The sequence below is a fragment of the Paenisporosarcina sp. P5_A11 genome (assembly GCF_056400705.1).
In genome coordinates this window covers 1-115,343 of the sequence record NZ_JBFUKT010000003.1, presented here as the reverse complement: position 1 = coordinate 115,343, position 115,343 = coordinate 1, and the positions used below count along the sequence as shown (strand labels likewise).

Genomic DNA, 115,343 nt, shown 5'->3' with positions numbered 1-115,343 from the left:
AGGAGCAAAATCTTCTTCATTCCAATCAGGTTGACCTAGTGGGATTTGACCAAGGAGTTCTGTACGAAGCTCATCTGCAAGCTTCGGACCTCCTCCCTTACCAAAAACATACTCTTTTTCATTCGATGTTTTCGATTGGAACCACGCCATATTTTCGATTACGCCTAAAACTTCATGATCTGTTGAAAGCGCCATAGCACCTGCACGAGCAGCAACAAAAGCTGCTGTTGGATGCGGAGTGGTAACAACGATTTCTTTAGATGATGGGATMATTTGATGAATATCAAGTGCCACGTCACCTGTTCCTGGTGGTAAATCAAGCAATAAATAATCTAATTCGCCCCACTCAACATCTTTAAAGAATTGATCTAATACTTTACCAAGCATAGGACCGCGCCATACTACAGGTGCGTTGTCTTCAACGAAAAAGCCCATTGAAATAACTTTTACCCCAAATCGTTCAACTGGGATAATGCGAGTACCTTCTATTTTTGGACTTTGTTGAATGCCCATCATATCAGGTACGCTGAAGCCATAAATATCCGCATCGATTAATCCGACTTTCTTGCCTAAGCGCGCTAACGCAACTGCTAAGTTTACGGAGACAGTAGATTTCCCTACGCCTCCCTTACCAGATGCAATTGAGATAAATTCCACTTTATTTAATGGTGACAATAAATCTTGTGCTTCAGATGCAGTTGTCGTTCCGCGGAACGACGCTAACACTTCTGCAGGCAATTCTTCAAAGCGAATGCCTACTGTACCAACACCCGCTCCTTTTAATGCATCTACGACCTTCATTTGCAGTTGCATTTGTTCAGCAGTATTAATCTTAGCAATCGCAAGCTTTACGCTTACATGATTTTTTTCTTCTTTAATAGATACTTCTTTTATGCCATTTGTTTCAAGTAACGTTTTATGTAAAAAAGGGTCTTGTAATTGCCCGAGCAGTTCGCGAACCTGTTGTTCATTTATCAAATTAGACACTCCTTTAATGTACATTTCGTCCTATAGTATATCATATCAAATATAGCTAGTCGGCATTATAGGATCTTCGTTAGTGTAGGAGGCATTGATCAAATGTTATTCGTCAAACTTCTTCTTACTTTAATTAAGAGGTTATTAGCGTGTCACTGCATTTCACCATCTACGTACTCTTCAATCCCATCAGCAATTGCTTCAGCCATTTTCTTTTGATAGTCTTTAGACGTCAATAATTTTAATTCCTCAGGGTTACTTAAGAATCCTGTTTCCACTAATACTGCTGGCACGGTTGCTTTTTTCAATAAGTATACTTGTTTAATTGCTAATGCTTCACGTTCAGTATTTCCAATATGTTCTCGGATTGAGGCTTGAATAGCTTTCGCAACAGCAGCGCCATCTACATGACCTTCCTTATGGTAAAACACTTGAGCCCCACGCCATCTTGCATCAGGTATAGAATTCACATGGACACTGATAAATAAATCTGCTTCTGTGTTGGCAATCATTTCTTCACGCAATTGCAAGTCTGCACGTTTTCTTGCACGAATGGTTGGGAACGTAGCTTTGGGATTATGTTCCGCTACTGCATCTTCCTCATTCGACCTTGTCATCACAACTTCGGCACCCAGATGTTTTAATTCTTTCTCGAGTTCTTTCCCAAGTGATAGCGTTATATCTTTCTCAACAACTCCTCCAATAGAAGCGCCACCGTCCATTCCACCATGACCAGGATCAACTACAATTCTCATTCCAGCAAGAGGCGCTGGTAAAAAGAATGCACGATCAGATGCTTGAGTTTCATAAACTACAACTGTTACAGAGACTAACAATAAAAGTCCAATTGCTATCCAGCGTTTCAACGCGTACGACACCACCTTTTACACTCACTATACGTATGTCCTATACGAACTATGAGGAAAATATCGTACCTTTTTAAATTCAGAAAAACCTTTTCCATTTCAAAAAAAGGTTTCACAATTTCAAGACTGGAATCTTCCTTACACAGGAAGTGCCTTCACAAACAAGTATTACAAGTTGTCATCTCTCAAATCCATGTAGACAGAGCCATCTGATTGAATTTCAGCATAAAAAACTTGTTCTATCGAATTAACTCCATGCTTTTTCAATTCATTATCTAACCATTCTTCGGTAAAGTTTTGTCCAGGAAAATTCTCCGTTACGATTTTTCCCTCTGCGATAATTGTGAATGGCATATACTTTGGTACATCGATCTTAGCTTTCACATCTTGTTTTGTCGCATTTTGCTGGGCTACTTTTTTGAAGACACTAAGTTGTCCGTTTGTTTCTAATACTGCAAATTGCACATCTTGGACCGAAAAAATCCCCTGCATCCTTAACAACATATTTAAATCAACAATAGGTAGACGGGCTGACTTGAGTTCATTTCCTAAAATTTTCCCGTCTTTTATGATAATCTTCGGTATATCATCAAGTAAATTTTTTGCCTTTCTTGATTTTAACGTTATATAACTTACGAGCAGAGTAAGAACTGACCACCATACTAAAGAGGTAATCGCATTTAAGAAATGTGTATTATCATGTGAAACGATCTCTCCTGCTATTGAACCGATTGTTATTCCAGTGATGTAATTAAAAAATGTGAGTTGACCCAGTTGTTCTTTACCTAAAACTCGTGCCAAAAAATGCAATACGATAAAAGTAACAGTCGCTCTAACAATCATTTCCCAGAAACTATAATCTTCAAAGTTCATATTTGATAGTCCCCTCTTTTGGCTTCTTATGACTTCATTATTTCCTAACTAACTATCTCTTATTCAATCGCAGGAGATTGTCTTTCAAGTTAAAGGTTTATGATTATTTGAAACCAAACAAATTCGCTGAAGTTACATACCATAGAGATAGGGGGGCATTAATTTGAGTGATCATCATTTTCATAAGCAAAAGAATTCAACATATACCCTACATGATTTATTAAAAGGGAAGGACCTTGACATCATTGCTGCCTCCTTATTACTTCTTGGAAAGTTAAAAGTGGAATCAGTTCATTTATTTAGAAACTCCCCTTCTATAACTGTTACATTAATTGGGAAATATAAAAATCTAAAAGATGATAAGTCAGAGGATATGTCTGATTTTTTAGATCAAAATGGAGACATGACACTTGATGAGGTGTTTGAAGCACTAAGTAAACGAATGAATAAAAAAAGGATGTGAACGTTTGAATAATAATTGTCCTCATGAAAAATCTAAGTTTGATGGTGTCAGATTTGTTAATGGGCTCTTACTCATTATCTTCATTTCTCTCCTGCTCTTTGGCTCCACCAAAATCCCTGATGAATCATTAGTTATTAGCCCATTATTTAACATGACCTAACACAAAAATAGCCATGTTCCTCATTGTGAGGAACATGGCTATTAACATTAAGACACAATCCCAAACGTAATAATTGGAGAATAATTCTTTTTCCTTTTTATGGTTAATATGCTAGTCATTGTTCCAACACAAATCACCGTGATACCTGATAAGAGGAACGAACTATCGGTAATAATAAAGTTACCAGAAAAAACGATGAGCATATCAATTAATAAAATAACCATTCCTGGATTTATTCGTGCATAATTAGCGATAATTTGGCCAAGCAGATCAGTCCCCCCAATGCTTGTATCAAAGCGAAGCATGAGTCCAATTCCTGCTCCTACAAATAAACCGCCCAATATCGCACTGGTCGTTGGGTTCTGATCCAGAATAAGCCCGAGAGCCCGCAATGGATGATAAGTCAAGTCCACAATGAAAGAAGAAAACAACATACCATGAATACTGTTGTATAAGAAAGATCGATTATAAAACCAAGCAAGAATTAACACTGGAATACTCAACGTTATGACCATTAATCCCACTTGGAGCCCTGTTAAATAATGTAGTATTAACCCCATTCCAAATGTTCCACCGTCTAACAACTCATGATTTATTAAAAAAACATTTACACCAGTTGCCATTAAAAGACTTCCCACAATAATTGATATTGATTTATGTATAAATGGCAATCGTATTCCACCTCTTTAATATCACAATACTAGATGTATATGCTAGTTTTTCAGGAATATTTAAATACCCCTATTGGCATCTTCCAAATCAATACCTTTTCCACTATGAGTAAAGCCTTTAAATAATAGCAGTAACATCTAAGACATGAAGCGAATCAATTCCCTATTAAATTTTTTCATCTCACAATAAAACAAGCCATGGCCACTATAATAAAAAGGAATCAGTTCCGAGTCTTTAATCTCTGCATGCATTAATTCACCAAATACAAATGGACAAACTTTGTCTTGCTTGCCATGAAATATCGCTGTAGGTACATGGATGTCAGCTAAATCTGGTCGTAAATCTTCATCTCTTAGTGAAGCGAGGCATATGGCAGTTGCATGACCTGCAGCTTCTAAACCTAAACTTTGAAACCAGTCTATAAAGCTTTCTGTTAAATATCGCGTAAAAAAGATATCCCCAATATCAGCAAGCATCTGTGGACGATTGGTGTAGGTTCCTTGAATTAATTTATCGACTTCTTCTTTCGTCTTCCCATATGGATAATCTGGACGTTGAGTAAATACAGGAGCTGCCGCACCAAAAAGAGCAAGTTTTATTATTTTATGTCCTGCATGCCGTGCCATGTATCTTATGGCGATGGCTCCTCCCATTGAGTGCCCCGCAAGAACCACATCTTCCAATTCGAGTGCATCAATAACGGCACGAATATCATCTGCCATCCGATCATAGTTATATCCATTCCACGGACGATCCGAATCTCCAAAACCTCGGAAATCTACTCCAATACAACGGTACCCCAGTTGCGGCAGTTGGTTGAACTGATACTCAAACATCTTGTGATTAGCTGGCCACCCATGTAAAAACAAAATGGTCTTCCCATTTCCAGGGTTTATGTCCTCAACAAATACCTGTACATCTTGTTCAACTGTTATGTAGTAGCCGATTTATCTTCCCCCTGAATTTTTTTCTTACTACATCCTATGTCCATTTGATTCTTGCCATTCGACCAACCCTATCCAAGATCATCTATTCAAAAAGCCTCTTTCTAGAAAGCAGAAGAGGCTACTGTGTTATTTTCTAGGGAATCGTTTCGTTTCACATATTCACGTTCTTGAGAAAAATCAACTATTTCCGAGCAACGACTTGATCGCTACATGACTAAGGACAGCCTTATCGATTTTTTTACTTGTATGAATCGCGAGCGGCCCACGATAATTCGTTCTTCATGACTTGGTTTCATATTTTGCCTCTCCAAGGACAAATAGACTTGCCCAAGGCTGAATCATTGATAAAACCTTCATTTCTATGTAAGGTCACTCTGCCTATAGAATGTCCATATTGAAGAAAATAATGAGCATTCGTGCTAGTAAAGCAATAGGTTGAAAAATGTGGTCAAAAATATTAATATACATAAAAAAGACCCCCAACCAAAATGGTTGAGGGTCTTGTAACATAGAAAGATTAACGTTTTGAGAACTGAGGTGCACGACGAGCGCCTTTAAGACCTGGTTTTTTACGTTCTTTCATGCGTGAATCACGAGTTAATAGTCCTGCAGATTTCAATGCTGGACGGAAATCAGGATCTACATTAAGTAGTGCACGAGCAATACCATGACGGATTGCGCCTGCTTGACCTGTGTATCCACCACCATTTACGTTTACATGGATATCATAGCTACCAAGAGTTTCAGTTGCTACTAATGGTTGTTTGATGATTGCGCGTAAAGTTTCAAATGGTACGTAGTTTTCTACGTCACGTTTGTTGATAATGATGTTACCTTCGCCCGGTACTAAACGTACGCGTGCTGTTGAACTTTTACGACGACCTGTGCCGATATATTGAACTTGTGCCAAGGGTGTATCCTCCTCTTTAACTTTAATTATCCGCGAAGCTCATAAGCTTCTGGTAGTTGTGCTGCATGTGGATGTTCTGCTCCAGCGTATACATGAAGTTTTGTGAATGTTTGACGACCTAAAGAGTTTTTAGGAAGCATCCCTTTAATTGCTAATTCAAGCATTCTTGTAGGATAGTTTGTACGCATTTCTAATGCTGTACGTTTTTTCAAACCACCAGAGAATTGTGTATGACGGTAGTAAATTTTGTCCGTTAATTTTTTACCAGTCAAATGAATTTTCTCAGCGTTGATGATGATCACGTGATCACCTGTGTCAACGTGTGGTGTGAATGTTGGTTTGTTTTTACCACGTAAGATTGCAGCTACTTCAGATGCTAAACGACCAAGAGTTTGGCCTTCTGCGTCTACTACTAACCATTTACGCTCTACTTCGTGACCCTTAGCCATGAATGTTGTACGCATGTATTTTGTCCTCCTAATTCGATCTAATATGATTTAAAATTTTTCTATATCATCATCAACAACAAGTTTCGGGGCTTATTGTGGGGTTAATGAAATACCATGTGTCATCATATAACGCCACGGAGAAAAAGTCAAGGATTTATTTCAAAACACCTGGAAGTGTTGCTTCATTCAACATAATACACCGATTCTAAGTATAAACCCTGTGCTGGAGCGGTTTTCCCGGCTCTTTTTCGGTCCATAGCTGTGAGTATATCTGCCATCTCAGACGGTTCACGTTTACCAATGCCTACTTCCCATAAATTCCCCGCAATAATTCTGACCATATTGTATAAAAAACCGTCTCCTTCAATGACCATATGAAGCTCTCCTTGATCATTTTCAAGCAATTCCAAACGTTTTATATGTCGAACTCGATCAACTACTTCTGTTCTTGCTGAACAAAAACTCGTAAAATCATGTGTGCCTAAAAACGCTTGGGCGGCTTCTCTCATGAGTTGGACGTTTGGCTTAACTCCTGGCATATATACAACGTAATGACGCTTAAAAGGGCTCTCAACGTCTCCTAACCCCCACTTATAGCGATATACTTTACCCGTGGTGCCATATCTTGCGTGAAAATCACTCGAAACTTCTTCAACAGAGACCACACGAATATCTCCAGGCAACTGAACATTAAGTGCTCGTTGCCAACGATTAATTGGAAATTGGAGGTTTGTATCAAAATGAATAACTTGTCCAGTTGCGTGAACACCAGCATCAGTACGTCCACTCGCAACGACTTTTACTTTTGTTCCTTTATGCATTTTAGTTAGGACTTTTTCTAATTCAAGTTGAACAGTACGTTCATTCGGTTGTACTTGATAGCCTGCAAAACCAAATCCATCATACATAATTGTTACTTTTAAACGTTTCACTACTGTTCCCTCCAGTTTTACGATCGCAACAACCAAAGAACCACTGTGATAACTCCTAACAACAGAAGAATTGTAGTATCTCTCCAATCCCATTTCAATTGGCGGTAACGGGTTCGACCTTCCCCACCGCGATAGCCACGTACTTCCATCGCCACAGCTAAATCTTCAGCTCGTTTGAATGCACTGACAAACAAAGGGATTAATAAAGGAACAACCGCTTTAATTCGTTCTTTAATGGATCCCGTACTAATATCAGATCCACGTGCCATTTGAGCTTTCATAATCTTATCTGTTTCATCCATTAAAGTAGGAATGAAGCGCAACGATATCGACATCATTAAAGCGAGTTCATGCACAGGTAATTTAAAACGCTTAAACGGATTCAACAATATCTCCAACCCATCAGTAATTGATATAGGAGAAGTTGTTAACGTTAATATAGATGTGATAAAGACCAATACTAAAAAGCGCACAGAAATGAAAATACCTTGTTTCAACCCTTCTTCATACACTTCGATAAATTGCCATTTAAACAATAAATCGCCTTCCCTAGTAAAGAAGATATGCATTAAGAATGTAAAGACCAGCAAAAATAATATGGGCTTTAAACCATTAATCAAGAAATATAAGCGAATCCGTGAAAATAACACCGTGACTAACGTGAATGCCAGTAACAAAGCATATGTAACCGCATTATTGGCTAAAAAGACAACTGCGATAAATAAAAACACAAATGCTAGTTTAGAACGCGGGTCTAATTTATGAATAAAGGAATCCCCTGGAATATAGCGACCAAAAATCATTTTCTCCATCATTTAGACTCACGCTCCCCTTGGGCAACGCGACCTATTTCTATAGCCAACTGTTCCTCTGTTAAGCATAATTTTGGTAATGGATAACCGAGGAGTGCCTCAAATTCACGTTGAAAACGCACAACACGTGGTGCAGCTAAACGATATTCTGCAAGTTGTTCTTCATTACCAAAAATATCGATTGGATTGCCACTTAACACACATTGACCTTCATGCATAATGGCTACTCGGTCTGCGTAACGTGCGGCATCTTCCATAGAATGAGTGACCAAAATTGTAGTCAACCCTTTATCTACATGCAGCTTTCGAAATAGGTCCATGATTTCTAGACGTCCACGTGGGTCTAGACCAGCTGTAGGTTCGTCTAAGACTAGTACGCTTGGCTCCATTGCTAAAACGCCTGCAATGGCCACTCTGCGCATTTGACCGCCTGATAAATCAAACGGTGATTTATGGAGCACTTCCTCAGGTAAACCTAATTGCTCAATTAAGAGGCGCGCACGTCTCTCAGCCTCTTCTTTAGGCACGCCAAAGTTTAATGGCCCAAACATGATATCTTTTAACACAGTCTCATCAAACAATTGATGTTCTGGGAATTGAAATACAATCCCGATTTTCTGACGAACCGGCTTTAAGTTTTTCACTTTCTTACCAGCTTGTATCATCAAATCTCCGATAGCTACAGTACCTTCAGTAGGTTTTAGTAGTGCATTTAAGTGTTGAAGCAAAGTAGATTTCCCAGAACCAGTATGGCCAATGATTGCTTGAAATGAGCCTGACGGAATATGTAAATTCACATCGACTAACGCACGCTTTTCAAAAGGGGAATCTTTTGCATAGGCATACCCTACTTGTTGAAGTTTGATGTCCATATATCCTTCACCAACTCTTGTTCTGACATATGTGTATCTTTTAAGACGACTCCATTATTTATTAAGAGTTTGCTCATCTTTAAAGCAAACGGTAAATCTAAGCCCAGTTCTACTAATTCTTCTCCACGCGAGAAAATTTCTGTTGGTCTGCCTTCTGCATATTTACGGCCATCATTCATTACAATAATCCGATCAGCGAGCAATGCTTCTTCTAAATCATGTGTAATAGATAAGACAGTTAAATGCGTTTCTTCACGTAAACGATGGACAGTCGATAATACTTCTTCTCGTCCCTGAGGATCAAGCATCGAAGTTGCTTCGTCTAATATTAAAATTCTCGGCTTCAATGCAAGTGCACCTGCAATAGCTACACGTTGCTTTTGACCACCTGATAAATGGTGTGGTTCACTATTTAAGAACTTCTCCATTTTCACTTGAGTAAGAGACTCATGTACGCGTACTACCATATCTTCAAACGGAATCCCGTTATTTTCCAAAGCAAAAGCAACATCATCCTGTACGGTTGCCCCGACAAATTGATTGTCCGGATTTTGAAACACCATACCCATTTGTGAACGAATGTCCCATAAATTTTCTTCATTAAGCGCTTCACCAAGAACTCGTACTTCCCCTTTTTGAGGGAATAAAAGACCATTCATGAGTTTCGCCATTGTGGATTTACCAGAACCATTATGACCAACGATTGCAATCCACTCGCCATCGTTCACAGTTAAAGAGATACCGTCTACTGCATTACGACTCTCTGTTTCTTCAGGTGTATATGTATAAGTAACTTCATGTAATGATAAAATCTCGTTCATAAAACATTTACCTCCTCTAACTCAGCTCAACTCAATCTACTCTATTTATATTTTATGATAATAGAAAAATACAGTATACACCACATTGGCGTATACTGATGTCTTTTTATATTTGTCTCCAAATAATGTATATGTTAAATAACTGAAATAAAATAAAAAAGCGCGCACCTCATTCAGAGAAATGCGCTCTTCTATATCTGTATCGTATCCGGTTGCTCAGACCGTCTACGTGAATGAGGTGCGTAGAGCTAGACGAGACGCTACCAAAAGGTCCGCTCATTGTAACGCTCTGCTTTTCATTATGTCGTATAAATCTTTGTTAAAAAAAGAGGGCGGCTACTAACCTAGAACCCTCTTCAAATTTTATTGATTAAACCAATTCAATTATTACTACTGGTGCTCCGTCTCCACGACGAGGTCCCATTTTCATAATACGTGTATATCCGCCTTGACGATCAGCGTAGCGTGGTGCTACATCATCAAACAATTTTTGCAAAGCATAAATTGTTGATTCATTGCCTTCTTCATCAGTAGCAGTTACTAGTTCACGACGAATATATGCTGCCGCTTGACGACGTGCATGCAAATCTCCACGTTTACCTAATGTAATCATTTTTTCACAAACTGAACGCACTTCTTTCGCACGAGCTTCAGTCGTTTGAATACGTTCGTTGATGATCAAATCAGTTGTTAAGTCACGCAACATCGCTTTACGTTGAGAACTTGTACGACCAAGTTTTCTGTAACCCATAGATGTTTACCTCCTTTGTTGAATATTAATCTTGCTTTATCAAAAAAGTCGCTTAGTCTTCTTTGCGTAATCCTAAGCCAAGCTCATCTAACTTCGCTCTAACTTCTTCTAGTGATTTACGTCCTAAGTTACGAACTTTCATCATGTCGTCTTCTGACTTATTAGCTAACTCAAGTACCGTATTGATACCTGCGCGCTTTAAGCAGTTATAAGAACGAACAGAAAGATCAAGCTCTTCGATTGTCATCTCCAACACTTTTTCTTTTTGGTCTTCTTCTTTTTCGACCATGATTTCAGCAGTTTGTGCCTCATCAGTCATACCAACAAAAATGTTTAGATGCTCAGTTAAAATTTTCGCTCCAAGCGAAATCGCCTCTTTTGGACCGATGCTGCCATCTGTCCACACATCAAGAGAAAGCTTATCGAAATTAGTCATTTGACCAACACGAGTATTCTCTACTTGGAAATTGACGCGTGAAACTGGAGTATAAATAGAGTCGATTGGGATCACGCCGATAGGAAGATCCTCACGTTTGTTTTGATCAGCAGGAGTGTAACCGCRGCCGCGTTGTGCATACATACGCATACGCAAATGACCATTTTTACCGATTGTTGCAATATAGAGATCAGGATTTAAAATTTCTACATCACTGTCATGTGTAATGTCAGCAGCTGTAACCTGTCCATCACCTTTAACATCAATCTCAATGACTTTTTCTTCATCAGAGTAGATTTTTAGAGCTAATTTCTTCACATTCATAATAACTGAAGCAACATCTTCAACTACGCCCTCAATAGTAGAGAACTCGTGAAGAACACCATCAATTTGAATAGAAGTTACTGCAGCCCCTGGTAAAGAAGATAAAAGAATACGACGTAGGGAATTACCTAATGTGTTTCCATATCCACGCTCAAGCGGTTCTACAACAAACTTGCCAAATTTGGCACCTTCGCTGATCTCAACCGTTTCAATCTTTGGTTTTTCAATTTCGATCATTCAAATATACCCTCCTTCAAAACATCGAATGTATAGGTTCGTTCCATCAGAAATCGATAGGTACTAGACTTATCGGTGATTGCACAACTCAGTTTGTACAAGAAATGATGTTCTCAATCAATTAATTAATTGAGACGCACCTATTACACGCGACGACGTTTTGGTGGTCGGCATCCGTTATGTGGAACTGGAGTTACATCTTTAATAGCTGTAACGTCAAGACCTGCAGCTTGAAGTGCACGAATTGCAGCTTCACGACCTGCACCAGGACCTTTAACCGTAACTTCTAACGTCTTCAAACCATGTTCAACAGATGACTTAGCAGCTGCTTCGGCAGCCATTTGCGCAGCAAATGGTGTCGATTTACGAGAACCTTTAAAACCAAGTGAACCAGCACTTGACCAAGATACCGCATTTCCTTGCATATCTGTAATTGTTACAATTGTGTTGTTAAATGTAGAGCGGATGTGAGCAATACCGGATTCGATATTCTTTTTCACACGACGCTTACGTGTTTGTTGTTTACGTGCCATGTTAGGAAGAAACCTCCTTTACCGATTATTTTTTCTTGTTAGCAACAGTTTTACGAGGACCTTTACGCGTACGCGCATTGTTCTTCGTATTTTGACCGCGAACAGGTAAACCTCTACGATGACGGATACCACGGAATGAACCGATTTCCATCAATCGTTTAATGTTTAATGATACTTCACGGCGAAGATCTCCTTCAACCTTGAAAGCACCAATTGATTCACGAATTTTGTTTAATTCGTCTTCTGTAAGATCACGAACGCGTGCTTCTTCAGAAACTCCTGCAGCAGCAAGAACTTTTTGTGCAGTTGTTTTACCAATACCGAAAATATATGTTAATGAAATAACAACGCGTTTATCGCGCGGAATGTCAACACCAGCAATACGAGCCATGTGTGTCGTGCACCTCCTTCAAATTAGCCTTGTTTTTGTTTATGTTTAGGATTTTCACAGATTACCATTACTTTACCGCGTCTGCGAATAACTTTACATTTTTCGCAGATCGGTTTCACAGATGGTCTTACTTTCATCTAACCCAACCTCCTTAGTGGTCCGGAGTGCAAAAGATTATTTAAAACGGTATGTGATACGTCCGCGAGTTAAATCGTAAGGAGAAAGTTCAATTGTGACTTTATCTCCAGGTAAGATGCGGATAAAATGCATACGGATTTTGCCCGAAACATGAGCAAGAATCGTGTGTCCATTTTCCAATTCTACCTTAAACATCGCGTTGGGCAAAGTCTCAACAACTGTTCCTTCGACTTCAATTACATCGTCTTTCGCCATCAACCCTGTCTCCCTTCTGTATAAAAAATCAGGTCTCATCAGCAAATCAAACGGCATGTTCCGCAAATTAAATCCCAGATGGACTTTATTCGTTTCAACATATGTTTGTTTTGCATGAGAGATGTTCGAAAGACACTCGTCAGGTTTCGCTTCTGGCAACCTACGGAGTAGAMTGACCGGGGTGAACCTGTCTCCCTCATGTAAACACGAACGCTCGGAATGCCTTGGATGAGTTCCACCATATCCGTTACACAGATGCTTCCACGAAACCCATTATACCTTGTCGGAAGTAGAAATGCACGAAAGGACAAAGGGATCCTCTTAAACGTAACACTTACTATTTCGTTCTTTCGTATAGCGGGCATAATTTGCTTTTGCAGCTCTCGAAAAAAAATTCCGTTTACAGTGCCGCTAGATTCAGCTGCGTTTGCTCTCTAAAAGAGCATTTAAATCAGCAAATACCTTATGAATGTCTTGCTGACCGTTAATATTTGTTAGAACACCTTTGTCGCCATAATAGTCGAGTAAAGGTTGTGTTTGTTTCATATTTACTTCCAGACGGTTAGTGACCGTTTCCGGATTATCATCCGCGCGCTGGTAAAGCTCGCCTCCATCTTTATCACAAACTCCATCTACTTGAGGTGGGTTAAAGATTAGATGATACGCAGTGCCACATTCTTTACAGATGCGACGCCCCGTTAGGCGCTTAATCAATTCTTCTTGCTCAACTTGAATATTTAGTACGTGTTCTACGTTTTTGTCCAAATCAAGCAATAGCGCATCAAGTGCTTCTGCTTGAGGAACTGTACGCGGAAACCCGTCTAATAAAAATCCGTTATCACAATCAGACTTGCTTAATCTTTCACGAACGATCCCGATCGTTACTTCATCAGGTACTAATGCACCATCATCCATAAACGATTTGGCTTTAAGGCCAAGTTCCGTGCCACCTTTTATAGCTGCTCGGAACATGTCGCCTGTAGAAATATGAGGGATTGCGTACTTCTCAACAATTTTATCTGCTTGAGTGCCTTTACCTGCACCCGGCAAACCCATTAAAACGATATTCATACGTTTTGCCCCCTGCATAATTTGCAGGTTAAAAGGAACGAAGACGTTCCTAAAAACCAAACTTTATTTCATGAAACCTTTGTAATGACGTTTCACTAGTTGTGATTCAAGCTGTTTCATCGTTTCCAGTGCAACACCGACAACGATTAGTAAGCTTGTTCCACCGATTTGAGCAGATGCTGGAAGACCAGCAAAATTAATGAACAAAATCGGCATAATTGCAACTAGTGCTAGGAAGATCGCACCCACGAAAGTTAAACGATACAAGACTGTTGTTAAATAATCTTGTGTGTTTTTCCCTGGACGAATTCCCGGAATATAAGCACCTTGTTTTTTCAGATTATCTGCAACGTTTTCAGGATTCACTTGAATGAACGCATAGAAATACGTAAATGCAATGATTAACGCAACGTAGATGAGCATGCCCACCGGTTTTGAATAATCAAATGTGTTCTGAATAAAATCCGTTACATTATTCTGTCCAAAGAAAGTAGAAAGTGTCTGTGGAGTAATGATAAATGCAACCGCAAAGATTACTGGGATTACTCCCGCAGCATTCACTTTTAACGGTAAGTGTGTTTGTTGTCCACCAGTAGCACCGCGGCCAGCAACACGTTTTGCGTACTGAATCGGTATTTTACGCAACGCTTGTTGAACGTAAATAACTCCTACAGTAACAGCAATTATCGCTAAAACAAGAAGTGCCATAATACCAATACGGATGAATAAATCATCACCAGCTCCATCTAATTGTTGTGCATAGATTTGGTTAGCAGCACTTGGCATCGCAGCAACGATACCTGCAAAGATAATAATGGAAATTCCATTACCAACACCTTTAGCAGTGATCTGCTCAGATAACCAAAGTAGGAACGCAGTTCCACCTGTTAACACAATTGCTATAACAACATAAGTCGCGAAGCCATCTTCTTTAATTAAAGAACCACCATACATACGGTTAAATCCGTATGACATCGCCATCGCTTGGATGAACGCCAACACAATTGTGAAGTAACGTGTGAACTGAGCAAGTTTACGTCTTCCGACTTCACCTTGTTTTGCCCACTCCGTAAACTTCGGTACAACATCCATTTGTAACAATTGCACAATAATCGATGCTGTGATGTACGGCATGATTCCCATTGCTAAAATCGAAAAGTTAGCAAGGGCACCGCCACCAAATGTATTTAAGAAACCAATCAAACTAAATTGGTCTGTAGCTTGCAATACTTGTGCGTCAACGTTTGGTACTGGGATAAATGTCCCAACACGGAAAACGATTAACATTAACAAAGTAAAAATGATTTTATTTCTTATATCTCTAACGCGCATAAAGTTGGAGATTGTCTGAAACATTAAACCACCTCTGTTTGTCCGCCCGCAGCTTCAATAGCTTCTTTAGCAGAAGCAGAGAATTTGTGAGCTTTCACAGTAAGCTTTTTGTCAAGAGTTCCGTTGCTAAGAATCTTAATTCCAGCTTTTTCGCTGCTCACATAACCTGTTTCAATAAGCAATGCAGGTGTAACCTCCGTGCCCTCTTCGAAACGGTTAAGTGTATCAAGATTCACAATAGCGTAAACTTTACGATTAATGTTCGTAAAGCCACGTTTTGGTAAACGTCTGAATAATGGGTTTTGACCGCCTTCAAATCCTGGACGAACACCGCCGCCAGAACGAGCGTTTTGACCTTTATGACCTTTACCTGCAGTTTTACCATTACCAGAACCAATCCCGCGACCTTTACGCTTACGGTTTGAACGAGATCCTTCTGCTGGTTTTAACTCATGCAGTTTCATATGGGTGGCACCTCCTTATTCTAAAATACTAATTATAGTTCCTTTACAGAAACTAAATGAGCTACTTTTTCAACCATCCCACGGATGGCTACGTTGTCAGCATGCTCAACAGTTTGATGCATTTTACGTAAACCAAGAGCTTCTACAGTTTTGCGTTGACCAGGTTTTGTCCCGATTACGCTTCTAGTGAGGGTAACTTGTAATTTTGCCATTGTCATTTCCCTCCCTTAACCTAATAACTCTTTAACTGATTTCCCGCGCAATTTAGCAACGTCCTCAGCACGTTTTAGTCCAGTTAAGCCGTTGATTGTAGCACGAACCATGTTAATAGGTGTGTTAGAACCAAGAGATTTAGAAAGAATATCAGTAATACCAGCTAGCTCAAGTACAGCACGAACTGGTCCACCAGCGATAACGCCAGTACCAGGAGCAGCAGGTTTAATTAAAATTTCACCAGCGCCAAAGTTACCGATAATTAAATGTGGAGTAGTACCACGTACCATAGGCACTTCGATCAGGTTTTTCTTCGCATCTTCAATTGCTTTACGGATAGCATCTGGTACTTCTTGTGCTTTACCAGTACCGAATCCTACGTGGCCATTCTTGTCACCAACAACAACCAATGCAGTGAAGCGGAAACGACGTCCACCTTTTACAACTTTAGCTACGCGGTTAATTGTAACTACGCGCTCTTCAAGTTCAAGTTTGTTTGGATCAATGTGACGCATGAAATGTGTCCCTCCTTCTTATTAAAATTCTAGGCCATTTTCGCGAGCAGCTTCAGCTATAGCTTTTACGCGTCCATGATATAAGTAACCGCCACGGTCGAAAACAACAACTTTAATGTTATTTTCAGAAGCACGTTTAGCGATTGTTTCGCCGATTGCTGTAGCAGACTCTAAGTTACCAGTACCATCGAAATCTTTTTCCATAGTAGAAGCACTTACAAGTGTTACACCAGCAGTATCGTCGATTAATTGCGCATATAAGTGTTTATTAGAACGGAATACATTTAAACGAGGACGTTCAGCTGTACCCGTGATTTTAGAACGTACACGTGCATGACGTTTTTTACGAACTTGATTTTTATCTTGTTTCGTAATCACAGAGGTCACTCCTTTCTAATGCTTAGGCAGCATTATTTACCTGTTTTACCTTCTTTACGACGAACAACTTCGCCTTCATAACGAATACCTTTACCTTTATACGGCTCTGGTGGACGTACTTGACGAATGTTTGATGCTAATGCACCAACGCGTTCTTTGTTAATTCCTCTAATGATGATTTTAGTGTTTGTAGGAACTTCTACATTTAAACCATCTTCAGGAGTGAATTCTACTGGATGAGAGAAACCTACGTTCAATACAAGTTTTTCACCTTGTAAAGAAGCACGGTAACCAACACCTACTAGTTCAAGAGTACGTTCGAACCCTTTAGAAACACCTTCAACCATGTTTGCAAGCAAAGCACGAGTTGTACCGTGAATCGTACGGTGATCTTTTGTATCAGAAGGACGTGTTAATGTAACAACGTTTTCTTCTTTTTCGATTTTAATATCTGCATTAAAAGTACGAGTAAGCTCGCCTTTTGGACCTTTTACAGTAACCTCGTTGTTTTCACCGATAGTCACAGTAACGTCAGCAGGAACCTCAATTGGTTTTTTACCTACACGAGACATTTATTGCACCTCCATTCGATTGTTGCTTTTTACCAAACGTAAGCTACGATTTCGCCGCCAACTTGTTTAGCGCGTGCTTCTTTATCAGTTAATAGACCATTAGAAGTTGATACTAAAGCAATTCCAAGTCCATTTAATACTCTTGGTACTTCATTTGTCTTCGCATACACACGAAGACCAGGTTTAGAAATACGTTTCAAACCAGTAATAACGCGTTCGTTGTTTTGACCGTATTTCAAGAAGATACGGATGATACCTTGTTTGCTATCTTCAACGTATTCTACGTCACGAACAAAACCTTCACGTTTAAGGATCTCAGCGATCTCTTTTTTCATGTTTGATGCAGGTACTTCCAATTTTTCGTGGCGAACCATGTTCGCGTTACGAATACGTGTAAGCATATCTGCAATCGGATCTGTCATTGTCATTACATTAACCTCCTTCCCAGTTTAGGGGATTACCAGCTGGCTTTTTTCACGCCAGGAATTTGTCCTTTGTAAGCAAGCTCACGGAAACAAATACGGCAAAGTTTAAATTTACGTAAGACCGAATGCGGACGACCGCAACGTTCACAACGTGTGTAAGCTTGTACATTATGCTTTGGCGTGCGCTTTTGTTTCGCGATCATTGATTTTTTAGCCACGTTTACGCCTCCCTTATGTTTACTTTTGGAACGGCATTCCGAATTGTGATAATAACTCACGAGCTTCTTCATCAGAGTTCGCAGTTGTTACAATTACGATATCCATACCGCGTACTTTAGACACTTTATCGTAGTCGATTTCTGGGAAGATTAATTGTTCTTTAACACCTAATGTGTAGTTACCGCGACCGTCGAATGCTTTTTTAGAAACACCGCGGAAGTCACGAACACGTGGAAGTGAGATTGCAATTAATTTGTCCAAGAAGTCGTACATACGCTCACCGCGTAATGTTACTTTACAGCCGATTGGCATACCTTCACGAAGACGGAAGCCAGCTATAGATTTCTTAGCTTTAGTCACAACAGGTTTTTGTCCTGTGATGATTGTTAATTCTTCAACAGCTGCATCTAGTGCTTTAGTGTTTTGAACAGCGTCACCAACACCCATGTTGATTACGATTTTGTTCACTTGTGGCACTTGCATAACTGATTTGTATTCAAACTTGCTCATTAGAGCAGGAGAAACTTCCTTAAGAAATTTTTCTTTTAGGCGGTTCATGTGTGTACCTCCCTTCTTCTTTTACTTATTTATCGATTGTTTCGCCTGATTTTTTTGCAACACGAACTTTTTTGCCATCTTCCACTTTGTAACTTACGCGAGTCGGCTCGCCTGATTTAGGGTCGATTAACATAACGTTCGATACGTGAACTGATGCCTCTTGGCTTACAATTCCACCTTGTGGATTTGCCTGGTTAGGTTTCATGTGCTTTTTCACAAGATTCAAACCTTCAACTAAAACTCGGTCAGTCTTTGGAAAAGCAGCAATGATTGTACCAGTTTTGCCTTTTTCTTTACCTGAGATCACCATAACTTTATCGCCTTTTTTAACATGCATTCTGTCGCACCTCCTTGTTTAGCACTTTCATGTTGATTAAAGAACTTCCGGAGCTAAAGATACGATTTTCATGAAGCTATTGTCACGTAATTCACGTGCAACAGGTCCGAAAATACGAGTTCCGCGCGGGCCTTTATCGTCACGAATGATAACACATGCGTTTTCATCGAATTTGATATAAGTACCGTCTTTACGGCGTACGCCGCTTTTAGTGCGAACGATAACGGCTTTAACGACGTCACCTTTCTTGACAACGCCACCTGGTGTTGCTTTCTTAACTGTACATACGACTACATCGCCGATGTTAGCAGTTTTACGACCAGAACCACCAAGCACTTTAATTGTTAATACTTCACGTGCACCTGAGTTGTCAGCAACTTTCATACGACTCTCTTGTTGGATCACTTAGGTAACCTCCTCTCGGAATTTGGTCTGTCCCGAACTTTATTATTTAAATAATTACCGCTTTTTCTACAACTTCCATAAGACGGAAACGTTTTGTAGCAGACAACGGACGAGTTTCCATGATACGAACTACGTCGCCTAATTTAGCTTCGTTTAGCTCATCATGCGCTTTGAACTTTTTAGAGTATTTAACACGTTTACCGTAAAGTTTATGCTTTTTATATGTTTCAATCATAACAGTTACAGTTTTGTCCATTTTGTCAGAAACAACACGGCCCGTGTATACTTTGCGTTGATTACGCTCAGTCATGCTCGAAAACCTCCTTTATCAGTTATTTGCACTGATTTCTCTTTCACGAATCACAGTTTTCATACGCGCAATAGCTTTACGTACTTGGCTAATGCGTGCTGTGTTTTCTAATTGACCAGTCGCCAATTGGAAGCGAAGGTTAAAAAGCTCTTCTTTCAGTGATTTCACTTTTTGTTCAATTTCTGCAGTGGTAAGGTCACGGAGTTCATTAGCTTTCATTAGATTCACCACCAATTTCTTCACGTTTAATGATTTTACATTTCACAGGAAGCTTATGTGCTGCAAGTCGAAGTGCTTCGCGTGCTACCTCTTCAGAGACACCCGCAATTTCGAACATTACTTTTCCTGGTTTAACTACTGCTACCCATCCCTCAGGTGAACCTTTACCAGAACCCATTCGAACTTCTAGAGGCTTTTTAGTATAAGGTTTATGTGGGAAAATTTTAATCCAAACTTTACCGCCACGTTTCATGTAACGTGTCATTGCAATACGAGAAGCTTCGATCTGACGGTTAGTAATCCAGCTAGCTTCAACAGCTTGTAAGCCGAATTCACCGAAAGATACTTCTTTACCGCCTTTTGCTTCTCCGCGCATTTTTCCGCGGTGTTCGCGACGATATTTAACGCGTTTAGGCATTAACATATTATTTGCCTCCTTCCACAGAATTCTTCTTAACTGGAAGGACTTCACCACGATAGATCCAAACTTTAACACCAAGCTTACCATAAGTTGTGTCAGCTTCAGCATGTGCATAATCAATGTCAGCACGTAAAGTATGAAGTGGTACAGTTCCTTCACTGTAATGCTCAGCACGAGCAATATCAGCTCCGCCTAAGCGTCCAGATACTTGAGTTTTAATACCTTTAGCGCCAGAACGCATAGTGCGTTGTAACGATTGTTTTTGTGCACGACGGAAAGATACACGATTTTCTAATTGACGAGCAATGTTCTCAGCAACTAATTTCGCATCTAGATCCGGACGTTTAATTTCCACGATGTTAATGTGGACACGCTTGCCAGTAGTAGCATTAAGGTTTTTACGTAGTGCTTCCACTTCCGTACCACCTTTACCAATAACCATTCCTGGTTTAGCAGTGTGAATAGTTACGTTAACACGGTTTGCAGCGCGTTCGATTTCTACTTTAGAAACAGAAGCTTCTTTCAAACGTGTTTCGATGTATTCACGAATTCTTAAATCTTCATGAAGGAAAGTTGCATAGTCTTTTTCTGCATACCATTTTGACTCCCAATCACGAATAATGCCTATACGCAATCCTATTGGATGTACTTTTTGACCCACGAATTATCCCTCCTTCTTCTCAGATACCACGATAGTAATGTGGCTTGTGCGTTTGTTAATCGCACTCGCACGCCCCATAGCACGTGGACGGAAACGTTTTAATGTTGGACCTTCATCAACAAAAACTTCAGAAATAACTAGTTTATTCATATCTAAATCTAAGTTGTGCTCAGCGTTTGCAACCGCAGATTTCAATAGTTTTTCAACTACTGGAGATGCGGCCTTTGGTGTAAGGCGCAAAATCGCAACTGCTTCACCGATTTGCTTGCCTCGGATTAAATCGACGACTAATCGTACTTTACGAGGGGCAATACGCACTGTTCTAAGAATAGCTTTAGCTTGCATTAGGATATCCTCCTCTCAATTAGCGTCTTGTTTTCTTATCGTCATTACCATGGCCTTTATAAGCACGCGTAGGTGCGAATTCGCCTAATTTATGTCCTACCATATCTTCAGTCACATATACAGGAACGTGTTTACGTCCATCATATACTGCGATCGTTAATCCGATAAAAGTCGGGAATATTGTTGAACGGCGAGACCAGGTTTTGATTACTTGTTTTTTCTCGGAATCCTTTTGTGCGTCAACCTTCTTCATTAGATGGTCATCAACGAAAGGTCCTTTTTTCAAGCTACGGCCCATTGTGGTACCTCCCTCAGTGATATCGCTACGGCTCTTTGTGTGAACCGCAGATGAATCACTTTATTTTTTAGCGCTACTACGACGAACGATAAATTTGTCTGACTTGTTTTTCTTTTTACGAGTTTTGTAACCAAGAGTTGGTTTACCCCATGGAGACATTGGAGATTTACGTCCAATTGGAGATTTACCTTCACCACCACCGTGTGGATGGTCGTTCGGGTTCATTACAGATCCACGTACAGTTGGGCGTTTACCTAACCAACGATTACGACCTGCTTTACCAATGTTGATTAATTCGTGTTGTTCATTACCAACTTGACCAATTGTTGCACGGCAAGTTCCTAAGATCATACGAACTTCACCAGATTGAAGACGAATAATTACATACTTGTCTTCTTTACCTAGTACTTGAGCAGAAGTACCAGCAGAACGAACTAATTGTCCACCTTTACCTGGCTTCATTTCAATGTTATGGATTGTAGAACCCATAGGAATGTTTTGTAATGGTAATGCGTTACCCGCTTTAATATCAGCTTCTGGACCCGACATGATCATCATGCCAACTTCTAATCCTTTTGCTGCTAGGATGTAACGTTTTTCACCATCAACATAATTAATTAATGCAATGTTTGCAGAGCGGTTTGGATCGTACTCAATAGTAGCAACGCGTCCTGGAATGCCATCTTTATTTCGTTTGAAATCGATAACACGATATTGACGCTTATGGCCGCCACCTTGATGACGAACAGTTAACTTACCTTGGTTATTACGGCCGCCTTTACGTTTGACAGGTTCAAGCAATGATTTCTCAGGCTTGTTAGTCGTGATTTCAGCGAAATCCGAAGTTGTCATGTTACGTCGACCGTTGGAGGTAGGTTTGTACTTTTTAATCGCCATGTTTATTCCCTCCTTCTTGTTAGTTCAATTTGAATCCTGTATGGATTAAACCTCGAATAATTCGATGTCTTTACTTTCAGCAGTTAATTTAACAATAGCTTTACGGCGCTTGTTAGTATATCCACCAAATTTACCAACGCGTTTGAATTTACCTTTGTAGTTCATGATGTTAACTTTCTCAACATCTACTCCAAAGATTTCTTCGATTGCGTGTTTAACTTGAGTTTTGTTGGCGCGAGTGTCCACTAAGAAAGTGTACTTTTTCTCTTCCATTACTTCAGAAGAACGCTCGGTAATGACCGGACGTTTAATAATATCACGTGCTTCCATTATCCTAGCACCTCCTCGATTTTCTCTACTGCAGCTTTTGTCACAACAATTTTGTCATGTCCAAGCAAGTCAAGAACATTAATGCCTGTTGCTGATACTACTGATACTCCTGGGATGTTACGAGCAGATTTTGCTACGTTTTCATCAAGTTCAGCTGTAACGAACAAAGCTTTTTTCTCGATTGAAAGGTCTTTCAACACTTTCAAGAAATCTTTTGTTTTTGGTGCATCGAACATTAAGCTTTCAAGAACGATGAAGTTCTGTTCCAACACTTTCGCAGAAAGAGCTGAACGAAGAGCTAAACGACGAACTTTTTTCGGTAGTTTGTAGCTGTAGCTACGTGGAACTGGACCGAAAACAACACCACCACCACGCCATTGTGGAGAGCGAATCGAACCTTGACGAGCACGACCTGTTCCTTTTTGTTTCCATGGCTTACGACCACCACCAGCAACTTCAGAACGGTTTTTAACTTTATGATTACCTTGACGAAGTGAAGCGCGTTGAGCGATTACTGCATCAAATAATACATTATTGTTTGGAGCGATTCCGAAAACCGCATCGTTTAATTCGATTTCACCAACAGATGAACCTGTTTGGTTAAGTAAAGATACCTTTGGCATTCCTGTTTCCTCCTTTCTCTATTTAATTAGTTAGCTTTTATAGCAGTTTTTACTACTACTAATGCTTTACGAGAACCAGGAACATTACCTTTAACAAGTAGCAAGTTACGATCAGCATCAACTTTAACGATTTCTAAGTTTTGGATCGTCACCATAGTACCACCCATTTGACCAGGTAATTTCTTTTGTTTGAACACGCGGTTCGGAGCAACTGGCCCCATTGAACCTGGACGACGGTGGTAACGAGATCCGTGGGCCATTGGTCCACGAGATTGGTTGTGGCGTTTAATAACACCTTGGAAACCTTTACCTTTTGTAACGCCTGAAACGTCTACAATATCGCCTTCTGTGAAACTTTCAACCTTGACCTCTTGACCAACTTCGTACTCAGCTATATTCAAGCCGCGGAATTCACGGATGAAGCGCTTAGGAGTAGTGCTTGCTTTTGCTACATGTCCTTTTGCTGGTTTGTTAGAAAGCTTTTCGCGCTTATCTTCAAAACCTAATTGGATTGATTCGTAGCCATCTGTTTCAACTGATTTCTTTTGAAGCACTATGTTTGGAGAAGCTTCAATTACAGTTACAGGGATTAAGTCACCGTTCTCAGCAAATACTTGCGTCATACCGATTTTTCTACCTAAGATTCCTTTGGTCATTTGTCACACCTCCTACAATAATTGTTTGTTTAATTCTATTTGTCGTTTACCATTAAAGTTTGATTTCAATGTCAACGCCAGATGGTAAGTCAAGCTTCATTAACGCATCAACAGTTTGTGGTGTTGGGTTAACGATATCGATCAGACGTTTATGCGTACGCATTTCGAATTGTTCACGAGAATCTTTGTACTTGTGAACCGCACGAAGAATTGTGTACACAGACTTCTCAGTTGGAAGTGGAATCGGACCTGATACACTTGCACCTGAACGTTTCGCAGTTTCCACAATTTTTTCAGCAGACTGATCAAGAATTCGGTGATCATACGCTTTCAAACGGATACGAATTTTTTGTTTTGCCATAATTTTCCCTCCTTTTCGCCTATTTACTAGACATTCTCAACGAAAATTTTCCAACATCCCGCCATGGCAAAGCGGCCGGGTGTGTCGGTAACCTCTCGCATCATCGCAGTCAGATAAAGACCAACTTCAATATTATACATAAATAAAAAGAATAACGCAAGTGGTTTGACGAAATTCTTTCTAATGCTTTCTTATTGTATGATGGATCCTATTTTCTTTCAATAGCTTGATGAATTGTCCGAACATTAAGTTCTTACTTTATAACACCATGACAGCAATCCAACCGAATACTAGTAACGGAATATTGTAATGAATGAACGTTGGAACACACGTATCCCAGATGTGATTGTGTTGACCATCTACGTTTAATCCGGCAGTCGGACCAAGCGTACTGTCTGAAGCTGGCGAGCCTGCATCACCCAGTGCACCTGCAGTTCCTATTAAAGAAATGATTGCTAACGTACTAAATTCAAACTCAATAGCTAACGGAACGAATATCGCGGCGATAATTGGAATCGTTGCAAATGAAGATCCGATTCCCATTGTAATAAGTAAACCAATCAAAAGCATAAGCATTGCAGCTAACGCTTTGTTCCCTTCTAATAAAGAAGATGAACTTGCAACTAGCAATTCAATATCTCCTGTCGCTTGAATCACGGAAGCAAAACCATTTGCTGTAATCATTACAAAACCTATGAACGCCATCAAACGCATTCCATCTGTTAATAGAATATCTGCTTCTTTCCATTTAAGAGCTCCTGTTACATATAACGTTAAGATTCCAGCGAGTGCACCCATAATCATCGACTCTGTTTGAATCTGAACAACCAGTGCAGCAATTAGTGAGAGAACAGTAAAGAAAATGAGTTTTTTATTAACGTTGGTTAAGGCTGTTTCTTCTATTTTAATATCTTGCGTATACTCTCTTGGTTTTCTATAAGAAATGAAGATAGCAATTAAAAGACCTATAACAAGACCGGCTGTCGGAATCAACATCGCAAAAGGAATATCCTTCATATCGATTGCGAGGCCAGCAGCTTCCATTTGTATAGCAACAATTTCGTGGAAGATGAAACCAAAGCCATATGGTAATAATATATATGGAGCCGTCAAACCAAATGTTAACACCGAGGCGATGAGACGACGATCTAGTCTAAGTAAATTCATCACATGAATGATTGGTGGAACGAGTAAGGGAATGAAGGCAATATGAATCGGAATTAAATTTTGAGAAAATACAGCCATGAGCAATAACGCTAAAATGATGAGCGTTTTTGCCAATCCAGTTTTTTCAGTGTCCCCATCCTTTTTAATCATTTTAAGAATGCTTGCCACGAGAAGTTCTGGAATTCCGGTTTTTGAAATCGCAACTGCGAATCCTCCAAGTAAAGCATAACTCAAGGCGATTGAAGCTCCGCCTCCTAACCCCTCTGTAAAAGTCGTGATGGTATTAGTCAATGACAGACCACCAACTACCCCACCTGAGATCGCTCCTATAAGTAAAGCAAATACTACGTTAACACGCAGTAAGCTTAATACCAACATTACTGCAACTGCAAATATTACAGCGTTCATATATATCAAACTCCTTTAGTTTGCTAATGCGTTAAAGTGCACAACTTAAATTAACAAATCGCTAAAACGTTGTCAATAGTAAGTCATTGGTTTGACTGAAGCTCGAAAAGTCTGAATATAACGAGGGCATTCTGCTGAAGCGAAGCACCTCTGACTGACGATTTGTTTCCTACGTGCTGTTTTGTCGTTTCTATTCGCAAATCTATAAAAATACAATGAACGGCATTCCAAAATTCCATTCTTTCTTATCCTAAGAACAAAGGGGATCATTCTGCGGTGGGTCGCGTTCTTCGCTCGCTAGGTATCTAGACGCTCAAAAGATTTAAAATTTTGGTTTACTAGAGAAGCGTCGCTAACTTTCTAGAGATATTTGCAGAAGATGATATTTCGACCTCTTTCTTCTTAATTTATTTTCGAGACTACGACTCTGGAAGTGGCACTTAATTTAATGGAATTATAAACGGTAGCAGATAATGATTACTTTTATGCAAAAAGGTTTCCAGTCTGCTTCGGACGTATCCAGAGCGACGAAAGCAACTGAGCCGCAAGATTACTGTAATAGTAAGTGGTGGATGTGACATCGTCATATCCACCACTTAACTTCTTCCTTAGGCAAAAGGTGCAGTCTGATGCTTTCCCAAGCTCCCCGGAAACCTGAGGAAAAGTGATTGCACTTTAGTAGACCTAAATGATAAATTTCTTTATTCAATAAGAAAACCCTTCGCACAACAGCGAAGGGTTTCAACAATTAAAATGAACTTGCTACAACTATACCTGTTGCAGTTTTAAGACACTCATCTAATTTGCCAATATCGTAATTGCCTCCACTTACAATAACCCCTGTACTAGACGAGGTACTTGGGAGGCGATGATGAAGAGCGACAGCCACTGCAGCTGCCCCAGCGCCTTCAACTAACATTTTTTCGCGTTCTAGCATAAAGAGGATAGATGAAGCAATTTCCTCTTCAGTTACTGTAATCACGTCATCAACATAAGCTTGAATAATTTTTGTCGTCAGCTTGCCTGGTACTCTTACATTAATGCCTTCTGCCATGGTCGGTGAAAACGCATTTGAAACAAAGTTGGTGTCTCGGAAACTCGCTGCAATGGGGGAAGTTACTTGAGCCTGAACTCCAATGACACGCACTGACGGACGGATTAATTTAACCGCAAGTGCCGTCCCCGCAAGCAAGCCACCCCCTCCTGTTGGAACAATGATGGTATCGAGGTCTGGACATTGTTGGAGCATTTCCATTGCTACCGTTGCTTGACCTTCAATAATTGCCAAGTCATCAAAAGGATGAACGAATGTTGCTCCAGTTAGAAGTTGGTGTTTCTTTGAAGCTGAATAGGCTTCATCAAAATTATTTCCAACAAGTCGAACGTCCGCCCCATATTGTCGTGTAGCCATTACCTTTGCTTGTGGTGTCGTTTCAGGCATAAAGATAATTACCGGTATTCCTTTTTCTCTACACGCGAGAGCCACACCTTGCGCGTGATTTCCCGCTGAAGCAGCAATAATCCCTTTTGCGTTTTCCTCATCGGATAATTGCCTAATTTTATTGAATGCGCCACGGACTTTGAAAGAACCTGTTTTCTGTAGATTTTCAAGTTTCAAATAAACTTTACTGCCACTGATGCTATTCAATGTGCTTGATTGTTTACACGGTGTGCGGTGGACAATAGTTGCTAGTTTTTCAAAAGCGTTGTATATTCCTTCGGTTCCATAGTAATCCCCAATAATCCCATCTCCTTTAAAAGTCATTTACAGTAGATGTGTCTTTTGCTCATACTCCGCGATGTATGCATCATACTGGAACGTTAATGCAATTTCATCCCATCCATTTAAAAGCATCTCTTTCCAGTAGGGATCGATTGCAAATTCATAGACGATGCCAGCTTGTCCTTCAACAGTCTGCTCTTGCAAGTTTATGACCACCTTATATTCCTGAGCTTTCCCTTTGCGAATAAGTTCATCCACTTGGAATCCCTGCAGTCGAATCGGCAGAATGCCATTCTTCACACAATTATTATAAAAAATATCTGCAAAGCTTGGTGCAATAACTACATTAAATCCGTAATCTTGGATTGCCCAGGGCGCATGCTCGCGTGAGGAGCCGCAACCGAAATTCTCTTGAACCACTAAGATCTCTGACCCTCTATACCGTGAATCATTAAGCACAAAATCTTCTACTAGTTTTCCGTCCGAAGAGAAGCGCCAATGATGAAATAAATACTTGCCAAAACCTGTACGCTCAATGCGTTTCAAAAATTCCTTTGAAATGATTTGATCTGTGTCTACATTTTTCCGATCAAGCGGTGTTATGACGCTTACAATTTTATTAATCGGCTTCACTTGTATACCCCCCTCGCTCGTTAAGTTCATGATGTTGACACTACTTCACGTATATACGTTCGAATGTCTGTGAAATGACCTTCTATGGCAGCAGCTGCCGCCATGACTGGACTAACAAGATGTGTCATCGATCCCGCTCCTTGGCGTCCTTCAAAGTTTCTGTTGGAAGTTGAAGCGCAGCGTTCACCTGCTGGAACCGCATCATCATTCATCGCTAGACACATACTGCAACCCGTTTCACGCCATTCAAATCCAGCTTCAAGGAATATTTTATCCAAGCCTTCCTCTTCCGCTGCTCGTTTTACAGATGCGGAACCTGGAACGACGATAGCTGTTACAGAAGGATGCACTTTTTTACCTTCTACGACCTTACTTGCTGCCTGTAAGTCTCCTAACCTTGCATTGGTACAAGAACCGATAAAGACATGTTGAATAGCTATTGAAGACATCGGCGTACCTTCTTCAAGATTCATATATGCAAGTGCTTGATGCAACGCTTCACGATCTGCCTGGCTTTCGAAATCAGCTGCATAAGGTACATGTCCTGCAATGCCAGTACCCATCGAAGGATTAGTACCCCATGTGACGAATGGAGATATTTCATCACAATGAATGCTCAACGATACATCGTATGTTGCTGCCGAATCGCTTGCAAGTGATAACCAATACGCTGCTTCTTTATCAAAATCAGCGCCTTGTGGAACATGTCTTCGTCCTCTTAAGTACTCCACTGTTTTTTCATCCGGACTAATTAACCCTGCGCGAGCCCCTGCTTCAATAGACATATTACAAATTGTCATTCGTTGTTCCATCGTTAAGTTGCGGATGGCTTCACCTGTGTACTCTATAATGTGACCTGTTCCCATATCAATACCGAACTTAGCAATAATCGCCAAAATGACATCCTTAGCCGTTACACCGAAACCAAGTTGTCCATTGATGCGTATCTCCATTGTTTTGGGTTTAGATTGCCAAAGGGTTTGAGTCGAAAGCACATGCTCCACTTCACTTGTCCCGATACCAAATGCTAATGCACCAAATGCTCCGTGAGTGGAGGTATGGCTGTCCCCACAAACGATGGTTTTACCTGGCTGGGTCAACCCGAGCTCAGGTCCGATGACATGAACAATCCCTTGATCTGGATGATTGATTCCAGCAAGCGGCACACCGAACTCTTCGCAATTCTCCTGTAGGGTTTTAATCTGTATTAGGGAAATCGGATCCTTTATGGTTTCACGGTTTCTCGTTGGTACGTTATGATCCATAGTCGCAAAGCATAAATCTGGTCGTCGAACCTTCCGATTATTAAGACGCAAACCTTCAAATGCTTGGGGAGAAGTAACTTCGTGCAATAAATGAAGATCTATATATAGGAGATCCGGCTTTCCCTGTTCTTCGTAAACAATATGTTGTTCCCATATCTTTTCAATAATCGTTTTTTGCATAAGTTTCTCCTCCATTTACTAGACATATGAGTACATAATGTGTTCAGATACAAACTCTCTTTCAAGTTCTTCAATGACTTTCGTGACGAAAGTTTCAGTGGAGACGACGCGTTTTCCTTCTGTAAACAAGTCACCCGTGCAATAGCCATCTCTTAATACGCTTAATACAGCTTCTTCGATCACCAATGCTTCCGAGTGAAGACCGAAAGAATGTTTCAACATCATCGCTGCAGACAAAATAGCTCCAGAAGGATTCGCTTTGTTGTGTCCAACAATGTCAGGTGCAGAACCGTGAACTGGCTCGTACATCCCAAAGCCATCGGAGCGGATACTAGCAGAAGGCAACATGCCGAGAGATCCCGTGATTACGGATGCTTCATCACTCAAAATATCACCGAACAGGTTTTCAGTAACGATCACATCAAATGTACGAGGATTGGTAATCAGCTTCATGGCTGCAGAATCAACAAGCATATGCTCCACTTCGATATCAGGATAGGCTTTCTTACGTTCTTCTACAACTTCACGCCATAACTTGCTCGTCTCAAGAACATTGGCTTTATCGATAGAAGTTACTTTGCCTCTCCGTGTGCGAGCAATTTCAAACGCTTGATTGACTACGCGCTCTATTTCTTCCCTTGTATAGACTAGGGTATCAACTCCAGACTTATCAGAGTGTCGTTTTGGTTCACCGAAATACAAGCCGCTCGTCAATTCCCTTACAATCACCATGTCTACATCTTTGGCTACATCATCTTTTAAGGGTGATGAGCTTAAAAGTGAAGGGATAGCTTTTACTGGACGGATATTCGCGAACAAATCAAAATGCTTTCGGATGTTCAAAAGCCCTCTTTCTGGCCGTAAGTGAGAAGGTTGTTGGTCCCATTTAGCCCCTCCAACTGCACCTAGTAGGATCGCATCGCTGGCTTCACAAACATCCAGGGTTTCCTGAGGCAGCGGATTTCTATACTTATCTACCGCTTCACCACCGATTGCCGCGTGCTTAAAATGGAAAGTATGACCATAACGCATTCCAATGGTTTGCAGCACCTTAACTGCCGCTTTTGTAACTTCTGGTCCGATCCCGTCTCCAGGCAATACTGCTATCGTTTTTTCCATTGTAAATTCCTCCTGTTCCTATTTTTTCACCCAACCACTAATTCTACTTTTTGTCCTACTTTCACTAGCTGGCGATTTACTGCGTTTAGATAGGCTTTTGCCGTCGCTTCCAATACATCTTGTGCTACATCACGACCTGTAACCGTCTCTCCGTTATAACTTAAGTTGATAACCGCTTCGCCTAATGCATCGCGACCTTTACCAACTGATGTTACTCGGTAATCCAAAATATGAACTTTACCTTTTACGATGCGTTCCAATGTGTTGAATATCGCTTCAACTGAACCTGCTCCAATTGCGGCTTCAGCAATTAATTCACCAGTAGGTTGATAAGCAGATACGGTCGCTGTAGGAATATTCTCCGTGCTGTACTGCACTTGCACACTTGCCAATTCATAGACAGGTGTATTCTTTTCGTTAATTTGCTGATCTGTTAGTAAGATGAATAAATCGTCTTGCACAATTTCTTTTTTGCTATCTGCCAGCTTTTTAAATTCGGCAAATGCTTTATTCAATTTCTCATCACTCAGTTCAAAGCCCATTTTAATGGCACGGTCTTTGAAAGCATGTCTACCGGAATGTTTACCAAGCACCAACTCTGTACTTGCATCTCCAATCAATGCCGGAGTAATAATTTCATAAGTTAATGGATTCTTTAGCATACCGTCTTGATGAATACCAGATTCATGAGCGAAAGCATTTTTCCCGACAATCGCTTTGTTCGACTGAATAAAACTACCAGTCAATTGACTGACCAACTGGCTTGTGCGCTTAATCTCATGAAGATTCACAGTGGTGTTAATGCCATATAAGTGTTTGCGGATATGTAAAGCGACGACAATTTCTTCCAATGCTACGTTCCCCGCACGTTCTCCAATGCCATTGATTGTTCCTTCAACTTGATTTGCACCATTTTCGATGGCTGCCAGTGTATTAGCAGTAGCCATTCCCAGATCATCATGACAATGAGCAGACAACTTAACTTTCTCGATACCCTGTACATTTTCTTTCATATATTTGAACATCGCACCATACTCACTTGGTGTCGCATAGCCCACCGTATCTGGTAGATTAATCGTTGTCGCACCCGCTTGAATCACTTTTTGAATAATATGAGCTAAAAATTCCGGATCAGAACGGGAAGCATCTTCTGCTGACCACTGGACAAGAGGAAAAAACTTTCGAGCATATTTGACTGAATCAACTGCAATTTCTACCACTTGCTCCGGTGTTTTCAACAGTTTGTGTTCCATATGAATCGGTGAAGTAGCCAAGAAAATATGGATATGGGGCTGCTCCGCTCCCTTTAACGCTTCCCAAGCTCTATCTATATCACTTTTAACTGACCGTGCAAGTCCTGTCACGATTGAATTTTTCACAGTGCCAGCAATTCGCTGCACCGCATCGAAATCACCGGCTGAAGCGGCGGGAAATCCAGCCTCGATAATCGTTGCACCAAACCGTTCGAGCTGACGAGCGATTTCAATTTTCTCAGCAGTATTTAAATTAATACCAGCCGACTGTTCTCCATCCCTTAGCGTCGTATCAAAAATTTCAATTTCTCGCACTTGCGACCACCTCTTTTACTTTTGGCTTCTCTTCGTTAATAAAAGGCATCATCGAGCGAAGTTCACGTCCCACAATTTCAATTTGATGTGTTTCTTCCGCTTTTTCAATTGCGCTAAATTCAGGGCGGTTCAATTGATTTTCAAGCAACCATCCTTTTGCAAATTTTCCAGTTTGAATGTCGCTGAGAATATCTTTCATGCGGGCTTTAGTACCGTCATCAACAATTCGTGGTCCTGAAACAAAGTCTCCCCACTGAGCTGTATCTGAAATGGATGAACGCATTCCTGACATGCCACCTTCATACATCAAATCTACAATTAATTTTAATTCGTGCATGCATTCAAAGTAAGCAAGTTCCGGTTGGTATCCTGCTTCCACAAGCGTTTCAAAACCTGCCTTCACAAGAGCAGTTAATCCGCCGCACAGTACTGCTTGTTCTCCGAATAAATCGGTTTCTGTTTCTTCTTTAAACGTCGTTTCCAGTACTCCAGCACGAGTGCTACCAATTCCTTTTGCATAAGCAAGTGCTACTTCTTGAGCTTGACCCGAAACATCTTGATGAATCGCGATTAGGGCGGGGACTCCGGCTCCAGCTTCAAATGTTCGACGAACTAGATGGCCCGGTCCTTTCGGTGCTACTAAAAATACATCCACATTTTCAGGGGCCACAATCTGGTTGAAATGAACGTTAAAACCATGAGCAAAAACTAGTGATTTACCAGCAGTAAGTCCTGGTTTGATATCATCGTTGTAGACTTGTGTCTGACGCTCATCTGGAACGAGCATCATGATGACATCCGCCACCTTCGCCGCTTCCGCTGCCGATGTAACATGCAAACCGTCCGCTTTTGCTTGATCAAAAGATTTTCCAGGTCGTACGCCTACTACCACATCAAATCCTGAATCATTTAGATTTTGTGCATGTGCATGTCCTTGAGATCCATAACCGATGATTGCGATCGTTTGACCTTTCAATACCTGTTCGTTTACGTCTTGGTTATAATACATTTTTGCCATTTAAATTCCCCCTTGGTTTTTTAATTTAAATTGATAGTTTTTCTGTATTTGATTTTTGCGTCTCCCGAACAAATGCTGAAACACCTGAACTAGTTAGTTCCTTAATGCCATATGGTTTCATTAAATCAATGAACGCTTCAATTTTTTCTGGGTGGCCAATCACTTGAAATGTGGTAATATTTTTGCTCATATCCACTACTGTCGCTCGAAATGGTTCAACAATACTGTAAATTTCATTTCTGACGGATGGTGGAGTGACTACTTTGACGAGTGCCAATTCCCTCATGACAATCGCTCTGTCTGTTATATCGTTAACTTTGATCACATCAATTTGTTTCTGCAGTTGTTTCAGAAGCTGTTCAAGTTTCCCTTCATCTTCAACATTGACTACAAACGTCATTTTTGACATTCCCGCCTGTTCAGTGTGACCAACTGAAATACTTTCAATATTGAACTGCCTTTTCATTAAAAGGCCTGTAACGCGGTTCATTACGCCACTTTGATTGATTACCGTAGCTGTTATTATCCGTTTCACTCGCCACTCACTCCAATCATCTCATTCAGCCCTCTCCCTGGTGCGACCATTGGATAGACGTTTTCCATTTGCACCACCCGGCAATCAATTAGCGCAGGTTCATTGGAATTAAAGGCTTCCGTAAACACTGCTTCTGCTTCTTCTATTGTTTCAACTTTGTAGCCTTGAATATCATAAGCCTGTGCCAGTTTCACAAAGTCTGGTTGAACATGTATTAGCGACTGTGAATAACGTTCTTCGTAGAATGTTTCCTGCCACTGTCTCACCATGCCAAGACATCGATTGTTTAAAATGACGATTTTCACTGGAAGACGTAATTCCTGCAACAGGGATAATTCCTGCAAGGTCATTTGAAATCCTGCGTCTCCTACGATAGAGATTACTTTAGAATTCGGCTTCGCAAGTTGTGCCCCAATTGCAGCAGGGAAACCAAAGCCCATCGTTCCTAACCCTCCTGATGTTACCCAATTATGTGGATGATTAAATGAATAATATTGGGCCGCCCACATTTGATGCTGGCCAACGTCTGTCGTGACAATTGCATCACCTTTAGTTAATCGGTGAATCAATTCAATTGCTTGCTGAGGAAGAATTCCCCGTTGCTTATCCGCTTTATAGAAAAGTGGATATTTCTCTGTGTTATCTGATAAACTTTCCAGCCATTCTCCTGTATCTGGACCTGCAAATGTTTGATTTAATAACGCCTGCAATGCGTCCTTAGCGTCTGCCACAATCGGAATCGCAGTCGGTACATTCTTTCCGATTTCAGCAGGATCGATGTCAATATGAATCACTACTGCATTTGGTGCAAAATGAGCAAGATTGCCAGTCAAACGATCATCGAAACGAGCGCCGATGTTTATTAGTACATCACATTCACAGATTGCTGTATTTGCTGTATAGGTTCCATGCATTCCTGCCATTCCGAGAAACAATTTGTGACTGCCCTCTATGCTTCCTAGCCCTAGTAATGTATTAACCACGGGAATCTGATAGCGTTCCACAAATTCCTTTAATTCTTCTGTAGCTTTAGCGGTAAGGATACCTGCACCCGCAAGAATAAGTGGTTTTTTTGCTCGAGATAATACCTGAATTGCTTTTTGAATTTGAAGATAGTTTGGACTCCTAGTTGGTTGGTAACCAGGCAAATATACTTCCTCATCCCCCACTCCGCTTGTTTCGAATACCTCTGCTGAAATATCTTTCGGTATATCTATCACGACAGGTCCTGGACGTCCCGTGGAAGCAATATAAAATGCCTCCTTGATGATTCGTGGCAAGTTTTGTAAATCCTTAACCTGATAATTATGTTTTGTAATGGGTTGCGTAATGCCTACAATGTCCGCTTCCTGGAAAGCATCCGTTCCAATTACTGAAGATGCAACCTGACCTGTAATGATCACCAGTGGAAGTGAATCGAGCATCGCATCAGCAATTCCTGTCACCAAGTTTGTTGCGCCTGGTCCCGATGTAGCAATCACAACCCCTGTTTTTCCGGAGACTCGCGCATAACCTTCAGCGGCATGTATCGCACCTTGCTCATGTCTTGCAAGTACATGACGGATAGGATTTTTATGAAGAGCATCATAAATCGGTAGCACAGCTCCTCCTGGATAACCAAAAATCAAATCAACACCTTGTTGTTTTAAAGACTGAATCAAGACATCAGCACCTCTCAATTGCTGTTCCTGTTGGGCTACATCTGTTACCTTCATGGTTACTTTCAATCCTTCCGCCTCCTTTTTGTAACTTTTGTGAAATAAAAAAGCTTTTCCATCCCTACACAAAGAAACATGTTCTTTGTATAGGGATGAAAAAGCTTCATGGTACCACCCTATTTCACTGCGTATCCGCAGCCTCATGGACAAGCAATGCTTATCCGTTGATAACGATAATCTTTTGGTGCAGATTACCGGGAAAGCCTAAACGGTATATACCTTTCAGCATTCCACTCAGAGGGGATGTCGCAAATGGGTGTATTACCGGCTTCCACCTGTACCGGTTCTCTGTGAATACAAATTCCATTTACTTTAACCTCGTCAATGATTTAAATATATGTCCCTAGTTTCTATCAAAACAAATATTTTCCAAGGAAATTTATCTTCCTGCTATTGTATTGCTGAATTTCTGAAATATTCCATCGAGTATTATTCATCAATTTTCTTCTTATTAGGTCTTTACTAAAAGTAAATTGTTGCAATCGTATCGTCTATTCGATACCTTGTCAATCGACCTTTTCTTATTTATCAGTCTATTTAGAATATTCATAATTTATGTATCCGTTTACATTGTTATTAGAATAACGTTCTTAAGATATAGAACTATTTTAAAATTTATTTTCAAAATAGTTGAAACATGCAAAAATAGAGTAGATTATTTTTCTGTAACGTATCGTAATTGCCTCCAAAATATTTTTTTAGATAATCTCAATCTAAGAAATTTAGTTAAATAGAAAACAAAAAAAGACCTTGCCAGCGTCCCGGCAAGGTCTTTAGAAATTATTGATTATTTAGTGATAGTCGCAACTACACCAGCACCAACAGTACGTCCACCCTCACGGATAGAGAACTTAGTACCTTCTTCAAGCGCGATTGGAGCGATAAGAGCAACAGTCATTTCGATGTTGTCTCCAGGCATAACCATTTCAACGCCTTCAGGTAAGTTACAGATACCAGTTACGTCAGTTGTACGGAAGTAGAACTGAGGACGGTAGTTAGTGAAGAATGGAGTATGACGTCCACCTTCTTCTTTTGATAAAACATAAACTTCTGCTTTGAATTCAGTATGTGGAGTAATTGTACCTGGTTTAGCCAATACTTGTCCACGTTGGATATCTTCACGAGATACTCCACGAAGAAGAGCACCGATGTTGTCACCAGCTTCTGCATAGTCAAGAAGTTTACGGAACATTTCAACGCCAGTTACTGTAGTTGATTTCGGCTCTTCAACTATACCGATGATATCAACAGAGTCTCCAACTTTAACTTGTCCACGCTCAACACGACCAGTTGCAACTGTACCACGACCTGTGATTGAGAATACATCCTCAACAGGCATCATGAATGGTTTGTCAGTTTGACGTTCTGGAGTTGGGATATAAGAGTCAACAGCGTCCATTAATTCAACGATTTTCTCTTCCCATTTTTCTTCGCCTTCTAATGCTTTAAGAGCTGAACCTTTGATTACTGGAATGTCGTCGCCAGGGAAATCATAATCAGAAAGAAGATCACGAACTTCCATTTCTACTAATTCAAGTAATTCTTCGTCGTCTACCATGTCACATTTGTTCATGAAGACTACTAAGTAAGGAACACCAACTTGACGTGAAAGAAGGATGTGCTCACGAGTTTGTGGCATTGGGCCGTCAGCAGCAGATACTACTAAGATTCCGCCGTCCATTTGTGCAGCACCAGTGATCATGTTCTTAACATAATCGGCATGTCCTGGGCAGTCAACGTGTGCATAGTGACGAGAAGCAGTTTCATATTCAACGTGAGAAGTGTTGATTGTGATTCCGCGCTCTTTTTCTTCAGGAGCATTATCGATTTGTGCGTAGCTCATTGCAGTACCACCAGAGCGTTTTGCAAGAACTGTTGCGATTGCAGCTGTTAAAGTTGTTTTACCATGGTCAACGTGACCAATTGTACCAATATTCGCATGTGTTTTAGAACGATCAAATTTAGCTTTTGCCATTATAGAAGTCCTCCTCAAATTTAAATGTTTAGTTTTTAGTATGAATAATGATGGTCTAGATCCACCATCATTCATACCTCACAAATTTAGTTATACAAGATTAAAAATCAAACTTCAATAATTAACCTTTATTTTTTTTGATAATTTCTTCAGAAATTGATTTTGGTACTTCTTCATAGTGATCAAAGTGCATTGAGAACACACCGCGACCTTGCGTGTTAGAACGCAATGAAGTTGCGTAACCAAACATTTGAGCAAGAGGAACCATTGAACGTACTACTTGCGCGTTTCCACGAGCGTCCATACCTTCAACACGTCCTCGACGTGATGTAATGTCACCCATGATATCGCCAAGGTATTCCTCAGGGATAACTACTTCTACGCGCATGATAGGCTCTAGAAGTACTGGGCTACATTTTGATACTGCGTTTTTAAGTGCCATTGAAGCAGCAATTTTAAACGCCATCTCATTCGAGTCAACATCATGGTAAGATCCGTCGAATAGACGAGCCTTGATGTCAATAAGTGGGTAACCAGCAATTACACCATTGTTTAAAGAGTCACGAAGACCTGCTTCAACAGCTGGGATGTATTCACGTGGTACAACACCACCGACGATTCCGTTTTCGAATTCAAAGCCTTTTCCTTCTTCGTTTGGAGAGAATTCAATCCAAACGTGTCCGAATTGACCACGACCACCAGATTGGCGAACGAACTTACCTTCAACTGAAGCTGATCCACGGAATGTTTCACGGTAAGAAACTTGTGGCGCGCCCACGTTAGCTTCAACCTTGAATTCACGACGCATACGATCAACGATAATATCTAAGTGAAGTTCACCCATACCAGCGATGATAACTTGTCCAGTTTCTACGTCAGTATGAGCGCGGAAAGTTGGATCTTCCTCTTGAAGTTTTTGTAAAGCTTGACCCATTTTATCTTGGTCAGCTTTTGACTTCGGCTCTACAGATAACGAGATAACTGGTTCTGGGAATACCATAGACTCAAGGATAACAAGATGTTTCTCGTCACACAATGTGTCTCCAGTAGTTGTATCTTTAAGACCAACTGCTGCAGCAATGTCACCAGAGTAAACTTGACCAATTTCTTCACGAGAGTTAGCGTGCATTTGTAGGATACGACCTACGCGTTCACGTTTACCTTTAGTTGAGTTCTGTACGTAAGAACCTGAAGAAAGAACACCAGAGTATACGCGGAAGAACGTTAATTTACCAACGTAAGGGTCCGTCATAACTTTGAATGCTAATGCAGAGAAAGGCTCTGAATCGTCTGGTTTACGTAAAACTTCTTCGTCAGAATCCGGAAGAGTACCCATCATTGGCGGTACATCTGTAGGTGCTGGAAGATAGTCGATTACAGCATCAAGCATTAATTGAACACCTTTGTTTTTGAAAGCAGTACCACAAACTACAGGGAAGAATTCAACATTTAGCGTTCCTTTACGGATAGCAGCTTTCAATTCTTCCTTCGTGATTTCTTCGCCACCAAGGTATTTTTCCATTAGTGCTTCATCAAGTTCAGCAATTCCTTCAACTAACTTTTCACGCCATTCGTTTGCAAGTTCGATATGTGATTCAGGAATTTCTTTCACTTGGATGTCTGTTCCTTCATCGTTACCATAATAAATTGCATTCATTTCGACTAAGTCGATAATAGCTTCAAAATCGTCTTCAGCACCAATTGCTAATTGAATCGGATGTGCATTTGCTTGTAAACGATCGTGGATTGTTCCTACAGAATATAGGAAGTCAGCCCCGATTTTGTCCATTTTGTTTACGAAAACAATACGTGGTACGCCATAAGTTGTAGCTTGGCGCCATACTGTTTCAGTTTGTGGTTCAACACCAGACTGTGCATCAAGAACCGCTACAGCACCATCAAGTACACGAAGTGAACGTTCAACTTCAACAGTGAAATCTACGTGTCCTGGTGTATCGATAATGTTTACGCGGTGGCCTTTCCAAGCAGCTGTTGTTGCAGCAGAAGTGATCGTGATTCCACGCTCTTGCTCTTGCTCCATCCAGTCCATTTGTGATGCACCTTCATGCGTTTCACCAATTTTGTGGATACGACCTGTGTAATAAAGAATACGCTCAGTAGTTGTTGTTTTACCAGCATCAATATGTGCCATGATACCAATGTTACGTGTATTCTCTAAGGAGAATTCTCTAGCCATTTTGTATTTCTCCTTCCATCTCAAATTAGTATGATTAGTGGATGAAAAATCCTACCAGCGGTAATGAGCAAACGCTTTGTTAGCTTCCGCCATTTTGTGCATATCTTCACGTTTCTTCACAGAAGCACCTGTGTTGTTAGAAGCGTCAAGAATTTCATTAGCTAAACGCTCTTCCATTGTTTTCTCCCCACGAAGACGAGAATAGTTCACTAAGTAGCGAAGACCTAATGTAGAACGACGTTCTGGACGAACTTCGATTGGCACCTGATAGTTAGAACCACCAACACGGCGAGCTTTAACTTCAAGTACTGGCATAATGTTTGCAAGAGCAGCTTCAAATACTTCTAAAGAATCTTTACCTGAACGTTCTTGAACAAGTTCAAAAGCTCCATAAAGAATTTTTTGAGAAGTACCTCTTTTACCATCCACCATTAATTTGTTGACTAAACGAGTTACTAATTTTGAATTGTATATTGGATCTGGTAACACGTCACGTTTGGAAACAGGACCTTTACGAGGCATGTGTTTTCCTCCTTTCGAAAAAATCTATAATTTTATTTTGTGTTAACTTTTATTAGCTTTTTTTAACTTTAGGGCGTTTAGTTCCGTATAATGAACGGCTTTGCATACGGCCAGTAACACCAGCTGTATCAAGAGCACCACGTACGATATGGTAACGTACTCCCGCTAAATCTTTTACTCGTCCTCCACGGATTAGAACAACACTGTGTTCTTGAAGGTTATGACCTTCACCCGGGATGTACGCAGTAACCTCTAATAGGTTAGTTAAACGTACACGCGCGTATTTACGAAGCGCTGAGTTTGGCTTTCTTGGTGTCATTGTACCAACACGTGTACAAACCCCACGTTTTTGCGGTGAATTAACGTTTGTTAACGTTTTTTTAGAGCTGTTATACCCTTTATTCAAAGCAGGTGAGTTTGATTTTACAGTCTTGGATTTACGAGGCTTACGTACCAATTGGTTAATTGTAGGCATCGATTATTCCTCCCTTCTTCTGATCGTTGTAATACCACACATCCAGGTGGTTCATTTTTGGGTAAAAAACAAAGTTTTTGTGTTCATACACAAAAACTGTTACACAGTAATTGCAACAACTGCTGCACCTACTTGAAGTCCGCAGGCTTTACCAAGTTCTATTCTAGACTCAACATAGTCAATCTTCACACCGTTTTCTTGTGCTGTCTGAATAGCTGATTGGGTGATTCGACTGTCTGCATCTCGAGCCACTAAAATTTCTGTTACATGGCCACCATGGATTGCTTTTACTGTTTGCTTAGTACCGATGACGGTTTTCTTCGCCTGATTAACTTTTTCATAAGACATTTTGCATATCCTCCAAAGACCCAGACCTTCAACTATCAACCTTAAACATGGTATCATTCATAATTTTATCTGTCAACCAGTTTTTTGTTGAAAAGTAGTTAGACCGACTCCGACATTAGAACAATGAATGTTCGATCTGGTCTGTGAAGCTAGAAATAAATACCGGGGGGTTATGTATTAACCCCACCGGATTGTTATTAATTTATTCAGCGCTCACTGCTACTTCAGTTTCATTTTTATTTACATCAACTATCTTGATTTGACGGTAACGTTGCATACCAGTACCCGCTGGAACGAGTTTACCAATAATAACGTTTTCTTTCAAGCCAAGTAATTCATCACGTTTCCCTTTAATTGCCGCGTCTGTTAATACACGCGTAGTTTCTTGGAATGACGCTGCTGATAAGAACGATTCTGTTTCAAGTGAAGCTTTTGTAATACCGAGAATAACTGGGCGACATGTTGCAGGAATTTTTCCGCTTAACACTGCATCTTTATTCGCTTCTGCAAATTGGTGAATGTCGAGTAATGAACCAGGTAATAGTTCAGTTTCACCAGCCTCGATTACACGCACTTTGCGGAGCATTTGGCGAACCATTACTTCGATATGTTTGTCACCAATTTCTACACCCTGCATACGGTATACTTTTTGAACTTCTTTTAGCAAGTAAACTTGTACTGTAGAAACATCTTTAACTTTTAACAATTCTTTTGGATCGATTGAACCTTCTGTTAATACTTCACCACGTTTAATTTGGTCATCTAATTGAACTTTCAAACGACCATTATACGGAGAAAGATATTTACGTGTTTCAACGTCACCTTGAACTGTGATTTCTTTTTGACCTTCACGAATTTCTTCAATTGCAGAGATAACCCCTGTAATTTCAGAAATAACCGCTTGACCTTTAGGGTTACGAGATTCGAAAATCTCTTGGATACGTGGAAGACCTTGAGTAATATCGTCTCCAGCAACACCGCCCGTATGGAACGTACGCATTGTTAACTGAGTACCTGGTTCACCGATTGATTGGGCAGCAATAATACCAACTGCTTCACCAACTTCAACGTCTTCTCCAGTTGCTAAGTTAGTACCGTAACACTTTTTACATACGCCATGTTTCGTGTTACATGTAAATGCCGAACGAATTGTAAGTTCTTCAATTCCAGCATCTAAAATAACGCGAGCTACGTCTTCTGTAATTAAACCATCTTTATCCAAAATAACTTTTTTCGTTTCTGGATGGTAAATTGTTTTACGTGTATGACGACCAACAATACGCTCGTCAAAGCCTTCAATTACTTCTGTGCCATCCATTAATGCGCCAATCAATAAGCCACGGTCCGTTCCGCATTCATCTTCACGAACAATAACGTCTTGAGCAACGTCTACTAAACGACGTGTTAGGTAACCTGAATCGGCTGTTTTAAGTGCTGTATCCGCAAGACCTTTACGAGCACCATGCGTCGAGATGAAGTATTCAAGAACCGTTAAACCTTCACGGAATGATGATTTGATAGGAAGTTCGATAATACGACCGGCTGGATTGGCCATTAAACCACGCATACCTGCAAGTTGAGTAAAGTTGGATGCGTTACCACGCGCTCCAGAGTCACTCATCATGAAGATTGGGTTTAAATTATCTAAAGATTTCATTAGTTTTTCTTGAATAACATCTTTAGCTGCACTCCAATAAGAAATAACACGATCATAACGTTCTTCTTCTGTAATCAAACCACGACGGAATTGCTTCAGAACTTTATCTACTTTATCTTGAGCTTCTTCTAATACTTCACCTTTGTCTGGTAGTACCACGATATCGGAAATACCGATTGTAATACCGGCTCTAGTCGAGTATTTGAAACCAAGGTTTTTCATACGGTCAAGCATTCTAGACGTTTCAGTAATATGGAAACGTTTAAATACTTCAGCAATGATGTTTCCAAGAATTTTCTTCTTGAACGGTGATACGAGTTCCTCTTCGGCGATATGCTTGCGAACATCTGTCGTTGTAGGAACAAAATATTTAGACGGCGTTTCAACTTGAAGGTTGAAATCCGTAGGTTCATTAATGTACGGGAAAGTTTCAGGTAAAATTTCATTGAAAATCACTTTACCTACAGTTGTTAATAACAACATTTTGTTTTGTTCTTCAGAGAATGTTTGGTTTTTCAATGAACCTGCTGCAATTGCAATACGTGTATGCAAATGTGCATGTCCATTTTGGTATGCAAGCAATACTTCATTTGGTCCGTAGAATGTAGAACCTTCACCTGTTGCACCTTTACGCTCAAGTGTTAAGTAATAGTTACCTAAAACCATATCTTGAGATGGTGTAACAACTGGTTTTCCATCTTTCGGATTCAAAATGTTTTGTGCAGCTAACATTAGCAAACGAGCTTCTGCTTGCGCTTCTGCTGATAAAGGAACGTGAACTGCCATTTGGTCACCATCGAAGTCAGCGTTGTAAGCTGTACATACCAGTGGGTGAAGACGAATCGCACGGCCTTCTACTAATGTAGGTTCGAAAGCTTGAATACCTAATCGGTGAAGAGTAGGTGCGCGGTTTAATAAAACCGGATGCTCCTTAATTACGTCTTCCAATACATCCCAAACTTCAGAATGCATACGTTCGATTTTACGTTTTGCACTCTTAATGTTGTGAGCTAAGCCACGTTCAACAAGTTCTTTCATAACAAATGGTTTGAATAATTCAATTGCCATTTCTTTTGGAAGTCCACATTGATACATTTTCAAGTTTGGACCTACAACGATAACCGAACGACCAGAGTAGTCAACACGTTTACCTAGTAAGTTTTGACGGAAACGACCTTGTTTCCCTTTTAACATATGTGAAAGTGATTTCAATGGACGGTTACCCGGTCCAGTAACTGGACGGCCACGACGACCATTATCAATCAATGCATCAACAGCTTCTTGTAACATACGTTTTTCGTTTTGAACAATGATACCTGGCGCGCCAAGATCAAGTAAACGTTTTAAACGGTTATTACGGTTGATAACACGACGATACAAATCATTTAAATCAGATGTAGCAAAACGACCGCCATCTAATTGCACCATTGGACGTATTTCTGGCGGTATTACTGGAAGGACATCTAAAATCATCCAATCAGGTTTGTTACCAGAGTTACGGAATGATTCAACAACTTCTAATCGTTTAATTGCACGCGTACGTCGTTGACCTGCTGCAGTTTTAAGTTCTTCTTTCAACATTTCAGTTTCTTTCTCAAGATCTAAATCTTGAAGAAGACGCTTAATTGCTTCAGCACCCATTGCAGCATAGAATTTCTTGCCATATTTTTCACGGTATGCACGATATTCTTTCTCAGACAATAGTTGCTTGCGTTCAAGCGGTGTATTTGCAGGATCTACAACTACATAAGAAGCAAAGTAAATTACTTCTTCTAATGAACGAGGAGACATATCAAGAATAAGTCCCATACGACTTGGAATTCCTTTGAAATACCAAATATGTGATACAGGAGCCGCTAATTCAATGTGACCCATGCGCTCACGACGTACTTTTGAACGTGTAACTTCAACGCCACAACGATCACATACAACGCCTTTATAACGAACACGCTTATACTTACCACAATGACATTCCCAGTCTTTTGTTGGACCGAAAATACGTTCACAGAACAAACCATCTTTTTCAGGTTTTAGTGTGCGGTAGTTAATCGTTTCAGGCTTCTTCACTTCACCATATGACCAAGAACGAATCTTGTCAGGAGATGCTAAACCAATCTTCATGTACTCAAAATTATTAACGTCTATCAAGGAGCCTACCTCCCTTAGTCTGGGTCTTTTAAAGACTTTATCCACTTAGCTCAGGCGGATAACTTTTATGAAAATGGAAATGCGGGCAGGTATGAAGGCCTGCCCTTATTTCTCAAAACGTTTTATATATAAACCGTATCAGTCAACCTTTATTCGGCTGAACCTACCGGCACTCCGTCCGTTGTTGGCATGATATTTAGTGCATCAGTTGGGTGAAGATCGTCTTCTTCATCCAAATCACGCAGTTCAATTTCTTCGTCGTCGATAGTTAACATCTTAACGTCCATACCTAAACTTTGAAGTTCTTTAATTAATACTTTAAATGATTCTGGTACACCTGGTTGTGGTACGCTCTCGCCTTTAACAATAGCTTCGTATGTTTTCACACGACCCACTACGTCATCGGATTTCACTGTCAAGATTTCTTGAAGTGTATAAGCAGCACCATATGCCTCAAGTGCCCAAACCTCCATCTCACCGAAACGTTGTCCACCGAATTGTGCTTTACCACCAAGCGGTTGTTGCGTAACAAGAGAGTAAGGTCCAGTTGAACGTGCATGCAATTTATCATCAACCATGTGGGCTAACTTAATCATATACATAACACCGACAGATACACGGTTATCAAATGGTTCACCAGAGCGTCCGTCATACAATGTTGTTTTACCATCACGGTTCATACCAGATTCTTCCATAGTGTCCCAAACATCTGCTTCATTGGCACCATCAAATACTGGTGAAGCCATATGAATGCCAAGTTTACGAGAAGCCATACCTAAGTGTAGCTCTAATACTTGACCGATGTTCATACGAGATGGAACGCCTAGAGGGTTAAGCATGATATCTACTGGAGTACCATCCGGCATGAATGGCATATCTTCTTCTGGAAGAATACGCGAGATAACACCTTTGTTACCATGACGTCCAGCCATTTTATCTCCAACAGAAATTTTACGTTTTTGAACGATATATGCACGAACGAGTTGATTCACACCAGGTGGAAGCTCGTCGCCATCTTCACGATTGAACACTTTAACGTCTAAGATAATTCCGCCTGCACCATGAGGTACACGAAGAGATGTATCACGAACTTCACGTGCTTTTTCACCAAAGATTGCATGTAATAATCGTTCTTCAGCCGTTAACTCAGTAACCCCTTTAGGTGTTACTTTACCTACTAAGATATCGCCATCGCGAACTTCCGCACCAACTCGGATGATTCCACGGTCGTCTAAGTTACGAAGCGCTTCTTCTCCTACGTTTGGAATATCACGTGTGATTTCTTCAGGTCCGAGTTTCGTATCACGAGATTCCGACTCATATTCTTCAATATGCACAGAAGTGTACACATCGTCTTTTACAAGACGTTCACTCATGATTACAGCATCTTCATAGTTATAACCATCCCATGTCATAAACGCCACTAGTACATTACGTCCAAGTGCCATTTCTCCACGTTCCATCGATGGTCCATCCGCAAGAATATCAAGTGGATTTACACGATCGCCAACTTTTACGATTGGACGTTGGTTATAACTCGTCCCTTGATTAGAACGAATGAATTTTTGTAATTTATATTTTGTTAAATCGCCTTTAACTTCTTTGCCATCGATTTCTTCAATACGACGAACTCGAATTTCTCTCGCTTCTACATGCTCAACGATACCAGTGAATTTAGCAATTACGGCAGCTCCAGAATCACGCGCATTCACATGTTCCATACCTGTTCCTACAAAAGGAGCTTCAGGGTTTAATAATGGAACTGCTTGACGTTGCATGTTCGCACCCATAAGGGCACGGTTGGAGTCATCGTTTTCTAAGAACGGGATACACGCTGTTGCTGCAGAAACTACTTGTTTCGGTGAAACGTCCATATAATCAATTGAACTACGTTTGAATACCGTGTTATCTCCACGGAAACGACCAACAACTTCTTCATCAGTAAATTGTCCATCGTCATTTAGACGTGCATTAGCTTGAGCTACTACATAGTTGTCTTCTTCATCAGCAGTTAAATAATCGATACGAGATGTTACTAAACCTGACTCAGGATCAACTCGACGATAAGGTGTTTCGATGAAACCGAATTTGTTCACTTTCGCAAAACTAGAAAGTGAGTTAATTAGTCCAATGTTCGGACCCTCAGGCGTTTCAATCGGACACATACGACCATAGTGAGAGTAATGAACGTCACGTACTTCAAACCCTGCACGTTCACGCGTTAAACCACCGGGCCCTAATGCCGATAGACGACGTTTGTGAGTCAATTCAGCAAGCGGATTCGTTTGATCCATGAATTGAGACAACTGAGAACTACCAAAGAACTCTTTAATTGAAGCAATAACCGGACGGATATTAATCAATTGTTGTGGCACGATTGATTGTGTGTCATTGATAGACATACGCTCACGTACAACACGTTCCATACGAGAAAGACCGATACGGAATTGATTTTGCAACAATTCTCCTACTGAACGTAAACGACGGTTACCTAGATGATCAATGTCATCCGTGTTTCCAACGTTGTAAAGCAGGCCGAAGAAATAACTAATAGAAGAAATAATGTCAGCTGGTGTGATGTTTTTAATCGCATCTTCAATATAAGCATTGCTGATTACATTGATTTCTTGTTGCGCTTCATTGTTTGGAGCATAAATTTTGATTGATTGTAACGTGATATCGCCTTCTAATACGCCACCGACTTGAGAAATTGTTTGGAATCCGATTCCATTCTCTAGATGTGGAATTAAACGGTCAAGTAAACGACGGTCAATCAATGCACCTTGTTCTGCTAAAATCTCACCAGTTTCTGGGTCAACAAGCGTTTCAGCCACTGTTTGATTAAACAAACGGTTTTTGATGTGCAGTTTTTTGTTCATTTTGTAACGACCTACATTCGCTAAGTCATAGCGTTTTGGGTCGAAGAAACGTGAATACAACAGACTTTTCGCACTTTCAACTGTTGGCGGTTCGCCTGGACGAAGACGCTCATAAATTTCAAGCAACGCTTTGTCTGTGCTTTCCGTATTATCTTTTTCTAGCGTATTACGAAGATATTCATTATCGCCAATAAGATCGATAATTTCTTGATCAGAACCGAAACCAAGGGCACGTAAAAGAACCGTTACTGGCAATTTACGTGTGCGGTCGATACGACAATAGACTACGTCTTTCGCATCAATTTCATATTCTAACCATGCACCACGGTTTGGAATAACTGTTGCTCCAAAACCTTTTTTACCATTTTTATCTGTCTTGTCATGGAAGTAAACACTTGGTGAACGAACTAACTGAGATACGATTACGCGCTCAGCACCGTTAATAACGAATGTACCTGTTTCTGTCATCAGTGGGAAATCACCCATGAAGACATCTTGCTCTTTTACTTCATCTGACTCTTTGTTATGAAGACGTACTTTTACGCGAAGTGGTGCCGCATAAGTTACATCCCGTTCTTTTGATTCATCGACTGGATACTTAGGCTCGCCTAAAGCATAATCGATGAATTCAAGTGAAAGATTACCTGTGAAATCAGCAATTGGAGAAATGTCTCGGAACATTTCACGCAAACCTTCTTCCAGGAACCATTCATAAGATGCTGTTTGAATTTCTATTAAATTCGGAAGCTCTAGCACCTCTTTAATACGCGCAAAACTTCTACGCTCGCGGTGTTGTCCATACTGAACTAGTTGACCTGCCAACTCATTCACCCCTCAATAAAGCAATATTAGGACTTTTCGGAACACCATATTTAGTGTATGATGTCGAAAAGACAAAAAGAAAACGAGTTCTATAAGAGCTCATTTTCGGTTAAACACATTTATTCATGGTAAGTATACCCACATACAAAATAACTTTATACAAAAGGGCATACGACCGCAAAATAATATTTTTGCATTTTATTATAATATCATAGCGATTTTGTCAAGTCAAATAATCATTTGACTTTCTCAGCCTTTATGATCCAGTAACCTCTTACTTTATCGACTACTTCAACTTGACCGAAAATCTCTTCTAATCGATCGAAAGTTGATGGAGCTCCTTGTTTCTTCTGAATGACAACCCACAACTCTCCACCCACACATAATTTCGTATAGGCATCTAAATAAAAACGAAAAATCGTTTGTTTTCCAGCACGAATAGGCGGGTTTGTCAAAATTGCAGCAAAGTCAGTTTCGGTAACTTCGGTTAATCCATCACTTTCATAGATTCGTACATTTTGTACCCCGTTACCTTCCGCATTTTTGCGTGAAAGTTGGACTGCACGTTCATTAATGTCAACCATGTGAATTGTACGATTTTCATCAATTTTGGCGACGGATAACCCAATAGGTCCATACCCACAACCCACATCTAATACTGGGCCTTCAGTTATTGGCATTACAAACGCATCAATTAACACACGGGAGCCAAAATCTACTTCGCTTTTACTAAAAACCCCTGTATCAGTTTCAAATTGAAACAATTCATCACGGAGCGTAAAACTCCATGACTTAGGCTTGCTATCTGTTTGAGGTTTTTTCGAATAATAATGTTCAGCCATTCCGGGCACCCTCTAACCTGTTTATTAAATGAAGAAAAAGCCCGCCGATAACTGACGAGCTTTCCAAAAACTATTAATAGAAATTATTTTACTTCTACAGAAGCGCCAACTTCAGCAAGTTTAGTTTTGATTTCTTCTGCTTCTTCTTTAGTAACGCCTTCTTTAAGAGCTTTAGGAGCGTTGTCTACAACTTCTTTAGCTTCTTTAAGACCTAAACCAGTGATTTCACGAACTGCTTTGATTACTTTGATTTTTTGATCTCCTACAGAAGATAGGATTACATCAAATTCAGTTTTTTCTTCTTCAGCAGCAGCACCGCCACCAGCAGCCATAGCCATTGGTGCAGCAGCTGTAACGCCAAATTCTTCTTCGATTGCTTTTACTAAGTCGTTTAATTCAAGAACTGTCATACCTTTGATTGCTTCAAGGATTTGAGTGTTGTTCATTATATGTTCCTCCTAATAGGAATATTTTTTTGTTGGGGTATACCCCAGGTTTAAGAGTTAAGCCGTGTAACGAATTACGCGCCTTGCTCTTCTTTTTGTTCTGCAACAGCTTTTGTTACAAGTGCAAAGTTGCGCATTGGAGCTTGTAGAACGCTGAGTAGCATTGACAACAAACCTTCGCGAGAAGGAAGTTCTGCAAGTGCTTTAATGTCATCAGCAGATGCGATAGCACCTTCGATAACACCAGCTTTGATTTCAAGCTTGTCGTTCTTTTTAGCGAAATCGTTGATGATTTTCGCTGGCGCTACTACGTCTTCTGTTGAAAACGCAATTGCGTTTGGACCTGTAAGACTTTCATTCAAGCCTTCAAGACCAGCTACTTCAATCGCACGGCGAGTCATTGTGTTTTTATACACTTTGAATTCAACACCTGCTTCACGAAGTTGCTTACGAAGTTCAGTTACTTGACCTACAGTCAAGCCACGGTAATCAACTACTACTACTGTAGCTGCTGTTTTGAACTTTTCAGTAATTTCTTCAACTCGAACCTTTTTAGCTTCGATTGCTTTGCTCATCTGGACACCTCCTAATAGAATGAGTCATTTATACCGCCAAAAGAAAAGCCCCTGGTCTATAAATATAGACAGGGGCTGAAACGTCATCTTTAAAAGAATCTGAATGCATGTCCTCGGTAGGATCATTATGCGACAAGTCGCCCCTACTGTCTACGGTACAAATAATTAATTTACAACAAAAATCATCATAACAGATAGACTCTTTACTGTCAATATTATTTGCTAACTTTTACACTTGAAGAATCCACTTTTACAGATGGACCCATAGTTGTTGTGATGTTAACAGATTTCATGTATGTCCCTTTAGCTGCTGATGGCTTAGCTTTTAGAACAACATCAAATACTGCCAAGAAGTTTTCAACTAACTTATCATCTTCGAAAGAAACTTTACCGATTGGTGCATGAATGATACCAGCTTTGTCAGCACGGTACTCAACTTTACCAGCCTTGATTTCTTCGATTGCTTTAGTTACGTCGAATGTTACAGTTCCTGTTTTAGGGTTTGGCATTAAGCCTTTCGGTCCTAAAACACGACCTAATTTACCAACTTCACCCATCATGTCTGGAGTAGCTACGATTACATCGAAGTCAAACCATCCTTGTTGGATTTTGTTGATGAACTCTGTATCGCCAACATAGTCAGCGCCAGCAGCTTCTGCTTCTTTAATTTTTTCGCCTTTTGCGAAAACTAAAACACGTTGAGTTTTACCAGTTCCGTTTGGAAGTACTACTGCCCCACGGATTTGTTGGTCATTTTTACGTGTGTCGATACCTAATTTGAATGCCACTTCAACAGTTGCGTCAAAGTTTACTGTGCTAGTTTTTTTAGCAAGTTCGATCGCTTCAGTAGCAGCGTACACTTTTGTACGGTCTACTAATTTAGCTGCATCTTGTAACTTTTTACCTTTTTTAGCCATTTTGAAAATTCCTCCTTGATTGTGGTTTTAACGGGTTAAGCCTCCCACGAATAAGGGTTGCGTGTCTTGAAGACAATCGCAACCCTCCAAAAACTAATGCAACATCAAGTGCAGGGATTAGTCTTCGATGACAATACCCATGCTACGCGCAGTACCTTCAACCATCAACATCGCTGCTTCAACTGATGCTGCGTTTAGGTCTGGCATTTTTTGTTCAGCGATTTCGCGAACTTTATCACGCTTCACCGTTGCAACTTTTTTGCGGTTTGGTTCACCAGAACCTGACTGAATTCCAGCCGCCACTTTAAGTAATACTGCTGCAGGTGGAGTTTTTGTAATGAATGTAAATGAACGGTCTTCAAATACAGAAATTTCAACAGGGATAATTAGTCCAGCTTGATCTGCCGTACGTGCGTTGAATTCTTTACAGAATCCCATAATATTAACACCTGCTTGACCCAATGCTGGACCAACCGGCGGTGCTGGATTTGCTTTACCAGCAGGAATTTGTAATTTTACGACTTTAACAACTTTTTTAGCCACGAGACACACCTCCTTAAGTCCGTGATGTGGTAATAGGGTTGCCCCTCCCACTCAATATCTGTCTGTCAGCTACTAGCTGAGCATAAGCTAAAATTTTTGCAGACTATATCATAATCAGTCTGACCTTTGAAATAATACCATTTTTCTACAACTTAAGCAAGTAGGTTTTGAAAAACTATATTTTGACGACTTGATCGAAGTCAAGTTCCATTTTCGTTTCGCGTCCAAACATGTCAACAGAAACCTTCAACTTGCCTTTCGCGTCATCGATTTCTTCCACTTTTCCTTGGAAGCTTGCAAACGGCCCTTCAAGCACTTCAACCATTTCACCAATTGTATATTGTGCTTCAAGTCTACGTTCCGTCATTCCCATTTGTTTCAAGATGAATACTACTTCTTCGTCTAACAATGGTGTAGGTTTCGCACCACCACCTGATGAACCAATAAATCCAGTGACACCCGGAGTGTTACGCACAACATACCAAGAGTCATCCGTCATCACAAGCTCCACTAAAACATACCCAGGGAATGTTTTACGCATGACCACTCGTTTTTTACCATCTTTAAAATCTGTTTCTTGTTCTTCCGGGATGATAACTCGGAAGATTAAATCTGACATACCCATTGTTTCGACACGCTTTTCAAGATTTGCTTTTACTTTGTTTTCGTATCCAGAATACGTGTGAACCACATACCAATTCTTTTCCATAAGTAGCAGGACTGTTCGTCCGTCCCTCCATTTCTTAGACAAATGAAAAAACCCGTTCTCTGTTTATAACGGGCTATTTTCACAAGTATAATCTGTTATCAAATTACAGTGCAAGGAACCAGCGTACTGCTTCTGAAATTCCAAAGTCTATTACCGCGAAAAATATAGCCATAACAACAACTGTTGAAAGAACGACGATTGTATAGCGAGTCAATTCTTTACGTTTTGGCCAACTAACTTTTCTCATTTCTGAGACGACATTACCAAAAAAACCGCTAATATTAGCCATTCTATTTAAACCCCCGAATTAAAAATATCTATGTTTATCCATACAGCGTTTAACTTATTGCGCTTTGCATTTTTAACCATTTTATTATCTTTTAGGTAGCATTTGTCTTTTTAAAGATTATCACCTACAGTTTAGACTGTCAACAACTGCTAAAACGATGACTTTAGTGAACTCCACCAATTTCAATATGACGTTCCAACTTCCGCTTCACTCTTTGCAAGGCGTTATCTATTGATTTAACATGGCGATTTAGTTCCTCAGAAATTTCGTGGTACGACTGTCCATCTAAATACAACGCTAGTACTTGTCGTTCCAATTCGCTCAAAATTTCGCCCATTTTTTCTTCCATATAATCAAAATCTTCACGATGTATCATTAACTCTTCTGGATCATCAATGACGGAACCAGAGATTACGTCCATCAAAGTCCGATCTGATTCTTCATCAAATATCGGCTTATCTAAAGATACATAGGAATTCAATGGAATATGCTTTTGACGTGTAGCTGTTTTGATAGCAGTAATAATCTGACGCGTGATACAAAGCTCAGCAAATGCACGAAATGACGAAAGCTTGTCTCCTCTAAAATCACGAATCGATTTATAAAGTCCAATCATACCTTCTTGAATGATGTCTTCTTTATCGGCTCCAATCAAGAAATACGATCTTGCTTTCATTCGTACGAAAGAGCGGTACTTAGTGATTAAAAAATCTAATGCTTCTGTATCCCCGTTGTGGACCAGTGCCACAAGCTCGTCATCTAGTAAGTCTTCAAATTGGTGAAGCATTACGTGTACATGGTCACTTTTCATCAACAGTATCACCTCGGTCACTTCGCATAGTTTGACCCTAGTATACAGGAAGTAGAAATCGAGCGTCAACGGCTCATTTCATCCCTCTGCGCCATTTTTCAAAAATTTCTGCCACTTCATGTGGAAGTTGAATTTTTGAACCAGGTTTTTGCTCGTGAATTGCTTTGACTTTCTTAGTAATATTTTCTTGTACTAATTCCATCTCGATTTCAAGTTCACGAGCAGATATCCTTAGAGCCCCTTGAGCAAAGACGACCCATTGTTCAGTTAAATCTGACGTAGCCACATGTACTTGATCGCGTCGTGTCATTAACTGAATGGTTAGTTTTTCAATGCGTTCATCCGCCGTTTCATTTTCTCGGGTGAATATTACTTCAACATCATATTGTTTTTTCTTTTTTTCAATTCCAGGAACAAGATGTGCATCAAAGACTACAATAACTCTCCATCCAGAAAATGCTTTATATTCCGCCATCATTTCAATGAGACGGTCTCTTGCATCTATGAGCTTGTCCGCTTTTAAAGCACGCAACTCTTTCCATGCGCCGATCATGTTGTATCCATCGACGAGTAAAATGTCCATATCAGTTAACCGGCTGACGGTTCCGTAACACTTCATACATCAAGATAGCAGCTGCAACAGATGCGTTTAATGATGTTACTTGACCAACCATTGGCATGTGGTAAAGGAAGTCACATTTTTCTTTTAGTAAACGGCTCATTCCCTTACCTTCACTACCAATGATGATCGCAATTGGTAACTTGGCATCCATTCTCCGATAGTCAGAAGATCCTTTTGCATCGGTTCCAGCAATCCATAAGCCACGTTTTTTCAAATCTTCAACGGTTTGTGCTAAATTCCCGACACGAGCTACCGGTATATGCTCAATAGCCCCTGTTGAAGTTTTTGCAACAACCCCCGTTAATCCCACTGCACGACGTCTAGGAATAATAACCCCGTGCACACCGGTAGCATCTGCTGTTCGCAATATTGACCCTAAGTTATGCGGATCTTCTAACTCATCTAATATCAAAAAGAATGGGTCTTCATTTCGTGAAGCTGCAAGTTCAAAGAGCTCATCAATTTCTGCGTAACGGTATGCAGCAACTGATGCAGCAATTCCTTGGTGATTGGCTCCGTCCGTTAATTGTTCTACCTTGTTTTTCGGTACAAACTGCACAATTATTCCCGCTTCTTTTGCCAGTTCCATTATTTCAGTAATTCCCGCTTTTTTAACACCTTCTGCAATCCATACCTTGTTCATCTCGCGACCAGCTCGAAGTGCTTCTAGTACAGGATTTTTCCCAGATAAAATTTCATTGTCTAGTTCTGTCATGATAGGGTCTCTCCTTTCGGTTCTTCTATAATAGTTATGGCTTTTTCGATAATTTCTTGCACTCGATTGAAGTTACCCAACAAGTATAAACTGCCAAGGACCGCTTCAAATGCCGTGCTGTATTTGTACGTTTGAATGTCTGTATTTTTTGGAGTGCTACCAGATTTGGCATTACGTCCTCTTCTCAGTACAGCTTCCTCTTCTTCTGTCAAAAACTTTTCAGCCAACAACACACGTACAACTAACGCTTGTGCTTTGGCTGATACATATTTAGTTGCTTCTTTATGCAAAGTGTTTGGTCTTACACGACCCGAACGAATTAAATGTTCACGTACAGCTTGCTCAAGAACAGCGTCGCCCATATATGCAAGGGCGAGGGAATTTAATTGCAATACATCGATTGAACGAAGTGAATATTCCTTATTCATCCGCGTTTCCAACGTATGCCTTGTGCCGTGTCTTCTAAAATAATATTCATGTCTTTCAATTGATCACGAATGGCATCAGCACGAGCAAAGTCTTTGTCTTTACGTGCTTGGATTCTTGCTTCAATTAGAGCATCGATGTCTTCATCTAGTACTTCACCTTGCACCTCTACCTCAATACCTAAAACAAGTGCAAGTTCTTTTAATGTTTTCATGAACGCAGTAAGGACATTTGCTTCAGTATGTTTTTCAATCAAGTACAAATTTGCTAAACTCGCTAGCTCAAATAATGCAGCAATTCCATTGGCTGTATTAAAATCATCGTCCATCGCTGTTGTAAATTGGCTACGGACCTCTTCGATTTTGTTTAACCAAATATCTTGGTAGTCCCCAAGTTCAGGAGATGCTTCAAGTCGGTGTGCTAAGTTCGCATATGAAGTACGAATACGCGCTAAGCCGTTTTGTGCATTTTCAACAAGTTCTTGAGAGAAATTGATTGGATGACGGTAATGAACAGACAACATAAAGAAGCGCAACACTTGCGGGTCAATATGTTTACGAATGTCATTTACTAATACAAAGTTCCCTAAAGACTTCGACATTTTTTCATTATCAATATTGATATAGCCATTATGCATCCAATAACGAGCAAACTGCTTACCTGTATACGCTTCAGATTGTGCAATTTCGTTTTCATGATGCGGGAAGGTTAAATCTTGACCGCCAGCATGTATGTCTATGGTATCCCCTAATATTTCACGAGCCATAACTGAACACTCTATATGCCAGCCAGGTCGTCCTTTACCCCAAGGACTTTCCCACGAAATCTCACCTGGTTTAGCGTCTTTCCATAAAGCGAAATCTAGAGCATCTTCTTTCTTTTCACCCGTCTCGATTCTTGCGCCAATTTTTAAATCGTCCACTGATTGATGAGACAATTTACCATAACCTTCAAACTTTCGCGTTCTGTAATAGACGTCACCTTTCGACTCATAGGCATAACCTTTTTCGATTAGCACTTTTATGAAATCAACAATGTCATCCATATGTTCAGTTACACGTGGATGTGCATCCGCTTTCTGGCAACCAAGCGCACTGACGTCTTCAAAGTAAGCCGCAATAAAACGTTCCGTTAATTCCGAAACCTCTTCACCTAGTGCATTAGCCGTATTGATGATTTTGTCATCAACATCTGTAAAGTTTGAAACGAAATTGACATCATATCCTCTGTACGTTAAGTATCGACGGACAGTATCATAAACGATTACTGGACGTGAATTACCAATATGGATGTAGTTATAAACAGTCGGTCCACACACATACATCTTTACCTTGCCCTCTTCTAGTGGTACAAAGGGCTCTTTTTGACGTGTTAAAGTATTGTAAATATGAATGCTCATCTGACGTTTCTCTCCTTTTCAAGTTGTTCACTCACGTGCGCGACTTGCTCTCGCAAAATGGCGATTTTTTCTTCTAGCATATTACATTTATCTGCAACTGGATCCGGCAAATCTTGGTGATCCAAGTCCCGTTTCACTTTGATTCCATCTTGCACAACGACTGTTCCAGGAATACCTACAACCGTAGAATTTGGTGGAACATCTTTCAAGACAACTGATCCCGCACCGACTTTACTGTTTTCACCAATGGTAATTGACCCAAGCACTTTTGCACCCGTCGCAACTAAAACATTATCATGTAATGTGGGATGTCGTTTTCCTCGTTGTTTCCCGGTTCCTCCAAGTGTAACTCCTTGGAAAATTGTTACATTATTACCGATTTCACAGGTTTCACCAATAACCACACCCATTCCGTGGTCGATAAAGAAGCGACGGCCAATTCTCGCACCCGGATGAATTTCTATTCCAGTAAAAAAACGACTCACTTGTGACACTACTCTTGCAAGAAAAAAGAATTTTCTTTTAAAAAGTGCATGTGCGATGCGGTGTGACCACACTGCATGTAAACCTGAATATGTCAGCACAACTTCAAGCACCCGTCTTGCTGCGGGATCTTGCTCGAAAACGACTTCGATATCTTCTTTCATTCGACCGAACATCATCAGTCCTCCTATATTTGTTATCCAAAACTTAGCCAAAATAAAAAGCGCCTCTGTCAGTGACTGACAGAGACGCTGTAATTGCGCGGTTCCACTCTGATTGGAAGGATAAGGTGCATTCCTTCCCGCTTGGCGTCTGTAACGTAGACGATACGGCTCGCTTACTAATAGTTTCAGCTGAGCGCTCAGAGGTGCATTTCCATAGTGCCTAAGCTCAGACCACTTTCAGCCGGTGGTGGTCCTCTCTAAAGAGCGTGCCTTATGTACTTCTCCTCTTCAAAGCTTTTACATAATATATGCTTAAAAGATAGCTTCATTCTCACACCATCGTGAGTGAAAGTCAATATTATTGTTTCGCGTATTTCTCTACGCGAGCAATGACTTTTGCTTTGCCAATCAACGCAATTGCATTTGGCAATTCCGGACCATGAATTTGACCAGTTGTTACAACACGAATTGGCATAAATAGGTTTTTGCCTTTATGCCCCGTTTCTTTTTGTACAGCTTTAATCGCCGCTTTAATCGTGTCTGGTTCAAATGCTTCCAGTTGCTCCAATTGTGTTTTGAATGCAGCCATTACTTCAGGCACTTGTTCACCAGCTAATACAGAAGATGCTTCTTCATCATATGTTAACTCTTCTTTAAAGAATAGGTCAGTTAGCTCAGTAATTTCTGAACCGAAACTCATTTGCTCATGATAAAGAGCGATGACGCCTGTAGCCCATTGCTTTTCTTCAGCTGTCAACGTTTCAGGTAAACGTCCCGCTTTTTGTAAATGAGGCAATGCAAGATCAACCACTTCTTCTAGAGACAGTTGTTTCACATATTGGTTATTCGTCCACGTTAATTTTTGTTTATCAAACATGGATGGTGATTTTGATAAACGATTTACGTCAAACAAACGAATAAGTTCTTCTTTCGAGAAAATCTCATCTTCCCCTTCAGGAGACCATCCAAGAAGTGCAAAGAAGTTGAACATTGCTTGAGGAACGTATCCCAAATCTTTATATTGGGCAACGAATTGAATAATCGATTCATCACGTTTTGATAATTTTTTACGGTCTTCGTTAATGATTAACGTCATATGTCCATAGTGAGGTACTTCCCAACCGAATGCTTGGAATACCATGATTTGTTTTGGTGTATTTGATAAATGTTCTTCTCCACGGAAAACGTGTGAGATCTTCATGAAATGGTCATCTAATACAACTGCGTAGTTATACGTTGGGATACCGTTTGTTTTAATAAGAACCCAATCGCCTACGTCTTTTGATTCAAATGTAACCGAACCACGAACTAAATCTTTAAATGTATACGTTACGTCAGATGGAACGCGCATACGAATTGTATACGGAATTCCTGCAGCTTCTTTCTCTGCCACTTCTTCTTTAGTTAAGTTACGGCATGTACCAACATACATTGGCGCAGCGATTCCTTTAGCTTTTTGCATTTCGCGTTCCTCATCTAACTTTTCAGTAGAACAGAAACATTTATACGCATGACCATTTTCAAGCATTTCTTCAGCATGCTTTTTATAAATATCAAGACGCTCCATTTGACGGTACGGTGCATATGGCCCCCCGATATCAACAGACTCATCATAGTCAATTCCAAGCCATTTCAAATTCTCTAGTTGCGATAGTTCGCCACCTTCAATATTACGTTCAATGTCCGTATCTTCAATACGTACGATGAATTTGCCACCGTGGTGACGTGCAAATAAATAGTTAAATAATGCAGTGCGTGCTCCACCAATATGTAAATTTCCTGTTGGACTTGGTGCGTAGCGTACACGAACTTCTTGTGTCATATGTGGTTCCTCCTCGAATACGTGCTAAACTTTGTTCAGTTTAACACAGGTCATACCTATTTTTGAATGAGTAATATCGTTGCTTGCGCTGCAATGCCTTCTCCACGACCAGTAAAACCTAATTTTTCAGTGGTTGTCGCTTTGACATTCACTTGAGAAGGTTCAGCATTGAGTAGTTCTGCGATGCGGTCACGCATTTGTGTAATGTACGGCGCCATTTTTGGAGCTTGCGCAATAATCGTACAGTCAACATTGCCTAGTTTATAGCCTTTTTCTTCAACAATGTTCCAAATGTACGAAAGTAGTTTCGCCGAGTCCGCGTCTTTAAATTCAGGATCAGTATCCGGGAAATGGCGTCCAATATCCCCTTCTCCAATTGCACCTAGTGCTGCATCTGTGACTGTATGTAATAAAACATCGGCATCTGAATGGCCGATTAAACCTTTTTCATATGGAATCGTTACGCCACCTAATATAAGTGGGCGATTTTCTGCAAATTCATGTACATCAAACCCTTGTCCAACTCGAAACATTTAGTTCTCCTCCTGATGTCGTTTTTGTAAGATAGCTTCGCCAATAAGTAAATCCTCTTGTGTAGTCATTTTCACATTATCATACGTACTTTCCACTACATGAACGTCAATATTTAAGCGTTCCACCAGCATGGATTCATCCGTACCAAGAAAACCATCTTGGTCCGCTTGATGCTGTGCATTCGTCAAAATACTGGTATGGAAAGCTTGCGGTGTTTGGATTATCCATAATTGTTCACGGTCTACCGTTTCTTCAATTATGTGATTGTGCACTCGTTTCATGGTGTCTTTCGCTTTCACTCCAGCGATTGCAGCACCTGTTTCGTGTGCTTTTTGAGTCAATTGCTTAATAACGGTCGGTTCAATGAAAGGTCTCGCAGCATCGTGCACGAGAATTAATTCCGCTTCATTACTCGCTTCTTTTACGCATGCATACACACTATGTTGGCGTTCAGCGCCACCTGCAGGCATTCCTTTTACTTTCGTGACGTTATACTGCTTTAACATTTCTTGAATGATGACACGTTCTTCAGGCTTTACTGCAAGCCATATGCCAATGCAATCCAAATCTTGTTCAAAGACATCAAGTGTATGAATTAGAATTGGTTTCCCTCGCAGGGTAAGAAATAATTTATTGTGCCCTGCCTTCATTCTTTTCCCACTACCTGCTGCGGGTAATACAACGATATACTTCATTTCTTGTATTCGCCTCTTTCGTTATGGAAAAGGAGGCCGCCTCAGCTGTCATGTCGACAGAAAGGGCAGCCTCTCATCTTGACTTATTTTCTTTTTGCAAATATCATTCGCCCAGCTGATGTTTGTAGAACACTTGTGACTATGACATCAATTGCTTGACCAATATTTGATCGTCCATCTTCTACGACAATCATCGTGCCGTCATCTAAGTAAGCGATTCCTTGATTCTGTTCTTTACCATCTTTAATGACGACGATATGCATTTCTTCTCCTGGAATGACGATTGGCTTCACCGCATTTGCAAGATCGTTAATGTTAAGCACTGGTACTTTATGTAACTCACATACTTTATTTAAGTTAAAGTCATTCGTTACTACCATACCGTCCATCTTTTTCGCGAGACGCATCAGTTTCGTATCCACTTCTTGAACATCGTCAAAATCTTCTTCTGTAATTAATAAAGCTGAAGCTCGCTCTGTTTGAAGTCGTTTCAAAATATCCAAACCACGACGTCCACGCGTACGTTTTAACGTATCGGAAGAATCTGCGATATGCTGAAGTTCCGTTAAGACAAATTGTGGAACGACAAGCACACCTTCCATGAATCCAGTTGTGGAAATGTCAGCAATACGTCCGTCAATAATAACACTTGTATCTAGTAACTTATACGATGCTTGTTGTAAGGCTTGAGGGTTGTTTTCATCGAATTTCTTTTTTTGCCCTGTCGATCTGCTAGCAGTAAACATTTGCCCAATCTCATCACGTTTTTTGAAACCGACTTGAAAGCCAAGATAGCCTAAAGTGATGGTTAACAACACTGGTAACACAGAGTTTATGACTGGTAGTTCAATCGAATCAACTGCGAAGTTTAAAAGAAATGCCACAAAAAGTCCAATAATCAGACCTAGAGTTCCAGATAATAAATCTCCGATTGGCGCCTTCAGTAGTCGATCTTCCATCCACTTTAAGAACTCAATTAAGTAATCAGTTAACAGCAATGCCATGACATACAAAAGAATAGCACCAATTAAAACAGACACATAGGGGTTGTTCAGCAACGGGTTCCGGGATAAATTAATAAGTTCGTATAATTGCGGTAATAATAGCAACCCGAGCGTTCCACCAATTAGGATAAATGTAATGCGAATAATCCACTTTAACACAAGCCCACCTCCTGTTTTTAATTATACACTTTTTCACTTGTGAACACCTTTTTGACGTAAGTGGAATGTGAAAAGTTGCATGAAATAGTTAGATGTCAAGCCCTCTCCCTGCTAATTTTATTTTCAAACTTCCTGTAAAGGAATAATAATGGCGTGCCCGTGTGTGGCACAAATGTTCTTTATTTGTGCCTTCCGCTGGCAACCTGGGGGGAGTTCAGAGAATACGCTAGTCGATAGCAGAACACTTCCTTCGATGAAGACCCATAAACGCCACTTAAATCAGACTCTTGCCATAGGAACTCGCGTCTTTCTCCGGAGGAATGGTGTCCTTCTCCAATCGAATGGTTGGAAATGTTACGTGAATGGATGAAACGGTATAGTGAGTGGTCGGAAAACTAAGTTGAATGATCGAAAACTCACAATAAATGTTCGAAAACCCACAGTGAATGGATGTAGACCAATCTCAAAGTTCGAAGGTATAGCCCGAAAAAACTTTTACTTATATCTTGAGAAAAAGCTTACCCTAAAACGCCTAAGCGTTTGGGAAAGCTTCTTTTAATGCATCGTTAATACTTTCAACGCCAATTACTTTAATCCCTTTAGGATAATCCCATCCGCCAAGATTAGAAGCCGGGATAATGGCACGTTTGAATCCTAGTTTAGCCGCCTCTTGTACGCGTTGTTCAACTCGCGACACACGACGTACTTCTCCAGTTAACCCTACTTCGCCAATGAAACAGTCGTGCGCACTAACCGCTAAATCACGATAGCTTGATACAATCGTCGTCAAGACAGCTAAGTCAATGGCAGGTTCATCAAGCTTGACTCCCCCAGCCACTTTAATATAGGCATCTTGTGTTTGAAGTAGCATACCCATTCTTTTTTCTAAAACAGCCATTAATAGTTGGACCCGATTTTGATCAATTCCACTAGCCATGCGTTTAGGGTAGTTAAAGCTTGTCGGTGTCACTAATGCTTGAATCTCAACTAATATGGGGCGTGTGCCCTCCATCGAAGCAACAACAGTTGATCCTGCTGCACCTTGTGAACGTTCTTGTAAGAATAGCTCAGATGGATTTAGCACTTCTTTCAAGCCACCTTGCAACATTTCAAATATCGCAATCTCGTTGGTAGACCCGAATCTGTTTTTCTGAGATCGTAAAATCCGATACGTATGATGACGTTCTCCTTCAAAATACAGCACCGTATCTACCATATGTTCAAGCAATCGCGGACCGGCAATTTGACCTTCTTTAGTAACGTGACCAACTAGGAAAATTGCGATGTTTTTAGTTTTTGCAATCCGCATTAATTCCGCTGTACATTCTCGAACTTGTGACACACTGCCTGGAGCAGAGGTTACTTCCGGGTGATGGACAGTTTGAATGGAGTCTATAATGACAAATTTCGGTTGAACATTCTCAATCGCTTCATTGACTAATTCCAAATTCGTTTCAGAATAAATATAAAGTTCACCAGATGTTACACCTAACCGCTCTGCTCGCAGTTTTGTCTGACGAATCGATTCTTCACCTGACATATATAAAACGCGATGTCCTTTGTTAGCAAGCAATGCAGATACTTGTAGTAATAAAGTGGATTTTCCTATACCTGGATCTCCACCAATTAACACTAATGAACCAGGCACAATTCCGCCACCAAGAACACGATTTAACTCATCTAAATCGGTATCAACACGAGGTTCGTCTGCAATTTCAATCGCTGTTATTGGGGTTGCTTTGTGCGAAGCACTGTCAGAGTGTTGGAAAGTACGCCGAGGTCCTTTAACAACCACTTCGATCTCTTCCACCATCGTATTCCATTCGCTACACCCCGGGCAACGTCCCATCCATTTTGCAGATTCATAACCACATGAGTTACACATAAATTTCGTTTTACGTTTAGCCATAGTTCCTCCTATGTAGAAAAGAGCATTCCGAACAACCTCGCCGGAATGCTCCAATTGTTTTATTTTGCGACTAAAGCTTCTGAACGAATCACAAATTCATCGTTTTCAACATCAAACACAATATTGTTTCCAGTTAAAACGGTACCTCTTAATAGTTCTTCAGACAAACGATCTTCAATATGCTTTTGAAGTGCTCGACGGAGCGGACGAGCACCGTACTCTGGGTCGTAGCCTTCTTTGGCGATTTTCTCTTGTGCTGCTTCAGTTAACTCTAGTTCAATTTCTTGTTCTTTCAAACGTTTTGTTAACGTACCAGTCATCAATGTAACGATTTCTTTTAAGTGTTCTTTCTCTAATGAATGGAACACAATCATTTCATCCACACGGTTTAAGAACTCAGGACGGAATGCTTTCTTCAACTCTTCGAGCATTCTGCCTTTCATATCTTTATATTTTTGTTCGCCATCTTGTAAGTTGAATCCAACATATTTGTTTTTCTTAAGCGCCTCTGCCCCAACATTCGAAGTCATGATAACAACCGTGTTGCGGAAGTCAACCGTACGCCCTTTAGAATCAGTTAAGCGCCCGTCTTCTAACACTTGCAATAAGATATTGAAGACATCAGGATGTGCTTTTTCGATTTCGTCTAACAGAATAACTGAGTAAGGTTTACGACGAACTTTTTCAGTCAATTGGCCGCCTTCTTCATGTCCTACGTATCCTGGAGGTGAACCAACTAAACGTGATGTTGAGTGTCTCTCCATGTACTCAGACATATCAACTCGAATCATTGCATCTTCATCACCGAACATGCTTTCAGCTAGTGCACGAGCAAGTTCTGTTTTACCTACACCCGTTGGACCTAAGAAAATGAATGAACCAATTGGACGTTTTGGATCTTTTAATCCAGCACGAGCTCTACGAACAGCACGAGAAATGGCAGTGACAGCTTCCGCTTGACCAATGACACGTTTATGCAAAGTATCTTCTAAACTCAATAATTTTTGAGACTCAGTTTGTGCCAGTTTAGATACTGGAATTCCAGTCCACATAGACACAACAGCAGCAATGTCCTCCACTGTAACTTCGGACTCAGCTTTGCCTTGTTCTTCTTTCCAAGACTTCTTCGTGCTATCTAGTTCTTCTTTCAGCTTTTGTTCCGTGTCTCGGAAAGATGCTGCTTTCTCAAACTCTTGGCTTTGAACTGCCGCATTTTTCTCCGAACGAATTGCTTCTAAACGCAATTCTAATTCTTTTAAATTCGGAGGAGTTGTATATGAACGCAAACGAACTTTTGAACCCGCTTCGTCAATTAAGTCAATTGCTTTATCTGGTAGGAAACGATCGGAAATGTAGCGATCGGACATTTTTGCCGCTGCGATTATAGCTTCATCCGTAATTTTCACACGGTGATGCGCTTCATAACGATCACGAAGTCCTTTAATAATAAGAATAGATTCCTCAACAGTTGGCTCATCTACTTGAATCGGTTGGAATCGACGCTCTAACGCAGCATCTTTTTCAATGTATTTGCGGTACTCATCAAGTGTCGTTGCACCAATACATTGCAATTCACCACGAGCAAGTGATGGTTTTAAGATATTAGAAGCATCAATTGCACCTTCAGCGCCACCAGCACCAATTAAAGTATGAAGTTCATCGATGAAAAGAATAACATTTCCAGCTTGGCGAATTTCATCCATTACTTTTTTCAAGCGGTCTTCAAACTCACCACGATATTTCGTCCCCGCTACCACGGTACCCATATCTAAGGTCATAACGCGTTTGTCACGCAAAATTTCCGGCACTTCATTGTTAACAATTTGTTGCGCTAATCCTTCAGCGATTGCCGTTTTACCAACACCTGGCTCCCCAATAAGAACTGGATTGTTTTTAGTACGTCGAGATAACACTTCAATAACACGTGTGATTTCTTTGCTACGTCCGATAACCGGATCCAAGCTACCTTCACGGGCGATTTGAGTTAGATCACGAGCTAAGCCATCAAGCGTTGGTGTACTTGCTGCAGGATTTGAGCTACCGCTTGCTTGAACGTGATCGTTGCTACCTAAAAGTTGCAATACTTGTTGACGGGCTTTGTTTAAGCTTACGCCTGAATTATTAAGAACACGAGCAGCTACGCCTTCACCTTCGCGGATTAATGCTAATAATAAATGCTCGGTTCCGATGTATGAATGACCAAGTTTACGTGATTCGTCTACAGACAATTCGATAACCTTTTTCGCGCGAGGCGTATAATGCACGATAGGACCCACGTCACCTGTTCCCATGCCAACTAATTCTTCAATTCCATCTTCAATTACTTGAGGACTCACTTCAATTGCTTCCATTGCCTTCGCAGCAATTCCGCCGCCTTCACGAATTAATCCTAATAATATATGTTCAGTTCCAATGGACTCATGCTTCATACGAATAGCTTCTTCCTGAGCCAATTGGAGTACTTTTTGTGCGCGTTGTGTAAATCGATTAAACATCATGTGTTTCCTCTCCTTCGTTGTCTAAATTATTATCTACTTGCAATCTTTCCCTAAACAACTTTGCCCGAAACACATCTCGTTCTTCTGGTTTCAGAGACATACCGGCATACTTTTGTAAAAAACCTGGTTGCATAAAAATCATGCATTCATTCAAAATTGACACATCTACACCTTTAATCAACCCTAAATCAATACCAAGACGCACATTTGATAAACAACGTCCCGCTTCTTCTGTCGATAAAAGTCGTGCATACGTTAATACTCCTAATGAACGGTACAAACGATCTTCTAACACATTCGGTTTCGTATGGAGGAGAGCCGTTCTTGATTCCCGTTCTTTTTGAATAATTTGTTCAGTAATGCTTTGCAAATCAGATAAAATATCTTCTTCTGACTTTCCAAGTGTGGTTTGATTTGATACTTGGAACACATTGGCAAGTGCTTCACTGCCTTCTCCGTAAATGCCGCGGACAACCATTCCTAAACGTGTAATTGCAGTGACAATCCGATTCATTTGATTGGTCATCGTAAGTGCAGGTAAATGCATCATTACCGATGCCCGCAGGCCAGTTCCCGTATTTGTCGGGCAACTCGTTAAATAGCCAAACTGTTCATCAAATGCATACGGCAATTCTTTTTCAAGAACATCATCAATATGATTTGCTTGACTCCATGCTTCGTGCAATTGTAAACCTGGGAAAATACATTGTATGCGAATGTGATCTTCTTCATTGACCATTATGCTGATTGCTTCGTTGTCTGATAATAAAACGGAACCCGCAATTTGCGAATTAGCCAATTTCGGACTAATTAAATGCTTCTCAACTAAAACTTGTCGGTTGAGCGCAGAAAGCTCTTTTATATCTATATACGAAAAGGTCGAATCAAGTTCCGATTCTGCATCAAGTATTACAGATGAAACATCTTGATCTACTTGTAATGCCTCATTTTCCGTAAAAGATAGCGGAAAACGGTACCCGGTTAAATTTCGAGCGAGCCGAACTCTTGTACTCATTACAATATCCGCATGCTCACCTTCACCAGCCATCCAACTTGTCACGGAGTTCTCTAGAAAACGTTCAATGTTCATTTGGGGTTATCACCTCCGCTTTGTAGCTGCTCCTCTATACCTCGAGCTTCATCACGAAGACGTGCTGCCTCTTCGAAATTTTCAATCTCTATCGCCTCTCGCATCGCTGTACGAATCGACTCAATTTGTTTTTTCAGTTGTAAGGTTTGACCAAATGAACCTGGGGCTTTCCCAATATGCTTAACGTTCCCATTATGCAATTTCTTAAAAACACCTGGTAGTTTCCTGTGAAAACTTTCGTAACAATTGGCACACCCAAATTTTCCTTGTTTTAAAAACTGTTGGAATGTCCACCCACATGAACTACAAGTGGTTAATTCCGGTTGCGGTTTCTCCTGAGGTTGTTTGGTTTCTGTGGCTCCGAACCAATTGGATAACAATTGATGAAGCGAAAGGGCATCTTGCTGAAATTCTAAATGGTATGGATGGAACTCCTGTGCACATACATCACAATAATGACGTTGCACCTGGGCTCCATTCTGCACTTGCGTCACGGTTACTTTTGCCGGTCGCTGCTTACAATTTTCACAAATCATATCGCTCTCGCCTCACTTTAACTGTTCATACTTGAATGTTAAGAGCATAGCCCTTAATATGCGCGAACGCAGTTCATCACGTTGGGGCAATGGGGTGTTAAGCGTTGTGCGATCAAGCGCAGCGAGCATCATCTTCGCCTCACGCTTCGTCAACACTTCCTCATCGATTAGACGGAACACAATATCTTCCATCATTGTTTGAGAGGCACCACGCTCTAAACTTACTAAGATTAATTCAATTAAATCTGCTTTGGTGTGAGACCGTACGCGAACAATACGAATATAGCCCCCGCCCCCTCGTTTACTTTCAACAAGGTACCCACGGTCCGCCGTAAAACGGGTATTAATCACATAATTAATTTGCGAGGGTACACATTGAAATTGCTCAGCAATCTCACTGCGCTTTATCTCAACATGCCCTTTATCATCTAATTCGATAACTTTCTTTAAATACCCTTCAATAATATCGGATATATTACGCATGCAATCACCTCCTAATAGATTAGATCTGAGTGCGAGTTAGGGATTATAGCTATAGCAACCAATAGTGAATGCCTGACTTTGACTAACTTTGACTTTATTATATAAGGGGGGATAGGGAGTGTGCAAATAATGTGATTTGAAGGCGCTAAATCAACTGTTTGAGAGCATCTTTAAGAATGCTTTGTTGCTGTTTGAAAGAAGATTGCGTTTCATTGGCTAGTCATCTTGGTTAATGAGACATCTTTTTAAGCGTTTTTTCGATTGTGAAAATTTATCACTCATTTTGAGGTGTTTATCGCTCAATCTGAGGATTTATCGCTCAATCTTGTCTCACAAACTAGTTAACTTATTGAAACCCCTACCCCACAGAAAAGAGCCATGCAGCGAAATTAGCGCAATGGCTCCTATCTAAAGGGTTTTTGAATGCTTTTGTTTGCGCTGCGCTCCTGTTTGAAAGAAGTTGCGTTTCAATGGCTAGTCATCTTGGCTAATGAGACAGGTTTGAAGGCTAACTTTCGATTGTGAAATATTTATCGCTCATTTTGAGGTGTATATCGCTCAATCTGAAGATTTGTCGCTCATTTCAAGAATTTATCGCTCAAACTGGAGATTTATCGCTCAATCTTGTCTCATATCCTAGTTAACTTTTAGAGCTGAGTTTTACGAATTAGCCACTTTCTATTTTTATTTCCTCCTATTTTTTCTAAATTACTTTTGCAAAGCATTCTTCTCGTCGTGGCTACAGATTTCATTCCTGTGAATTCCATCCACTTATTGGTAGTTATTTCTTCACTAAAAAGAATTCGGTATTCTTGAAGTGTTGTTAAATGTGATGTTTCACCTTTATGTGTACAAATGGGACACCTCCAAAATTTACTTCTATAGGTAAGCTTGGTCATTACACAGTCAGGACACAAGACGCCTATTGTTAAATCAGAAAATATCTTTGTTGGAATATGGGTTGGTTTTTTTGGGGGAAGTGCAGGTTCGTTTTGAATAAAAAGTTGATGCACTTTGCGGATATCAAAATGGGGGTTGGATTGATCCGCATATAATTGATGCAAGTTTTCTAATGCTTGATAAAGTCCTGATACATGTATAGCAAGACTAGGGAATGGCTTTTCTAATATAGAAGCTGGATTTGAAAAAACAATCATGCCATGAACTGGCATCGTCATCTGGTGCTGGTCAATTATTCTCTTAACAAATCTCTTACTTCGTTGAAGTTGACCCTCAGGGTTTCCCATACCATCAATAGGGCCATTGTCTCTCTGACGAGTTAATTGATGGGATTCTTCATCGTATCTAAGTATTCCAGGTATATTTTTAACTTCAATAATCAGAATAAATTTCTGATAAATAATAAGTGAATCAATCTGACAATAGGATGCCTCATTACCTACTAATATACTTTTTAGCAATATATAGTCTTCGAAGAATCGTGTTTCACTCAATTCACGATCAACCCTTAATTCACCGGCATATCCTCCCCCTTCTTTTCTTAATATTTTTTGAACATCTGGCCAGTATGCATGATTTTTCGGCAAGCGCCTTTCAAGCGCTTGATAGAATAAATATTTGTCCGACTTTTTTCTATCACTTATCAAGCTAAACCTCCATTGAATGACATATTTTCACTTTAATTAATTAAATATATTTTCGCAAGAATATTCAGTTAAATAAGTTTAGTTTTTATAATACAAGAGAACCCTTACTTGTTTCATTGACTAGTCATCTTGGTTAATGAGACAGCTTTTGAACGTTATTTTCGATTCTGAAATATTTATCGCTCATTTTGAGGTGTTTATCGCTCAATCTGAAGATTTATCGCTCATTTCAAGAATTTATCGCTCAAACTGGAGATTTATCGCTCAATCTTGTCTCATTGCCTAGTCATCTTGTAGAAACCCCTTCGCCTACAGAAAAGAGCCATGTAGCGATTTAGCGTAATGGCTGGCTCCTATCTAACTGAATAGTTTTGTTTGCGCTGCGCTGCTGTTCGAAACCTTGACTAGATATCAAATCTAAAAAAGCCATCCTTTACTCAAGGATGGCTCGTCTTTCAAAATAGTAAATACGCAATTGGTGTAACAATTATTAACGTTAAAATAACACGTTGAACCCAAATAACGATTAACTTTGGAATAGAGATTGGAATTTCTGTCGCTACTATACATGGCACAACTGCCGAGAAAAAGATGATGGACGAGATAGAAACAACTGCAATTACGAATTTCACAATCATCCCTGATTTCACTACCAGTAATGCTGGTAAGAACATTTCAGCAATTCCTAGTGCACTTGCTTTAGCAACTAGCATCGGTTCCGGAAGTTGCAAAATGTAGGTAAACGGATAGAAAATGTAACCGATCCAGTCAAATATCGGCGTGAATTCCGCTAACACTAAACCAAGTAATCCAATTGATAAAATTGATGGTAAAATCGCCATAGCCATTAATAAACCGTCTCGCAAGTTCTCCCATACGTTCGCAAGTAAACTAGGTGCTTGTTTAACCGTTTCCTGCGCTTCATTCCAAGCGGCTGTCAAACGACTTCCTTCAGGTTGCAACTCTGGTTGAGGCACACTGCCTTCGTAATAATCGTCTTTAATACGATTCAGCGGCCAGATGTGAGCCGTAATTGCCGTTACGATGAACGTTACGATTAGTGTTACCCAAAAGTACAAATTCCACATGTCCATTAAGCCAATTGTTTTCGCTACGATGACCATAAACGTAGCAGATACAGTTGAGAAGCCCGTTGCAATAATTGCCGCTTCTCGTGCTGTGTATTTCCCTTCTTTATAAACCCTATTCGTAATTAACAATCCTAGTGAATAAGAACCTACGAAAGAAGCTACTGCGTCAATTGCAGATCGACCTGGTGTTCGCCAAATTGGTCGCATAATCGGTTGCATGAGAACCCCAATAAATTCAAGTAATCCATAACTTACTAATAAAGCTAAAAATACGGCTCCGATTGGAACTAGTAAACCTACGGAAATCACTAATTTATCGAACAAGAATGGTCCCATATCAGGGGCAAATAACCACGCTGGGCCAAATCCGAAAACTATCATAACACCGACAACAAGGCCAATGATTTTAAAGAATGAAAACACCATGTCTACGGTTGATTTTTTCCAAGTCCCCGATATAAACGGGTATACTGCACCTGCTAAAATAATTATCAACGAGTAATATGGCAACACCCCTGTTGCATTTGCTTGGATCCATGACACGATGTGATCAAGCATAATCGAATTTTTCTCACCAATTGTTACTGGAACAAAAAACATAAACGCACCAATAAAACTGTAAACGAAAAACTTCCACATTCCCGTATTTGAACGTAAATTTGAACTTACTCCCACTTGTTGCATATTAAATCCCCCTTTGTGATATAACTCTCCCCGTGATAAATTCCAACCATGCATAAACTCCTGTTTTGACTGTGGCGCTTGTCGGTACATCGCGCGTTGGATCAAGACAGACAAAATCGATGTGTCGGACCGCATCATGTTGGCCGATACGCAGTAAACTCATGAACAGTTCTTCTGCGATCATGCCCCCTGGTGTAGATGCTGGAACCCCTGGTGCGACTGCGATATCGAGCACATCCATATCGATGGTTACATAGACGCGGTCTACTCGTTTCGCTAATTCTTCTAACTGTTGTTCGACGCACTGAGCCACCCCTAGCTCACGCGCTTTTCGTAAAGTTACCATGCGAATGCCGTGTTCTTTCGCATAAGCGACTAATGGTGCTGCATTGAAATAACCGTGCAGACCAATATTTACAACATCATCTCCACAAACAATCCCACCGTCAATCAATTGACGAATAGGCGTTCCGTTCGCGGGTCCTAGTTCAACTGAATCTCGTACATCTAGATGAGTGTCAAGTTGCAAAATGCCGATTCGCTCGTTTGGAAATGCACGTTTTACACCTCTTACTGCACAAGCGGTGACCGAATGATCTCCACCGATTAAACACGTTGTCGCACTGTTAAATGTGCTAACCAGTTCAAGAGTGGTTTCCTCAATTCGTTTATGAGACAACAAAATGTCTGTTGTGTGCATAACTACATCTCCTGCATCACGCACAGCATACGATGATAAATCCAAGTCCTCGTCTAAGTTATATGTAGAGAACCCTTTCCACATTTTGCGGAATTCCATTGGATATAAGGAAGCCCCTGACACGCTAATCGACGACCGCGAAAGAGGCGCGCCATATAGCACCATATCCACAGAACCTTCACTTAGCGGTTTAACCCATTGATGTACAAAATCGCCGGAAGCTTCACGCCATGACCATTCTGGAGGTTGTAAATGTTTCATTTAACCCACCACCTGGACGCCTTTTTTCCAAACACTGCCGACGTGATTCACGCCGAATAAATATTGTAATTCTTGATAATTAGAAACGTTCCACATCACAACGTCTGCTTGCTTTCCTACTTCCAACGAACCAACTTTCTCTTCCATACCAATCGCACACGCTGCATTCATCGTTGCGGCAACCAGTGCTTCTGCTGGTGTTAAACGCATGGAAATACACGCTAAATTCATCACAAGCGGCATCGAAGTTGTTGGTGACGAACCTGGATTACAGTCGGTCGAAATCGCTACAGCAACTCCAGCATCAATCATTGCTCGACCTTTGGCTGCTTCTTCACGTAAGTACAAAGCTGTCGCAGGCAATAAACAAGCGATGACGCCCGCTTCCGCCATCAACCGCACACCTTCGTCTGAAGCTTTCAATAAATGCTCCGCAGAAATTGCTCCAACTTTCGCTGCTAGTTCAGCACCACCATACGATTCAATTTCATCTGCATGGATTTTCGGAATCAATCCAAGTTTCTTGCCGGCTTCTAAAATTCGTTCTGATTGCTCGGGTGTAAATACGCCGACTTCACAAAATACGTCATTAAAAACAGCGAGGCCTTCTTCCGCTACTTTAGGCAACATGTCATTGACCAACAAATCGATATATTGCTCTTCGCTGCCTTTGTATTCTTGCGGAACCGCATGACCACCCATAAATGTTGGTACTAAATCGATCGGATGGGTTTCATTCAAGCGCTTCATGGCACGAAGTTGTTTCAATTCTGTTTCTAAATCTAAGCCGTAGCCACTTTTCCCTTCAACCGTTGTGACACCGTGTGCTAAAAATGAGTCAAGGCGGCGAGTTGTTTGCGCCACCAATTCATCTTCTGTTGCTTCACGAGTCATACGTGTCGTTGCATGAATTCCGCCACCTGCATTCATAATTTCCATGTAAGTTGAACCTTCAAGACGCATTTCAAATTCTTTTTCACGGCTACCGCCATAAGCTACATGCGTATGTGGATCAACTAGACCAGGCGTCACTAAACGACCAGAAGCATCAACCACATCCGCTTCATGAGCACGTTTGCCATACAAGACTTCAAGTTCTGAAGTTGTGCCGATTGCTAGTATTTCTCCGTTTTCCATCCAAACACTTCCGTCTTGAATAATGCTTAGTTCAGACATTTGTTCTTGACGTCGTGGTCCATTTTCACCGGCTATGGTAACGAGTTGTGCAGCATTCTTTATCCAAACTGGTCTCATTTTTCAGACCCCTTTAACATCGGGATATTAACGCCTTTTTCACGAGCAGTGTCAATCGCTAAATCGTAACCCGCATCAACGTGACGAACGATTCCCATACCTGGATCAGATGTTAAGACGCGTTCAATACGTGCTCCCGCTTCTTTTGTACCGTCAGCTAAAATGACCATTCCCGCATGAATGGAGTAGCCCATACCCACGCCACCACCGTGATGTAGAGAAACCCATGTTGCGCCACCTACTGCATTGATCATGGCATTCAAAATTGGCCAATCCGCTACCGCATCTGAACCATCTTTCATTGATTCTGTTTCACGATTAGGGGAAGCCACTGAGCCTGAATCTAAGTGGTCACGTCCGATGACAATCGGTGCACTTAACTCACCGCTTGCAACCATATCGTTAATGATTTTTCCGAAACGTGCACGTTCGCCATACCCTAACCAACAAATACGTGATGGTAGGCCTTGGAACTGGATTTTATCTTGCGCCATTTTGATCCAGTTACATAAATGCGTGTTGTAACTGAACTCTCGTAAAATCACTTCGTCTGTTTTGCGAATATCTTCTGGATCACCAGACAATGCTACCCAGCGGAACGGTCCTTTACCTTCACAGAATTGTGGACGAATATACGCCGGTACAAATCCTGGGAAGTCGAATGCACGTTCAACACCTTCGTCTTTTGCCACTTGGCGAATGTTATTACCGTAATCAAAAGTAACAGCGCCTTTGTCCATCATCTCGACCATTGCCGATACGTGTTTTGCCATAGATGCTTTTGATAACTTCACATATTCAACCGGATTTTCTTCACGCAGTTTTGCTGCATCTTGTAACGACATCCCTGAAGGAATATAGCCATTTAATGGATCATGTGCTGAAGTTTGGTCCGTTAATACGTCTGGAATAAATCCACGTGCAATCATTTCTGGTAAGACATCAGAGGCATTTCCAAGCAAGCCGATTGATAGGGCTTTGCCTGCCGCTTTTGCTTCTTCAGCTAAGCGAATCGCTTCGTCTAATGAATCAGTTTTAACATCTGTGTAACGCGTTTCAATACGTCGGTCGATACGTGTTTCATCAACTTCAATACCGATACATACACCGCCAACCATTGTTACCGCAAGTGGCTGAGCCCCGCCCATACCGCCAAGTCCGGCAGTTAACGTAATTGTGCCTTTTAAAGACTCTCCGAAATGTTGCTTCGCTAATTCTGCAAATGTTTCATATGTTCCTTGGACAATTCCTTGTGAACCAATATAAATCCAGCTTCCTGCCGTCATTTGTCCGTACATCATCAAACCTTTTTTATCTAACTCGTGGAACGTTTCCCAGTTTGCATATGCAGGAACGAGATTTGAATTAGCGATTAACACGCGTGGTGCATCCAAATGGGTTTTAAAAATCGCAACTGGTTTACCAGATTGAACGAGCAAGGTCTCATCATTTTCAAGTTCTTTTAATGAACGTACGATTGCGTCAAAACTTTCCCAGTTACGTGCGGCTTTGCCGATTCCACCATATACAACTAAATCCTCAGGGCGTTCTGCCACATCTGGATCCAAATTATTCATAAGCATGCGAAGCGCAGCCTCTTGCTGCCACCCTTTTGTATTTAACTCGGTACCTCTATATTGGAATACGCGACCTTCTGTATTTGATTTCATAATTAGATTTCCCCCTTTTTCAATAACTTCATTGTATCTTGAAAGTTCAGATAATTAATTATAATTTAGTGACTTTTTTATAAATAACAGTTAACAATACATTTTATTATTCTTGATTTACGATTTATTGCACGCATTCTATAAAAATTTAAAGATATTCATTTGAATATAAATTTTTCCCAGTACCTTGCATAGAATAATACTGCATGATATATTGTTATCAAAGGTACTGATCATTGAATAGTAGTGAAAGGAGGAATTGAAAGATGAACATCCAATTTAAAAAAGGAGTTCTAAATCTGTGTGTTCTTGTTTTATTAGATAAACAAGATCGATACGGTTATGAGCTTGTACAAAAGATATCGGATCAAATATCGATTTCCGAAGGATCTGTTTATCCCTTATTAAGGCGTTTAACTAAGGAAGGCTACTTCACGACTTATTTACAGGAGTCCACGGAGGGTCCACCTCGGAAATACTATAAACTGACTACTCTCGGAAGAACTTACTTACACGCACAGTTAGATGAGTGGAATAGCTTTACAAACGGCGTCAATACATTAATTGAGGAGAGTGTAAAAAATGACTGAACAACAATTCTTGAATGAACTTGAAATGGCTCTAACTCGACTGCCTTCTGACGAAAGAAACGATATTCTTCAAGATATTAAAGAGTATTTTACAAGCGGACGGGAAGACGGGAAATCTGATGGCGAAATCGCGAGCTCACTTGGATCGCCAAAAGAAATTGCTGAGGAACTTCTTACTAACTATGTACCTGAGAAAGCAGAAATAGATAATAAACTGATAAAAATTACGGATAAAAGCTTTACAAAAGTAGCCATGAAAATTAAATACGGTTCTTTAAATGTTTATCCATCCGAGACTGAGGACACCACAATAGAGCTACTAAATGCACCTGAAAAGTTAGTATTAACAGCAGATGTTATTGGAGATACGTTAACAATTGAACTAAAAGCATCGAAATTTGGCTTCTTGAGCTTTCTTTTTATCTTTAAAGCAGTAAGAGTAAATGTCGCACTTCCTAAAAAACTGTATACAGCCATTTTGATGAAAACAGATAACGGAAGCATATTTGCGGAAAAAGTTCTTGGGAAAACAGTGAAAGCAACTTCCGACAATGGCAGTATAAAACTAAAAGAAATCGCAGCAACTACTCTAGAGGTAGAAACAGATAATGGCAGTATTAACGTCGATAAAGTACAAGTCGACAAACTATCTACTGAGACGGATAACGGCAGAATTGATTTGCGATATGTCGATGCAGATCAAGTTTATACAAAAACAGACAATGGACGAATTACGATGGAATTTGTGACCGGAAAAATTGTTGGAAAAACAGACAATGGACGAATATCACTTCTAACAACTAATCTCGACCGTATGATTGATTTAGAAACTGACAATGGAAGTATTTCGATTGAAACTGAAAATGATCCTACTGATGTAACCATCCGTGCAAAAGTGGACCATGGAAAAATTGATGTATTTGGGGAGAGGAATACCCGCACGACTTTCGGAAGTGGAACCAACACGATTCAGCTGTCTACAGACAACGGGAAAATAACTGTAGAAAAGAAAAGCGCTAGTGTGTTTAGTTAATAACGAAAATATTTTTATCCTAACTCAATTAGATAATAATTAATTACAAAAGCCTAACCGTTAATTAAACATACAAAAAGAGTCCAAATTCGCAACTGAATTGGACTCTTTTAAATTTCGATATAGTGGCAACCACCACAATCTTCTTTACAGTTAATGGGCGAGAATAAAGCACCTACTGAAGTCTCTGATGATTTGAATAATAAGAGATCTATTAATCTTTTCTAATTCTTTACCACATCGGTTCGTTCGTATTAGACAATTCAATCGAGTAAAGAATGGTAAATGTAAAGGCTAGAATCATCGGAAGTAAACTAATTAAAACTACTCCAAAGTCTTGCTCAAATAGTATACCGACAAAAACTCCAAGCATTACTGTAACTAGAGTCATAATACTAATCTTGGTTCTTGATTTTTTAGATATATATTGTTCTTCTCCGCAATTAGGACATTTCTTTCCATTGGATTGAAGGCCAATTTTAAAAGTATCTATAAAACTCCATTTATGATTACAGGCTTGACAGCTCGGCACTATTTTATCCTCTATTCTAATTATGAATATTTCGTTACCATAAGTTACTCTATTGTATCCCTTTTCCAATTAAAAACCAATTATTCGTCGCTATGAGGGCTTTTTTGCTTCATCAAAATTACTAAACGGTCTTTAATAAAATTCATTTTCAAGGATCGAGAACATATAATGGTCCTCCCATATTCCGTTGATTTTAAGATAGTCTCTTAGTAGCCCTTCTTTAACAAATCCTGATTTTTCTAATACTCGCGCTGACCCTATATTTCTAGGCATGACTCCCGCTTCAACTCTATGAAATCCTAATTTCTTAAACGCAATCTCAAGTATTAATCTGACTGCCTCAGTAGCATAACCTTTCCCATGATGCCCCTTATCTAATGAATATCCCAATACACATTTTTCGGATGCACCAAATTTATAAAGAGCAATCATGCCAATAAGCTTATTATTGCTGCTTTCAAATATACCAAAGTCATAACGACTCCCTAGTTTCTTTGCCTGCTTCCAGCCTTCGATTAATTTCAAATGGGCATCTAGTATATAAAACGAATCATCGTTTGATACAGGTGTAATCGCTTCGAATATTGTTCGATTTGCTAGATTTAATTCTAATAATGACTCGGCATCATCAGTTACGAATTCTCTTATGTATATGTTATTTTTTTGTCCCACTTGATAACTCTCCCATCTATTGTCTTTAGCGTACACTCGCAATTCTTCAGCGGTGTATATAAACATTTGTTCCTATTGGTACCAAGAATGAGAGTTCAGTCACGTCGTCGTTAAACATTCTTATACATCCGTGCGAAACCACTTTACCTATTGATGAAGGATTGTTTGTTCCATGAATTCCATAATGTGGCCTAGACAAACCCATCCATAAAACTCCAAAAGGTTCTCCCGGGTTATATTCTTTATTAATAATGATGTAATTACCAGTTGGCGTAGGTGTTAACATTTTACCGACTGCAATTGGATACGTTTTTAATAATACACTTGCATTATAAAGCTTAAGCTGCCGTTTACCAACTGAAACATCAATCCAAATAGTCACCATATCATCTCCCGAAAAATGCCTTACCTTAGATATATGGAAAGATACTCGTACGTGACATTAATGACGTTCATGGTCAATCAAACCTATAAGTAGACGGAGTTTGACCTGTTGCAGCTTTAAACTTTGCGTTGAAATACGTTTGGTGTGTGTAGCCTGCTAATCTCGCTACTTCTTCAAGTGGTGCCTTCGTTTCTTTTAATAAACGCTTGGCTTCTCTTATTCGAATTTCTTGAAGCGTGTCTCGAAATTTATTTCCTGTACTTTGAGAAAACTTTCTGCTCAACGTACTTTTATTTATATGGAGTGCCTCCGCACACGTTGCTAAGTTCCAATTAGAATCCCAATAATTTGATTCCATCATCGCGCGCACTTTTTCAGAAAAATTGGCGTTTCCTTCTTCATGGAAACTTGTTTCATTCATTAACTTTGAAGTGAAATCGCCCAGCTTTTGAATAATGTGATACATAACAGGCTCTTGAATGATGTCTTGAAATAAACGATGGTAGTGTTTTTCGATTGGTCCATTGCTAATCGACTTTGCGGTCATATATCTTCTCATTTGTGCCAAGACACTGGTTAGACGGATACGTACCATTTCTGGGTCTGGATACGGTGCTTCAAGTGTCAGGAAGTCTTGCTCTAACCATTCCCGAATCGGCTTTAAGTCTTGCTTTTCTAACATTTCAATCCATGTTCGTTGTTCCAAAGGGGACAAAAATGGATCAAGGTCTCTCCATGTTAAGTCGGTCAACTCTACTGACAAAATATCGTATCCGTCATAAAAAATACGTTCTTGAAAACGACGCATTTTTTGGTATAAGTCACGCATACTCTTACCTTCTGTAGATTCGTACAGATAAATAGATAGTAACTCTTCAGACTGACTTTTCCATGAAGCAAAAAAGGAGCGATAACCTTCTTGAAGTTCTTCATGTTCCACCAATCGATGGATAACGAGAACAAAATCCGAGAACGGAAAAACGTGAAATGTTGTAGGAAACGAAAACTCTTCTAGTGCTCTTACTAATTGCGATCCAACTTCAACATTTGAAGGTACGATCGCACTCATTAACACGGGAGTGTTGGGGTATGTTTCAGCTAATAATAAATCCTCATAGGTCAGCATAGACTCTTGAGCGGATTTGAGCTGAGGAGACCCCTCCTTGTCATTGCGCAAACGAAAACGGGCTTGCTGTACATGCTTAATCAAGTGTTCTGGTTGAAAAGGTCGGAACAACAAGTCTTCTGCTTTATGTTTTAGTGCTCGATAGGCCGTTTGGAACGTTCGTTCAGAAGAAATACCAAGCCATTGCATCTGTAGTGGCAAGAAAGACGAGTCTTGTGACGCCCATAAATCAAGATCCACAATTAAGAAATCAACTGCGCATTCTTTCACTTGTTTGGAGAATTGTTCCACGTCGTCCACAACATCCACTTTAATATCTCGAAGTTGTGAAGTAATAATCCACTTTAACCCTTGTCCTTCAAGCGGGTCCTTTGTGAGAATCAGGATATTCATCAAATTCATTTGTCTGTCTCCTTCAACTCAAAGATTTCATCGATGGATACTTGAAAATATTTCACTAGCTTTAATGCTAATTCCAAACTCGGATTGTATTTGTTATTTTCAATAGCTGTAATAGTTTGACGTGTAATTTGCAAGTCCAATGCCATCTGAACTTGCGTAATGCCATGAGCTGTTCGTATGTCTTTTATTCGATTTAATACTGGCAAATTTCACGCCTCCTTATGTAAAGAGTTCTTTACATAAATAATAAATAAAAAACCGATGAATGTAAAGGGTTCTTTACATTCATCGGGTTAAGCTGAACACAAAAAGCAACTTCATTTTCGAAGTTGCTTTCGGACTTATTATTCTGGAGCTACTCCACCATAAGACGCCCATTCTTCACGCGATGGACCGTATACGCCGATTAAAGCAAGACCTGCTTGACGCATCAAAATGGTTAACTGACCACGATGATGGATTTGGTGTTTGACTAATACATTGAGAGTTGTAGCACTCGACCATGTTTCGCCATACATATCGTGTTCTTCAGAAAGATTAGCATCTGTCCATTGTGTACGAATTGCTTCCGTCAAATCCTTACTCGTCTGGAGGTATCTTTGAGCAATTTCATGTGCAGTCACTGGTACTGCTGCATCGTATTGAGGAGCATCAAATTCGAGACCGACTCGTGACATCATTTCATGTACAGTGACGACGATATGCCATGCTAAGAAACCTAACGAGCGTTCTCCTTCTTTGACTTGTGTCGATAACGAATCATCGTTTAATAAGTCTAATATTTTTTGAGTTGAGTCACTTTCGTACGTCCATTCCGCTAAAAATTCATCAATTGTATGGTACATAAGTTGCCTCCTCCAGATTCTACATTCTCCTCAATACCTTTCGAGAGAAGTTGGAGAATCCCTGCATTACTCTTCAATTAATTATTTTCTTTGATGTCAATTTCCTTTATCAACAACAAGATAAGAGTTAAAAAAAATATTTTTGGGAAATTAATGAAATGTTGGAACTTTCCGAAGGGTTAAACAGTCTAATCAATAAGTCAAGAATTCGGGAATGGATTGGGGTGAGTGGTGATATGAAAAAGTGGATGCTGCTAATTGTTATTATACTTATTGTTTCCATTAGTGCTGCTCTTTCAACGAAATTCCATTACCCAGAACTTCCATTTGAAAATAAAACGAAGTACGAAGTGGCGAATCTAGGTTCAACCTCTAACTTACCCCTTTCGAAAGTAACGCAACAAGACGGCTATTTATGGTTTGTAACAGATGACTCGAAAGATCTGGCGGAACAATCCTTGAAAAAACGGATGACTCAAAACGGCTGGGAATTTGTTGAGCAACAAGAATTAAATTATTTCTTCAAAAAAGATGACGAAAAAATAGTCATCAAATGTCAACAATGGACCAACAACTATCTGTTGTTTCAATTGCCAATGGGGTTGTAAACATTCTCACCTAGGCTTCTCTCTCTTACTTATACAAAACGAAAGCCCTTCGGCATGATATCCGAAGGGCTTTCTGTGTGATTATTTTTTCTTTTTCATTCCGAATGGCCACCATACACCGCGGTCAAACGATACCGTGATTGCTGGAATTAGTAACGGCAAGACAATTAAGCCATAAAGCAGTAATCCTATGACTACGATGGAAGCAATTTGCATTAAACTCAATACGCCTGAAGGCATCATCGCTCCAAATGTTCCTGCTAAAATAATAGCAGCTGTGATGATGACGGTTCCCATTTTCGTCATCGATACACGCATCGCTTCTCTAACAGTTATGCCGCTTTCGGCTTCTTCACGGAAACGATCGAGCAAGAATATGGAATAATCGACACCGAGTGCGACTAACATAACAAAGCCGAAAAATGGTACTGCCCAGCTAATACCGTCAAAGCCTAATATATTCTCGAAAATCAACTCTGCAATTGCGATTGACGTAAAGTACGTTAACAACAATGAGCCAATCATGAATAATGGCATAATCACCGAACGGAACATTATAGCTAACACCACAAACAAGCTGATCAACATGATGATGACAGTGTTTGAGAAATCGCTTGATGAGATGTCCGCTAAATCACTATTAATACTGGAAATTCCGCCAAATGCGATATCGGTATCTTCAAATGGAGTACCTTTCACTTCAGATGCGACCGCTTCTTTCAATCGGTGCACAGTATCGATTGCTCCTGGTGAATAAGGGTCATCGGAAAGAACGACTTCCATTTTAATCCCGTTGCCTTCTGCGAATGTATAGCGCTCTAAGACTGGAGCGAAATCTTCGTTTTCAAGCGTACCTGCGGGAATAAACATTCCTGTATCACGCACACTGTCACTCTTACTCATTGTATTCATCATGTTGCTGGCTTCAGCCAAGCCATCTGTAATTTCCGTAAGTCCTTCGTTTGATGCAGCAATACCTTCCGTCAACTGAGACAATCCTTCTCCATCTCCACCCGCACTTTCAAGTCCTTGTTGGATTTGACCAAGTTGTCCGCTGATCGCTGTCAAAGCACCTATCGTTTGTTGGACGTTGCCAGTCTGTTGCAAACCTTGTGTCGTCTGCGTTAATTGTTCATTTAACTGACCGATACCTGCCGCGACTTCACCGAGTCCGCCACTTTCGTTTCCTCCAGCTAACCCGCTTTGAATTTGATTAAGACCTTCACCGATTTCACTTAATCCTTCGCGAGCATCAGTTAATCCGTCTGCTAATAATCCAAGTTGTCGATCAACATACAAATCCTCAATAACTTCACCAGTTGGACGCGTAATGGTACGAATTTTTTCAACGCCTTCTATTTGTTCAAAACGCTGACTTAAACGCTCTACGTATGGAATCATTTCTTCGTTTGCAAGCTTTTCATCTGCCTTAATGATGACTTGGACAGGCAAGGAATCTCCTTTTCCAAAACCATTTTCAATCGCACGTAATCCTTTGACTGATTCATAGTCATCGCCGATTTCATCGACCGTGTTAAACGACAATGAATTGTCGTAAGTCAGCAATAACGGAACCGTTAAAATGGCCACTACAAGTATAGAGACTACGGGGCGATTGATCGATAACTTGCTCATCCGTCCCCATAGTTTGCTGTCTTTATGCGATGCCGATTTTTTAGACGGCCAAAATAGTTTTTCTTTCAATACCAGCATCAACACTGGTACGACGGTAAATAAGACGAGTAATAAGACGGCAATTCCGACCGCTACTGCTACAGCAGATTTAAATATCGGGAAATCTGCAAAACCGATTGCAAAGAATCCAATAAAGACAGCAATACCACTAATGAGCAAAGTCCGTCCTGCAGTTTTGTAGGTATTTACAATTGCTTGTTTAACTTCATGTCCGGCTGATAATTCTTCTTTGTAACGACTCAACAGTAAAATACAGTAATCCGTTCCAATACCAAATAAAATAGCTACTAAGAAAATTTGTGTGTAGTTCGAAACTGGAAAGCCAAACCAATCTATGAAAAATGCCACTAACGACTGACTCAGCAGATAAGTAATCCCAACCGCTACTAATGGAACGAATGGTGTAACAATAGAACGGAATACCGCAAGTAATAAACCGAAAATCAATACGACGGTAATGATTTCAGTACGTTTTAAGCCTTCTTGAGAACTTTTATTTACATCACTATTTATGATAGATAATCCTGTTACATAAGCCGTCATGTCTGACGGAATAACAGTTGCGCGTATATCTTCTGCAATTTGATTTACTTCTTCATCTGTACCATCGACTGTAATGGGAATGAGCACGGTCTTTTTATTTTCAGAAATGAGCTGACTTTCTAGCTCATCACTTTCTACGGGGTTCAATACACTTGTCACCGTGTCCCCAAGAGATATGATATCGTCCACCATTGTGCTCAATTGGTTTCGGACATCATCTGTTAATGCTTGATCCAGTTCCACTACGACGGAAATCGTCTGGTCACTCTCCCCTGCATCCTCAAGCATTTGGGCTGCTTGTTGTGAAGAAGCATCTTTAGACAATTGGAATGATCCCGCTTTTTCAGCTTGTTCCGTTAAATTCGGGGCGATTAGGAACAATACAATCGTAATTGCTAGTAAACCAATGGTAATCGGCCATTTCCATCGTAATATCGCAGTCATCTGTTAGACTCCATTCATTTTCAAAATTTTTCTTAACTTGCGAAACGTCACTAAAAACTGATCTATTTCCTGATCATTTACTTGATTAGACATTAATTTCCCAATATATTCGTGTAAAACTTCGTCTGAACGTTTGATTACTATTTCGCCCTGCTGAGTTAACACGAGAATTTTTTCACGTTTATCACCTGAAGGTTTAGTGTCTACTAACTCTTTTTCCTTTAGTTTCTTTAGACGGTTTGAAATGGCACTCTTATGTACGCCTTGCAAAATAGCGAGTCTACCTGATGTAATTTCGCCTTCTTTGTGAATCAGTTTCAACACTTGAATTTGTTCAGGTGAATATTCTTTCCAAAGTGGATCGTCGACACTTTTAATCACCCGTTCCGTTCCGTAAATTAAGACTTCTTCAAATAGTGAAACTGCTTCTTGTATTCTCTTATCCAAACTAGTTTACCCCCTAAACCGATATTTTTTAGTTTAGAGGGTAAACCACCCAAAGTCAAACGAGGGTGTGCAGATTAAAAAAATCCCCTCAACAATGTTGAGGGGACTGATATTAGCTATGAATCATAACTCGTTGACCATCACTTACATTCACTCGGTTACGCCCGAGATCTTTTGCTTCTAGCAATAGTTGATCTGCGTAAATATACGCTCGCTCCATTGGCAATTCTTCCGTCATTTTATCGAAATACAAGCCAAATGACGCTGTATATGGGATGACTGCTTCTGAGCCTTTGTATTCGACATGGACTGGATGAGCACTTACATGACTTCTGACAGATTCAACAATTTCCAGACACTCTTCGTAACTACGACTTCGCAAGAACAACGTGAATTCTTCTCCACCACTTCGAAACACGCAATCTTCCTTACTAGTATGGGATTTTAAGACTCCAGCAAAATGTTGGATAACATGATCTCCGATTGCATGATTGTATGAATCATTGATATGTTTGAACTTATCAATATCTGCAACCACAATGGCAAGTACTTCATTCGTGCCATTAATTTCAACCATCTGTTTATCCATCATCGCCCGGTTAGATAACCCTGTCATGAAATCGGTATAAGCCATTTCACGGAAGCGGTCTCGCTCTATCTCATTTTGAATCGTTTCATGTTTAGAAAGGAAGGACTTGCTTACGATATAATTCATTATGAAGAAAACAATCAACATGTCCCAGTGGTTTTCCATGACGAAATAAAATAGAAGTCCATTTGTAATGGCAACTTTTCCAGTATCTAATATGCTCCTGTTTTTAAAAAACCGCACGACTTCTGACCAAGTACGGATATTTCCACTTAAATAAAAAGCGCAAACAAGAAGAGCATCGGATTGCCAACTAATAATCACAGAACACACAAAGAAGAGTAGAAAGAAGCCAAATGGAATTGTTTCTACATATGGATATAATGCAAAGAAGAAGAGGTACCCGACAGTGTGATATAACGTGAAAGAACCGATGTTATATAACGTATCCGTAAATTCATTCTCATCTGCAGTTTTTGCATATTTCCGTTGAAAAAAAATAATGAACCGATGTACTATTTCATAAAATAACAGCCCTAATGGACCAGCAAATAGAGACATAGATTGAGTATAGGAAACCCCATAGTCATAACTTCCAGTTCCATTGCCATGTTTGATTCTAAGATTGGAATAGATAACAGAAAAAACGAGGTAAATGGCACTCACGATTAGATATTTTGTCAAATCTACTTCTAAAGGTACAAATAATAAGCCCACAATTAAGCTGCTTACAAACAAACTGATATCAAAAATTTTATATTTTTGCATTTCTTGCACCTTCTTAACTATTATATCCAAATTATAGCACATTATTATTTAAATGAATGCAAGATTCTGAATACTTTTTTACTTTTTATAAGTATAAAGACTTAAATATTATACTATTTTAGTTTGTAATCTATGTATTATGACCTTGAAATAACGATATTCTTCTGCTAATTAATTGACAATCTCCTTGAATGAGACAATCAATAAGCGTATTTTTGCATCTTAATTAGTGAAGTAGTTAATATAAGACTATTCACGCCATAATAGATGTTTTATATCATCTATATTTTGAACTTCATTTGTGAACCAAACCATATTCCCTGCAAATCTCTTTGAACAAACAAATTCAATACGTAACATCCGATTGCCTTGAATACATCTTATAATTCCATTGAACGTCATGATATTGTTCTCTTGATACCCCTTAGTGTAAGGTACTAGCTCGTAACTGTAGTCGGTCGCTAACGAATCGAAATGTTTTTTAGAAACCACTTCTTTAATTTGTAAAAACGTAAATTGATCTAATTCCCAACGTATAATTGAAAGTCCCTCTGGAAGTTGAATTTCTAGTTTTACATACCTTCCTTTTGCATCTTTTGAAACTTCTATTATTCTAAAGTTCGGGAAATTAATAACCATAGCACCGCCCTTAATGACATTATCGATTTTATAAACATTGTCTAGATTAAACAGTTTCGACTACCTTAGGACTGCCTGATTTTCTTATAAAAAACAAGAGTTGTATCGTCATTTAATTGCTTTATTACACCCGTCTTTATGCCAGTCAGCATGCCAATTACCTTATTTACTGAGCAATTCAATAAACTCATGTAACTTATCCAGCACTGGATTACATATATTACCTTACTTTGACGTCAAGACTCCAATTCCAACCTACTTCCAAGTTTCATTCAGTTTGTCTGAATAGAAATTGAGTGCTTTCTTATAACTCAAAATCTCATTATCTGAAGATGTATCGATTAAACATGTAAGTAGCAACTCCATCGCACGATCATGTTCTTTCAAATTATAAAGAGTCAAAGAATAAAACACTTGGATTGCTTTATTGTTTGGAAATAGGTCCACACCTTTTAGTAATACTTGTTTAGATTTCTCATACTCACCTAATGTTCTATAAGTACTCCCCAATCCTACTATGGCTCCCTCAAGATCTTTTCCAGATAGGCCAAAATTGATGGCATTTTCATAAAAGGGAACGGCTTCGGACTCGTCTCCTAAAATATCAAAACTCCATGCACATTGGTAGTTAATAAAGGCATCCTTAGGGGAATTTTCCACCAATTTCACAAGTAATTCATTTGACTCCTTTTTCCGACCTGCATTTCGTAAATTAATTGCTAAATCCACTTTTTTTTGCATCATTTCTACATCTCCTTCGGCAGTGTTTATTAAATACGAATACTTACTCACTATTTTGAAGTTAAATTTATTTGAATCATTTCTTCTACATAACTTAATAGAGTAGGATATGAAGATTTACCTTTTAACAATTGAGCTACTTCAAACAATGGCAAAATGACGGTATCCTTCTTAATCGAATACAAGAGATTTTGTTTTTTCATACTACTATCGGAGTCATCAAGTTTTGAAGAATGAAGGTAAATCGTTTTAAATTCATACCAGTGAAAATCCTGTTTGATATGATTTTTTATAACTTCTTTACCTATTCGTTTCTTTTACACAAAACACCTTTTTTGAAGGGCACGACAAGTACAGAACACCCTCTCGCGATGGGGCTTTGGGAAACGAAAAACATTGATGCACAATTTCAGCTGTGCTCATCATGGATTCATATGAGCTATCAAAAGAACAAATCGAAAATATGGTAGATGAGATTTCTTACACCAAACTAGTATTGCATAACATATATTGCTAACAAGGCACTAAAAAGTCCTGAAAAGGGCTTTTTTTGATGGAAAAATTTTTAAAATACCCGTGTTTTAACTTTGTCTTAACTACCAACCAATTACTTATTTATAGATTGAAATCTAGTTTTGAGTTTTGTATGGAAACTATTTTTCACGACAAGCCCAAGATTATCTTTTCAAATCTCATACTCTATTAAAAAGGAGGTGAAAATAGATGTCTAATAAAAATAATTTCTCCCAACATTCATGCAGCAAATGTCCAGATAGACCTGAAAATGATCGCTCTAAAACATTGACTTTCGAAAATTGTGTCCCTTTCGCTGGTCAGTCTAACACAGATGCCAACATTATTTTTGATGTAGAACCAAATTCAATACCAGTTGTTTTAGCTGGTACCATTGAAAACTTTAGTGATGATGGAATCAACGTCATATTTGAAAGAAGTTCTGGAAACATTACGCGAACAATTTTAGCTAATTCTTCTTTATCGTTTGTGTATGACGATGTAACACGCGTTTCAGTTTTTGGTTTTGGTCAAGTGTACACTGGATCTTTCAAGTTCCAAGCAACGTATACGTTTGAAATCGAATAATTTCTCTTGAAAAAAAGGCACGTCTTTGTATTTTTGCGTGCCTTTTTTCAATTCATTTACTCATAGTTAATCGTTCCATTCAATTCTTTCATTCATTATATTAGAAAGCTTATTGGTAGCAGAATCAGTTTAATCAGGAGTAAAGGAACTACTTCTAAATACCCTCTAATAGTAACTTCGCTATAGTAGAGATAATATTTTCATTGCCAAACATAACATTACTTAAATGTTTAAGAACCGAATCTTATGTATTAGTAGTAGAATCAAAGAAAAAGCAGCCATATTTAGCTGCTTTTTTGTGTTTATTTATTTTTCCGGTTCATGTCGGGAACTACCACTTAATTTCATAGAAAATCCTTTGAATAATCCCCCTTTTAATCGGGAATAATTTAATTATCTTGTAAGGAAGAGGTATAGTGATGAAAAAAACTGATATTCATTTAAAGAATTTAGTTAAAATGAATGAAAATATACCATCACTTCTCGAGGACAAAACAAGAATCCTTAAGGAAATTTATCAGAATTGTGACGATGTTATATTCCACCCAATTTCTTCAAACAACACTTCCCTGTTGCTTCTTTATATAAGTGGGCTAGCAGATGATACAAAGATTGATGAAAATATTATCAAACCTCTACTAAAAACAGAACTCTTACATCTTGAATTGGACGTTATCCTAACTCACGTAACAAATGTTTCAAATACAAAGATTCTGAAAAGCACCCTAGAAATTATAGATGAACTTTCAGATGGCAATGCTGTTTTATTTAACGACACAGAGAATACAGCTATATCTTATAGAATTTCAAAATATGAAAAAAGATCTATTGAAGAACCGCAAGCTGAATCAGTTGTGATCGGTTCCCGAGAAGGATTTATTGAATCGATTGGAACTAATCTGTCTATGGTTAGAAGAAAAATTAAGACACCTTCTTTAAAAATGATGCAATCTGAATCCGGTACATATTCTCATACTTCCATCTTCATTTCTTATATTGAAGGTATTGCTAAACCGGAAATCGTTGAAGAAGTGAAAAAGAGATTAAAAACGATTGATGTTGATGCCATTTTATCCAATGCAGCTATAGAAGAAGCGATTGAAGATACTTGGTATTCTCCTTTTCCGCAAGTCCAATCGACAGAAAGACCAGAAGTAGTTGCTGCAGGTCTATTAGAAGGCCGAGTAGCTATTTTTATAGATGGCACACCATTTGTGTTAATTGTCCCTGTTACCATTTTCACTCTCATGCAATCGCCTGAAGATTACAATGAACGATTCATTAACGGTACTCTTGTTCGATGGATTAGATACGTTTTTATTATCGTCGCGTTACTAGCTCCCTCTGCTTATGTTGCAATTTTAACCTTTCATCAAGAAATGATCCCTACCACACTGCTTCTCAGAATAGCGCAAAGTAGAGAAGAAATTCCTTTTCCTGCATTCTTAGAGGCCTTATTAATGCAAGTTATTTTTGAAGTACTCCGAGAGGCCGGCATTCGATTGCCTAAACAAATGGGTTCCACCGTAAGTATTGTTGGAACACTTGTTATCGGACAAGCTGCAATACAAGCAGGACTCGTATCAGCACCAATGGTTATGATTGTAGCCATTACTGGCATTTCTTCCTTTGTATTGCCACAGTACTCAATAAGTGTGGCCCTTAGATGGATTCCTTTTCCCATCATGTTTCTCTCAGCAGTTCTCGGATTAGTGGGAATGATGCTAGGTGTCATTTTGTTAGTTAGTCATCTTTGTATTTTGCGTTCATTTGGCGTCCCTTATATGGCTCCTCTCGCTCCAAATGACCCTTCATTATTGAGAGATGTATTCATACGAGTTCCACTTAAATTTATGAAAAAAAGACCCAGTCTATATTCGTCATATAATCTGAAACGAAGAAAAGAAGGATAATCCATGGAACATTTAATCAGTACATCAAAACTAAAAGTTCTGTTTCCGGTCATCTTTTCAGTGATATTTTTGGCGGGTTGTTGGGACGTAAAAGAAGTGAATGATCTTGCGATAGTCATTGCTACCGGTATTGATCAGATCGAAGACAACCAAATAGAAGTTACTTTTTTACTCTATGTGCCTAACCCATCCGGAGGTTCAAGTGGTGAGCAAACTGGATCAAGCCAAAATACCTATACTATTTCTACGACAGGTGACACATTTTCAGATGCCATTACCGAGCTTGAAACAAAGGTTCCAAGAAGAATATTCTGGGGACATTCAAATATGTTCGTTTTCAGCAGTGAGCTTGCTAAAAACGGATTAGTTGAACAGACTGACTTTATCGTTCGAACAGTTGAACCTAGGGGACAAGCACAAATTTATATAAGTGAGGATCAAGCCAAACCATTACTTGAAAAGTTCATCAAGTTAAATATTGCTGAATTATTTAGCAAACTCCCTAAAGATAAATATTTAAAGTCTGTTACTTTGAAAGAATTGGCAGGAATGCTCGTGAATCACTCTCAGGCAGGAGTAATCCCTGTCAGTTACACAAATGAAATTAATACCGCAACAGAGAAAATAGAGGCGTTTGCAGTGAATGGTTCTGCTATTATCCATCATGGGAAATTGGTGAAGATCCTCACTGGTGATATGGATGTAGGCAGCCATTGGATTGTCTTCCCTAAGACAGATGTACCCATCTCTTTATCGCCTGAAGGAACCAAGGGTAAAATGTCCGCAGTTTCTATTAGGAAATCATATAAATACCTTCCTAAAATTAAAGACGGGAATTGGACAATGGAGATTAAGGTGAAAGCGGACTTAGAAATTCTTCAAAATACAACAAACCTGGATATCTTTAAACAGCCAGTAATTGACCGGCTAGAAAAAGAGTTTAACGAAAAAATAAAAGCAGATATCAACGTCTTTTTGGACCAAGTTCATACAAATTTGAACGCTGATGTGTTTCAGTTTTATGAAGCATTCCACCGCAAATACCCAGAAGAATCAACAAAAGAAAAACAAAATTGGGACCAGAAATTCAGAAATATTGAAGTGACCGTAAAAGTTGATACCAATATAAATAACACTGGAGTTACAAATCTTCATATCGATAAACGATAAAAAGTAGGTGACTTTCATATGAATAATCATGCATTGACACACAAACAATTATTTTGGCTGTTTTTAAGCATGCAGGTAATTATGAACATGTTGCTTACACCATCCGCCGCAATTAATGTTGCAAAACAAGATGCATGGATATCGGCGATTTTGGCGACTTTGATTTCACTCCTCTCCATGTGGGCAGCAATTAGAGTCTGCTCTACTTATCCGAACATTGATTTTCATATCATCATCGAAAAAATTCTAGGCAAATGGATTGGTCGTTTTTTTTCTATCGTATTATTAATTTCATTTACGATTGTCTTAGCTGCCATCCTCAGACAATATGCAGAATTTATTTCTGGCTCAATTTTGCCTAAAACTCCGGTTAGCGTCATTATTTTATTCATCCTTGCCATAGCAATTTATCCTACTTTTCATGGCATTGGTGTTGTTGGGCGTCTAGCAGAGATATTCGGACCACTTCTTATATTAGGTATCATCGTTCCATCTTTATTAGGTATCGGCAACCTAAACCTACATTACCTACTGCCTCTATTTTATGATAGCGGGATCTTAAACATTGTTAGTGGCTCATTCTCTCCAGCCGGATTCCTGACAGATTGTGTCTTGGTTGTGTGGATATATAATTTGAGTGAAGATCATATTAAGAAGAAAAAATATCTAATGATGAGCATTTTAATCAGCGGTGTTCTCTATCTTTTTACAGTCATTTTTATTATTGCGACCTTTGGAGTTACTATCGCCTCTTCCCAGCTTTATCCCTTCTTAATGTTAGAGCGTTATATTTCCATACTTGGCATTATCCAAAACTTAGATTCCATTGTGATCACCGTATGGATTTTGAGCATTTTCCTTAAAATTTGTTTGTATTTATTTGTGACGAGCTATGGATTTTCTAGGTATACACAAAAAAAGAGTCGCCGAAGATTTATATTTTACATTGCCAGTATTGTCTATATTCTCTCTCTAATACCGAGAAATGTTGTCGAAGTCTCCATCCTGTTTCCTGCAAAAGTGGGTATGCCTTATTTGCTTCCACTTTGGGCTGGTCTTCCTTTGCTGCTAGTCATTGTTAGTTATTTGAAAGGTAAAATAAATAATCATTCAATTAAGTAGCTATTTGGGCAAATTTATAAAAACCCAGTCAATAGAAAAAGCAGCCATATTCATTAGCTGCTTTTTTGCGTTTATTTATTTTTTCGGTTCATGTCCCAATCGTCTCTTAATAATCCAGAACACAATAAATCCGATAGCGCCTAAAAGGAGGAGCACTGGCAAGTTACCAATGAAAAACACAATTAGTGCTGAGCCCGCTGACAATAAAGAGTTGGTACTTGTAGCTAATTGTTTTTTAGTTTTTTCCCATGTATTCAATTCTTTACTTTCTATTTCAGGAACTACTACCCGATTTTCATACATCGATAGTTCGATTGTAGAAAAAGAGGTTTGATTTTCAAGATACTTCATCTTACCAACCATCACTTCAATTTCTTCTTGTACCTCGGATAAATCTGCAGAAATTTTCAACAGGTCCTCTGTTTTTTGTGCCTTGCTCATAAAATCCAGAAGACGTTCTTCTACCGCTCGTTTAGATTTCACGCGAGATTCCAAATCCACAAATTGCTCGGTAACATCCTGCCCAGTTACATTACGCTCAAGAACTTCAGCCGCTACTCCTTCAGCTTCTAAAAGGAACTTCTCAAAATTCTTTTCTGGAATACGAACAATCATCCTGCCACTACTTGTTTGATCATCCTCTTGATAGACGTTCGATTCAACAATATACCCACCATATTGATCAACCTTTTTTTCGATATTGCTTTGTGCTTTGTCTAAATCTTTTACGTTAACACTTAAGCTCGCTTGGTGAATAATCATTCTGTCTGATGCCACTACGGGAGCTTCTGTTTTTGTTTCGCTCGACTCTTCTGTTGCCACTTCACTTTCAGTTTCACCGTCCGCATCACCTGATACTACATTGGACATTTCTTTGTCGCTAGACGAATCAGCACTTTCATACGAAGACTTATCTTCGCTACTGCTGCAAGCAGCCAATACTAATAATAAGGTGGTAATAAGAAAAATATAAATAGCCTTTCTCATCGTCAGTTGCCCCCTGTCTCTATAACTATTTATGACGAGTCAGATAGGAAAAATGTTACAATTTTAAATAATGTTTTTTGTGAGTCAAAGGTAATTGCTTGTTTACAAATTGAAAAGCGTTCCCATTATTAAACAGAAAACAAAAATCCCTAAAAACACTTCAAGATAATACGTTTTAACAGCGTCTTGATTTACCTTCGTTCGCTTCCCTATAAGCCAGCTCCCTAGCAAAGCTACAACGGCTCCACCTACTCCGTATTGAAGCACTGTAATGACGTATTCCATAACGGGTAGATATATCGTTTCAGAAAGACCCTCTCCCAAATCGGTTGTCTCTTTATATTTCGTAAAAAGAATGGCATAACCGATACCAACTAAGAATCCATAAAACGCGCTTTTTCTCAAAAGATTTTCCACTATATATAAGCTCCTTATAAAGATATTTGTTATTAATCATTCGACAAATTACAAAAATATCCTTTTTCATAAAACAAAACCCCCATGCGACGTTCACACGAGGGTTTATATTATTTATAGCTTATTCATTTCCAACAAGATCATTCTCATCACCAGGAGCATTATACGTTACGTATGTTCCGGCAATGAGATCATGTAAAGAGCGTTTATCTTCTCTAATACCGACCATAAACGCACTGACAATCGCCGCGATACCAAGGGTTACGACATAAATTAAACCTGCTACTATGACACGCATTAACATAGCCCCAATGCCTAATTTACTGCCATCCACTTTAACAATCCGCACATTCATAATTCGCTTGCCAACTGTATAACCGTACCACAAGATAGGTATCAATAAAGAATATAATATGGATAAAGGAGTTGAAAAGTCTTCATTCTCCCAATTTCCTGTCGCGATGTAAGCTATTGTGCCGACCGGTATACCAATAACCAAACTGTCTATAATATTTGCTAACAGTCGTACCCAAAAACCTGCTGGTTTTGTCATATTGTTCCTCTTTTCTAGTTGTAATCAGTTATTATTTTACCAAACGAAACCTTCAATAAGAATATTATTTCAAAATAAACAATTCCGACTTTAGTTTCAGAGATTCACATTTCCATCGGAGCTTTAATCCCTAATAGTCTTAATGATTCTTCTAAGACAATTACAACACTTTGTACTAACGAAACGCGGTAGTTCATCAAATTAGATTGAGTAACAATTTGAACATTTCCATAAAACGAATTAAATGCCTGTGCTAGTTCCACTGCATACTTTGCCATTAAAGAAGGATCTAGCTCCTTTGCGCTTCGATTGACGACATCAGGGAATTGTTCCAGGCATTTGATTATTTCCCACTCATGGTCATTGACTTCTTCAATTGTAAACTCATCCAACGCTCCCGCTTTTCTCAAAATTGAGCAAGCTCTGGCATAGCTATATTGTACATACGGGCCTGTTTCCCCTTCTGTCTGCAACATTTTCTTCAAGTCGAATTCAATATCATGTTTCCGATGTTGCTTTAAATCACTGAAAATAATCGCACCCACACCAATTGCTTTCGCTACTTCTTTTTTATTCATCAAGTTCGGATTCTTTTCATCGATAGTGGCCTCAGCTAATTGAATGGCTTCATTCAACACTTCTTCCAATAAGACAATTTTCCCTTTACGCGTCGATAATTTCTTTCCATCTTTCAAAATTAACCCAAACGGAATATGTTGAAGAGTATCCGCCCATTCATAACCCATTTTGTTTAGCACCGTCTTCAGCTGAACAAAATGTAAACTCTGTTCATTTCCAACTACGTACAATGATTTCACAAACTGGTGAGTCTTATGTCGATCAATTGCAGCTGTAATATCCCTCGTTGCATACAACGTCGCGCCATCTGACTTTTTGATTAGGCAAGGGGGCAGATGCTCTCCTACATCTACAACAAGGGCGCCATCCGATTCAACTAACAAGTTCTTTTGCTGTAACTCTTCAACAATTGCATCCATTTTGTCGTTGTAATAGGCTTCACCTTTATACGAATCAAATGAAACCCCTAGCATGTCATAAATTTTTTGAAATTCTTTTAAGGATTCAGTACGGAACCATTTCCACAGAGCCAATGCCTCTGGATGTCCATCCTCCAATGATTTGAAGGCCGCCCTCCCTTGGTCATTTAACGATTCATTACGTTCTGCTTCCTCGTGAAAACGAATATAGAGTGCCAATAATGTCTTGATTGGTGAGTCTTGCACTTGTTTTTCATTGCCCCACAAACGAAAAGCCACTAATAACTTTCCGAATTGAGTCCCCCAGTCACCAAGGTAGTTAATCTTCACTGGTTGAAAACCACTTTTTTCAAGCAACAACGCAATGGAATTCCCAATCACCGTCGATCGCAAATGCCCCATTGAAAAAGGCTTTGCAATGTTAGGAGAAGACATATCAATCGTCACTACGCCGCCTCCACCGACGTTTGAAGAACCATAATGATTTACTTCATATAAAATTGTATTCATAACCGACTGTGCAAATCCCGTTCTTTTCATAAAAATATTTACATAGCCATTAACGGCTTCCGCTTTTTCAACGTTCGCGTCTTGAATAAGTCCCGCTAGTTCTTCAGCAATCAACTTAGGTGACTTTCTCATCTTTTTCGCAAATGGGAAACAAGGCAGTGCATAGTCCCCTAAATGGGCATACGTAGGAACTTCAATCATCTGTTCTTCAATTACCTCTGTCGTGATACGTTGAAGAATGTCTAATACCTTTTGTTTCATATGAACTCCTCCTAAGAAAATAACTGTAGTTGCACTAGTACGTAAAAATGAACGTAAAAAAAGCCCTCGCCTCATCAAACATGAGACGAAAGCTTAACTTCCGCGGTACCACTCAAATTACCCCATATAGGGCCACTTTCTCATAACGGTGAGTCACCGGCCTTTTCTACTTCATTCGAAAAAGCATCTCCGAAGTGCGGTTCACAAATCTTCACAACCAGGCTCACACCATCCCCAGCTCGCTTCATTATCCGATTTTGTTACTCTCTTCGTCCTAGATATTGTATTTGAATTTACCAAAGCGAAAAATGAAAGTCAACTTATTTTTAGGAATAACTGTAAATACCTCTACGCATGATTAATGTAAGCGAGGATAGCTAAATACATACAAACACCAGCTAAACTAAAAAAGAGTATAGAATTCATACGATTCCTTAGCATCTTAACCCCATACGCACTAAAAAATATGGCCGCAGCCAACTTAGAAACGCTTTGGAAATACGCATGATCCGAAAAAAACGAACTACTAAAAACAAACGAAATCAGCAAGGTTGTAGAAATGAGGATCTTAAACCACAAAGGCTCGTTAAGAAACAACTGAAACATGAACTTGATTCTTTGCATGACACGAGCTAATCTCAATTTGATATTCTTCAAAAGGATCACTTCCCTTTGGGATATCATCATTCAAGCAACTTCAGCGACAAGCAGTGCGTAACACCGACGGAACTGAGCAATCTCTTTAAATAAGAATTGCCATACTCGCAAATAACAACATACCAACGCCTAAACAACACCCATGTCAAAGTGTCTAACTCCATATATTTCTCCCTTAGACTCCTGATTGTTTCGCATAATTCCGTAGAACCATCCCATGTGAACGATACATCCCGAGCTTCTCATAATATCCCTGCAATTCCTCATCACACATTAAGTCAATCATGTACATATCACTCAGCAATTCCATCATTTTTTTCAACAGCTGTTGACCAATTCCTTGGCCTTGAAAAGGAGGAAGCACCTCCAAGAACGGAATATACGCCGACAATACCCCATCACTAATAGCCGTGATGAAACCAACCACTTGCTTGGATTCATCATCAACCGCTAAAACGACATGAGAGCTTTTTTCTAATAACCTAAGGTGAACTTCAAGCGAAGGTGGATTAGGCCAACCAACGAAGAAACCGTTTAATTGATCGCTCGTTATATCTTTTATTAATGTTGTATACATCATTTTAAGAACCCCTCCATCATTTGTTTTGAATGAGAGTCGTTCTGTAATGATCAATTGTAAAGCAACATGTTAAGCACCTCAGGATTATTGTATTGTAATTAGTTGGAACTCATCATCAGCTAACACCTGCCTCTTGCAAAACCATAAAATGATGTTAGTAAGTTGTCCCATTTGAATTCTTCCTTGATATGTCCACTAATATTATCAGATTATTTACTCAAAATAAATTTGTAATTATGTTAATAATTACACTTGATTTCAAACTCGAAGTAGATTTCTTATCATTTTTCGTTATTAATAAAAAATATGTTTTATGTGACATTTCGATCTTGATCTTTTCAAAGATATGTTGTATAATAAAGAAAAACACGAAAGGGTGTTCGTATATGCAAAATTCTAAAATTAATGTTATTGAATTATTTGCTGGTGTCGGTGGCTTCCGTTTGGGTCTCGAGAAAGCGAACCCCAATTTATTTGATGTTGTTTGGGGTAACCAATGGGAACCTTCTCGAAAAGCTCAAGATGCTTTCGATTGTTATGTAAGCAACTTTAAAACTGGAATACATTCGAATGAAGATATAACTACCGTATCTGATGATACGTTTATAGATTTAGAACCAAATCTAGTGGTGGGTGGTTTTCCATGCCAGGACTACTCAGTTGCACGCAGTCTTTCTGGTGAGAAAGGTCTCCAAGGGAAAAAAGGCGTCTTATTCTGGGAAATTAAGCGAGTAATTGAAAAAACAAACCCCAAGTATGTTCTCTTGGAAAATGTTGACCGACTTTTAAAATCTCCTTCTTCTCAACGGGGACGAGATTTCGCTGTTATGTTAGCTACTTTTAGAGATTTAAATTATACAGTTGAGTGGCGTGTCATTAATGCTGCTGATTACGGTTTTGCTCAGAGAAGAAGAAGAGTATTCATTTTTGCCTATAAAAATGGAATCGCTTTTGAAAAAGCACAAAGTAAGATTTCTGAAGATCAGATTGTTTTTAAAGATGGATTCTTCGCTAAACCTTTTCCGGTTAAATTTGAACCTTATAAGGATAGAATAACGTCAGTTACCTTACCCAGTGACATTGTATCTATCTCAGATGATTTTTCTTTTGGTTTTCATACCGCTGGTTATATGAAAGCAGGAGAAGTTTTCACAACACACGTTATTCCAAAAGAAGAAAAATCAATAACGTTGCGCGATATTCTTATTGACGAAAGCGAAGTCGATGAAAAGTTTTATTTATCGGAAACTGCTAGCGAGAAATTTGCATACCTTCGGGGTCCTAAAAAGATTGAACGGACAACTGCAGATGGACATGTCTATCAATTCTCTGAAGGCGGGATGTCACCTACAGATGATTTGGACAAGCCTGGTAGAACAATGCTTACAAGTGAAGGTTCCACAAATCGAAGCACACATATCGTTGAGGTCAATGGGCGGAAACGTTTCCTAACTCCTCTAGAATGTGAACGACTTAATGGCTTTGATGATAATTGGACAGATACTATGTCTGACCGAATGCGCTATTTCTGTATGGGAAATGCACTGGTCGTAGGATTGATTGAACGCATGGGGACACGAATTGAAGAAATTGAAAAAACAAATATACTTACTGACATTCAATTAGAATTGTCATTACGAAGCTGATACTCAATGTATCAGCTTTTTTCTTTACATGGTAAAATCTAGATATTGAATTTGGTTGCTTTAGGAGGTACATAATTGATTTACAAAACAGAAGAAGCACTTCTTTATAAAGCAAAAGAAGCTGAGGGTAAAACTTTTGGGGAAATAGACAAGAGCGGCAGAATTGAAAACCCTAAAGCTAAAGGGCAATTAGGACAAATAATCGAAGAAAGTTTCTTTGGATATGAAGTGAATTCCAAGTCAGAGGCAGACTTTTTCGATCTAGGAATTGAGTTGAAAGTTACTCCTTTAAGGCTTAATAAAAATAAAACTATCTCTGCTAAAGAACGATTAGTGTTAAATATAATTAATTATCAAAAAGAAGTGGAGAATACATTTGAATCATCTAGCTTTTGGAAAAAAAGCAAATCGATTTTACTCATGTTCTATCAATGGAGTCCCGAAGTTCATCGTTCTGAATATCAAGTACTTAAAAGTCATCTTTTATCTTTTAGCGAAGAAGATTTACAAATTATTAAGAACGATTGGATATTCATTACTAATAAAATTAAATCTGGAAAAGCCCATGAGCTATCTGAAGCTGACACCATTTATTTAGCTGCATGTACTAAAGGTAAAAATAAAGAAAGTTTAAGAACTCAACCATTTAGCCATATTTCAGCAATGCAAAGAGCTTATAGTTTAAAAGCAAGTTATATAACTGGAGTCGCAAGAAAAATATTATCGAACATAGACTTGATATCAATTACAAATAGCCAAGAACTTAAAAGCAAAACTCTTGAAGAAATTCTTCAGGGTCGCTTTTCTCCGTACATAGGGAAAACCATCACTCAGATTGCATCAGAAAATGGAATCTCAATCAACAAATCCAAAAGTTTTGTTCCCGATTTTGTCAGTGCCTTACTTGGAATCAAAGGAACAAAGCTGGATGACATTGAGGAGTTTTCAAAAGCCAACATTCAGTTTAAAACTGTGCGACTTGAACCAAATGGTATACCAAAAGAACATATGTCATTTAAAAATGTGAACTTTATGGAATGGGCAAATGAGGAATGGGAAGAAAGTTGGCTAAAAAACTATTTTGAACAAACCAAGTTTTTATTGGTCATTTTTGAATATAGAGAAACAGAAAGAGAAAATAAAAACCGTGAATTATTCTTCAAAGGAATCCAACTTTGGAATATGCCGATAAAGGAAATCGATGGAAGACTGCAATTCTTTTGGAAACATGTCCAGCAACAACTCATTAATGGCATTCAAATAGAGATGATTAAAAGGGGTAAAAGTACTGTAGCGAAGAATGATTTACCTTCTCCAGGTAGCAACGGTCTATGTCATATCCGTCCTAAAGGTAGGGATGGGCAGGACAAAACACTTTTACCTGATGGACAAATGATCGCTAAGCAAGCCTTTTGGTTAGATAGAGAATATGTAGCTTATCTTTATAGTCAAGGAGCTGTGTAAATGGCAGGATATATCTTTACACTTGATAGTATTGATTCTTTACATGAATTAATTTTAAACGGTGTTTATAGCACAAATTTAAATATACCCCAAGCAAATAATTGGCTAACTCCACATGAAGGAACTTTCGCTGATTATTTGTCTATGAGTGAAGGTGATAATGTCTATTTTTTCATTAAAAGAAAAATATATGGCGTAGGAAAGCTACTCAATATCAAAGGTGACTGCAAACATTTAAACTTTCCAGAAGCAGACATTCCCATTACCAGAAATTATTCAACTCTAAAAAAACAAATGATTTTGAACAAATCATCCTTTAATTTAGGTAATCGATTCCTTTGCACTTTTGAAAACGCACCCCGTTTTTTTAAAAACGGCATCGATATGGATGATATTTTAGCTTCTAATCCTAAAGCTTTCAAGATGTTACGGGTATTGTGGAAGCTATCTTTCATCAAAATTGATGATGAGGAAAACAAAGCACTCTTTGATATCATTTTAAAAACAAATGAACTCAATATTTCTAATCCTATAAATACCTTTCCTTCTTCATCTAAATCACATAAAAGAATACAAGGTTTAATAGACGAGAATTATAAAGTCTCTTCTAAAAACATTTTATCCTTAGCCTCTAGCGGTTCGAAAATAAGACATGAAATGGCTATAGAAGCAGGTATTATTGATTACATTAAAAATTCACCAACTGGTATCTTTGGTCATTGGGACTATTTGTCCCACCAAGTTGTTGCTTCTCCTTTTAAACCGGTAGATTATATGGATAAAATGGATGTTTTCGGATATCGATTCATTCCATCATTTACTACTATCTCTAAATATTTAACAATTGAAATAAAAAAAGATATTGCTGATAGAGAAGTCCTTAATCAATTAATGAAATACGTTGACTGGATAAATCAAGAATATAGTTTCGGTGATTATTCAATGATTGAAGCCTTTATAGTAGCTCATGATTTTCCAGATGAAGTTGTCAAAATGAAAAATGAAATTGGCAATCGGACTTTTGTTAAAGGTAGACGTCCTGCAGAAACAATTCATTGGTGTAACTTACGATTGATTAAGTATTCCTATGACGAATCCCTTTCATCCCTTGTGTTTAATGAGATAAAGTAAAGAAAAGTGAAAAAACGACCGGAATTGTATCTCGGCCGTTCTCTGTATGGAATAAAAGTTTCAATTCTTTAGTTACCAAAAGCAATTTACTTCGCATGAAAATGAGAAAATCTCCGCAAGTGGACGAGACACGATGGACTAAGAATAGAGTCACCACTGCCTCTCAGAAAGCCAGGAGTAATAGGATGTCAGTGCGCCAAAAGCGCACTGGCATCCTATTTTCACGTGCTTTTGAACCTGGCAAATACGGATCTATTTATAGTCCGAAGTGTCTCTGGAACTAAGCGCAGCTTTCCATTTTTTTCATGTATTATGATTGATGAAATATTAATTTTGCCTACTGTTACATGATTTTTTCTTAGGATATGGAGTATCTTCGTCAGCTCGTGACTTTGTGTTAGAGGAAGTAATTGAAAGAGAATTTACATCCTTGAAAATTATATGCAGTTAGTATTGACCTCCTTAGTATTTGGCTAAAGAGGTTTTTTGATATTCACTAAGGTTACGCAATAACAAAAACACCGACAAGTTCATCAAGTGGTAGTTGGTGGATGCCGTATGGGTCTTCGTAGCGAAGGTATTGGTTGTTGGCTTGTTTGATAATGCCGCGATGATAGTGGAGCTTGCCGTTTTTCCATGAGGTTAGGCGTGTTTCCATTTCGCTAATGAGTGCGCGTTCGATTTCTTCTTGCATTGTATCGTAGTCGAATTCGTCGAGTTCTGGTTTTTTTACCTTGTCGTAATCTTCTTGCCATTGACGAAGTTCAGCCACGTGCTCTGGCAACATCATGGCCGTCCACTTAATCTTGCCGCGATCTTTAAGATCACCATCCACTTTTAGACCACGATTGATTTTCATGCAATTACGTCCTCCCTTTCTCTTCGAATAACTGGAACTGCTGCTAGGACATGGTCAAAGTAAAAAGTGCGCTTGGCCTGTTTGGTAAAACAGTACGCTTGAAACGTGTCTTGGTAGGCTTTAATAACTTTCACACGACGTTTGGTGATGTTCCCGTCCTTTGCAAGATAGACCATTTCCAGAATATCTTGCCGCTTCATATACTTCACAATGGTGCCTTTCATACAAGCAGCCTCCCTTTTCTTTAGTATATGCGAACATCTGTTCTTTTATCAATAATTTTTTGTTGGCAATTGGTGGGAGATGATATTCATCTTCTTTTCTTTTTTAAAACACAAAAAAACAGCTCCAATGGAATGAGCTGCTTTTCCTTGTTATTTGAGCAGAACCTTTTAATCAACTGTTTTTTGATTTCGATTTATTTGAAACGAAGATGATCGTGCCAACGATGACTGCTGCTAGCACCATAAAAAAAGCAATACCCGCTAATAAAAATAAACTATTCATGATAAACTCCTACTTTTCTTATTTTTTGACTCTGTTAAACGAAATTGTTGTTTATCGTACATTTGGGGCGCAAATACTCTTTTGTTTGTAATGAATTATCGAAAGCATTGCTAATAAAAGCCAAAATAAAAGAAGCAAGAAGAGGCCGAAATGCATCTTCGGCCGAACATCTATTTAAAATTGTCTTCTTTTCTGTAGTTAACGAAACCAAAATTACTGAGTGCTTTCAGGTTTCAAGGGAGCGAAGGATGCACACTCGCCGTAGGATGATCTATAAAAAGAGGGTTTGGCGAAGTGACGCAGTCACAAGCCCATCCTCTATATTCCCTAGATTATTGTGCAGCAGGTAAAGCGTCCGAAGCGGACTAGAAACCTGTCACACTAAATACTCATCTCTAATCTTTTCAAATCTTTTCAAATCTAATTAAGAAAACAACTTTGAATTTGTAATGCAAAAATACCCCGACACTTGAAACTGCCAGGGGTTATTTTTCTTTTATCGTTAATTTAGCTTTCTGTATTAAAAAATTGAATTAGCTGATTCTTGCTTGGATTTTGAATTGGGTACCTTAGGTCACTATCCCCCATGTTTATAATGTATGGGTTTGTCGCTTCGATTACTTTGAACTTCCAATGTGGAGGAAGCCTAGATGAAGTGGGCTTTGTATCTGATATCATCATTTTCTTTTCGAATGATTTTAGTTTGGCCATTAAAAATTCTTCTTTAAAGCGGATCAGTAAATAGCCTTCTTGTTCTTCTGTTTCGAATAACTCCATAATGCTTTCTCCAACTTCAAACAAATGATTCTTATTTTGCACAGATGGTGAGATAATAAAAAATTTTCCTTTTCGAAAAACTTTTGTATTTCTCTCTTGGTGCAAACCAAGGTCATGAACTAAAAAATCTAAATTCACTTTTGATGATTCACGAGCAGTAGCCATAAAAATTCACTCCTTAAATTTTTCATCCGATACTTTAATTATATCTCAACTAATTCGTTACATCTCAATTTGTTATAATTATCTCACAAATTGCACAATTAATGAATGCTAGATAAAAGAAAGTAAAAAACGACCGAAATTGTATCTTCGGTCGTTGCGTTTATGGAATAGAAGGTGTTGCTTCTTTCATTACCCAAAAGGGTTCTGGTGCTTTTTTACTCTCCTACATAGAACAACTTAAATAAAATCTCTCTTTGAGGTACTTGCAAGCGTTCGAACTTCTCCAAAAACGCAGCTTTATCGTAGGTTACTTGATGTATAGTAACTTGCGCTTCTGCTTCAGTTAAATCGATAATGCCATATGGGGCAGTGTCTTAAGCGTGATGGTGAGTATATTGTGCTTTTTTCTGCACAGTTTTTTTTATATTTTTCGTGTACAATTGGGGCAGTTAATAGAGGACGGTACCGTCGATTCACATGTTCGGAATTTGCGTGACAAATAAAAACTGCTAGGTTTCAAGCGTCCGAGTATATTGTGACAGTTTGGGCATCGGCTATAAATGGAAGTGAGGAAGAACATGAAGACATGGATAATTATTATGGGTCTGCTTAGTTTAACGCTTGCAGCCTGTTCATCAAATGACACCACAGAAGAAAACGAAAAGACAGTAGATGAAGCCGCTCAAGACGCTCCTCTTGCGCCTTCAGAAGATTTTTACCAGAAAACAACTGACACCAAGTTGGACCATATTCATGGACTCGGCTACCCAGGTTCCGGTGATGCATTAATGCTTGCCTCCCATCACGGCCCCCTTCTCTATGAAGAAGGAACGTGGAAAGAAACAACGGGCGAAAAGCATGATTATATGGGCTTTCAAGCAGTAGCTGATGGATTTGTTTCAAGCGGTCATCCAGAACCTGGATCAGATTATGAGAACCCGCTTGGACTACTAAAAAGCACAGATGCCGGAGAAACATTTAAACAATATGCGTTTGCAGGTGAAATCGACTTTCATTATTTAGCGGCTAGCTACCATACAGATCGTATCTATGTTTTTAACGAAATGCCTACTGACAAGTTAGAGAACGGCTTCTTTTATACAGACGATTACGGACAGAAGTGGACAACGATGGACATGAATGGCTTTGAAGCCGAAATGATGTCTAATATGGCGGCTCATCCAGACACACCTGCAACTGTTGCGATTGGCACAGACCGAGGATTATATCTATCAACGGATGCAGGTCAAAGCTTTTCACTATTCAAGGATGACATGTACATCACTTATGTGACGTTAAGTAAAAGTCATGCGTACGTAGCGGAGTTAGTAGGTGACAAGGTGCAGTTGGTTCAAATTGACCTTGCTTCAAAAGAAGCAAAGGCTCTTTCAGTTCCACAACTGGCTAAAGATAATGCCGTCACTTATATTGCTACACACCCAACGAATGACAAAGAGATTTCGATTGCAACCCTACAAAATAATGTCTACCAAACGACTGATGGCGGGGTTACATGGAAGAGCTTAGTAAAACTCGGTGACTTGACAAAAGAATAGGCACTCTCGTGTTTTGGGTGTTGCTTCATTCTTCTATCATTAAAAAATAGCAGAAAGCCAAACAAGATGAGTCCTCATCTTGTTTGGCTTTTTATTATGCAGATTGTCAACGTCATTATTGAGTAAAATCGTGCTACTATAAATGCATCTTAGTTTTGATAAAGGAGATATCTATGGCAATAATCGAATCTTATATGTCCATGGTTCCCTTCCCTATAGCTGTATTGATAAGTATGCTAGTGAATATCGTGATTAGTATCGTAGGAGTTATTCCGAGTGCATTTCTGACTGCCATAAATGTCACGGCATTTGGCTTTTGGGGTGGGTTTTCAGTTTCTCTTATTGGAGAGATTGCCGGGAGTTTGGTTGCCTTTTGGTTGTATCGAAAAGGGTTTAGAAAGTTTGTTAACAATCGGTCTAAACATACACCACGGATGAAAAAGTTGCTCGATGCTTCTACTCGAGAGGCAATCTGGTTAGTAATTGGCTTACGATTAATGCCATTCATCCCTTCTGGATTAGTGACGCTATATGCTGCCGTCAGTAAGATGCGTTTCGGGTCATTTGTAGCGGCCAGCAGTATAGGCAAAGTTCCAGCTTTACTACTTGAAGTTTCAGCAACGTATGCTGTTGTGAAATGGATAGGTATTGGGCAAATTATTGTTTTCGGGTTGGCAGTTGGTGTACTATGTATGGTTTGGATAAAGATGAAACAACCTAAGAAATGATTCAGTACACTAAGAGTATCGAACCGTGAAAAACAGGGCATTCTGTCTAACAAAAACCCCCTTTCACCGCCCGTGTACGAGCTGTTGAAAAGTACTAGTCCTAAACTATTTTAATTTTTTAAGCAACATAATAGTTTTTACACCTATTTATAATATAATCCCATGACGTTGCCCCATATGTCGGATATTGTTTTGCGTATAATACAACATTCCCACAAAGAAAGGCGGTGTTATCTATGGGTGGACATCACGACGGCGGATCTTCTTTTGCTTTGCTGGTGGTTCTTTTCATTTTATTAATTATTGTTGGAGCTGCTTTTCTTTGCTAATTAAAATAATCATAAGGAAGAGAAAGCCACTCCCTACGCACAGCGAGAGCGCGAATAAGCGCTCTCATTTATTTCAAAAATCTACGGGTTGGTTCGAATAGGACAAGTAGGTTGATGAAAGTTTACATAATCCTCAGGAGGGAATTTAAAAAGTAGAGGTGACTTGATGCCAACATTTACGAGTAATGGAATGATTCTAACATATGAAGAACACGGGGCTGGTGAGCCATTTGTTTTGTTGCATGGATTGACTGGTAATCGCCACATGTTTGAAAATGAAGTGAAAATCTTAAAGAAGTATTTCCGCATAATTGTCTTGGATGCTCGCGGACATGGAGATTCTGAAAAACCGTCTACGTATACATTAGATGACCATATTGGCGACGTGCTTCGGTTACTGGACCACTTAGAAATCGAAGAAACTTATCTACTCGGCGTCTCGATGGGTAGTTATATTGCACAAGGTGTAGCCATCGCTTCACCAGAGCGTGTGAAGAAGTTGATGTTAGTGGCAACGAAATCACAAGGCAAAACGTCTTCTATGGAAGCCTTATTTGAGAAACACGCAGATGATCTTGAAGGATTAGACTTTTCGGAGAAAGTCGTGAAAGTATCTCCTTACATTTTTCATGATTTGAAAGCTGTCGGCAAGTGGAGCCACAAAGCCGGACAGCAGAGCCCTCCCTTAACAGCAAAAGAGATTTCCGCTGCTAATGAAGCATTAGAAGGCTTTGATTTTCGTGGAGATTTGCATCGAATCACTGCTGAAACGCTTGTTATTAGTGGAGATCACGACGGTCTAAACCCACCAGAAGTAGGTCGTGAAACGGCGAGACTGATTCCGAATGCCACGTTCGTTGAATTTAATCAATCCGGACATGCTCCAAACGTAGAGCAACCACTGCTATTTTTGGATTTCATCTTAGAGTTTGTTGACCAAAAATAAAGGATTCGTTCATTTAATAAAATAACCCCAGCTCGCTTTTGGCGAACTAGGGTTATTTTAGTTTCATTTAGGTTGTTTACGTTTTTTGCGAACAAGTTTAAATAAGTAGTACGCTAAAATGGCACCGATTAAGCCCCCCCAAATTAGAGCTTCATCTAATTCTTCCGACAAAAGTCCTGCAGGAATTAATGCAAGAGCAAAAAAGAAAAGGAAATTTCCAATAGTGGTTGCGAGGATAAACGGCCAAATCCGTACCGTACTGAGTCCTCCCAATATATTGACCAAACTAGTTGGAACTAAAGGGAATACCCTGGCTTGAAAGACATACGAAAAACCATTTGCATCAATTTTCTTAAGAAGTTCGGGTTTGAATTTTTCAATTAAGCGCTCTTGAAATAAATATCGCACGCTATAAAATACAGCAACTGCCGCAATTATACTCGAGATCCAACTCCATAAAAAACCATTAATAAAACCAAACAACGTAATATTAATACTAATTACCAATAGTAAAGGAAACACCGTAAATGAATTTTGAAGGATCATGATCACTAACATAAACACAACCGCATGCAGCATATTATCATCTAAAAAATCTTGAGTTGCTTCGATATCTTGATTCACTAGAAGCGTAATGATTTGGCGATTCATGATTAGAAAAACGAGCAACAGTATGAAGCCGCCCCAAATTAACCAGTTTTTATTTGTGAATTTGTTTAAGGCCTCTTTCATTTGTCACCTGCTCGCTTTTTAATCAAATTATCAACACTAGAAATGGGATTTCTCACGTTCTTAAATTAGTTTTATCATATCACGATTCATTAATACCAGCCCTTTTTTAATCTTCACAAGGAGCACCCTAATTATGTTATGATGAAAAAAATCCTTAAAATGGGGTGTTATGATGAAAGCTTACCAATTTCTTGTCACACTAAATCACGTAGAACCAAAGGTATGGCGTCGGTTTGTCATGCCTGTCGAACTTGATTTTTATGATTTGCATTCCGTAATTCAAACCTCTATGGGGTGGACAGACAGTCACTTGTTTAATTTCTTCGTTGAAGACTCCATTAACAACAAAACGATTGAGCTGGTTGCAAATGAAGAAACCGTTACAGAAAATTTCGCAATGGCACAACATTACATGAAAAACCCTCCTGAAGAAGGGACCTATGAATATAAAATGTATCAACGAATCATTCGCAAGCAATTATTGCTAGCAAGAGACGTAGATTTAAATCAATATGTACATGAATCTCCAGACTTTCGCTACCTGTATGACTTTGGCGACGGCTGGGATCATGAAGTGATATTTGAAAAAGTAGTGGATGATTTCGAGTATGATTATCCTCAAGTTCTAGAAGGCAAAGGTACTTGTCCTCCCGAAGACGTTGGAGGCCCACCAGGTTATGATGAATTCCAGCGTGTCATAAAAGATAAAGAAGATCCTGACCACGCATCTATGAAAAAATGGGCCAAAAGCCAAGGTTATAAAAAATTTAATTTGGCGAAGGTCAATTCAAATTTAAAAGATGAGTGGGACATTATTTGCGAATAATTCTTCTTTCTGATTCCTGCTCTGTTCCCGTATCTGCCTTATAAAAGTGCATATGTTAAAACATCCTTCCTAAAAAGGTGGTGTTAAACATGGGTGGTAACGAATGTTGCAACAATAACGATTCTACATTCATTTTGATCGTTGTTCTCTTCATCTTATTAATTATTGTCGGTGCAAGTTTCATATGCTAAGTAATTTTGATTAATCCTCAATTTTCACTATGACGCGGACCTTTTCTTCCCCATAAGCGTGCGCCATAGCATCAGAAAAACCTGACTCCCACTGCGGATGTCAGGTTTTTTCGTTGCGTTGTTGTGTCTGTATACGTCTGGAGAGGATAAAATGTCCGTACCCAGGTGAATGGTCGGAACGATTTCTCTTCACTTATGCAACCGTTTCTTTCTCATAAATTGGAACCCACCCTTCTGTTGTAACAAAGATACGAACCGCTACGACTTTGCGGTCTTCCATTAACGTAAAGTAGTGACGCACGTTTTCAGGAACAGAGATTAAGTCACCAGGTTGGAGTTCGACGTCGAAAAATTCACCATCATTCGCTTGAATGACGAAAATGCCATGTCCACTCACAATGAAACGCACTTCGTCGTCCTCGTGATGGTGTTCTTGTTGGAAATTTTTCAGCAGCTGTTCTAAATTCGGAGTTGATTCTGAAAGTGAAATCACATCCGCTTGTTGGTAGTTGCGACGCTCAGAAATATCGGCAATATCGATGCCAAATGCCGATAAAATTTGTTGTTTTTCTTCATCAGTTAAGTTGAATTTTTCACGAAGTTCCTTCGGGAGTTTATCAATATCCCATTTTTCATAAATGACTTCGTTGCTATATAAAAAATCGATTACTGCTTGTTCATCTTCAATACGTTCGTTTGATGCGTGTTTTCGAATGAATGCCATGATTAAAAACTCCCCACTACATGTTTTATGGATGCTACTTTGACTTGATAAGAGAATAAAAATTCCCATGCTTCCAAGATTTTTTTTGCTTCAAAGGCATCTTTTCCCCACACTGTAATTCCATGATTTTGAATAAGAATTGCCCCACTGTCTCCATTAACATAGCGATCAAATTGTTCAGCTAAAGTTGGGATGTGCGCGATATTCGCGATGATAGGGATGCTGACTTTGGCGTCTTGCTCCCATGAACCTAGAGCTTTAATAATTTCATTTCCAGTAAATTCAATATGTGTTTCATTTTTGTACAGTTCTGTAATCACATTGTTATCGATGGTATGCACATGAAGGACGCAGCCCGCGTTGGTTTTATTATAGATTTTGGCGTGCAACAATGTTTCAGCTGAAGGCTTTGACGTTGTGTCCTCTAACTTTTCACCATTTGAATCGACCAACAAAAAGTCGTGATTCGTGAATTTGCGTTTGTCTTTCCCTGATGCCGTGACTAGAAATGAAACGGGTTCATTCGAAACTTTAATAGACAAATTACCACTTGTTCCATAAAACCAATCGCGATCGGCTAATTCTTTTTTGATAGCTGCCAAATCGCTCCAACGTGAAAAGTAATTGCTCATGTGTGTACCTCCAATTGCTCTAAAATGTGAATTACATCTCTAAATGTTTCAAATGGCTCAAACGCAATGTTAAGTTCTTCGCACTTTTTACTGAGAAAATCTCTCGCAATGACTTTGTCTGCTAGTTTTGCAGCTTGTAGATCAGTAATAGAATCTCCGATGACGATTTTATAAGTGTTGTCTTCACTAAGTTTGCGAATGATGGATGGCTTACAGCAACCACAGCCATTTGAACAAAATTCATCACAAGTGTGTGGCCATTCAATCGAAATCGTATCACCTGAGAAATCTGCGACATTGCAATAAATATGGTCTTCAGTAATATAATCTTTCAGCAAAGGTTTGACGAAGAAATCAATGCCACCTGATACGATAAAGAGCGGAATACGTTGTGATCTCGTATACGCAACAAAGTCTTCAAAACCTTCGCGAATTTGTGCTTGGTCGAGGACAAATTGCGTAATTTCATCTTTTTGATTGGTTGAAAGCAAGTTGAAAAGTTGCGTAACACCTTGTTGAATGGAAATTTCTTGTCCGAGAATTTGGTCTTTTATCGGCTCCCATTCAGGTGGTGCGAACTTTTTCATGATGGCCATGATGTTGTCTTTGGTGGTGATGGTGCCATCAAAATCACAAAAAATAACTGGTTGGCTCATCGTACTTTGTCACCCCACAATTCAAGTACTTGTCGAAGTTCTTCGTTTGTTTGTGAGGCGACTGATAGGGTTTTCTTTAAAAGCGTTGCATCGACCGCTTGCCTGAATGCCTTACCTCCTGCTGCAGATCCTTCTGGATGACCGTGTACTCCGCCCCCTGCATTAATTACCGAATCAACTCCAAAATCTTCGATAAGTTGTGGCACCATTCCTGGATGAATTCCCGCTGAAGGCACAGGAAGTGTTGGTTTCACGCAATTTGGTTTCGTTAGCGATTCCACAATCTTAAGAGTTTCGGTTTTTTCAAGAGCCACACTTCCATATGGCGAAGGAAATAAGGAGAAATCCGCTCCTGCAAAACGCAGTAATTTGCCTAGTGCAAGTTGGTTTGACAGCCCGTAATATGGTGATGGCGTGAATGCTCCTGATACAGCAGGGTGCGCCATGATTGGAATCGCAATTTCACTATCCTCGGCTAAGCTTTGAAGCGTATCGAGTCCGTATGCATAAACATTAAACAACAACATGTCTGCCCCAAGCTCTGTTGCACGTTTTGCTTTGTCTCTTAAGTCAAATGTGCGTCCCGTTAAATTCACAGCGTATCGTGTGCGATGTCCAGTTTCTGAATATACTTTTTCGAGAACTTCACGACCTTTCGTGATTCGTTCTTCAAAAGGCGTTAACTCGTTGTCGAACAAGATCTCATCGTCTTTCACAAAATCCACGCCACCACGTGCCTGTTGTTCGAGTTGGTGCAGTAAAAAAGATAAGTCTTTGCCAAGGATTCCTTTGAAAATACTCATAACAAAAGGGCGATCTTGCACACCCGTCCAATTGCGAATCCCCTCAATCCCAAACTTAGGTCCTTTGAAGTGAGTAGCTAGCTCCGCACTGAACTCCAAATCAATTAATTTGATTTCCCCATCAAGCGATAATTTGCCAAAGGTCGTCGTCAAAATTGCTGGCAAGTCTGGACTAAAATTCGCAGCAGGATAAGCAATTCGAATAATTCCTTTCGTACGATTTGCATTTGGCTCCTCACCTAATGATTGGACAGATACAACGCGGCCTTTATGTTTCTTTAATTGTTGTTGTTCGAGTTGAGGCAAATCAGTCCAAGAACCAACAGTCAGACCAAGTGCAATGCCTTCAGCTTTTTTCTCCAAGTTTCCTGCGTTATGGACCAAATAACTCGCAATTACTTCACTCAAATTCGTCACCTCTTTAATCCACATAAAAAACCTCTTCACAAAAAAGAAGAGGTTAGTAAAAACTAACATCCTCTTATCTGTCAGCTACTGCTGCAAGAATTAGCACCGTGCCTACTCGCGTAAGTCGGTTGCCGGGTTTCATAGGGCTAGTTCCCTCCACCTGCTCTTGATAAGAAAAATGTAGATATGTATTTTTTAAAAATATAAATCGAATTATTGCATCTATTTTTAGTATTGTCAACACAATTTTTACACAAATCTGAATTAAACAACAGTTATTCAGTTGAGTCGAGTGAACTTGATAATTTACTGTGCGCGAAATGGACAAGCAGCATAGTAAACATTATAACAAGAGACCCGTCTCGCAGAAAAAGCGAAGCAGGTCTCTTGTAATTTTGAGCTTGAGAATTAGGAGGAAATTGGATAGTTGCGACAATAACATGAAAAGTTGAGACAATAATTCAAGAAGTTGCGATAATAACGATGAAAGTTACGACAATAACTAATAAAGTTGCGACTATAGATACCTAAAAAATCTTGCATCATAACATTATGAAATGAACTTCAATCCGACAGCTGCGCCTAACACCATTGCGATAAACAGCATGCGCAACCAGGTTTTCGGTTCCCCATATAAAATCATGCCTAAAATCGCACCACCAGAGGCGCCAATACCTGTCCATACTGCATAAGCCGTTCCCATCGGAAGACTTTCCATCGCGAATGCAAGAAATAAAAAACTTGCGCCAAAACTGACGAACAATCCAGTGATTGATTTCCAATTACGCTTTTTGTGCACTTGGTTGATCATCACAACGCCTGTCATTTCAAATAGTCCTGCAATGATTAAAAATAGCCAAGCCATTAGGATGCCCCCTCTTCCTGTTCTTTTGTCACTAGTTTAAGCCCAACAACACCAATCAACAGAAGCGCAATCAACCCAATTTTCGCGATGTTAAAATCTTGTCCAAAAAATAGGATATCTGCGATTACTGTGCCTGCTGTCCCGAGTCCAACGAACACCGCGTACACTGTACCCACCGGTAATGTTTTCCCTGCCATGATCATTAAATAAAAACTCACAGCAATGGCCACTGCCGTCCCAATCCATGTCCATACATCATCCGCGTGTTTTAAGCCAATGACCCAAAACACTTCAAAAAAAGCGGCAATGAATACTTTCATCCATTCTTTATTCATCCTGTTCATCCTCCTCCAATAAAAATAAGCCTGAGAAATTAACGTAAAATACGCTATCTCCCAGGCTTTTATCCTTCCGTGTATCTTTGCAAACAAGCAAAGCGTTTTCTCTCGGACCAGACCAAACCAGTTGTTTGCGGAACCCTAGAAAACTTAATCACCATAAATGGCGCTTTATGAAATTAATCAGTGCATGGCTAGAATAATACATCTTATGCGGCTAGTCAAATGAAGAGCTCATTTCATTACTCATTATGTAAAATCCACACTTGTATTTTTCCAACGAATGGCATTACGGAAATTACAGAGTGAACATATTTTTTCTGGTTTTTGATCCGATATATAAAAGATTGACCCAGAAAGGAAAGGGTCAATCTAGTTGATTACTATTATTTTCTTGGGTCAACATAGTCAGGATAATCCGTAATAATACCATCCACTTTCATCTTCAAAAGAAAGTCAGCAGATTCATGACTACGTACAGTCCATGATTGTATTTTCATCCCTTGTGAGTGCACTTGATTGACTACATCTTCAGTGATTAATCCGTAACTTGGATTAAAATAATCAGCGTAAGCACTAAACTCTTTTAATGCTTGCGGTGTTGTATGTGCCTTTGACCCTGTCAGCACACCAATTGGAACTTTCGGTAGAAGGGTGTTCATTTTTTTCATAGATTCAAAGTTAAAAGATTGAATAATCATTTTTTCATTTTGCGGCTTATCAAGATTGCGATCTTTTAACTCCTGAGCAATACTTTCTTCAATGCCAGGATAGAGTTCTGGAGCCTTTAATTCAAGTAAAATACCAATCTTCCCATGATATTTATCGAGAATTTCGTCAAACGTAGGGATTTTTTCTCCTGCAAATTCATAGCCCTTCCAGCTTCCTGCATCCAGATTTTTCAGTTGGTTAAAAGTTAAATCTTTTATATACCCAGTGCCATCTGTTGTTCGGTCAACAGAAGTATCATGCATTATGACTAATTCACCATCTTTACTTCTTTGAAT

General features: G+C 39.5%; 127 protein-coding genes, 2 riboswitches and 3 other annotated features (1 of these 132 running past the window's edge). Of the genes, 17 read left to right on the top strand and 110 right to left on the bottom strand.

The genetic code is table 11. From position 1 onward, the window contains the following. From AC1DOS_RS02305 to AC1DOS_RS02295, 3 genes are all read right to left on the bottom strand, one after another. Positions 1–978: the 5' portion of a P-loop NTPase gene (locus AC1DOS_RS02305; protein ID WP_477536237.1), read on the bottom strand. It extends 81 nt beyond the left edge of the window; only the first 978 of its 1,059 coding nucleotides appear in the window; it begins with the start codon at positions 976–978; its stop codon lies beyond the left edge, outside the window. A gap of 152 nt (positions 979–1,130) precedes the next feature. Continuing rightward, complete coding sequence (locus tag AC1DOS_RS02300; protein WP_477536236.1) at positions 1,131–1,844, bottom strand: N-acetylmuramoyl-L-alanine amidase; 714 nt, start codon at positions 1,842–1,844, stop codon at positions 1,131–1,133. A 168-nt stretch (positions 1,845–2,012) separates the two neighbouring features. Then, complete coding sequence (locus AC1DOS_RS02295) at positions 2,013–2,717, bottom strand: DUF421 domain-containing protein (RefSeq protein ID WP_477536235.1); 705 nt, start codon at positions 2,715–2,717, stop codon at positions 2,013–2,015. A gap of 163 nt (positions 2,718–2,880) precedes the next feature. Between AC1DOS_RS02295 and AC1DOS_RS02290 the strand changes: the two genes are divergently transcribed. Beyond that, entirely contained in the window at positions 2,881–3,180 is a 300-nt protein-coding gene (locus AC1DOS_RS02290; protein ID WP_477536234.1) for a hypothetical protein, read from the top strand. Between the two features lie 207 nt (positions 3,181–3,387). Here the strand turns inward: AC1DOS_RS02290 and AC1DOS_RS02285 are convergent, their stop codons facing one another. The 80 genes from AC1DOS_RS02285 to hutU form a co-directional block, all read right to left on the bottom strand. Next, entirely contained in the window at positions 3,388–4,011 is a 624-nt protein-coding gene (locus AC1DOS_RS02285) for a YitT family protein (RefSeq protein WP_477536233.1), read from the bottom strand. Positions 4,012–4,149: 138 nt separating this feature from the next. Continuing rightward, positions 4,150–4,959 (bottom strand): alpha/beta fold hydrolase, encoded by an 810-nt coding sequence (locus AC1DOS_RS02280; protein WP_477536242.1) that lies wholly within the window; start codon positions 4,957–4,959, stop codon positions 4,150–4,152. Between the two features lie 517 nt (positions 4,960–5,476). After that, on the bottom strand, positions 5,477–5,869 hold the full coding sequence (gene rpsI / locus AC1DOS_RS02275) for a 30S ribosomal protein S9 (RefSeq protein WP_108586024.1): 393 nt from the start codon (positions 5,867–5,869) through the stop codon (positions 5,477–5,479). A 26-nt stretch (positions 5,870–5,895) separates the two neighbouring features. Then, positions 5,896–6,333, bottom strand: coding sequence for a 50S ribosomal protein L13 (gene rplM / locus AC1DOS_RS02270; protein WP_108586023.1), 438 nt, complete (start codon positions 6,331–6,333; stop codon positions 5,896–5,898). A gap of 167 nt (positions 6,334–6,500) precedes the next feature. Continuing rightward, a complete protein-coding gene (gene truA, locus AC1DOS_RS02265) occupies positions 6,501–7,250 on the bottom strand; it encodes a tRNA pseudouridine(38-40) synthase TruA (RefSeq protein ID WP_477536232.1) in 750 nt (249 codons plus the stop codon). Positions 7,251–7,267: 17 nt separating this feature from the next. Continuing rightward, a complete protein-coding gene (locus tag AC1DOS_RS02260) occupies positions 7,268–8,065 on the bottom strand; it encodes an energy-coupling factor transporter transmembrane component T family protein (protein WP_477536231.1) in 798 nt (265 codons plus the stop codon). Further along, the gene (locus tag AC1DOS_RS02255; RefSeq protein ID WP_477536230.1) at positions 8,062–8,934 is read right to left on the bottom strand and encodes an energy-coupling factor ABC transporter ATP-binding protein; all 873 of its coding nucleotides are present in this window, start codon (positions 8,932–8,934) and stop codon (positions 8,062–8,064) included. The genes AC1DOS_RS02260 and AC1DOS_RS02255 overlap by 4 nt, the downstream gene beginning before the upstream one ends. Further along, complete coding sequence (locus AC1DOS_RS02250) at positions 8,910–9,755, bottom strand: energy-coupling factor ABC transporter ATP-binding protein (RefSeq protein WP_477536229.1); 846 nt, start codon at positions 9,753–9,755, stop codon at positions 8,910–8,912. The genes AC1DOS_RS02255 and AC1DOS_RS02250 overlap by 25 nt, the downstream gene beginning before the upstream one ends. Before the next feature lie 370 nt (positions 9,756–10,125). Continuing rightward, on the bottom strand, positions 10,126–10,506 hold the full coding sequence (rplQ, locus tag AC1DOS_RS02245; protein WP_024536523.1) for a 50S ribosomal protein L17: 381 nt from the start codon (positions 10,504–10,506) through the stop codon (positions 10,126–10,128). Between the two features lie 52 nt (positions 10,507–10,558). Then, the gene (locus AC1DOS_RS02240; protein WP_477536228.1) at positions 10,559–11,503 is read right to left on the bottom strand and encodes a DNA-directed RNA polymerase subunit alpha; all 945 of its coding nucleotides are present in this window, start codon (positions 11,501–11,503) and stop codon (positions 10,559–10,561) included. Between the two features lie 143 nt (positions 11,504–11,646). Continuing rightward, complete coding sequence (rpsK, locus tag AC1DOS_RS02235) at positions 11,647–12,036, bottom strand: 30S ribosomal protein S11 (protein WP_019415648.1); 390 nt, start codon at positions 12,034–12,036, stop codon at positions 11,647–11,649. A 25-nt stretch (positions 12,037–12,061) separates the two neighbouring features. Next, complete coding sequence (rpsM, locus tag AC1DOS_RS02230; protein ID WP_108586017.1) at positions 12,062–12,427, bottom strand: 30S ribosomal protein S13; 366 nt, start codon at positions 12,425–12,427, stop codon at positions 12,062–12,064. Between the two features lie 23 nt (positions 12,428–12,450). Beyond that, complete coding sequence (rpmJ, locus tag AC1DOS_RS02225) at positions 12,451–12,564, bottom strand: 50S ribosomal protein L36 (protein ID WP_000868344.1); 114 nt, start codon at positions 12,562–12,564, stop codon at positions 12,451–12,453. Positions 12,565–12,601: 37 nt separating this feature from the next. Then, positions 12,602–12,820, bottom strand: coding sequence for a translation initiation factor IF-1 (infA, locus tag AC1DOS_RS02220; protein WP_016429904.1), 219 nt, complete (start codon positions 12,818–12,820; stop codon positions 12,602–12,604). Positions 12,821–13,237: 417 nt separating this feature from the next. Continuing rightward, positions 13,238–13,891, bottom strand: coding sequence for an adenylate kinase (locus tag AC1DOS_RS02215; RefSeq protein WP_477536227.1), 654 nt, complete (start codon positions 13,889–13,891; stop codon positions 13,238–13,240). 63 nt (positions 13,892–13,954) lie between these two features. Then, the gene (secY, locus tag AC1DOS_RS02210) at positions 13,955–15,247 is read right to left on the bottom strand and encodes a preprotein translocase subunit SecY (protein ID WP_108586015.1); all 1,293 of its coding nucleotides are present in this window, start codon (positions 15,245–15,247) and stop codon (positions 13,955–13,957) included. Further along, entirely contained in the window at positions 15,247–15,687 is a 441-nt protein-coding gene (gene rplO, locus AC1DOS_RS02205; RefSeq protein WP_024536518.1) for a 50S ribosomal protein L15, read from the bottom strand. Before rplO ends, secY begins: the two co-directional genes overlap by 1 nt. A gap of 32 nt (positions 15,688–15,719) precedes the next feature. Continuing rightward, positions 15,720–15,899: a 50S ribosomal protein L30 gene (rpmD, locus tag AC1DOS_RS02200; protein ID WP_108586014.1), complete on the bottom strand. Its 180-nt coding sequence runs from the start codon at positions 15,897–15,899 to the stop codon at positions 15,720–15,722. 15 nt (positions 15,900–15,914) lie between these two features. Then, positions 15,915–16,415, bottom strand: coding sequence for a 30S ribosomal protein S5 (gene rpsE / locus AC1DOS_RS02195; RefSeq protein WP_024536516.1), 501 nt, complete (start codon positions 16,413–16,415; stop codon positions 15,915–15,917). Between the two features lie 21 nt (positions 16,416–16,436). Further along, a complete protein-coding gene (rplR, locus tag AC1DOS_RS02190) occupies positions 16,437–16,793 on the bottom strand; it encodes a 50S ribosomal protein L18 (protein WP_108586013.1) in 357 nt (118 codons plus the stop codon). Positions 16,794–16,825: 32 nt separating this feature from the next. Then, entirely contained in the window at positions 16,826–17,365 is a 540-nt protein-coding gene (gene rplF, locus AC1DOS_RS02185) for a 50S ribosomal protein L6 (protein WP_477536226.1), read from the bottom strand. Between the two features lie 29 nt (positions 17,366–17,394). After that, positions 17,395–17,793 (bottom strand): 30S ribosomal protein S8, encoded by a 399-nt coding sequence (gene rpsH / locus AC1DOS_RS02180; protein WP_016429896.1) that lies wholly within the window; start codon positions 17,791–17,793, stop codon positions 17,395–17,397. A gap of 29 nt (positions 17,794–17,822) precedes the next feature. After that, the gene (locus AC1DOS_RS02175; RefSeq protein ID WP_016429895.1) at positions 17,823–18,008 is read right to left on the bottom strand and encodes a type Z 30S ribosomal protein S14; all 186 of its coding nucleotides are present in this window, start codon (positions 18,006–18,008) and stop codon (positions 17,823–17,825) included. A 19-nt stretch (positions 18,009–18,027) separates the two neighbouring features. Further along, positions 18,028–18,567: a 50S ribosomal protein L5 gene (gene rplE / locus AC1DOS_RS02170; RefSeq protein WP_108586011.1), complete on the bottom strand. Its 540-nt coding sequence runs from the start codon at positions 18,565–18,567 to the stop codon at positions 18,028–18,030. Between the two features lie 25 nt (positions 18,568–18,592). Next, entirely contained in the window at positions 18,593–18,904 is a 312-nt protein-coding gene (gene rplX / locus AC1DOS_RS02165; RefSeq protein WP_024536512.1) for a 50S ribosomal protein L24, read from the bottom strand. A 36-nt stretch (positions 18,905–18,940) separates the two neighbouring features. Continuing rightward, the gene (gene rplN, locus AC1DOS_RS02160; protein ID WP_017381510.1) at positions 18,941–19,309 is read right to left on the bottom strand and encodes a 50S ribosomal protein L14; all 369 of its coding nucleotides are present in this window, start codon (positions 19,307–19,309) and stop codon (positions 18,941–18,943) included. Between the two features lie 46 nt (positions 19,310–19,355). Continuing rightward, positions 19,356–19,619, bottom strand: a complete 264-nt coding sequence (gene rpsQ / locus AC1DOS_RS02155) for a 30S ribosomal protein S17 (RefSeq protein WP_024536510.1) — start codon at positions 19,617–19,619, stop codon at positions 19,356–19,358. A gap of 18 nt (positions 19,620–19,637) precedes the next feature. After that, on the bottom strand, positions 19,638–19,838 hold the full coding sequence (rpmC, locus tag AC1DOS_RS02150) for a 50S ribosomal protein L29 (protein WP_016429890.1): 201 nt from the start codon (positions 19,836–19,838) through the stop codon (positions 19,638–19,640). Beyond that, positions 19,828–20,262, bottom strand: a complete 435-nt coding sequence (gene rplP / locus AC1DOS_RS02145; RefSeq protein WP_108586010.1) for a 50S ribosomal protein L16 — start codon at positions 20,260–20,262, stop codon at positions 19,828–19,830. Before rplP ends, rpmC begins: the two co-directional genes overlap by 11 nt. Position 20,263: 1 nt before the next feature. Then, the gene (gene rpsC / locus AC1DOS_RS02140; RefSeq protein WP_108586009.1) at positions 20,264–20,920 is read right to left on the bottom strand and encodes a 30S ribosomal protein S3; all 657 of its coding nucleotides are present in this window, start codon (positions 20,918–20,920) and stop codon (positions 20,264–20,266) included. A gap of 3 nt (positions 20,921–20,923) precedes the next feature. Further along, complete coding sequence (gene rplV, locus AC1DOS_RS02135; protein WP_024536507.1) at positions 20,924–21,265, bottom strand: 50S ribosomal protein L22; 342 nt, start codon at positions 21,263–21,265, stop codon at positions 20,924–20,926. Between the two features lie 19 nt (positions 21,266–21,284). Continuing rightward, positions 21,285–21,563: a 30S ribosomal protein S19 gene (gene rpsS / locus AC1DOS_RS02130; protein WP_016429886.1), complete on the bottom strand. Its 279-nt coding sequence runs from the start codon at positions 21,561–21,563 to the stop codon at positions 21,285–21,287. Positions 21,564–21,623: 60 nt separating this feature from the next. Further along, positions 21,624–22,460 carry a 50S ribosomal protein L2 gene (gene rplB, locus AC1DOS_RS02125; protein WP_024536506.1) on the bottom strand — a complete coding sequence of 279 codons (837 nt, stop codon included), beginning with the start codon at positions 22,458–22,460 and terminating at the stop codon, positions 21,624–21,626. A gap of 45 nt (positions 22,461–22,505) precedes the next feature. Continuing rightward, a complete protein-coding gene (gene rplW / locus AC1DOS_RS02120) occupies positions 22,506–22,790 on the bottom strand; it encodes a 50S ribosomal protein L23 (RefSeq protein ID WP_017381518.1) in 285 nt (94 codons plus the stop codon). Beyond that, on the bottom strand, positions 22,790–23,413 hold the full coding sequence (rplD, locus tag AC1DOS_RS02115; protein ID WP_108586008.1) for a 50S ribosomal protein L4: 624 nt from the start codon (positions 23,411–23,413) through the stop codon (positions 22,790–22,792). The genes rplW and rplD overlap by 1 nt, the downstream gene beginning before the upstream one ends. A 26-nt stretch (positions 23,414–23,439) precedes the next feature. Next, complete coding sequence (gene rplC, locus AC1DOS_RS02110) at positions 23,440–24,069, bottom strand: 50S ribosomal protein L3 (RefSeq protein WP_024536504.1); 630 nt, start codon at positions 24,067–24,069, stop codon at positions 23,440–23,442. A 52-nt stretch (positions 24,070–24,121) separates the two neighbouring features. Then, entirely contained in the window at positions 24,122–24,430 is a 309-nt protein-coding gene (rpsJ, locus tag AC1DOS_RS02105) for a 30S ribosomal protein S10 (RefSeq protein ID WP_004233624.1), read from the bottom strand. Positions 24,431–24,688: 258 nt separating this feature from the next. After that, a complete protein-coding gene (locus tag AC1DOS_RS02100; protein ID WP_477536225.1) occupies positions 24,689–26,005 on the bottom strand; it encodes a Na+/H+ antiporter family protein in 1,317 nt (438 codons plus the stop codon). A 748-nt stretch (positions 26,006–26,753) separates the two neighbouring features. Further along, positions 26,754–27,770: a threonine/serine dehydratase gene (locus AC1DOS_RS02095; protein ID WP_477536224.1), complete on the bottom strand. Its 1,017-nt coding sequence runs from the start codon at positions 27,768–27,770 to the stop codon at positions 26,754–26,756. Further along, a complete protein-coding gene (gene leuD / locus AC1DOS_RS02090) occupies positions 27,771–28,361 on the bottom strand; it encodes a 3-isopropylmalate dehydratase small subunit (protein ID WP_108586005.1) in 591 nt (196 codons plus the stop codon). It lies immediately after the preceding gene. Positions 28,362–28,387: 26 nt separating this feature from the next. After that, positions 28,388–29,806 (bottom strand): 3-isopropylmalate dehydratase large subunit, encoded by a 1,419-nt coding sequence (gene leuC / locus AC1DOS_RS02085; RefSeq protein ID WP_108586004.1) that lies wholly within the window; start codon positions 29,804–29,806, stop codon positions 28,388–28,390. 18 nt (positions 29,807–29,824) lie between these two features. Next, a complete protein-coding gene (leuB, locus tag AC1DOS_RS02080; RefSeq protein ID WP_477536223.1) occupies positions 29,825–30,925 on the bottom strand; it encodes a 3-isopropylmalate dehydrogenase in 1,101 nt (366 codons plus the stop codon). A gap of 26 nt (positions 30,926–30,951) precedes the next feature. Next, the gene (locus AC1DOS_RS02075; protein WP_108586002.1) at positions 30,952–32,493 is read right to left on the bottom strand and encodes a 2-isopropylmalate synthase; all 1,542 of its coding nucleotides are present in this window, start codon (positions 32,491–32,493) and stop codon (positions 30,952–30,954) included. Next, on the bottom strand, positions 32,480–33,511 hold the full coding sequence (gene ilvC / locus AC1DOS_RS02070; RefSeq protein ID WP_477536222.1) for a ketol-acid reductoisomerase: 1,032 nt from the start codon (positions 33,509–33,511) through the stop codon (positions 32,480–32,482). Before ilvC ends, AC1DOS_RS02075 begins: the two co-directional genes overlap by 14 nt. A gap of 25 nt (positions 33,512–33,536) precedes the next feature. After that, positions 33,537–34,046 (bottom strand): acetolactate synthase small subunit, encoded by a 510-nt coding sequence (ilvN, locus tag AC1DOS_RS02065; RefSeq protein WP_108586000.1) that lies wholly within the window; start codon positions 34,044–34,046, stop codon positions 33,537–33,539. After that, positions 34,043–35,761 (bottom strand): biosynthetic-type acetolactate synthase large subunit, encoded by a 1,719-nt coding sequence (gene ilvB / locus AC1DOS_RS02060; protein ID WP_477536241.1) that lies wholly within the window; start codon positions 35,759–35,761, stop codon positions 34,043–34,045. Before ilvB ends, ilvN begins: the two co-directional genes overlap by 4 nt. A 790-nt stretch (positions 35,762–36,551) precedes the next feature. Next, complete coding sequence (gene tuf, locus AC1DOS_RS02055) at positions 36,552–37,739, bottom strand: elongation factor Tu (RefSeq protein WP_108585998.1); 1,188 nt, start codon at positions 37,737–37,739, stop codon at positions 36,552–36,554. Positions 37,740–37,860: 121 nt separating this feature from the next. Further along, entirely contained in the window at positions 37,861–39,936 is a 2,076-nt protein-coding gene (gene fusA, locus AC1DOS_RS02050) for an elongation factor G (protein ID WP_108585997.1), read from the bottom strand. Between the two features lie 51 nt (positions 39,937–39,987). Continuing rightward, positions 39,988–40,458 (bottom strand): 30S ribosomal protein S7, encoded by a 471-nt coding sequence (gene rpsG / locus AC1DOS_RS02045; protein ID WP_108585996.1) that lies wholly within the window; start codon positions 40,456–40,458, stop codon positions 39,988–39,990. A 52-nt stretch (positions 40,459–40,510) separates the two neighbouring features. Further along, positions 40,511–40,933: a 30S ribosomal protein S12 gene (gene rpsL / locus AC1DOS_RS02040; RefSeq protein WP_024536499.1), complete on the bottom strand. Its 423-nt coding sequence runs from the start codon at positions 40,931–40,933 to the stop codon at positions 40,511–40,513. A gap of 99 nt (positions 40,934–41,032) precedes the next feature. Continuing rightward, positions 41,033–41,281 (bottom strand): ribosomal L7Ae/L30e/S12e/Gadd45 family protein, encoded by a 249-nt coding sequence (locus AC1DOS_RS02035; protein WP_108585995.1) that lies wholly within the window; start codon positions 41,279–41,281, stop codon positions 41,033–41,035. A gap of 202 nt (positions 41,282–41,483) precedes the next feature. After that, positions 41,484–45,086, bottom strand: coding sequence for a DNA-directed RNA polymerase subunit beta' (gene rpoC, locus AC1DOS_RS02030; RefSeq protein WP_108585994.1), 3,603 nt, complete (start codon positions 45,084–45,086; stop codon positions 41,484–41,486). A gap of 149 nt (positions 45,087–45,235) precedes the next feature. Then, entirely contained in the window at positions 45,236–48,787 is a 3,552-nt protein-coding gene (gene rpoB, locus AC1DOS_RS02025; protein ID WP_108585993.1) for a DNA-directed RNA polymerase subunit beta, read from the bottom strand. Positions 48,788–49,023: 236 nt separating this feature from the next. Further along, a complete protein-coding gene (locus AC1DOS_RS02020; RefSeq protein ID WP_477536221.1) occupies positions 49,024–49,629 on the bottom strand; it encodes a class I SAM-dependent methyltransferase in 606 nt (201 codons plus the stop codon). An 83-nt stretch (positions 49,630–49,712) separates the two neighbouring features. Next, the gene (rplL, locus tag AC1DOS_RS02015) at positions 49,713–50,075 is read right to left on the bottom strand and encodes a 50S ribosomal protein L7/L12 (protein ID WP_477536220.1); all 363 of its coding nucleotides are present in this window, start codon (positions 50,073–50,075) and stop codon (positions 49,713–49,715) included. A 74-nt stretch (positions 50,076–50,149) separates the two neighbouring features. Continuing rightward, entirely contained in the window at positions 50,150–50,650 is a 501-nt protein-coding gene (gene rplJ, locus AC1DOS_RS02010; RefSeq protein WP_108585990.1) for a 50S ribosomal protein L10, read from the bottom strand. A 33-nt stretch (positions 50,651–50,683) separates the two neighbouring features. Continuing rightward, positions 50,684–50,824 (bottom strand) — a sequence feature (ribosomal protein L10 leader region). A 41-nt stretch (positions 50,825–50,865) separates the two neighbouring features. Further along, on the bottom strand, positions 50,866–51,567 hold the full coding sequence (rplA, locus tag AC1DOS_RS02005; protein ID WP_108585989.1) for a 50S ribosomal protein L1: 702 nt from the start codon (positions 51,565–51,567) through the stop codon (positions 50,866–50,868). 117 nt (positions 51,568–51,684) lie between these two features. Further along, positions 51,685–52,110 carry a 50S ribosomal protein L11 gene (gene rplK / locus AC1DOS_RS02000; RefSeq protein ID WP_016429869.1) on the bottom strand — a complete coding sequence of 142 codons (426 nt, stop codon included), beginning with the start codon at positions 52,108–52,110 and terminating at the stop codon, positions 51,685–51,687. A gap of 175 nt (positions 52,111–52,285) precedes the next feature. Then, a complete protein-coding gene (nusG, locus tag AC1DOS_RS01995) occupies positions 52,286–52,819 on the bottom strand; it encodes a transcription termination/antitermination protein NusG (RefSeq protein WP_108585987.1) in 534 nt (177 codons plus the stop codon). A gap of 103 nt (positions 52,820–52,922) precedes the next feature. Next, positions 52,923–53,108, bottom strand: coding sequence for a preprotein translocase subunit SecE (gene secE, locus AC1DOS_RS01990; RefSeq protein ID WP_108585986.1), 186 nt, complete (start codon positions 53,106–53,108; stop codon positions 52,923–52,925). A gap of 163 nt (positions 53,109–53,271) precedes the next feature. Continuing rightward, complete coding sequence (sigH, locus tag AC1DOS_RS01985; protein ID WP_108585985.1) at positions 53,272–53,919, bottom strand: RNA polymerase sporulation sigma factor SigH; 648 nt, start codon at positions 53,917–53,919, stop codon at positions 53,272–53,274. Positions 53,920–53,992: 73 nt separating this feature from the next. Beyond that, positions 53,993–54,502, bottom strand: a complete 510-nt coding sequence (locus tag AC1DOS_RS01980; RefSeq protein WP_477536219.1) for an NYN domain-containing protein — start codon at positions 54,500–54,502, stop codon at positions 53,993–53,995. A 1-nt stretch (position 54,503) separates the two neighbouring features. Further along, a complete protein-coding gene (rlmB, locus tag AC1DOS_RS01975; protein WP_108585983.1) occupies positions 54,504–55,256 on the bottom strand; it encodes a 23S rRNA (guanosine(2251)-2'-O)-methyltransferase RlmB in 753 nt (250 codons plus the stop codon). After that, the gene (locus AC1DOS_RS01970; protein ID WP_108585982.1) at positions 55,253–55,684 is read right to left on the bottom strand and encodes a Mini-ribonuclease 3; all 432 of its coding nucleotides are present in this window, start codon (positions 55,682–55,684) and stop codon (positions 55,253–55,255) included. The genes rlmB and AC1DOS_RS01970 overlap by 4 nt, the downstream gene beginning before the upstream one ends. Further along, on the bottom strand, positions 55,681–57,081 hold the full coding sequence (gene cysS, locus AC1DOS_RS01965; RefSeq protein WP_477536218.1) for a cysteine--tRNA ligase: 1,401 nt from the start codon (positions 57,079–57,081) through the stop codon (positions 55,681–55,683). Before cysS ends, AC1DOS_RS01970 begins: the two co-directional genes overlap by 4 nt. After that, entirely contained in the window at positions 57,078–57,740 is a 663-nt protein-coding gene (cysE, locus tag AC1DOS_RS01960) for a serine O-acetyltransferase (protein ID WP_477536217.1), read from the bottom strand. The genes cysS and cysE overlap by 4 nt, the downstream gene beginning before the upstream one ends. A gap of 65 nt (positions 57,741–57,805) precedes the next feature. Continuing rightward, positions 57,806–58,029 (bottom strand) — a binding site (T-box leader). Between the two features lie 57 nt (positions 58,030–58,086). Beyond that, a complete protein-coding gene (gene gltX / locus AC1DOS_RS01955) occupies positions 58,087–59,550 on the bottom strand; it encodes a glutamate--tRNA ligase (protein ID WP_477536216.1) in 1,464 nt (487 codons plus the stop codon). Positions 59,551–59,606: 56 nt separating this feature from the next. Continuing rightward, positions 59,607–60,083: a 2-C-methyl-D-erythritol 2,4-cyclodiphosphate synthase gene (ispF, locus tag AC1DOS_RS01950; protein WP_108585978.1), complete on the bottom strand. Its 477-nt coding sequence runs from the start codon at positions 60,081–60,083 to the stop codon at positions 59,607–59,609. Next, entirely contained in the window at positions 60,084–60,779 is a 696-nt protein-coding gene (gene ispD / locus AC1DOS_RS01945; protein WP_477536215.1) for a 2-C-methyl-D-erythritol 4-phosphate cytidylyltransferase, read from the bottom strand. 83 nt (positions 60,780–60,862) lie between these two features. After that, positions 60,863–61,942 (bottom strand): PIN/TRAM domain-containing protein, encoded by a 1,080-nt coding sequence (locus AC1DOS_RS01940; RefSeq protein ID WP_108585976.1) that lies wholly within the window; start codon positions 61,940–61,942, stop codon positions 60,863–60,865. Between the two features lie 532 nt (positions 61,943–62,474). Then, positions 62,475–63,851, bottom strand: a complete 1,377-nt coding sequence (radA, locus tag AC1DOS_RS01935) for a DNA repair protein RadA (RefSeq protein ID WP_108585975.1) — start codon at positions 63,849–63,851, stop codon at positions 62,475–62,477. A 59-nt stretch (positions 63,852–63,910) separates the two neighbouring features. Beyond that, entirely contained in the window at positions 63,911–66,349 is a 2,439-nt protein-coding gene (locus tag AC1DOS_RS01930; protein ID WP_477536214.1) for an ATP-dependent Clp protease ATP-binding subunit, read from the bottom strand. Then, on the bottom strand, positions 66,339–67,439 hold the full coding sequence (locus tag AC1DOS_RS01925; RefSeq protein ID WP_477536213.1) for a protein arginine kinase: 1,101 nt from the start codon (positions 67,437–67,439) through the stop codon (positions 66,339–66,341). The genes AC1DOS_RS01930 and AC1DOS_RS01925 overlap by 11 nt, the downstream gene beginning before the upstream one ends. Further along, entirely contained in the window at positions 67,436–67,975 is a 540-nt protein-coding gene (locus AC1DOS_RS01920; RefSeq protein ID WP_477536212.1) for a UvrB/UvrC motif-containing protein, read from the bottom strand. The genes AC1DOS_RS01925 and AC1DOS_RS01920 overlap by 4 nt, the downstream gene beginning before the upstream one ends. A 12-nt stretch (positions 67,976–67,987) precedes the next feature. Continuing rightward, a complete protein-coding gene (locus AC1DOS_RS01915; RefSeq protein ID WP_477536211.1) occupies positions 67,988–68,458 on the bottom strand; it encodes a CtsR family transcriptional regulator in 471 nt (156 codons plus the stop codon). A gap of 647 nt (positions 68,459–69,105) precedes the next feature. Then, positions 69,106–70,065 (bottom strand): nuclease-related domain-containing protein, encoded by a 960-nt coding sequence (locus tag AC1DOS_RS01910; RefSeq protein ID WP_477536210.1) that lies wholly within the window; start codon positions 70,063–70,065, stop codon positions 69,106–69,108. Positions 70,066–70,520: 455 nt separating this feature from the next. Continuing rightward, positions 70,521–71,840 carry a YjiH family protein gene (locus tag AC1DOS_RS01905; RefSeq protein WP_477536209.1) on the bottom strand — a complete coding sequence of 440 codons (1,320 nt, stop codon included), beginning with the start codon at positions 71,838–71,840 and terminating at the stop codon, positions 70,521–70,523. 1 nt (position 71,841) lies between these two features. Continuing rightward, the gene (locus AC1DOS_RS01900) at positions 71,842–72,801 is read right to left on the bottom strand and encodes an agmatinase family protein (RefSeq protein WP_477536208.1); all 960 of its coding nucleotides are present in this window, start codon (positions 72,799–72,801) and stop codon (positions 71,842–71,844) included. Continuing rightward, positions 72,802–74,055, bottom strand: a complete 1,254-nt coding sequence (gene hutI / locus AC1DOS_RS01895; RefSeq protein WP_477536207.1) for an imidazolonepropionase — start codon at positions 74,053–74,055, stop codon at positions 72,802–72,804. Next, positions 74,052–75,725 (bottom strand): urocanate hydratase, encoded by a 1,674-nt coding sequence (gene hutU / locus AC1DOS_RS01890; RefSeq protein ID WP_108585966.1) that lies wholly within the window; start codon positions 75,723–75,725, stop codon positions 74,052–74,054. Before hutU ends, hutI begins: the two co-directional genes overlap by 4 nt. Positions 75,726–75,991: 266 nt before the next feature. Here hutU and AC1DOS_RS01885 point away from each other — a divergent pair, with 266 nt between their 5' ends. After that, positions 75,992–76,315: a PadR family transcriptional regulator gene (locus tag AC1DOS_RS01885; RefSeq protein ID WP_108585965.1), complete on the top strand. Its 324-nt coding sequence runs from the start codon at positions 75,992–75,994 to the stop codon at positions 76,313–76,315. Next, complete coding sequence (locus AC1DOS_RS01880; protein ID WP_477536206.1) at positions 76,308–77,348, top strand: DUF4097 family beta strand repeat-containing protein; 1,041 nt, start codon at positions 76,308–76,310, stop codon at positions 77,346–77,348. Before AC1DOS_RS01885 ends, AC1DOS_RS01880 begins: the two co-directional genes overlap by 8 nt. Positions 77,349–77,580: 232 nt before the next feature. Here AC1DOS_RS01880 and AC1DOS_RS01875 read toward each other — a convergent pair whose 3' ends face one another. From AC1DOS_RS01875 to AC1DOS_RS01850, 6 genes are all read right to left on the bottom strand, one after another. Next, positions 77,581–77,880 carry a TIGR04104 family putative zinc finger protein gene (locus AC1DOS_RS01875; protein WP_477536205.1) on the bottom strand — a complete coding sequence of 100 codons (300 nt, stop codon included), beginning with the start codon at positions 77,878–77,880 and terminating at the stop codon, positions 77,581–77,583. Between the two features lie 132 nt (positions 77,881–78,012). Continuing rightward, positions 78,013–78,552 (bottom strand): GNAT family N-acetyltransferase, encoded by a 540-nt coding sequence (locus AC1DOS_RS01870; protein ID WP_477536204.1) that lies wholly within the window; start codon positions 78,550–78,552, stop codon positions 78,013–78,015. A gap of 46 nt (positions 78,553–78,598) precedes the next feature. Further along, a complete protein-coding gene (locus tag AC1DOS_RS01865; protein ID WP_477536203.1) occupies positions 78,599–78,934 on the bottom strand; it encodes a L,D-transpeptidase in 336 nt (111 codons plus the stop codon). A 76-nt stretch (positions 78,935–79,010) separates the two neighbouring features. Continuing rightward, entirely contained in the window at positions 79,011–80,465 is a 1,455-nt protein-coding gene (locus AC1DOS_RS01860) for a helix-turn-helix transcriptional regulator (protein WP_477536202.1), read from the bottom strand. Then, on the bottom strand, positions 80,462–80,671 hold the full coding sequence (locus tag AC1DOS_RS01855; RefSeq protein WP_108585961.1) for a helix-turn-helix transcriptional regulator: 210 nt from the start codon (positions 80,669–80,671) through the stop codon (positions 80,462–80,464). Before AC1DOS_RS01855 ends, AC1DOS_RS01860 begins: the two co-directional genes overlap by 4 nt. Positions 80,672–80,809: 138 nt before the next feature. Continuing rightward, entirely contained in the window at positions 80,810–81,310 is a 501-nt protein-coding gene (locus AC1DOS_RS01850) for a DinB family protein (protein ID WP_477536201.1), read from the bottom strand. Between the two features lie 236 nt (positions 81,311–81,546). Here AC1DOS_RS01850 and AC1DOS_RS01845 point away from each other — a divergent pair, with 236 nt between their 5' ends. Beyond that, positions 81,547–81,918, top strand: coding sequence for a hypothetical protein (locus tag AC1DOS_RS01845; protein WP_477536200.1), 372 nt, complete (start codon positions 81,547–81,549; stop codon positions 81,916–81,918). A gap of 81 nt (positions 81,919–81,999) precedes the next feature. Here AC1DOS_RS01845 and AC1DOS_RS01840 read toward each other — a convergent pair whose 3' ends face one another. The 5 genes from AC1DOS_RS01840 to AC1DOS_RS01820 form a co-directional block, all read right to left on the bottom strand. Beyond that, positions 82,000–84,600, bottom strand: a complete 2,601-nt coding sequence (locus AC1DOS_RS01840; protein ID WP_477536199.1) for an MMPL family transporter — start codon at positions 84,598–84,600, stop codon at positions 82,000–82,002. A gap of 3 nt (positions 84,601–84,603) precedes the next feature. After that, positions 84,604–85,047 carry a MarR family winged helix-turn-helix transcriptional regulator gene (locus tag AC1DOS_RS01835; RefSeq protein ID WP_477536198.1) on the bottom strand — a complete coding sequence of 148 codons (444 nt, stop codon included), beginning with the start codon at positions 85,045–85,047 and terminating at the stop codon, positions 84,604–84,606. Between the two features lie 112 nt (positions 85,048–85,159). Next, on the bottom strand, positions 85,160–86,404 hold the full coding sequence (locus AC1DOS_RS01830; protein WP_477536197.1) for a GGDEF domain-containing protein: 1,245 nt from the start codon (positions 86,402–86,404) through the stop codon (positions 85,160–85,162). Between the two features lie 249 nt (positions 86,405–86,653). Next, positions 86,654–87,043 (bottom strand): hypothetical protein, encoded by a 390-nt coding sequence (locus AC1DOS_RS01825; RefSeq protein WP_477536196.1) that lies wholly within the window; start codon positions 87,041–87,043, stop codon positions 86,654–86,656. Between the two features lie 255 nt (positions 87,044–87,298). After that, a complete protein-coding gene (locus AC1DOS_RS01820) occupies positions 87,299–87,784 on the bottom strand; it encodes a tetratricopeptide repeat protein (RefSeq protein ID WP_477536240.1) in 486 nt (161 codons plus the stop codon). Positions 87,785–88,507: 723 nt separating this feature from the next. Between AC1DOS_RS01820 and AC1DOS_RS01815 the strand changes: the two genes are divergently transcribed. From AC1DOS_RS01815 to AC1DOS_RS01800, 4 genes are all read left to right on the top strand, one after another. Further along, positions 88,508–88,885: a hypothetical protein gene (locus tag AC1DOS_RS01815; RefSeq protein WP_477536195.1), complete on the top strand. Its 378-nt coding sequence runs from the start codon at positions 88,508–88,510 to the stop codon at positions 88,883–88,885. Positions 88,886–89,304: 419 nt separating this feature from the next. Continuing rightward, positions 89,305–90,798: a spore germination protein gene (locus tag AC1DOS_RS01810; protein WP_477536194.1), complete on the top strand. Its 1,494-nt coding sequence runs from the start codon at positions 89,305–89,307 to the stop codon at positions 90,796–90,798. A 3-nt stretch (positions 90,799–90,801) separates the two neighbouring features. Continuing rightward, a complete protein-coding gene (locus tag AC1DOS_RS01805; protein WP_477536193.1) occupies positions 90,802–91,968 on the top strand; it encodes a Ger(x)C family spore germination protein in 1,167 nt (388 codons plus the stop codon). 18 nt (positions 91,969–91,986) lie between these two features. Continuing rightward, entirely contained in the window at positions 91,987–93,090 is a 1,104-nt protein-coding gene (locus AC1DOS_RS01800; RefSeq protein WP_477536192.1) for a GerAB/ArcD/ProY family transporter, read from the top strand. 75 nt (positions 93,091–93,165) lie between these two features. Here AC1DOS_RS01800 and AC1DOS_RS01795 read toward each other — a convergent pair whose 3' ends face one another. The 5 genes from AC1DOS_RS01795 to AC1DOS_RS01775 form a co-directional block, all read right to left on the bottom strand. Continuing rightward, the gene (locus tag AC1DOS_RS01795; RefSeq protein ID WP_477536191.1) at positions 93,166–94,077 is read right to left on the bottom strand and encodes a DUF4349 domain-containing protein; all 912 of its coding nucleotides are present in this window, start codon (positions 94,075–94,077) and stop codon (positions 93,166–93,168) included. Positions 94,078–94,179: 102 nt separating this feature from the next. Then, complete coding sequence (locus tag AC1DOS_RS01790) at positions 94,180–94,494, bottom strand: hypothetical protein (RefSeq protein ID WP_477536190.1); 315 nt, start codon at positions 94,492–94,494, stop codon at positions 94,180–94,182. Between the two features lie 121 nt (positions 94,495–94,615). Then, positions 94,616–95,047, bottom strand: a complete 432-nt coding sequence (locus AC1DOS_RS01785) for an RDD family protein (protein WP_477536189.1) — start codon at positions 95,045–95,047, stop codon at positions 94,616–94,618. Between the two features lie 104 nt (positions 95,048–95,151). After that, the gene (gene argS / locus AC1DOS_RS01780; RefSeq protein ID WP_477536188.1) at positions 95,152–96,816 is read right to left on the bottom strand and encodes an arginine--tRNA ligase; all 1,665 of its coding nucleotides are present in this window, start codon (positions 96,814–96,816) and stop codon (positions 95,152–95,154) included. A 78-nt stretch (positions 96,817–96,894) separates the two neighbouring features. Next, positions 96,895–97,101, bottom strand: a binding site (T-box leader). A 547-nt stretch (positions 97,102–97,648) separates the two neighbouring features. Further along, on the bottom strand, positions 97,649–98,053 hold the full coding sequence (locus AC1DOS_RS01775) for a GNAT family N-acetyltransferase (protein WP_477536187.1): 405 nt from the start codon (positions 98,051–98,053) through the stop codon (positions 97,649–97,651). A gap of 386 nt (positions 98,054–98,439) precedes the next feature. On the opposite strand from AC1DOS_RS01775, the gene dcm reads away from it, so the two are divergent. The 3 genes from dcm to AC1DOS_RS01760 all read left to right on the top strand — a co-directional run bounded on the left by dcm (position 98,440) and on the right by AC1DOS_RS01760 (position 102,294). After that, positions 98,440–99,699 carry a DNA (cytosine-5-)-methyltransferase gene (gene dcm / locus AC1DOS_RS01770; protein ID WP_477536186.1) on the top strand — a complete coding sequence of 420 codons (1,260 nt, stop codon included), beginning with the start codon at positions 98,440–98,442 and terminating at the stop codon, positions 99,697–99,699. A gap of 75 nt (positions 99,700–99,774) precedes the next feature. Continuing rightward, on the top strand, positions 99,775–101,163 hold the full coding sequence (locus tag AC1DOS_RS01765) for a Sau3AI family type II restriction endonuclease (RefSeq protein WP_477536185.1): 1,389 nt from the start codon (positions 99,775–99,777) through the stop codon (positions 101,161–101,163). After that, entirely contained in the window at positions 101,164–102,294 is a 1,131-nt protein-coding gene (locus AC1DOS_RS01760) for a hypothetical protein (RefSeq protein ID WP_477536184.1), read from the top strand. A 502-nt stretch (positions 102,295–102,796) separates the two neighbouring features. On the opposite strand, the gene AC1DOS_RS01755 is transcribed toward AC1DOS_RS01760, so the two are convergent. The 3 genes from AC1DOS_RS01755 to AC1DOS_RS01745 all read right to left on the bottom strand — a co-directional run bounded on the left by AC1DOS_RS01755 (position 102,797) and on the right by AC1DOS_RS01745 (position 104,602). Then, a complete protein-coding gene (locus AC1DOS_RS01755; RefSeq protein ID WP_108585941.1) occupies positions 102,797–103,153 on the bottom strand; it encodes a YolD-like family protein in 357 nt (118 codons plus the stop codon). After that, positions 103,150–103,377 (bottom strand): transcriptional regulator, encoded by a 228-nt coding sequence (locus AC1DOS_RS01750; protein ID WP_477536183.1) that lies wholly within the window; start codon positions 103,375–103,377, stop codon positions 103,150–103,152. Before AC1DOS_RS01750 ends, AC1DOS_RS01755 begins: the two co-directional genes overlap by 4 nt. Positions 103,378–104,167: 790 nt before the next feature. Continuing rightward, positions 104,168–104,602: a hypothetical protein gene (locus tag AC1DOS_RS01745; protein ID WP_477536182.1), complete on the bottom strand. Its 435-nt coding sequence runs from the start codon at positions 104,600–104,602 to the stop codon at positions 104,168–104,170. Between the two features lie 578 nt (positions 104,603–105,180). Between AC1DOS_RS01745 and AC1DOS_RS01740 the strand changes: the two genes are divergently transcribed. From AC1DOS_RS01740 to AC1DOS_RS01725, 4 genes are all read left to right on the top strand, one after another. After that, the gene (locus AC1DOS_RS01740) at positions 105,181–106,158 is read left to right on the top strand and encodes a F510_1955 family glycosylhydrolase (protein WP_477536181.1); all 978 of its coding nucleotides are present in this window, start codon (positions 105,181–105,183) and stop codon (positions 106,156–106,158) included. A gap of 173 nt (positions 106,159–106,331) precedes the next feature. Further along, positions 106,332–106,886 carry a TVP38/TMEM64 family protein gene (locus tag AC1DOS_RS01735; protein ID WP_477536180.1) on the top strand — a complete coding sequence of 185 codons (555 nt, stop codon included), beginning with the start codon at positions 106,332–106,334 and terminating at the stop codon, positions 106,884–106,886. A gap of 236 nt (positions 106,887–107,122) precedes the next feature. Continuing rightward, positions 107,123–107,215, top strand: a complete 93-nt coding sequence (locus AC1DOS_RS01730) for a YjcZ family sporulation protein (RefSeq protein ID WP_108585934.1) — start codon at positions 107,123–107,125, stop codon at positions 107,213–107,215. Positions 107,216–107,381: 166 nt separating this feature from the next. Beyond that, positions 107,382–108,161: an alpha/beta fold hydrolase gene (locus tag AC1DOS_RS01725; protein ID WP_477536179.1), complete on the top strand. Its 780-nt coding sequence runs from the start codon at positions 107,382–107,384 to the stop codon at positions 108,159–108,161. A gap of 63 nt (positions 108,162–108,224) precedes the next feature. Here the strand turns inward: AC1DOS_RS01725 and AC1DOS_RS01720 are convergent, their stop codons facing one another. Continuing rightward, entirely contained in the window at positions 108,225–108,893 is a 669-nt protein-coding gene (locus AC1DOS_RS01720; protein ID WP_477536178.1) for a TVP38/TMEM64 family protein, read from the bottom strand. 172 nt (positions 108,894–109,065) lie between these two features. Here AC1DOS_RS01720 and AC1DOS_RS01715 point away from each other — a divergent pair, with 172 nt between their 5' ends. Both AC1DOS_RS01715 and AC1DOS_RS01710 read left to right on the top strand, forming a co-directional pair. Further along, entirely contained in the window at positions 109,066–109,719 is a 654-nt protein-coding gene (locus AC1DOS_RS01715) for a plasmid pRiA4b ORF-3 family protein (RefSeq protein WP_477536177.1), read from the top strand. Positions 109,720–109,808: 89 nt separating this feature from the next. Then, positions 109,809–109,910 (top strand): YjcZ family sporulation protein, encoded by a 102-nt coding sequence (locus AC1DOS_RS01710; RefSeq protein WP_108585930.1) that lies wholly within the window; start codon positions 109,809–109,811, stop codon positions 109,908–109,910. A gap of 193 nt (positions 109,911–110,103) precedes the next feature. Here the strand turns inward: AC1DOS_RS01710 and AC1DOS_RS01705 are convergent, their stop codons facing one another. The 7 genes from AC1DOS_RS01705 to AC1DOS_RS01675 all read right to left on the bottom strand — a co-directional run. Beyond that, positions 110,104–110,634 carry a cupin domain-containing protein gene (locus tag AC1DOS_RS01705; protein ID WP_477536176.1) on the bottom strand — a complete coding sequence of 177 codons (531 nt, stop codon included), beginning with the start codon at positions 110,632–110,634 and terminating at the stop codon, positions 110,104–110,106. A 2-nt stretch (positions 110,635–110,636) separates the two neighbouring features. Then, positions 110,637–111,266 carry a methylthioribulose 1-phosphate dehydratase gene (locus AC1DOS_RS01700; RefSeq protein WP_108585928.1) on the bottom strand — a complete coding sequence of 210 codons (630 nt, stop codon included), beginning with the start codon at positions 111,264–111,266 and terminating at the stop codon, positions 110,637–110,639. Then, positions 111,263–111,922: a 2-hydroxy-3-keto-5-methylthiopentenyl-1-phosphate phosphatase gene (locus tag AC1DOS_RS01695; protein ID WP_477536175.1), complete on the bottom strand. Its 660-nt coding sequence runs from the start codon at positions 111,920–111,922 to the stop codon at positions 111,263–111,265. The genes AC1DOS_RS01700 and AC1DOS_RS01695 overlap by 4 nt, the downstream gene beginning before the upstream one ends. Continuing rightward, entirely contained in the window at positions 111,919–113,133 is a 1,215-nt protein-coding gene (locus AC1DOS_RS01690) for a 2,3-diketo-5-methylthiopentyl-1-phosphate enolase (RefSeq protein WP_477536239.1), read from the bottom strand. Before AC1DOS_RS01690 ends, AC1DOS_RS01695 begins: the two co-directional genes overlap by 4 nt. Before the next feature lie 70 nt (positions 113,134–113,203). Further along, positions 113,204–113,309: riboswitch (SAM riboswitch) on the bottom strand. Positions 113,310–113,683: 374 nt separating this feature from the next. After that, on the bottom strand, positions 113,684–113,998 hold the full coding sequence (locus AC1DOS_RS01685) for a DMT family transporter (RefSeq protein ID WP_477536174.1): 315 nt from the start codon (positions 113,996–113,998) through the stop codon (positions 113,684–113,686). Continuing rightward, the gene (locus AC1DOS_RS01680; protein ID WP_477536173.1) at positions 113,998–114,333 is read right to left on the bottom strand and encodes a DMT family transporter; all 336 of its coding nucleotides are present in this window, start codon (positions 114,331–114,333) and stop codon (positions 113,998–114,000) included. Before AC1DOS_RS01680 ends, AC1DOS_RS01685 begins: the two co-directional genes overlap by 1 nt. Positions 114,334–114,388: 55 nt before the next feature. Continuing rightward, a riboswitch (guanidine-I (ykkC/yxkD leader) is annotated at positions 114,389–114,492 on the bottom strand. Between the two features lie 230 nt (positions 114,493–114,722). After that, positions 114,723–115,343 (bottom strand): glycerophosphodiester phosphodiesterase (locus AC1DOS_RS01675; protein WP_477536172.1); only part of this gene is annotated, 621 nt, incomplete at its 5' end.

What these genes read in the sequence shown, in the direction of transcription:
- rplV (WP_024536507.1), bottom strand. Translation starts at nt 21,265, where the DNA reads ATGCAAGCTAAAGCTATTCTTAGAACAGTGCGTATTGCCCCTCGTAAA.
- AC1DOS_RS01800 (WP_477536192.1), top strand. Translation starts at nt 91,987, where the DNA reads ATGAATAATCATGCATTGACACACAAACAATTATTTTGGCTGTTTTTA.
- AC1DOS_RS01720 (WP_477536178.1), bottom strand. Translation starts at nt 108,893, where the DNA reads ATGAAAGAGGCCTTAAACAAATTCACAAATAAAAACTGGTTAATTTGG.
- AC1DOS_RS01805 (WP_477536193.1), top strand. Translation starts at nt 90,802, where the DNA reads ATGGAACATTTAATCAGTACATCAAAACTAAAAGTTCTGTTTCCGGTC.
- rplJ (WP_108585990.1), bottom strand. Translation starts at nt 50,650, where the DNA reads ATGAGCAAAGCAATCGAAGCTAAAAAGGTTCGAGTTGAAGAAATTACT.
- rpmC (WP_016429890.1), bottom strand. Translation starts at nt 19,838, where the DNA reads ATGAAAGCTAATGAACTCCGTGACCTTACCACTGCAGAAATTGAACAA.
- rpmD (WP_108586014.1), bottom strand. Translation starts at nt 15,899, where the DNA reads ATGGCAAAATTACAAGTTACCCTCACTAGAAGCGTAATCGGGACAAAA.
- AC1DOS_RS01845 (WP_477536200.1), top strand. Translation starts at nt 81,547, where the DNA reads ATGAAAAAGTGGATGCTGCTAATTGTTATTATACTTATTGTTTCCATT.
- rplB (WP_024536506.1), bottom strand. Translation starts at nt 22,460, where the DNA reads ATGGCGATTAAAAAGTACAAACCTACCTCCAACGGTCGACGTAACATG.
- AC1DOS_RS01885 (WP_108585965.1), top strand. Translation starts at nt 75,992, where the DNA reads ATGAACATCCAATTTAAAAAAGGAGTTCTAAATCTGTGTGTTCTTGTT.
- infA (WP_016429904.1), bottom strand. Translation starts at nt 12,820, where the DNA reads ATGGCGAAAGACGATGTAATTGAAGTCGAAGGAACAGTTGTTGAGACT.
- AC1DOS_RS01760 (WP_477536184.1), top strand. Translation starts at nt 101,164, where the DNA reads ATGGCAGGATATATCTTTACACTTGATAGTATTGATTCTTTACATGAA.
- cysS (WP_477536218.1), bottom strand. Translation starts at nt 57,081, where the DNA reads ATGAGCATTCATATTTACAATACTTTAACACGTCAAAAAGAGCCCTTT.
- rpsS (WP_016429886.1), bottom strand. Translation starts at nt 21,563, where the DNA reads ATGGGCCGTAGCTTGAAAAAAGGACCTTTCGTTGATGACCATCTAATG.
- AC1DOS_RS01750 (WP_477536183.1), bottom strand. Translation starts at nt 103,377, where the DNA reads ATGAAAGGCACCATTGTGAAGTATATGAAGCGGCAAGATATTCTGGAA.
- secY (WP_108586015.1), bottom strand. Translation starts at nt 15,247, where the DNA reads ATGTTTCAGACAATCTCCAACTTTATGCGCGTTAGAGATATAAGAAAT.
- AC1DOS_RS01735 (WP_477536180.1), top strand. Translation starts at nt 106,332, where the DNA reads ATGGCAATAATCGAATCTTATATGTCCATGGTTCCCTTCCCTATAGCT.
- AC1DOS_RS01680 (WP_477536173.1), bottom strand. Translation starts at nt 114,333, where the DNA reads ATGAATAAAGAATGGATGAAAGTATTCATTGCCGCTTTTTTTGAAGTG.
- AC1DOS_RS01795 (WP_477536191.1), bottom strand. Translation starts at nt 94,077, where the DNA reads ATGAGAAAGGCTATTTATATTTTTCTTATTACCACCTTATTATTAGTA.
- AC1DOS_RS01810 (WP_477536194.1), top strand. Translation starts at nt 89,305, where the DNA reads ATGAAAAAAACTGATATTCATTTAAAGAATTTAGTTAAAATGAATGAA.
- AC1DOS_RS01705 (WP_477536176.1), bottom strand. Translation starts at nt 110,634, where the DNA reads ATGGCATTCATTCGAAAACACGCATCAAACGAACGTATTGAAGATGAA.
- fusA (WP_108585997.1), bottom strand. Translation starts at nt 39,936, where the DNA reads ATGGCTAGAGAATTCTCCTTAGAGAATACACGTAACATTGGTATCATG.
- rplF (WP_477536226.1), bottom strand. Translation starts at nt 17,365, where the DNA reads ATGTCTCGTGTAGGTAAAAAACCAATTGAGGTTCCTGCTGACGTTACT.
- hutU (WP_108585966.1), bottom strand. Translation starts at nt 75,725, where the DNA reads ATGAAATCAAATACAGAAGGTCGCGTATTCCAATATAGAGGTACCGAG.
- dcm (WP_477536186.1), top strand. Translation starts at nt 98,440, where the DNA reads ATGCAAAATTCTAAAATTAATGTTATTGAATTATTTGCTGGTGTCGGT.
- AC1DOS_RS01930 (WP_477536214.1), bottom strand. Translation starts at nt 66,349, where the DNA reads ATGATGTTTAATCGATTTACACAACGCGCACAAAAAGTACTCCAATTG.
- AC1DOS_RS01725 (WP_477536179.1), top strand. Translation starts at nt 107,382, where the DNA reads ATGCCAACATTTACGAGTAATGGAATGATTCTAACATATGAAGAACAC.
- AC1DOS_RS02255 (WP_477536230.1), bottom strand. Translation starts at nt 8,934, where the DNA reads ATGGACATCAAACTTCAACAAGTAGGGTATGCCTATGCAAAAGATTCC.
- nusG (WP_108585987.1), bottom strand. Translation starts at nt 52,819, where the DNA reads ATGGAAAAGAATTGGTATGTGGTTCACACGTATTCTGGATACGAAAAC.
- AC1DOS_RS01695 (WP_477536175.1), bottom strand. Translation starts at nt 111,922, where the DNA reads ATGAGCCAACCAGTTATTTTTTGTGATTTTGATGGCACCATCACCACC.
- AC1DOS_RS01860 (WP_477536202.1), bottom strand. Translation starts at nt 80,465, where the DNA reads ATGAATTTGATGAATATCCTGATTCTCACAAAGGACCCGCTTGAAGGA.
- rplL (WP_477536220.1), bottom strand. Translation starts at nt 50,075, where the DNA reads ATGAACAACACTCAAATCCTTGAAGCAATCAAAGGTATGACAGTTCTT.
- leuC (WP_108586004.1), bottom strand. Translation starts at nt 29,806, where the DNA reads ATGCAAAAAACGATTATTGAAAAGATATGGGAACAACATATTGTTTAC.
- tuf (WP_108585998.1), bottom strand. Translation starts at nt 37,739, where the DNA reads ATGGCAAAAGCTAAATTTGATCGTTCTAAAACACATGCGAATATTGGT.
- AC1DOS_RS01920 (WP_477536212.1), bottom strand. Translation starts at nt 67,975, where the DNA reads ATGATTTGTGAAAATTGTAAGCAGCGACCGGCAAAAGTAACCGTGACG.
- AC1DOS_RS01925 (WP_477536213.1), bottom strand. Translation starts at nt 67,439, where the DNA reads ATGAACATTGAACGTTTTCTAGAGAACTCCGTGACAAGTTGGATGGCT.
- rplC (WP_024536504.1), bottom strand. Translation starts at nt 24,069, where the DNA reads ATGACCAAAGGAATCTTAGGTAGAAAAATCGGTATGACGCAAGTATTT.
- rpsE (WP_024536516.1), bottom strand. Translation starts at nt 16,415, where the DNA reads ATGCGTCACATTGATCCAAACAAACTTGAACTTGAAGAGCGCGTAGTT.
- AC1DOS_RS02095 (WP_477536224.1), bottom strand. Translation starts at nt 27,770, where the DNA reads ATGACTTTTAAAGGAGATGGGATTATTGGGGATTACTATGGAACCGAA.
- rpsK (WP_019415648.1), bottom strand. Translation starts at nt 12,036, where the DNA reads ATGGCACGTAAACAACAAACACGTAAGCGTCGTGTGAAAAAGAATATC.
- AC1DOS_RS01970 (WP_108585982.1), bottom strand. Translation starts at nt 55,684, where the DNA reads ATGAATAAGGAATATTCACTTCGTTCAATCGATGTATTGCAATTAAAT.
- rpsQ (WP_024536510.1), bottom strand. Translation starts at nt 19,619, where the DNA reads ATGACTGAGCGTAATCAACGCAAAGTATACACGGGCCGTGTTGTTTCT.
- argS (WP_477536188.1), bottom strand. Translation starts at nt 96,816, where the DNA reads ATGAAACAAAAGGTATTAGACATTCTTCAACGTATCACGACAGAGGTA.
- AC1DOS_RS01700 (WP_108585928.1), bottom strand. Translation starts at nt 111,266, where the DNA reads ATGAGCAATTACTTTTCACGTTGGAGCGATTTGGCAGCTATCAAAAAA.
- rpmJ (WP_000868344.1), bottom strand. Translation starts at nt 12,564, where the DNA reads ATGAAAGTAAGACCATCTGTGAAACCGATCTGCGAAAAATGTAAAGTT.
- gltX (WP_477536216.1), bottom strand. Translation starts at nt 59,550, where the DNA reads ATGACACAAGAAGTTCGTGTACGCTACGCACCAAGTCCAACAGGAAAT.
- AC1DOS_RS01815 (WP_477536195.1), top strand. Translation starts at nt 88,508, where the DNA reads ATGTCTAATAAAAATAATTTCTCCCAACATTCATGCAGCAAATGTCCA.
- AC1DOS_RS01775 (WP_477536187.1), bottom strand. Translation starts at nt 98,053, where the DNA reads ATGATGTATACAACATTAATAAAAGATATAACGAGCGATCAATTAAAC.
- rplQ (WP_024536523.1), bottom strand. Translation starts at nt 10,506, where the DNA reads ATGGGTTACAGAAAACTTGGTCGTACAAGTTCTCAACGTAAAGCGATG.
- rplX (WP_024536512.1), bottom strand. Translation starts at nt 18,904, where the DNA reads ATGCATGTTAAAAAAGGCGATAAAGTTATGGTGATCTCAGGTAAAGAA.
- AC1DOS_RS01840 (WP_477536199.1), bottom strand. Translation starts at nt 84,600, where the DNA reads ATGACTGCGATATTACGATGGAAATGGCCGATTACCATTGGTTTACTA.
- AC1DOS_RS02035 (WP_108585995.1), bottom strand. Translation starts at nt 41,281, where the DNA reads ATGTCTTATGAAAAAGTTAATCAGGCGAAGAAAACCGTCATCGGTACT.
- AC1DOS_RS01785 (WP_477536189.1), bottom strand. Translation starts at nt 95,047, where the DNA reads ATGACAAAACCAGCAGGTTTTTGGGTACGACTGTTAGCAAATATTATA.
- AC1DOS_RS01915 (WP_477536211.1), bottom strand. Translation starts at nt 68,458, where the DNA reads ATGCGTAATATATCCGATATTATTGAAGGGTATTTAAAGAAAGTTATC.
- AC1DOS_RS01740 (WP_477536181.1), top strand. Translation starts at nt 105,181, where the DNA reads ATGAAGACATGGATAATTATTATGGGTCTGCTTAGTTTAACGCTTGCA.
- AC1DOS_RS01905 (WP_477536209.1), bottom strand. Translation starts at nt 71,840, where the DNA reads ATGCAACAAGTGGGAGTAAGTTCAAATTTACGTTCAAATACGGGAATG.
- AC1DOS_RS01825 (WP_477536196.1), bottom strand. Translation starts at nt 87,043, where the DNA reads ATGGTTATTAATTTCCCGAACTTTAGAATAATAGAAGTTTCAAAAGAT.
- rpsJ (WP_004233624.1), bottom strand. Translation starts at nt 24,430, where the DNA reads ATGGCAAAACAAAAAATTCGTATCCGTTTGAAAGCGTATGATCACCGA.
- AC1DOS_RS01820 (WP_477536240.1), bottom strand. Translation starts at nt 87,784, where the DNA reads ATGCAAAAAAAAGTGGATTTAGCAATTAATTTACGAAATGCAGGTCGG.
- rpsG (WP_108585996.1), bottom strand. Translation starts at nt 40,458, where the DNA reads ATGCCTCGTAAAGGTCCTGTTTCCAAACGTGACGTGTTACCAGATCCA.
- AC1DOS_RS01730 (WP_108585934.1), top strand. Translation starts at nt 107,123, where the DNA reads ATGGGTGGACATCACGACGGCGGATCTTCTTTTGCTTTGCTGGTGGTT.
- leuB (WP_477536223.1), bottom strand. Translation starts at nt 30,925, where the DNA reads ATGGAAAAAACGATAGCAGTATTGCCTGGAGACGGGATCGGACCAGAA.
- AC1DOS_RS01755 (WP_108585941.1), bottom strand. Translation starts at nt 103,153, where the DNA reads ATGAAAATCAATCGTGGTCTAAAAGTGGATGGTGATCTTAAAGATCGC.
- rplW (WP_017381518.1), bottom strand. Translation starts at nt 22,790, where the DNA reads ATGGAAGCACGTGATATTATTAAACGTCCGGTCATTACCGAGCGTTCT.
- AC1DOS_RS02020 (WP_477536221.1), bottom strand. Translation starts at nt 49,629, where the DNA reads ATGGCTGAACATTATTATTCGAAAAAACCTCAAACAGATAGCAAGCCT.
- AC1DOS_RS01980 (WP_477536219.1), bottom strand. Translation starts at nt 54,502, where the DNA reads ATGGACATTTTACTCGTCGATGGATACAACATGATCGGCGCATGGAAA.
- rlmB (WP_108585983.1), bottom strand. Translation starts at nt 55,256, where the DNA reads ATGACAGAACTAGACAATGAAATTTTATCTGGGAAAAATCCTGTACTA.
- AC1DOS_RS01710 (WP_108585930.1), top strand. Translation starts at nt 109,809, where the DNA reads ATGGGTGGTAACGAATGTTGCAACAATAACGATTCTACATTCATTTTG.
- rpsM (WP_108586017.1), bottom strand. Translation starts at nt 12,427, where the DNA reads ATGGCTCGTATTGCTGGTGTTGACATTCCGCGCGATAAACGCGTTGTT.
- rplA (WP_108585989.1), bottom strand. Translation starts at nt 51,567, where the DNA reads ATGGCTAAAAAAGGTAAAAAGTTACAAGATGCAGCTAAATTAGTAGAC.
- AC1DOS_RS02260 (WP_477536231.1), bottom strand. Translation starts at nt 8,065, where the DNA reads ATGATGGAGAAAATGATTTTTGGTCGCTATATTCCAGGGGATTCCTTT.
- AC1DOS_RS01685 (WP_477536174.1), bottom strand. Translation starts at nt 113,998, where the DNA reads ATGGCTTGGCTATTTTTAATCATTGCAGGACTATTTGAAATGACAGGC.
- AC1DOS_RS01830 (WP_477536197.1), bottom strand. Translation starts at nt 86,404, where the DNA reads ATGCAAAAATATAAAATTTTTGATATCAGTTTGTTTGTAAGCAGCTTA.
- rplD (WP_108586008.1), bottom strand. Translation starts at nt 23,413, where the DNA reads ATGCCAAAGGTATCTTTACTTAACCAAACAGGTTCATCTGTTGGTGAA.
- AC1DOS_RS01850 (WP_477536201.1), bottom strand. Translation starts at nt 81,310, where the DNA reads ATGTACCATACAATTGATGAATTTTTAGCGGAATGGACGTACGAAAGT.
- AC1DOS_RS01880 (WP_477536206.1), top strand. Translation starts at nt 76,308, where the DNA reads ATGACTGAACAACAATTCTTGAATGAACTTGAAATGGCTCTAACTCGA.
- AC1DOS_RS02100 (WP_477536225.1), bottom strand. Translation starts at nt 26,005, where the DNA reads ATGAACGCTGTAATATTTGCAGTTGCAGTAATGTTGGTATTAAGCTTA.
- rplO (WP_024536518.1), bottom strand. Translation starts at nt 15,687, where the DNA reads ATGAAACTGCATGAGTTAAAACCAGCAGAAGGATCTCGTTCAAACCGT.
- sigH (WP_108585985.1), bottom strand. Translation starts at nt 53,919, where the DNA reads ATGAAAAGTGACCATGTACACGTAATGCTTCACCAATTTGAAGACTTA.
- AC1DOS_RS02250 (WP_477536229.1), bottom strand. Translation starts at nt 9,755, where the DNA reads ATGAACGAGATTTTATCATTACATGAAGTTACTTATACATATACACCT.
- rplP (WP_108586010.1), bottom strand. Translation starts at nt 20,262, where the DNA reads ATGTTAATGCCTAAACGCGTTAAATATCGTCGCGAACACCGCGGAAAA.
- radA (WP_108585975.1), bottom strand. Translation starts at nt 63,851, where the DNA reads ATGGCTAAACGTAAAACGAAATTTATGTGTAACTCATGTGGTTATGAA.
- AC1DOS_RS02295 (WP_477536235.1), bottom strand. Translation starts at nt 2,717, where the DNA reads ATGAACTTTGAAGATTATAGTTTCTGGGAAATGATTGTTAGAGCGACT.
- rplE (WP_108586011.1), bottom strand. Translation starts at nt 18,567, where the DNA reads ATGAACCGCCTAAAAGAAAAATTTCTTAAGGAAGTTTCTCCTGCTCTA.
- hutI (WP_477536207.1), bottom strand. Translation starts at nt 74,055, where the DNA reads ATGAGACCAGTTTGGATAAAGAATGCTGCACAACTCGTTACCATAGCC.
- AC1DOS_RS01900 (WP_477536208.1), bottom strand. Translation starts at nt 72,801, where the DNA reads ATGAAACATTTACAACCTCCAGAATGGTCATGGCGTGAAGCTTCCGGC.
- AC1DOS_RS01715 (WP_477536177.1), top strand. Translation starts at nt 109,066, where the DNA reads ATGAAAGCTTACCAATTTCTTGTCACACTAAATCACGTAGAACCAAAG.
- rpsH (WP_016429896.1), bottom strand. Translation starts at nt 17,793, where the DNA reads ATGACAATGACAGATCCGATTGCAGATATGCTTACACGTATTCGTAAC.
- ispD (WP_477536215.1), bottom strand. Translation starts at nt 60,779, where the DNA reads ATGAAGTATATCGTTGTATTACCCGCAGCAGGTAGTGGGAAAAGAATG.
- ilvC (WP_477536222.1), bottom strand. Translation starts at nt 33,511, where the DNA reads ATGGCAAAAATGTATTATAACCAAGACGTAAACGAACAGGTATTGAAA.
- rpsL (WP_024536499.1), bottom strand. Translation starts at nt 40,933, where the DNA reads ATGCCTACAATTAACCAATTGGTACGTAAGCCTCGTAAATCCAAGACT.
- AC1DOS_RS01745 (WP_477536182.1), bottom strand. Translation starts at nt 104,602, where the DNA reads ATGGCTACTGCTCGTGAATCATCAAAAGTGAATTTAGATTTTTTAGTT.
- cysE (WP_477536217.1), bottom strand. Translation starts at nt 57,740, where the DNA reads ATGTTCGGTCGAATGAAAGAAGATATCGAAGTCGTTTTCGAGCAAGAT.
- ispF (WP_108585978.1), bottom strand. Translation starts at nt 60,083, where the DNA reads ATGTTTCGAGTTGGACAAGGGTTTGATGTACATGAATTTGCAGAAAAT.
- AC1DOS_RS02215 (WP_477536227.1), bottom strand. Translation starts at nt 13,891, where the DNA reads ATGAATATCGTTTTAATGGGTTTGCCGGGTGCAGGTAAAGGCACTCAA.
- rplM (WP_108586023.1), bottom strand. Translation starts at nt 6,333, where the DNA reads ATGCGTACAACATTCATGGCTAAGGGTCACGAAGTAGAGCGTAAATGG.
- ilvB (WP_477536241.1), bottom strand. Translation starts at nt 35,761, where the DNA reads ATGAAGGTAACAGATGTAGCCCAACAGGAACAGCAATTGAGAGGTGCT.
- secE (WP_108585986.1), bottom strand. Translation starts at nt 53,108, where the DNA reads ATGGCTAATATTAGCGGTTTTTTTGGTAATGTCGTCTCAGAAATGAGA.